This is a genomic window from Clostridium acetobutylicum ATCC 824 (genome assembly GCF_000008765.1).
Lineage (GTDB): Bacteria > Bacillota > Clostridia > Clostridiales > Clostridiaceae > Clostridium_S > Clostridium_S acetobutylicum.
The window spans coordinates 227,672-335,000 of the sequence record NC_003030.1 but is presented as its reverse complement, the minus strand read 5'-3'; the positions used below and the strand labels follow the sequence as shown (position 1 = coordinate 335,000).

The window sequence follows — 107,329 nt, the reverse complement described above, 5'->3', positions numbered from 1 at the left end:
AGGCGACCGCCCCAGTCAAACTGCCCTCCTAGCTATGTCCCGTGACCAGTTTCATGGCCTCCGGTTAGAACCCCAGTACTGTCAGGGTGGTATCCCAAAGACGACTCCACAATCCCTGACGGAACTGCTTCCAAGTCTCCCACCTATTCTGTACAGACAATACCGAGATTCAATGCTAAGATACAGTAAAGCTCTACGGGGTCTTTCCGTCCAATCGCGGGTAGCAAGCATCTTCACTTGCACTACAATTTCGCCGGATTTGCTGTTGAGACAGTGCCCAAATCATTACGCCATTCGTGCGGGTCGGAACTTACCCGACAAGGAATTTCGCTACCTTAGGACCGTTATAGTTACGGCCGCCGTTTACTGGGGCTTAAGTTCATGCCTTCGCTTACGCTAAGCATTCCCCTTAACCTTCCAGCACCGGGCAGGCGTCAGCTCCTATACTTCAGCTTTCGCTTTAGCAGAAACCTGTGTTTTTGATAAACAGTTGCTTGGGCCTATTCTCTGCGACCTACTCTCGTAGGCACCCCTTCTCCCGAAGTTACGGGGTCAATTTGCCGAGTTCCTTAACAGCAATTCTTCCGATGGTCTTAGGATTCTCTCCTCACCTACCTGTGTCGGTTTGCGGTACGGGCACAGAGCTCCTGGATAGAGACTTTTCTTGGCAGCATGAAATCAGATATTTCGGTAGTAAACTACCTTACCATTACACCCCAGACTTAACGAAAGACGGATTTTCCTATCTTTCATCCTCAGTGCTTAGACGTACTTCCAATAACGTACGCATATCCTATCCTCCTGCGTCATCCCATTTCTCATAACGTTACTCTGCGGTATCGGAATATCAACCGATTGTCCATCACCTACGCCTTTCGGCCTCGGCTTAGGTCCCGACTTACCCTGGGCGGACGAACCTTCCCCAGGAAACCTTAGGTTTTCGACCACTAAGATTCTCACTTAGTTCTCGCTACTTATGCCAGCATACTCTCTCCTGTACAGTCCACCGCTCCTTTCGGTACGACTTCAGCCCATACAGGATGCTCCTCTACCACTTGTACGAAGTACAAGTTCACAGCTTCGGTGTTAGATTTTAGCCCCGGACATTTTCGGCGCAGGATCTCTTGACTAGTGAGCTATTACGCACTCTTTTAATGTATGGCTGCTTCTGAGCCAACATCCTAGTTGTCTTAGAAATCCCACATCCTTTACCACTTAATCTATACTTTGGGACCTTAGCTGGTGATCTGGGCTGTTTCCCTTTTGACTACGGATCTTATCATTCGCAGTCTGACTACCATGATTCAAGTATCCAGCATTCGGAGTTTGATAAAGTTCGGTAACTGTTGTCAGCCCCTACCTCATTCAGTGCTCTACCTCCGGTACTCATTCATGGCGCTAGCCCTAAAGCTATTTCGAGGAGAACCAGCTATATCCGAGTTCGATTGGAATTTCTCCCCTATCCACAGCTCATCCCATGGTTTTTCAACACCATTGTGGTTCGGGCCTCCACGGAATTTTACTTCCGCTTCACCCTGGCCATGGATAGGTCACCCGGTTTCGGGTCTACAGCATGCAACTATACGCCCTATTCAGACTTGGTTTCCCTTCGGCTGCGCACCTTAAGTGCTTAACCTTGCTGCATACCGTAACTCGCTGGCTCGTTCTACAAAAAGCACATCATCACACATTAACGTGTTTTGATCGGTTGTGGACACACGGTTTCAGGTTCTATTTCACTCCCCTCCTGGGGTTCTTTTCACCTTTCCCTCACGGTACTTCTTCACTATCGGTCACTAGGTAGTATTTAGCCTTGGGAGGTGGTCCTCCCAGCTTCCCACAAGGTTTCACGTGTCTCGTGGTACTCTGGTACAGATCGGGCTTTTTTCTCTTTTTACCTACAGGACTATTACCTTCTATGGTTTAACTTTCCAGAAATCTTCGGTTAAGATATAAAGCCTTAATGATCTGACCGCAACCCCGGAAACAAGTTTCCGGTTTGGGCTCTTTCCGTTTCGCTCGCCGCTACTAAGGAAATCGATTTTTCTTTCTCTTCCTCCAGGTACTTAGATGTTTCAGTTCCCCGGGTTTACCTCTATATACCTATGAATTCAGTATACAGTTCATGGGGTTACCCATGAGAGTTTCCTCATTCGGAAATCTTCGGTTCACAGGCTATTTGCGCCTACCCGAAGCTTATCGCAGCTTATCACGTCCTTCATCGGCTCCTAGTGCCAAGGCATTCACCATGCGCCCTTTGTAGCTTGACCTTAAGTAAATATATTTAAATTCAAACAACAAAGAATTAACTTTGCCTTGCTTTAGAGTATTACTCTATATTGATTACTATGCAATTTTCAAAGTACAAATTTAGAGAGAATTAAACTCTCAAAATTAAACAGAGAACAAAGAACCTTCATGGAAATTACATTTCCATGTCGACTCCTTAGAAAGGAGGTGATCCAGCCGCAGGTTCTCCTACGGCTACCTTGTTACGACTTCACCCCAATTATCAACCCCACCTTCGACCGCTGGTTCCAAAAGGTTACCTCACGGGCTTCGGGTGTTGCCGACTCTCATGGTGTGACGGGCGGTGTGTACAAGACCCGGGAACGTATTCACCGCGACATTCTGATTCGCGATTACTAGCAACTCCGGCTTCATGTAGGCGAGTTTCAGCCTACAATCCGAACTGGGATAGGGTTTTGAGTTTTGCTCCACCTTGCGGTATTGCATCTTTTTGTCCCCACCATTGTAGCACGTGTGTAGCCCTAGACATAAGGGGCATGATGATTTGACGTCATCCCCACCTTCCTCCCGGTTAACCCGGGCAGTCTCACTAGAGTGCTCAACTAAATGTTAGCAACTAATGATAAGGGTTGCGCTCGTTGCGGGACTTAACCCAACATCTCACGACACGAGCTGACGACAACCATGCACCACCTGTCATCCTGTCCCCGAAGGGACTTCATCCATTACGGACTAATTCAGGAGATGTCAAGTCTAGGTAAGGTTCTTCGCGTTGCTTCGAATTAAACCACATGCTCCGCTGCTTGTGCGGGTCCCCGTCAATTCCTTTGAGTTTTAATCTTGCGACCGTACTTCCCAGGCGGAATACTTATTGTGTTAACTGCGGCACAGAAGGAGTCGATACCTCCTACACCTAGTATTCATCGTTTACGGCGTGGACTACCAGGGTATCTAATCCTGTTTGCTCCCCACGCTTTCATGCCTCAGCGTCAGTTACAGTCCAGAAGGCCGCCTTCGCCACTGGTATTCTTCCTAATCTCTACGCATTTCACCGCTACACTAGGAATTCTGCCTTCCTCTCCTGCACTCCAGACATCCAGTTTGAAATGCAGCCCCCAAGTTAAGCCCGGGGATTTCACATCTCACTTAAATATCCGCCTACACATCCTTTACGCCCAGTAAATCCGGACAACGCTTGCCACCTACGTATTACCGCGGCTGCTGGCACGTAGTTAGCCGTGGCTTCCTCCTATGGTACCGTCATTATCGTCCCATAAGACAGAGTTTTACGATCCGAAGACCTTCATCACTCACGCGGCGTTGCTGCATTAGGGTTTCCCCCATTGTGCAATATTCCCCACTGCTGCCTCCCGTAGGAGTCTGGACCGTGTCTCAGTTCCAATGTGGCCGATCACCCTCTCAGGTCGGCTACGCATCGAAGCCTTGGTGAGCCGTTACCTCACCAACAAGCTAATGCGCCGCGGGTCCATCTCATAGCGAATAAATCCTTTGGCTCAAGAATCATGCGATTCTCGAGTATTATGCGGTATTAATCTTCCTTTCGAAAGGCTATTCCCCACTATGAGGTAGGTTACCCACGTGTTACTCACCCGTCCGCCGCTGGGAACCGAAGTTCCCCGCTCGACTTGCATGTGTTAAGCACGCCGCCAGCGTTCGTCCTGAGCCAGGATCAAACTCTCAATTTAAAAGTTTGATATAATACAGATGCTAGTCTGTATTCCTTTAGCTCATCGCTAAATTTATTTAAATAGAATAAATTCTATTTAAAAGAATTGCTGGTTCTTTAATTCTCTGTTTAATTTTCAAAGTTCAATTGTTTGCTGCACTAGACAGCTTAATTATATTATCACAACAAATTTATATTGTCAACATATTTTTTAGTTGTTAATTTAATTGGTTGTGATTAGATATTAATTATATCATATTTATCTTTCTTGTCAATACATTTTTCAAAATTATTCTTTACAAATTGACTTTACAAGATAATTACTATAACTAGCTATTGAGCTTTAATACGTTAATCATTTTCCTCAACTATGCCAGGAATAATATCATAACATATTTAATCATAATGTCAATAGATTTTTAAATTTATTATTCAAGGTAAATTGCTCCAAATATTATAAGTACTTCTTTGCAATTAGAGGTATCCCCTGCAAAAAAATTATTCTGGCTTTATATGCCAATAATCTAATGATATATTCCAAATCTCTCATTAACATTTTCAACTATCAAAACAATCAACTCAAGATTGGAATACTATCATAACACATTTAAATATATTGTCAATGCATTTTTTAATTATTATACTTTAAGAATATAGTTAGTTCTGTTCCCTCACCCTCTTTACTTTTAACATCACAAAATCCTTCATGTAACTTTACAATATCATTAGCTATTGCCATTCCAAGTCCTGACCCCTTTGAATTTGAAGTTGTGTTTGTTCCTCTATAGTATCTTTCAAATATATGTTCAATATCTTTTTCAGGTATGCCTTTTCCATTGTCTTTTATAGTAGTTTTAATAAATCCTTCCTCTATTTTTACCCCTACTTCTATAGTAGATCTATTATCATTATACATTAGAAAGTTCGTAATAATATTTACAAATGCTCTTTTCATCATAAGCTCATCTATATCTACAATAAGATTTTCATTTATCTTATCAATATTTACGTTTCTATCTTTAAACTCCGGTGATGAATGTAGCTTATAAACTATATCTTTTAACCATTGACTAAAATAAATTTTTTTCTTCTTTATATTAACGCAATTGTTTCTAAGCTTATAGCTAAAATTCAAATCATTGATTAATTCTTCCATGTACAACGACTTATCATATATAATACCTGCATATTCCCTAACTTCATCTTTTTCAAAATCATATTCATTATCTTTAAGAATTTCTGAGAATCCCTTTATTGATGATAATGGTGTTTTCATATCATGCCCTATAGATGAAATCCACTGATCCCTTAATTCATCTATTTTCTTTTTTCTATTTTTATTATCCATTAATACTTTAGACAGTACATTTAAATTTTTGAATACATACTTATATATTCCCTTTTCTCTTTCATTAATTTTATAATTACCATTAGAAAGCTCTTCTATATAAATAAGTACTTTCTCTAAGGGTTTACCCATCTTACGAGCAAAATAAATATATCCAAATATTAAAATTATTATTAGATTAGCGGCTAGTATTGCCAATATTCCGCCGCCGATTATCGTCTTAATGTTATGTGGATTATACTCCACATTATATTTTGCAATTTTATCTATAGGAAATCCAATAAAGTAAGAAAATTTATTTTTTTCTCCTATGAATAATGTAGAGTTAACAGTATCGTATTTATAAACATGTACAAATTCTATTGGCGTATATTGTTTAGGAACATTTTTAGGTTTCTTATATGAGTATGCTTCCGTTAATTTATTATCTACAATTTGAATCCATGCATTTTTATCCTTTAATATCTTTTTACCGTTATCATTTATATACGCCCTATTGTGACTTATTTCTATGTACTTTCCCATATCACTTGTAAACTGTGCTGGGTCTTGAGTTAATGTTGGTCTATATTCTGTTACTTTTATCATGATAAGCATGTCTACAAAAAACATTATCACAAATATCATTACTATACTTTTAGTAAATAGGCTGGTAATCTTTATATAATTAGATGATTTTCTTTTCATAACTTATCCTTTCCTAGAGCTTTAGTTTATATCCTAACCCCTTAACAGTTAAAATATATTTTGGATTTGAAGGATCATCCTCAAGTTTTTGTCTAAGCTTTCTTATATGTACCATTATAGTATTATCATATCCAACATAATCATCTTCCCAAACAGCATTTACTATCTTTTCTTTAGAAAGTATTATGTTTTTATTTTCAACTAGATACTTTAGAAGTAATAATTCCTTTGCTCTTAAAATAGTACTTTTATCATTTTTTATAATTTCACCTTTTTCAAAATCAATGGTAAAGTGTTCAGTCTTTATTATATTCTCTCTATTAGTCAATGATTTCTTAACCATTTCAATTCTCTTAAGATGAGCCTTAACTCTAAGAGCAACCTCTTTAGGTGAAAATGGTTTTGTAATATAGTCATCTGCCCCAAGACCAAGTCCTATTATTTTATCTGTATCTTCACTTTTCGCTGACAAGAACATTATTGGAACAGAGCTAAAGTTTCTTATTTGTCTAAATACTTCAAATCCATCTATGTCTGGAAGCATTATATCTAGAATAATAATTTCCGGTGCATTTTCTCTGCACTTTTTTACTCCATCCATTCCATTTGTACTTGTTATTACATTACTGAACCCTTCCTTTTTAAGTACTGTAGTCAATAATTTTAATATACTTTCTTCATCATCCACAAGAAGAATTTTGCTGTCTTCTATATTCTTCATAAGTAACACCTCCTTAAATATGATAATATACATTCCTTATCTATTTCAATTAATAAACAAATAGTTAAGGTTTATTTAAGGTTGAGATTAAATAGAGATAAGCTTGGCATATTATAATTTACCCATAGTCAAGTTAATGAACTTTGAAAGACATGTATAGGAGTGATATAAATGAACAATTATGTTGTTGAAATTAATAATTTAAGTAAAACTTACAGAGGATTTAATGCTGTAAATAATATAAACCTTAATATTAGAGAAGGAAGAATTTACGGTTTTCTAGGTCCAAATGGTGCTGGAAAATCAACTACCATAAGAATGATATTAGGACTAATAAAAAATTCTTCCGGTAGTATAAAAATCTTCGGAAAAAACCTAAAAGAAAATAGAGCTGAAATATTAAAGAATGTAGGTGCATTAGTAGAATCCCCTTCTTATTATGGTCATTTAAATGCTTACGAAAATTTAAAGATATGGTCATATATAAAGGGTGTTGATAAAAATGCTATAGATGAAGTTTTAAAACTAGTTAATCTTTATGAGCATAGAAAAAAGAAGGTAAGTAAGTTTTCTCTTGGAATGAAGCAAAGACTTGGCATAGCACAAGCTTTAATTGGAAACCCAGAACTCATAATACTTGATGAGCCTACTAACGGTTTAGATCCAATGGGTATAAAAGAAATTAGAAATCTTATAGTAAATTTAGCTAAAAAGCACAATAAAACCATTATCATAAGTTCTCATATTTTAAGCGAAATGGAACTAATGATTGATGATGTAGGAATAATCAATAAGGGCACACTTCTTTACGAAGGTTCTCTTTCAAACTTAAAGTCTAAATATAAGCCGGACGCAAGACTTGAAGATATATTTATAGATTTAATAGGAGGTAGACAATAAATGGAGACTCTTACTTGTTTAAAATTAGAATTTATGAAATTTAGAAAAAGCCTTATAAAATTCTTGTTCCTTTTTCCGGTGCTTTTATCTACTTCTATGTTATGTATAGGCCTTTACTTTAGGAAAAAAAGTTTTATAGCCTATGGCGGATTAAAAAATAGTTTCTCAAGTCTACTCTTTGCCAATCACTCCATGCTAGCTTGGCATATTATACTTCTTTTATTTGTGATATCAATAAGTATCTATGTATTTTACATTGAGACTTCAAATGATTCCTTAACCTCTATATGTTCAAGTAATCTTAAAAGAAGAAACATATACCTTGCCAAATGGATGTTACTAATGCTATCTACTATTTTAATGATATTGATTGGTGTATGCATTTTAGTAGTTGAAGCAAAAATATTTAATATTCCTTTTACTTTTAATGATGGTGTCATTGTACGCTATATATCCTTTGAATTACTTTGTTCTTTAGGCTTAGTTAGTTTTCAACTATTTCTGATATCTTTATTAAAGGATATTACAACTTCTACTATTGTTTCTCTTTTAGCTGCAGTTGGCTTTAACGCTATACACTTAAGTGATGGTTTAATACCATATATACCATACTTGTATTTTTCAAACTCAACACCTTTTTCTAATACAACTATTTTAAGACAATCAATTATTGTTTCTCTAATTTATTGCGTTTTATTCTTAATCATCGGAATTATAACTTTCAATTTTAAGGACATAAGGGAGTGATTATTATGTGTAAACTTATCAAATGTGAATTACTAAAATTAAAATCTATGCTTGGAGCAATACTTGCGTTTTTCTTTCCTCTACTATTAGTATCTATTGGTCTTTTAAATATTTATACTGGAAGTGTTAAAATTTCTGGTACAAGTGAAATGTGGAATGCCATATACGTACAAAGTTCCTCTTTATATGGCGGAATCCTCTTCCCTGTATTTTTGTCAGCATTAGTATCTCTTCAATGGAGAGTTGAATTTAAAAATAACAATATAAATAATATTTTAATTACTGATAAATCCCATAAAGATATCTACTTAAGCAAGATATTCAGTACTTTTGTAATAGCTTTTATAAATATTATTTTGTATATTATAATCATATTTATATCTGTAAAAGTCCTTCTACCAAAAGAAACTGTAAAGGCATTTATATTTTATGGCCCTATCATAGGACTTCTATTTTCTTTGCCTCTTATATGTATTCAACATTTTTTAAGCATGAATTTTAAAAACTTTGCACTCCCATTAGTAATTGGCATAGTTTTAAGTCTTCCTAATTTCGTAGCAAGCTGCTATAGTTTTTCTACTTTTATTCCTTATTCTTATATATGTAAAGGTATGTTCTTTAACGTTAAAAATTCTCTAAATGTAGAATGTCCTATATATATATTTATACTTACAGCTTTAATATTTGTGGCTTCAGTCTCACTGGGAACAAAAGTATTCAAAAACAAAGAATTTCGTTAAAATAATTTAAAGTCCGCTTAATATAGAAAACTTCTTATTAACCGGACTTATCTTATCCACATTTATCTTTTTAATTAAGGTTTGTTTGTGGATAATTAGCTTATTAAATTTATTTTTGTGCATAACTTTATTTTTCTTCTTTTTCTAATAAAACTGACCTCATAATAACATTGTCACCGTATTTTTTTCTTATAGAATCTAATGTCTTATCTAAAATCTCATTTCTAGTATCAGTTTTTTCATCAAACATAGATATTTGAACACTGCTTCCACTACATAATCCAGAAAGCTGAACTCCCAAAAGTCTTATAGGTTCTCTTCCCCACATTTCATTAAATATCTTATCTGCATAAAGTATGATATCTCTAGTACTACTCACAGCATTCTTTAGCTTTTTCTGATGGGAGTAGTTTCTAAAATCACTAGTTCTTATATTTACAGAAATTGATGTGCAGTATTTGTTAGCATCTCTAAGCCTTTGACCTAAATTTTCGCATAAGGTTACTAGTATTTTATGAATCTTTTCCGTATCTGTTAAATCCATAGATAGTGTTGTTTCATTACTTATGCACTTTATTTCATCTCTGTATCTACTTATATCCGAATTATCTATTCCATTAGCATATTCCCAAACCATATTTCCATGACTTTTAAACTTGGCTTTAAGAATATTAACATCATATTTTGCAAGTTCACCAATGGTTTTAATGTGTAGTTCATTTAACTTCCTCTTCATACTTTTCCCAACCATAAATAGCTCACCAACAGGTAATGGCCACATTTTATCTTTAATTTCATGTTTATACAATGTGTTTATCTTGTCAGGTTTATTCAGTTCCGATGCCATCTTAGCTAAAAGTCTATTAGTAGATATTCCTACATTAACAGTAAACCCCAACTCATTTTTTATTCTCTCCTTAATTATGCTCGCAAACTCTACGCTTTCCATTCCTCTTAAATCATTAGTCACATCCATAAAACACTCGTCAATTGAATACTTTTCTATATGAGGTGTAAATCTTTTAAGTAAATTCATCATGCTTTCACTTGCTTTTCTGTAAGTATCAAATCGCGGAGGAAACACTAGTATATTAGGGCATTTCTTTCTTGCATGGTAGAGGCTTTCACCTGTTACTATCCCATACTTTTTAGCCGGAGTTGATTTTGCAAGAACCACTCCATGCCTTGACTTCTCGTCCCCACCTATAACTGATGGTACTTTTCTTATGTCGATATCCTCTCCGTTTTTAAGTTTTTCAACAGCAGTCCACGAAAGAAATGCTGAATTTACATCAACGTGGAATATTACCTTACTCATTTATATAAACCTCACAAAATAAAATTATATTACAGTTTCTAATACCTTACCTATACTATCACTTATAACTAAATCTGCTTCATTATCGTAAGCTGTAGCTGATTTATTTATAAGAATTAACTTATTTCCTTTAAAGTATCTTATAAGTCCAGCTGCTGGATATACAACAAGCGACGTTCCTCCTACTATAAGAGTATCTGCCTCACTTATAGCCTTAACTGAATTTTGTATTATACTATCATCTAATCCCTCTTCATACAAAACAACATCTGGTTTAACTATTCCACCACACTTATCACATTTAGGGATAGTTGTTTCGCTTTTTATAACATACTCTAAATCGAAAGACTTTCCACAATCCATACAATAATTTCTATGAATAGAACCATGGAGCTCATATACATTTTTAGAGCCTGCAAGTTGATGAAGTCCGTCTATGTTTTGCGTTACTATTGCTTTAAGCTTACCTTGCTCCTCAATCTTTGCCAATGAATAATGAGCGGCATTTGGTTTTGCATCTTTAAATATCATTTTTTCTCTATAAAATTCAAAAAAATCTTCTGTATGATTTTTAAAAAAAGTATGACTTAACATAACCTCTGGTGGGTATGAAAAGTTATTTTTAGTTTTATACAAACCATTTTCAGATCTAAAATCAGGTATATTACTCTCCGTAGAAACTCCAGCCCCTCCAAAAAAGACTATACTAGAACTTTCAGCAACTATCTTTTTTAATTCATTAATTTTATCCAATAATAACATCTCCCTATAATCATACTAACTATATTTTATCATAAATAAAAAAACTAATGATACCTTATACCATCAGTTTTATTATTGACATATATGATTTTTTAAATTATTGTTTGCAGTTTACTATTTTTTCTATTATAGAATCCGAAACGCTTTCCTTCAGAATTTTAACTCCATATATTAAAGGTCCTATAATTAAATCAAGGCTTTGTCTTATATAGTTAGGTCTCCCATCAAGATTTATTATTATACTTTTATTTCTGATTCCACTAATTCCACGATATAATATAGCCTCCTTAGTCATATCATAAGTCTTACATCTTATTATCTCTGAGAATCCTGGTATTTGTTTTTCAATAACTTCAAGAGTTGCTTCAGGCATCACATCTCTTTTAGAAAATCCTGTTCCTCCGTTTGTTAATACAACATCACTTTTTAGCTCCTCACATAAATAGATTAACTTTTCCTTAATAGCATCTTTATCTTCTTTAATGGTACTATAATCTAAAACATTTAAGCTCTTTTCTTTAATATAATCATAAATAATCTTCCCAGTTAATTCTTTATCATTTCTATCTAATTTATAGTCTAACGTTAGAATAGAAAACTTTATTGAATCCATCACATCACCCCCAAACCTAATACTTATTCCTCAAACAATATATACTTATGAATAAAATCTCACTGATTATCCATGGTGCTATAAAATATTCTAGACTTCATTTTTAATTTCCCAGTATGTTCTGTCCTTATGTTTAATCAATCAAAACGCGAGTTTTTTAACGAATTATCAATTTATATCTATTTTTTAGCTATTTTTATTATTTTTTACTCGTTTTATTAATAATTTAATATTTTGGTTATTCCAAATATTGTGATATTATATAAATTAATAAAACATAACTTTGAATAACAACTTGTTACGTATAGTTATGTTCCGTACACTTAAAATAAAGTATATGATTGTATTCACATCATTCTTGTAAGGAGCTGTTCCTATTGGAAAAAGACATTAATTTAAAAATCTTCAAAGGAAATTTAATATTCACAAAAACATCAGATAAATTTACTATAATGAAAGACTCTTATATAGTTGTAATAGACGGAAAAATAGCTTCCGTTTCTAGCAATCTTCCAGATAAATACAAAGGCAATCCAATAATAGATTTCAGAAATAATATTATTATACCTGGAATGAATGATCTTCATGCCCATGCTTCTCAATATAAAAATCTAGGTATTGGTATGGATAAGGAACTTCTTCCATGGCTAAATAATTATACCTTTCCAGAAGAAGCAAAATTTCTAAATGTAGATTATGCTAAAAAAACTTATGGAAGATTAATAAAAGACTTAATAAAAAACGGCACTACTAGAGTTGCACTTTTTGCTACATTGCACAAAGATTCTACAATTGAGCTTTTTAACATGCTTATAAAATCTGGAATTGGTGCCTATGTTGGTAAAGTAAATATGGATTACAATTGTCCTGATTACTTGACAGAAAACTATATTACTTCTCTAAATGATACAGAGGAGATAATTTTAAAATACAAAGATAAATCAAATATAGTAAAACCAATAATAACCCCAAGATTTGTACCAAGCTGCTCAAATGAACTCATGGATGGTTTAGGCAAACTTTCTTATAAATATAGACTTCCCGTTCAATCTCATCTTTCAGAGAATTTAGACGAAATAGCTGTAGTCAAATCTTTACATAAGAAAAGCAATTTTTATGGTGAAGTATATGATAAGTTCGGCTTATTTGGAAATACACCTACACTAATGGCTCATTGTATTCATTCATCCAAAGAAGAAATTAATTTAATTAAAAGAAATAATGTTACCATTGTGCATTGTCCAACGTCTAATTTCAATCTTGGTAGTGGAATGATGCCTGTAAGAAAATATTTAAATTTAGGTATTAATGTTGTTCTAGGTTCAGATATAAGCGCTGGACATACTTGTTCTCTATTTAAGGTTATTGCTTATGCAATACAAAATTCCAAAATAAAGTGGCAAGAATCTGGCAAAAAGGATATGTTCTTATCCACCTCTGAGGCTTTTTACATGGCTACCAAAAAAGGTGGTAGTTTTTTTGGAAAAGTAGGAAGTTTTGAAGAAGGATACGACTTTGATGCCCTAGTAATAAATGATTCAAATTTATATCCTGAAGACTATGATCTTACCGAAAGACTAGAAAGATTTATATACCTTGGAGATGACAGAAATATAATGAAGAGATATGTATGCGGTAATGAAATTTTTGGACCCAAGTTCTAACACTTTTTATAAATTCAATTAGGAGGGATACCCTATGAATATGAAAAAAATTATTACCTTTCTTTCAATTAGTGCATTTCTAGTTTCTTGCCTTTCGGGATGCACAGCCATTAATTCACACTCATCTACAATAAAAAAAACATCAGTGGCTTCTACAAAAAAAAGTAATAAAAGGATAACTGTTTTAGCCGCAGCTAGTCTTACTGAAAGCTTTAATGAAATTGCAAAAGACTTCAAAAAAGACACGGGAATTGATGTTTCCTTTGACTATGCAGGTAGTCAGCAACTAGAAACTCTTATCAATCAAGGTGCAACAGCTGATGTATTTGCATCTGCCAGCACAAAAAATATGGACGATGTAAGGAAGTCAAAACTTGTTTCATCCCCCTCTATTTTTGTTAAAAACAAAATTGTGGTTTGCCAAAATAAAGATAGTAAAAAGAAGATATCCAAATTATCTGATTTAGGTATTAACAATTTATCTTTAGTAATTGCAGATAAATCTGTTCCTGTCGGTCAATACTTTTATAAATCCCTTGATAATTCTATAGCCAACAATTCAATAAGTTCAGAAGATAAAAACAAAATACTAAAAAATGTTAAAAGCAATGAACTTAACGTAAAAGACGTTGTAAGTAAGGTTCTTCTCGGTGAATCAGATGCTGGTGTTGTGTACAAAACAGATATAACTGAACAAAACATATCAAAATTAAATACAATAAACTTAAAAGAGTTTGAAAGTGTTACAGCAAATTATCCAATTGCAGTTGTAAATTCTTCTAAAGATAAAAACTCCGCTAAAAGCTTTATAGACTATGTTATGTCTAATAAGGGTAAAAAGATTTTAAAAAAATATGGATTTTCAATGCCTTAGAATAAAAAGGATATAATTAAATGATTATAAAAAAGAATCACTTTGATTTAGACAAATTCTTTATATGCTTTTTTTCAATATTCGTAATAATATATTTAGTTATTTTATGTTTCCCTATTGTTTCTGTCGTAAAATATTCTGGAATATCTAACATAATATCCACACTTCAAAATCACGAAAGTTTATCCGCAATAAAGCTGAGTTTTCAAACTTCTTTGACATCACTGCTTCTTACTTTTATTCTTGGTACTCCAACTGTATTTTTCATAGTTCTTAATAAGAAACACCTTTTAGCAAAGTTAGTTGATTTAATTATAGAAATCCCTATCACTCTTCCGCCAGCTGCTGCTGGAATTGCACTCCTTCTCGCATTTGGTAAAAATGGCTTACTAAAAAATTTGTTTTCTATTTACAATATACAACTTACTTTTACTCCCATAGCAGTTATAATAGCTCAATTTTTTGTTTCTTCTATATACTATATACAGGTTTTGGAAACTTCTCTTTCAGCAGTCCCAATTGAAATTTTTGAAGCTTCATATGTATCAGGCTGTGGCAAAGTAGGAACAGCCATTAGAGTTATTATTCCTATGTTAAAAAAATCAATAATATCAGGATTAATTTTAACTTGGATTAGATCTATGGGCGAGTTTGGTGCAACAATTGTATTTGCTGGAAACGTACTTGGCAAAACAACAACTATGCCTCTTTTCATCTACACTTTAATGCAAACAAACATAGTTAAAGCTGCTGCTTTTTCTCTGGTGCTTTATATAATTTCCTTTATAATACTACTTTTAATTAAAACCTGGTGTTCTAACAATGATTAGTTTACTATATAATACAAATACCAGAGTCTTCGATATAATCCAAAGTCTCTGGTATCCTTATTTTTTTATTTTATTTCAACCTTGTATTTGTTCTTTAATTGATCAATATACCAACTATATTTCATACTTTGTCTTTCTTGAAGTAATCTATTTTTAATTGCATCTTTAACACTTGGAAAATCTCTTTGAGCCGGTTCAATCTTTCCTTCAACTTTAATTAAGTGGTATCCAAACTGTGTTTTTACAGGTGCTCCCACTTCTCCTATCTCTTGTGAAAAAGCTGCCTCTTCAAACTCAGGTACCATTTGACCTCTTGTAAATGCACCTAAATCTCCGCCTCTTTCTTTTGATGGACAACTTGAATACTCAGCAGCGGCCTCTTCAAATGTTTTACCTTCTTTTATTTCTTCTCTTATCTTTAAAGCGTCTTCTTCTGTCTGCACCAATATATGTTTAGCTGCAACCTTTTCAGGATCTTTAAACATTTCTTTGTTAGCCTCATAATACTTTTCTACTTCTGAATCAGCTACTACAATATCACTAAAAATTTTGTCAAGAGAAGCATGTGTCAAAATCTGTTTTCTTGCATTCTCTATTTGAGCTTTTACTACTTCTTGTTCTTCTATTCCTGAATCTTTTGCATCATTATAAACAAGTTCAAAAGAAACTATTTCGTCAAGAAGTCGTTTTCTGCCTTCTGGATTTAAAAATTGTCTTCTTCTTTCCTCTGGGAAACTATTTATAGTGGCATTTAAATCACTTTCTGTTATTTCTTGGCCATTAACAACGGCTAAAACCTTATTTTCCATTTGAAATCTCCTTTAATCAAAAAAATTATCTATTATAATCTTAATAATAACACTAAAAGTAACTTTTATCCACATAATAATGTATATTAAATAATTTTACTTACATTTTTTACTTTATTAATGTTATTCCGTCAATTTCATCATTTCATAAGTAAAAACGTACAGCATTTTTTTTACGCTTATAACATAGTTTCTTTAACATGTACATAATGTTGAACTCATTATGTAATATAGTATATAATAAAAATGATTTACTAAAATCTTTAATAATAAATAATAAGGGTGGTTAACATGAAAATCGTAGTAACAAAGTTTGGGGGCAGTTCTCTTGCCGATTCTAATCAATTTAAGAAAGTAAAAGGAATAATAGATTCAGATGCAAATCGTAAATACATAATTCCTTCTGCTCCAGGAAAGAGAACTAACAAAGACTACAAGATAACAGATTTACTTTATTTATGTAATGCTCATGTTAAAAATGGTATACCTTTTGATGACGTATTTAAACTAATTTCACAAAGGTATACAGAAATAGTGAGCGAACTTAACATAGATATGGATATAGCATATTATCTTGAAAAGGTTAAAAAAAATATTGAAAATGGGGCTTCAAGTGATTATGCTGCTAGTAGAGGAGAGTATCTTAATGGAGTGATTCTGGCTAAATATTTGAATGCCGAATTCATTGATGCAGCAGAAGTAATATTCTTCGATAAATCCGGTTGCTTTGATGAGAAGAAGAGCTATGAAAAAATAAAAGAAAAAGTTCTATCCTGTAATAAAGCTGTTATACCTGGATTTTACGGTTCCTCTTTTAATGGCGATGTTAAAACTTTTTCAAGAGGTGGCTCCGATGTTACAGGTTCTATAATTTCTGCAGGTGTAAATGCCGATTTATATGAAAATTGGACTGATGTCTCTGGTTTTTTAATGGCTGATCCTAGAATAGTAGAAAATCCAAAAACCATATCTAAAATATCTTACAAAGAACTTAGAGAATTATCCTATATGGGTGCTACTGTGCTTCACGAGGAAGCAATTTTTCCTGTGAAAGATTCAGGTATTCCAATAAATATAAAGAATACAAACAAGCCTTCTGATCCTGGAACACTCATATTAAGTGATACACATAAAGAAATTAATTTAGGTACGATAACAGGTATTGCCGGTAAAAAGAACTTTACTGTAATAGCAATAGAAAAAGCTCTTTTGAATAGTGAAGTAGGCTTTTGTAGAAAAATACTTTCAATACTTGAAATGTACGGAGTATCCTTTGAACATATGCCTTCTGGCGTTGACTCAGTTTCACTTGTAATAGAAGATTGCAAGTTAGATGGTAAATGCGATAAAATAATAGAAGAAATCAAAAAGCAGTGCAATCCAGATTCAATAGAAATTCATCCTAATATGGCCTTAGTAGCTACGGTAGGAACTGGAATGGCTAAAACAAAGGGGATAGCTAATAAAATATTTACTGCTCTTTCAAAAGAAAATGTAAATATAAGAATGATTGATCAAGGTTCAAGCGAAATAAATGTAATAGTTGGAGTAGAAACAGTTGACTTTGAAAAAGCTGTTAAATCCATATACAATGCATTTAATTAGATACATTTTTACCTTATAAGTATAAAAAACTGCCTTAAGTTGTTATAACCAAGGCAGTTTTCACCATATACAAATAATTAATCTAACTTCTATTTTTCTCTGGTACATTTTCTTCAATAGCCATTATAACCAAAGAATTTTGTTCAAGTAAATTTATAACTTCATCTACTCTGCTATCATCTTCACTATAAATTATCTTTATTTCTGGTCTTAAAGGAAAATCTTCATGTATTTTTGTTACTACACCTATTTCATTATTACTTAGTCTTACAATTGACCCTTCAGGATAAGGAATAACAGACTTAGAAAATGCCTGTACTACTTTATAATCGAATTTACTTCCACTGTTAGCCATAATATACTCTAGTGCTTCATTTGGCGCAATTGCTCTTCTATAAACCCTATCAGATGTCATTGCATCATATACATCAGCTACAGCTACAATCCTTGAAAGGATACTAATTCTCTCTCCTGATCTTCCTTCTGGATAACCTTGACCTCCTGCTCTTTCATGGTGCTGAAGAGAAATTATCCTTGCAGGTACAGATATCTCATAGAGACCTTTAAGATAATCATATCCTCTCACAGTATGTTCTTTCATTATTTTAAATTCTTCCTCAGTTAATTCGCCTTTTTTATTTAAAATCTCACTTGGAATAAACATTTTACCCACATCATGTAGAAGTGCTCCTATACACAAATCAAATAATTCGTATTTGTGAAACTTAAGTTTAATTCCTATAATAAGCGAAATTACAGCTACATTTACAGAATGCTGATAAGTATAATCATCAAAACTTTTTATATCTACTAATCCTATCATAACATTCTTTTGAGATAAAATTTCCTCAATTATTTCCGTTGCTATGTAATATATTGATTTAAAATCTTGTTCACTTTCCTTATAAAGATTTCTCCCTGTATAGTTTTCTTTATTATTATACTTATTGAGTCTATAAAATGTATTTCTTACCATCTTTATTGCAGTTCTTCTTATCTCAGGTTTTATAACATCTTCAATTATAGCCTCACTATATTCATCCTCTATATATATAGTATATATATTAATACTTTTTATCTTATCTATTATAGCTTGGGTTAAAACACTTCCTCTTGTCAAAAGTACTCTTCCCTCACCATCATATAGTGTTTTGCCTAAAATACTTCCCTCTTTTACATTTTCAATTTGCTTCAACCTCATATCTCAACACACCTCATAGTTTTTATATGTACTTATATTATAACTCGTTATAATCACTATAGTAAAGTTAATAATTTTATATTTAAATTTTTGTGTCACTCTGCTTTAAAACACATATTATGTTACTAGGAGGCGATAGTGATGAGCAAATGTAAACACATGAATAACATGAGAAGAGTCCTAAGAAGATATAAAAGAAGAAGAGTAAATATAACTTTACAGCAATGTGGCTGCAAAGAATTGAAACACGTAAAAATTAAAAAAGTATGCAGAGATGTAGTTTTAGTAAAAAAACATCATGACAAATGCATATATATAAAAATATGCTGCATCTGTACTGTAGATCCTGTATGCGATTGTGATTGCGAACATGATCACTTTGATGAAGATTGTTGCTAAAAACGCAACTAAACTTAACAACTAACTATAACTAATTATAAACTTATGTTAAAAAAAGAACACTTGCTTTAGCAAGTGTTCTAATTATATAGTGGCTTATCGGGGAGTCGAACCCCGGACACCATGATTAAAAGTCATGTGCTCTACCAACTGAGCTAATAAACCAAGTTACCCGGCAATGACCTACTCTCCCACAGGGCTGCCCCTGCAGTACCATCGGCGCTTTGGTTCTTAACCTTCGTGTTCGGTATGGGAACGGGTGTTACAACCAAGCTATGGTCACCGGATTAATTTATTTAGTTTTTGAAAGCATTTGTACTTTCAAAATTGCATAGTAATCTTAATATATTTACCTTTATATTGGTCAAGCCCTCGACCTATTAGTATCAGTCAGCTTAAAATGTTACCATTCTTACACCTCTGACCTATCACCTGTTGTTCTTACAGGGGTCTTACTAACTTATGTTATGGGAAATCTAATCTTGAGGTGGGCTTCACGCTTAGATGCCTTCAGCGTTTATCCCTTCCCGACATAGCTACCCAGCCGTGCCTTTGGTAAGACAACTGGTACACCAGAGGTCAGTCCATCCCGGTCCTCTCGTACTAAGGACAGCTCCTCTCAAATTTCCTTCGCCCGCGACGGATAGGGACCGAACTGTCTCACGACGTTCTGAACCCAGCTCGCGTGCCGCTTTAATGGGCGAACAGCCCAACCCTTGGGACCTACTTCAGCCCCAGGATGCGACGAGCCGACATCGAGGTGCCAAACCTCCCCGTCGATGTGGACTCTTGGGGGAGATCAGCCTGTTATCCCCGAGGTAGCTTTTATCCGTTGAGCGATGACCCTCCCACGAGGTGTCACCGGATCACTAAGCCCGACTTTCGTCTCTGCTCCACTTGTTTGTGTCGCAGTCAGGCTCCCTTCTGCCTTTGCACTCTACGCGCGGTTTCCAACCGCGCTGAGGGAACCTTTGGGCGCCTCCGTTACTTTTTAGGAGGCGACCGCCCCAGTCAAACTGCCCTCCTAGCTATGTCCCGTGACCAGTTTCATGGCCTCCGGTTAGAACCCCAGTACTGTCAGGGTGGTATCCCAAAGACGACTCCACAATCCCTGACGGAACTGCTTCCAAGTCTCCCACCTATTCTGTACAGACAATACCGAGATTCAATGCTAAGATACAGTAAAGCTCTACGGGGTCTTTCCGTCCAATCGCGGGTAGCAAGCATCTTCACTTGCACTACAATTTCGCCGGATTTGCTGTTGAGACAGTGCCCAAATCATTACGCCATTCGTGCGGGTCGGAACTTACCCGACAAGGAATTTCGCTACCTTAGGACCGTTATAGTTACGGCCGCCGTTTACTGGGGCTTAAGTTCATGCCTTCGCTTGCGCTAAGCATTCCCCTTAACCTTCCAGCACCGGGCAGGCGTCAGCTCCTATACTTCAGCTTTCGCTTTAGCAGAAACCTGTGTTTTTGATAAACAGTTGCTTGGGCCTATTCTCTGCGACCTACTCTCGTAGGCACCCCTTCTCCCGAAGTTACGGGGTCAATTTGCCGAGTTCCTTAACAGCAATTCTTCCGATGGTCTTAGGATTCTCTCCTCACCTACCTGTGTCGGTTTGCGGTACGGGCACAGAGCTCCTGGATAGAGACTTTTCTTGGCAGCATGAAATCAGATATTTCGGTAGTAAACTACCTCACCATTACACCCCAGACTTAACGAAAGACGGATTTTCCTATCTTTCATCCTCAGTGCTTAGACGTACTTCCAATAACGTACGCATATCCTATCCTCCTGCGTCATCCCATTTCTCATAACGTTACTCTGCGGTATCGGAATATCAACCGATTGTCCATCACCTACGCCTTTCGGCCTCGGCTTAGGTCCCGACTTACCCTGGGCGGACGAACCTTCCCCAGGAAACCTTAGGTTTTCGACCACTAAGATTCTCACTTAGTTCTCGCTACTTATGCCAGCATACTCTCTCCTGTACAGTCCACCGCTCCTTTCGGTACGACTTCAGCCCATACAGGATGCTCCTCTACCACTTGTACGAAGTACAAGTTCACAGCTTCGGTGTTAGATTTTAGCCCCGGACATTTTCGGCGCAGGATCTCTTGACTAGTGAGCTATTACGCACTCTTTTAATGTATGGCTGCTTCTGAGCCAACATCCTAGTTGTCTTAGAAATCCCACATCCTTTACCACTTAATCTATACTTTGGGACCTTAGCTGGTGATCTGGGCTGTTTCCCTTTTGACTACGGATCTTATCATTCGCAGTCTGACTACCATGATTCAAGTATCCAGCATTCGGAGTTTGATAAAGTTCGGTAACTGTTGTCAGCCCCTACCTCATTCAGTGCTCTACCTCCGGTACTCATTCATGGCGCTAGCCCTAAAGCTATTTCGAGGAGAACCAGCTATATCCGAGTTCGATTGGAATTTCTCCCCTATCCACAGCTCATCCCATGGTTTTTCAACACCATTGTGGTTCGGGCCTCCACGGAATTTTACTTCCGCTTCACCCTGGCCATGGATAGGTCACCCGGTTTCGGGTCTACAGCATGCAACTATACGCCCTATTCAGACTTGGTTTCCCTTCGGCTGCGCACCTTAAGTGCTTAACCTTGCTGCATACCGTAACTCGCTGGCTCGTTCTACAAAAAGCACATCATCACACATTAACGTGTTTTGATCGGTTGTGGACACACGGTTTCAGGTTCTATTTCACTCCCCTCCTGGGGTTCTTTTCACCTTTCCCTCACGGTACTTCTTCACTATCGGTCACTAGGTAGTATTTAGCCTTGGGAGGTGGTCCTCCCAGCTTCCCACAAGGTTTCACGTGTCTCGTGGTACTCTGGTACAGATCGGGCTTTTTTCTCTTTTTACCTACAGGACTATTACCTTCTATGGTTTAACTTTCCAGAAATCTTCGGTTAAGATATAAAGCCTTAATGATCTGACCGCAACCCCGGAAACAAGTTTCCGGTTTGGGCTCTTTCCGTTTCGCTCGCCGCTACTAAGGAAATCGATTTTTCTTTCTCTTCCTCCAGGTACTTAGATGTTTCAGTTCCCCGGGTTTACCTCTATATACCTATGAATTCAGTATACAGTTCATGGGGTTACCCATGAGAGTTTCCTCATTCGGAAATCTTCGGTTCACAGGCTATTTGCGCCTACCCGAAGCTTATCGCAGCTTATCACGTCCTTCATCGGCTCCTAGTGCCAAGGCATTCACCATGCGCCCTTTGTAGCTTGACCTTAAGTAAATATATTTAAATTCAAACAACAAAGAATTAACTTTGCCTTGCTTTAGAGTATTACTCTATATTGATTACTATGCAATTTTCAAAGTACAAATTTAGAGAGAATTAAACTCTCAAAATTAAACAGAGAACAAAGAACCTTCATGGAAATTACATTTCCATGTCGACTCCTTAGAAAGGAGGTGATCCAGCCGCAGGTTCTCCTACGGCTACCTTGTTACGACTTCACCCCAATTATCAACCCCACCTTCGACCGCTGGTTCCAAAAGGTTACCTCACGGGCTTCGGGTGTTGCCGACTCTCATGGTGTGACGGGCGGTGTGTACAAGACCCGGGAACGTATTCACCGCGACATTCTGATTCGCGATTACTAGCAACTCCGGCTTCATGTAGGCGAGTTTCAGCCTACAATCCGAACTGGGATGGGGTTTTGAGTTTTGCTCCACCTTGCGGTATTGCATCTTTTTGTCCCCACCATTGTAGCACGTGTGTAGCCCTAGACATAAGGGGCATGATGATTTGACGTCATCCCCACCTTCCTCCCGGTTAACCCGGGCAGTCTCACTAGAGTGCTCAACTAAATGTTAGCAACTAATGATAAGGGTTGCGCTCGTTGCGGGACTTAACCCAACATCTCACGACACGAGCTGACGACAACCATGCACCACCTGTCATCCTGTCCCCGAAGGGACTTCATCCATTACGGACTAATTCAGGAGATGTCAAGTCTAGGTAAGGTTCTTCGCGTTGCTTCGAATTAAACCACATGCTCCGCTGCTTGTGCGGGTCCCCGTCAATTCCTTTGAGTTTTAATCTTGCGACCGTACTTCCCAGGCGGAATACTTATTGTGTTAACTGCGGCACAGAAGGAGTCGATACCTCCTACACCTAGTATTCATCGTTTACGGCGTGGACTACCAGGGTATCTAATCCTGTTTGCTCCCCACGCTTTCATGCCTCAGCGTCAGTTACAGTCCAGAAGGCCGCCTTCGCCACTGGTATTCTTCCTAATCTCTACGCATTTCACCGCTACACTAGGAATTCTGCCTTCCTCTCCTGCACTCCAGACATCCAGTTTGAAATGCAGCCCCCAAGTTAAGCCCGGGGATTTCACATCTCACTTAAATATCCGCCTACACATCCTTTACGCCCAGTAAATCCGGACAACGCTTGCCACCTACGTATTACCGCGGCTGCTGGCACGTAGTTAGCCGTGGCTTCCTCCTATGGTACCGTCATTATCGTCCCATAAGACAGAGTTTTACGATCCGAAGACCTTCATCACTCACGCGGCGTTGCTGCATCAGGGTTTCCCCCATTGTGCAATATTCCCCACTGCTGCCTCCCGTAGGAGTCTGGACCGTGTCTCAGTTCCAATGTGGCCGATCACCCTCTCAGGTCGGCTACGCATCGAAGCCTTGGTGAGCCGTTACCTCACCAACAAGCTAATGCGCCGCGGGTCCATCTCATAGCGAATAAATCCTTTGGCTCAAGAATCATGCGATTCTCGAGTATTATGCGGTATTAATCTTCCTTTCGAAAGGCTATTCCCCACTATGAGGTAGGTTACCCACGTGTTACTCACCCGTCCGCCGCTGGGAACCGAAGTTCCCCGCTCGACTTGCATGTGTTAAGCACGCCGCCAGCGTTCGTCCTGAGCCAGGATCAAACTCTCAATTTAAAAGTTTGATTAGATACATCCAAATCTCTATAGACTATGATGGTCAATTTTGTGTAATACTTCATCAATAAAGTTCACTATAGATTACTATTAGTTCTCTTCATTTCTTCGTCTTACCCAAAACCCCCTCATCATTATCAATATGAGGTTCCTCTGAATCCTTTATACAGATGCTAATCTGTATTCCTTTAGCTCATCGCTAAATTTATTTAAATAGAATATAATTCTATTCAAAAGAATTGCTGGTTCTTTAATTCTCTGTTTAATTTTCAAAGTTCAATTGTTCGCTGCACTAGACAGCTTATACATATTATCATTTTCAACAAGCTTTGTCAACATCTTTTAAAAAACTTTTTTTTATTTTTAAAAGCGACAAACTTGAGACAACGAATACTATCATACCATATTTATTAAGAATGTCAATAGTTTTATATATAAATATCTTTTCATTTTTATAAGTTATCATTAATATTATCAATATAGATAGTCACCAATGTTATACTAAATCTAAAAGTTATCTATTAAGAAAATAAAGAATCATGTGCTTAAAACAAACATATGATTCTTTATTTTAGTGTTTTTTCAATTGTTGAAATGTGATTAGCCTTATTATCTATAATGTCAGATAATATTTCATAGGTTTTTGTATGTGTATCACTGGTATTTTTCACAAACCTTCCTTGTACATCAACAAGCAGAGAATACACATCCTTTTCTAAATCAAGAGAAAACTTCAAATAGTCCTTAACATTATTAATATGGTGTTCATAAGTTTTTTTGTTAAATTGATCTATTAAAAATGACATTTTATCATACACAATAAAGTCAATCTCTTCAAATTCAACGCTGCCCACTTCTTCTTTTAATGTTTTATAATACTGAATTGTTCTATCTGCTTCCTTTACCAAAACAGCCGACATTACTCTTATAGCCTGACTATCGTGTTTTTCTTCTTCTATCTTTTCATATTCGCTTTTCCTTCTGATAACAATACCTATCGCCTTATCAATTATATCTATAATACTGTATCCCATTTTGTTATCACCTCAAACTGTCATGCACTTTAATATCGATATTAAAACTAGTATTTGTTATATATCATATATTAAACCCGCATTTACATATAATTAATAGTGCCGACAAAACCGACACTATTAATTATATGCTTATCTTAAGTTTTTATCTACTATTTTCCTACAATCCCTGGTTTAGTCATTTTTAGTGGATTAATAATACTATTAAGTTCCTTTTCCTTGAGAACGCCTTCTCTTAAAACTACTTTTTTTATTGACTCTCCACTTTTTATAGCCATCTTCGCTATCTTTGCTGATTCTGCATAACCTATATAAGGACAGAGTGCTGTAACTATTCCAACACTATTATTTACGTATTCACTACATATCTCTTCATTTGCAGTAATATCTAGAATACAATTTTTAATAAATGTATCTACACCATTTGTTAAAGTTTGGATAGATTCAAATATATTATAAAATATAACTGGCTCAAAAGCATTTAGTTCTAGCTGCCCTGCCTCAACAGCCATAGAAATAGCTACATCATTTCCTGCAATATTAAAGGCTATTTGATTTATAACTTCAGGTATTACAGGATTAACTTTTCCAGGCATTATTGATGATCCATTTTGCTTTGCAGGAAGATTGATCTCCCCTAACCCCGTCCTTGGTCCAGAAGACATAAGCCTTAAGTCATTGGCTATTTTAGATAGATTTAAAGCACAGGTTTTTATTGTTGCGGATAAACTAGCAAAGCTATCCAAATTCTGTGTACCATCGATTAAATCGTCAGCTTTTTTTAAATTTAATCCAGAAACAAAAGAAAGCCTTGGAACTATTCTATCCACATATCTGCTATCTGCATTAATACCTGTCCCAACCGCAGTTCCACCTATATTTACAACTTTCAGCTCATCTTGAGCTTTTTGAATCCTAGCGATATCTCTTTTTACAACCGCACTGTAAGCACTAAATTCTTGTCCCAACGTTATAGGTACAGCATCTTGAAGCTGTGTTCTACCCATTTTAATTACATCTTTGAATTGTTCTGCTTTCTCACTAAAGGCATTGCTTAATTCTTTGAGTTTGTCTAAATTCTTGATCACAAGTCTTAATGCAGTTATCTTTCCTGCTGTTGGTATAACATCATTAGTTGATTGTCCCATATTGACATGATCGTTTGGATGTACAATTCTATAATTTCCTTTTTCATATCCTAAAATTTCTATAGCTCTATTTGCAATAACCTCATTGGCATTCATATTTATAGATGTTCCTGCTCCACCTTGAATAGGGTCTATTATAAAGTCTTCATTAAACTTCCCAGCTATCACCTCATCACAGGCTTTAATTATGGCTTTTCCTATGTTAACCTCTAGCTCTCCAATTTCTAAATTAGTAATTGCAGCTGCTTTTTTTATTTGAACAACACTCTTTATAAACTCTTCATTTAACCTAAGTCCTGTTATTTTAAAATTATCCGCACCTCTCAATGTTTGAACTCCATAGTATACCTCCTTAGGAACCTTCTTATCACCTATGGAATCACTCTCAATCCTAAAATCCATAATAAATAATACCTCCTTAGTTATATAGAAAACACATACTCACTTATAGAATTCTACCCACCAAAATAGAAAATTAAATTATTAATGCAGTTCAGTCGTATCTAACATTTATTTCCATACAAACGTAACTTTTTTAATAATAATAAAAAATGGATAGGTTTATTTTACCTGTTTTAAATTTTTCATACCATTATATTATCATGTTATCAATTTCTTTTCCATATGTAATTTGTACAAACTACTAATCAAATTTGGTACAATAGCTACAATATGAATTAATATCTAGATATAAAATCATTTTATCCTTTTGAAATGCTATAAACGCCCTTATGCTTTTCACAAATTCCCTCAAATTTGTATTAACTATACATATATTTATTCATATTACAGTAAATTGCGAATTTTTATGATTAATTGTAACTCCTTGGTTAAGAAACAGATGTACTTGTAAAAGCATCTTTTACTAAAAAAGCAATAACCATTTATGGCTATCACTTTTTAATATAATACAATATTATTTTAATTTACTTCTATTCAAAGCACTTACAATGGCATTAATAGATGCCGTATCTATATTATCGGATATTCCGACTCCAAAATATTTCTTATCTTGACTTTCAATTTGAACATATGCAACAGCTTTTGAATGAGACCCAATATTTAACGCATGCTCATCATATGATATAAATTTACAACCATTATACTTTTTATTATTCATTGCATTAAAGAAAGCATCCACAGGTCCATTTCCTACCCCTTCTATACTTGTATCCTTACCATTTACCGATATTACAGCTTCGATATCTACAGTATTTTTCTCTTCCTCTATATTTTGTATTGAATGTATCTTGTAATTTTTCAAGTAGTATGGGCTTCTGTTTTCTAAATACTCTTCCTTAAAAAACTTGAAAATTTGCTCTGGTGAAAGCTCACAATCAAGCTCATCAGATTTTTTCTTTATTACCTTTCCAAACTCAGGGTGCATTGCCTTTGGAAGTATAAAGCCAAAATCACTTTCCATTATATACGCTGTCCCACCTTTTCCTGATTGACTATTTATACGTATAATTTCTTCGTATTCTCTTCCCAAATCGTGGGGATCTACTGCAAGATATGGAACCTCCCAATGTTTGTTTTTACCTTCCTTTAATGACTTTAATCCCTTACGTATAGCATCTTGATGGGAACCTGAGAAAGCCGTAAACACAAGCTTACCTGCATATGGGTGGCGTTCATGCACAACCATCTTAGTACATTCTTCATAGGCTTCAACTATATCATTTAAATTAGAAAATTCAAGTTCAGGATCTACACCTTGTGAATACATATTCAATGCCATATTCATTATATCGAGGTTGCCAGTCCTTTCTCCATTTCCAAAAAGTGTTCCTTCCACTCTATCCGCTCCTGCAAGAATCCCAAGTTCACTGGAAGCAGTACAAGTTCCCCTATCGTTATGCGTATGCAGGCTAAGTATCACGGACTCCCTATTTAATAATTTTTTACAAAACCATTCAATTTGATCTGCATATATATTAGGGGTTGCCATTTCTACAGTTGAAGGTAAATTTATAATAGCTTTATTCTCTTTACTGGGTTTCCACACATTAAGTACAGCTTCACACACCTCAAGAGCATAATCAAGTTCGGTTCCAGTAAAGCTTTCGGGCGAATATTCAAAAACAAATTTACTTTCACTATATTCAGTATATTCGCTATATTTTTTTACCATTTGTGCACCTTTTATGGCAAGACTTTTAACTTCATCCTTATCTTTTTTGAACACAACTCTTCTTTGAAGCTCAGATGTTGAATTATACACATGGACAATAGCTGTTTTAACTCCCTTTAATGCCTCAAATGTTTTTTTAACTAAATGTTCTCTAGCTTGTGTTAAAACTTGTATAGTAACATCTTCAGGGATTAATTTATCTTCTATAAGCTTTCTTGTGAATTCGTATTCTGTTTCTGAAGCAGAAGGAAATCCAATCTCTATCTCCTTAAAACCTATATCTACAAGCATTTTAAACATCTTTATTTTTTCATCTACATTCATAGGTTTTGGTAATGCTTGATTTCCATCTCTTAAATCAACACTGCACCATATAGGTGCCTTTTCTATTTGCTTATCAGGCCATTCACGATTGTCCAATTTTACTTTAGGATATTTGACATATTTATTATACAACATATAAAAAACACTCCTTTAAATGTTTATTTTCTTAATAAATAAAAAACCTCGTCTCCATCAATACGAAAGAGACGAGGTTTACTCGCGGTACCACTCTATTTAACTTAACTTAAAGTTCACTTTTTCAATAGCACTCCACTATAAATGGTTCGTACTATCTATCCATATAACGGTGGAATTCCGTTCTACCCTACAGTAACTTCAGGCGACTGCTCACAGATGAGTTCAAAATCTAAAAACTATCGGTTCCCAGCAATCCCGACTCTCTGGAAGTTTATTTGATTCTTAATATTTCTGTTCATAGCAATATATCTAATTTAATTGTCTATATAGTACTACATTTTATTAAAAAAGTAAACATATAGTGCAGATTATTGTTAAATCAATCGTTTTGTTATTGTATGATTAACAATTTAGAATTAAATCCGCTTTTTTTTGTATATTTTATTCTTCGTTATCATCCTTTGGACTTAAGTGGAATGGATAAGTTGAAACCACTATATTGTCATATCTTAAAAGTGCCTCTCTCAATAAAAAGCTAGTATGATTGTGAAGTATTTGTCCTGATTTATCTCTTGTTATAAATTGAGGTAAAACCACTGTTATTTTTTCATCTGGTACTGCTGCTTTTGATATTACTCCTATATACTCTATAAGTGGTGTAACTATAGCTCTATAAGGTGAATACTTTGAAACAAGTAAAATATCTGTATTAAGCTCCTCCCACTTATGTTTAAGTTTATCCATATACTCTTTATTAGGTGATACGTTAAGTGCTATTACATCACTCGTTAAACTTCTTGCATATTTTAAAGCACCTAAGGTAGCTTTATTTAAACTTGCTATTGGAACTATTATTAGGTGGTTATAAGTTTGTCCAATTCCACAGTTCTTAACATATTCCTCATCAGCCCTCAAGCCTCTAGCAACATAGTTATAATGCTTTTTAATATGAAGAAATCCAAGTACTATTATAGGAACAAGTATTATAATGACCCACGCTCCTGATAGGAACTTCTCATAAACAATTACACCTGTTGTTAAGAGTGTAATTGCTGCTCCAAAACCGTTTATAAGCTTTCTTGTATTTTTACCTTTTTCATTTGTCTTATTCCAGTGAATAACCATTCCTGTTTGGGCTAATGTAAAGGATAAAAAAACGCCTACAGAATAAAGTGGTATTAAAAGATGCGTATCTGCCTTAAATATAATGACTAATATACCTGCTATTATAGAAAGAAATACTATTCCATTAGAGAAGCTTAATCTTTTACCTCTTGTAGCAAAGCTTCTAGGAGCATATCCATCTCTTGCTATTACAGACATAAGCATAGGAAATCCTGTAAATGAAGTATTACATGCCATTATAAGTATGATAGCTGTGGTAAATTGCACTACATAGAACATAAATGTTTTACCTGAGAAAACACCATAAGCTATTTGTGCTAAAACAGTCACATTATCATTAGGTATAGCACCATAAAATCTTGCTAAAAGTGAAGAGCCACCAAATATAACAAATATACATAAAGTAAGAAGAACCATTACTATTGTAGCATTCTTTTGACCTGGTTCCTTAAAATTAGGTACAGAGTTACTTACAGCTTCAAGTCCTGTTAATGCAGAACAACCTGAAGAAAACGCCTTCAGAATTAAAAATATACTTACATCTCCCATTGGCTTAAGAGTCTGATGTATCATATGCATGCTAGGTGCACCATATATAATATATTTTGCGATTCCAAAAATAATCATAAATATCATACTAAAAATAAACAAATATGTAGGTATACTAAACATTTTGGCCGATTCACTTACTCCTCGTAAATTGAGAATCGTTAAAATAATAATAAGTACCACAGCTAGTAATACGCTGTGTGGTACTAGACTTGGGAACGCAGATGTTATAGCTGCGACTCCTGAACTAGCACTAACCGCAACAGTTAAAATATAGTCTAATAAAAGTGAAGCTCCTGCAACAAGTCCGGGTTTTACTCCCAAATTTTCCTTAGCAACTATATAAGCTCCACCACCCTGTGGATATGCCTTTATAATTTGCACGTATGAAACTGTGAGTATAAGGAGTAGTCCTATAATCATTAAAGAAGCCTTGCCTAACCATGCGTAAGACGCAGCTCCTATTATAGGCACAAGCACTAATAGAATTTCTTGTGATGCATACGCAACAGAAGAAATGGCGTCACTTGCCATTACCGCAAGGCCAAAAGGAACATTATATTTTTCGCTTGAACTTTGCTCATTTGCTAAAGGTCTACATATGAGCAGGTCAAAAAACTTATTAACCAATTTCTTAATCCTCCTTAGTATTGTTATACTAATTGATATTCTTAAAGTAATTTTATGTATACATAAGATTTATTATAATATATTTACAGATAATATCAATCCACAAATAAAAATTTCTTATTAACATTAGAGGTTTTTTTTACTATTTAATTTTCTGAAGTTTCTCCCACACTTCAGGATAACTTTTCATTAGCTTTATTATTTTAAAATTTTGAGCATCAACAAATACTTGTGTTGTCTGTCCTTCTGCTAAAAGTTTCCCATCAGATTCTCTTAAAACTCTGTAATTAATTTCTACTTTTATTGGACTAAGCTTCCCTAAGGTTGTCTCTACTAATATGTAATCCCCATATTTTGCTCCCTCATGATATTTACACTTTGTTTCAACAAGAGGCATCATTATTCCTATGTCTTCCATATCACTATACTTTATCCCTGCTCCTTCTATTAAATCCTCTCTTGCAGCTTCAAAATAGACATAGTAATTTGCATGATACACTATTCCCATTTTATCAGTCTCAGCATATCTTACTTTAATTCTTGTAATAGCTTTATTCATAATAATTCTTTCCCTTCATATTCTATATGAGTAATTTAGTACATAACATTATATCACAATTACCTTTGTAAGCATTTAATAAATATATTATATAAACAGCTCTTTTCACATTTTATTAACATTATTTTTACATTATGCTTGCGTCTTTTGGATATAATAATTTAAATGTTGTATTCAACTAATGGCGTCTATTAAAGCCTAATTGTAATATTTACCCAATTATGATATCATATTTAAGTATAAGGTGGTGGTAATAATGATTAGTATTATACCCGATAACCAGATAAAAAAAATAAATTTATATTGGCAAAATATATTTGATTACAAACCTAGCGATAAAGATACTGAATCGCAAACCATTCCAGATAACTCACTTAAAAACTCTGGAAAAATATCAATATATCATATAAATGATAAGTCCTTTATAAAAATAGATCCATGCATTTTGAGTAAAATAAGCGATTTCGTAAATAGTCACTCCCCGTATAAAACTCTATACTCTAAAGATTTCGAGGATTATTTTAAAAATAATATAAGAAGGTATGAAAACGCTTATTTTTGTTACCTTACTGAACCTAGCTATGTTTCTGATGTTTTAAATAGCGAATATTCTGTACGAAAGCTCTTACCTTCTGATACGAAAGTACTCGAGAACTTTAAAAAATCTCATTCAGAAATAGAACATAAAACAACCTTAATTATAGAAAATTATCCAATACTTTTGGGATGTTTCTATAAAGACAGCCTTGTGTCTGTTGCTTCCTTAGATTATTTTAAAAATGATATTGCTAATTTGAATATAATAACACATCCTTCATTTAGAGATAACACTATTATTTCTAAAACACTTATAGCTGAATTATGTCAGTTTTGTCTTAAGGAGGGTAAAATACTTCAATATAATTTTCTAGACAAGGATGAGCGTGCAAAAAAACTAGCACAATCAATGGGCTTTAATTTATATGTCTTTAAGGAAAACTTAGTATTAAAATAAAAACTTATACATATGCCGCGATTATAAAACCGCGGTATACATATAAGTAATCCTCAATAGCTAACTCTCATATCTATCTAATTTCTTTTCTCCACTGATACATACTACCTTGTATGTAACATAGTCTAAAGCTAAAAGCACTAGAGACAATATTCCAAAGAATATATTAACATTCACATTTATAAATATACATATTACTATAATTATTGCAGCAGGTAATATTGACACAAGAAAATTTATAAATGAATTTATATTTGATTTAACCGCCTTTTGCTCTGTATCCCATTCTAATTTAGGCATACTCAAATCTATATACATACCTATAATTGATGTAAAAACAATCCCAAGTATTCCTGTTATAATCATGTATGCAAAAACATATACTGGAATTTTCACTACAAAAAACGCTGCTATATCTATAAGTATTATCGATATTGCTCCAACAAATATTCCTGAAAATATTTTAGCTGCAATTTGTTTTGAGTATTTAATTGGTATATACTTCATTACAAAAAAGTTACTGCCTTCTCTTGAAATGGATGTAGACGTAACTGAATTCATTGTACCCATAATAAGTCCAAATACTACAGAGGCTGTTACTAAAATCCTAAATCCTTGAGGGCCATTTATATAACTTAAAGCTGAGCTTAGCCCCTTCTTATCTGATGTATTAAATAACATTGGAATTAATATAACAACAGGAAATATGAAACTTGACATCACGCAGTTTACAAAATACGCTGGAGTTCTAAATAAAATCTTAAGTTCCTTCATAGTATAAGAAAATAAAATTGACTTTTTCTGAGTTTCTTTATTCATCTTCTTAGAATCTATTTTCTTTCTCTTAGAAGAAGATTCAGAAAGTCCCTGAACACCTTTAAAATACAAATTCTTAGCTAAGTATATTATAGCTACAAAACTACATGCATTTATCAAAATAAATAATGCTGTATACAAAAGATTTGAATTTACTAATGCTTTACTTGCTATACTTCCAAGTGGGAAAACATTTAACATAGTAGAGTTAACCCTTTTTACGTTTTTAACAAGCTCCGCGCTACTTGATCCACCCATCATTCTTGTTAATATATTTATACCCAATCCAAAACCTACTGCTAAAATTCCTCCTAGGGTTTTAAATAAATCCTTTTTCTTTGACTTGTTTATAAGTGGCATAATAAATATACTTATCAAAAGGGCAGCTGCTAATGGAAGTATAGGTTCAAATAGCATGAATAGAATGCTTAGTATATAAAATATAACTCCCATTCCCGATGCTATACCATATACCAATGTACATGGGAGTAAAATTACAACTGTAATAAAATACTCTTGTATAAGTGATACTGTAAACTTACTTGCAACAATTGTCTCCGGTTTCAAGGGCATTGGTATAAGAAAATTTATGTCATTTGAAAAATAAAACACTCCCATTGTGGAGAATATTCCAAAGAAGAAAATAATTGCAGTTATAGCAGAGTAATTCATTTGAAGCAGCACATACTCCATATGAACGATCTTTAAGCCCATATATGCAGCAAGATCAATTGAACCTGCAATCGCACCAAAAATAAGGATTAAAATAAACTTTAATACTAGATTTGCAACGGTACTTTTCGAAAATATACCTTTTTTCTTTCTTCCGCTTCCATAAGAACCACCAAGGAGAAGATACTTAGTTAAAATTAAAAATTTATTTTTCTCCATCTTCAACCAACTCCAAAAACATTCTTTCAAGAGAACTTCCTTCCTCTTGAAGCTTTTGTTTCATTTCATTCATTGTCCCACAAAATACGATTTTTCCTTTACTAACTATTCCAATTCTATCACAAAGTTTTTCAGCAACTTCAAGCACATGAGTTGAAAAAAACACTGTTTTTCCGCTATCAGCATGTTTTCTCATCATTTCTTTTAAATTATAAGAAGCCTTTGGATCTAAGCCAGTCATAGGTTCATCTAGTATCCAAACATCTGGATCATGTATAAGTGCCCCCATAACAACAATCTTTTGTCTCATACCATGAGAGTAACTTTGAATTTTATCATCTAAAGCACTTTCCATATCAAAATACTTACTTAAACTTTCAATTCTTTCTTTTCTATCTGATGTTGTTACGTCATATATATCTGCCATAAAATTTAAATATTCAATACCTTTTAATCTTAAAAACATATCTGGACTATCTGGAACATACCCTATTTTTCTTTTAGCCTCAATTGGATTTTCTTTAATATTCAATCCATCGACTTTTATTTCTCCAGAATCAGCTTTTATAATACCTGTTATCATCTTTATTGTAGTGCTTTTTCCAGCACCATTTGGCCCTAAAAATCCAAAAATCTCACCTGAATTTATCGTAAAGTTTAAATTATCAACAGCCTTATTCTTCCCATTATAGCTCTTATTCACATTAAGCAATTCAATCACAATAACACCCCCAATTTCTTTGTTATATATATAATATAACAAAGCTAATTAAATTTCAACAATAAAATAAAAAAAGACCTAGCCTCCACCCTTGGAGTTTAGGTCTTTTACCTTAAAATATACTATCTAGTGATTCCTTTAATGTTTTTGCGGAATCTGTAAGATTATTTTTCTCTTCATCATTTAAAGGAACCTCTATAATATCCTTCACTCCGTTAATTCCAACTATAGAAGGAACCCCCATATACACGTCTTTTATTCCATATTGACCTTCAAGAAGAGAAGATACTGTCAAAATTGAATTTTCATCTCTTAATATAGCTTCTACTATTCTTTTTACAGCTAGTGCAACAGCGTAATAAGTTGCACCCTTTTTCTCTATAACATGATACGCCGCATTTTTTACATCGTCATATATTTTATATTTTAATGATCCATCACATTTTTTGCAGGAAGCTTCACAATATTCATTTACATCCATCCCTGCTATATTTGTTAAACTCCATGTAGCTATTTCTGAATCTCCGTGTTCTCCCATAATGTAAGTGTGTATATTTCTAACATCAATTTCAAAATGTTCACTTAACATGTATCTAAATCTTGATGTATCAAGAACTGTACCCGAACCTATTACTCTAGACTTTGGAAAACCTGAAAGTTTATAGGTAATATAAGTTAATATGTCTACTGGATTAGAAACTACTAATAAAATTGCGTTTGGATTATATTTTACAACTTCAGGAACTATAGACTTAAATATATTGTAGTTCTTATTTATCAATTCAAGTCTTGTCTCACCTGGTTTCTGTGCTGCTCCCGCTGTTATTATAACTATGTCTGAACCTTCTGTATCTTTATAATCTCCAGATTTCACAACTACAGGTTTAACAAAAGCTGCACCATGAGATAAGTCCATTGCTTCCCCTTCTGCCTTATCTTTATTTACATCTACTATAACTATCTCAGATGCAAGTCCACCGTTCATTAGCGCAAATACTGTAGAAGAACCAACAAATCCTGCTCCGATTACTGAAATTTTAGTATTCTTTTTCATATATTATCCCCTCCAATTACTAGTATAGTATTAGTTCAATTACCTTGTCTTATGCAACATTGTATTTAAAATATAAAACTTTGTTAATTTATTAACTAACAATATTATATATCATTTGATAATCTTTATCAATATTTGTTTAAAAAAATCTGCATTTTATATTATGCAGATTTAATGTTATTTAGAAATCTTTAAAAATTTCTCTATAGAGCCCATCTATTGAAGTTCCTTTTTCATTTCTTAATTCATCAGCATTTCCGCTTAATACATTCTTGCCTTCTGATATAAATGCTACATCATCAAATAATCTCTCCACATCACTTACCAAATGAGTAGTTATAATCATAGAACTGTCTTCTGAAAAATTATCTATTATTGTGTCGAGTATCTTCTCTCTAGTTGTTGGGTCTACTCCACCAAGAGGTTCATCTAATATATAAAGTTTAGCTTTTCTCGATAATACTAATGTTAATTGAAGCTTCTCCGCCATTCCTTTAGAAAGGGCTGTAACCTTAGAATCCTTGTCTAGTTTCATAAAATCCAAAAGTTCCATAGCCTTTTTGTAATCAAAATCATCATAAAAATCCTTAAAAAACTCTAAAGCATCTTTAATTTTCATCCATTTATATAAATACCCTATGTCCGGTAAATAAGATACTATAGATCTTGTATAAATTGATGGTTCTTGTCCATCTATTAAAATTTCCCCCGAGCTCTTTTTAAGAATACCTGATAATATTTTTAAAAACGTACTCTTACCGCTTCCATTAGGCCCAAGTAGTCCTAATACCTTTCCAGTTTTAAGTTCCAAATTAAAATTATCAAGTGCCTTTTTATTTAAATACTTTTTATTTAAGTTATTTACCTTTAATAAATATTCTTCCATCTCTATTTTTCCTCCTCATTAAGCTTATCTTCAACGATTTTTAATATATCTTTATTACCAAAACCAAATTCTTTTATATTTTCAATAAAGTTTTCAATAACCTCACTTGCCATTTCCTTTTTCAAATTAATTATCATATCAGAGTCCTCTCTAACAAAACTTCCTGTACCTCTTTGAGTATAGGTTATATTTTCTCTCTCAAGCTCCTGATAAACCCTTTGAAGGGTGTTAGGATTCACCTTAAATTTAACTGCCATTTCCCTAACAGATGGAAGTTTATCACCTGGTTTTAAGGTTCCGTTTATTATATCTATTTTAATTTTATCCATTATTTGTATATAAATAGGTGCCTTATTATCAAATTTCATATTCACAACTTCCTCTTTCCAAATTTTAAAGCTCTAAATATTTCAATTTATAAATCCAATTTTTTATCAATTATTTTTACAGATACTATAAACAATAATACAATTAAAATAATTTCAAAAATTGAACTTACAATATAAATTGAACCACCAGTAGTCCCAACACTAACCTTAACATTTTTTGCAGTAGACGCCGCTCTTAAAACCTTTCCCATAACAATCTTCTGTGGGAATATATAATCTAAAACATTTTCAATTCTAACTAATACATAAGCATAGGCTATAAATATAACTAAAGATATCAATCCTGAAAACTTACCATTTCTTCTTAACATTCTTGCTGCTAAAATACAAAAATATACTGTAACTAAAAACGAAACATATGAAACAACTGCCAATGCACAATATTTCATAAGGTCCCAATTCAATAAACCGGCAGCATTGAAGTGCATTATTTTACTTCCAAAATACAACATAAACCCAACTCCAACTAATGAAGACAAAATCATCATAACAGTCGAACATATTAATTTTGATCCTAAAAGTGAATACCTGCTCTTAGGAAGTGTAAAAAGAAGATACTTAGTATCCTTCTTCAAATCTCTAGAAAACATAGCTATATTCATTATTAAGGTAGTAATAATTATTCCAACACTCGCACAACTAGAAATCGTAAACACAATCAATTTATCCCAAGCACCAACCCTAGTCATAAGTGCAACATTTGCCAATACCGCTATAAGTAAAACCAATAAATACTCTCTATATACTGTCTTTGTTTCATATTTTATAAAATTCAACATCATAAAACCTCCATATATTTAGTAACAACCGCGCATTGTTTTACTGTACTATGTATATAATACACTAGTAAAGAAAAAGTGTCAAGTACATGATTTCTCTAATGAACTTAAAATAAAGCAAGTACTATTATCACAATCTTCAAGTGATAATAATACTTGCTTTATTTTGTAGTTCATTTAGAAATCATGCTATCTTCTTATATTTTCCTACAAACCTTTTCTATTATCACAATCTTCAAGTGATAATAGTACTTGCTTCATTTTTTTAGTTCATTTAGAAATCATGCTATCTTCTTATATTTTCCTACAAACCTTTTCTATTATCACAATCTTCAAGTGATAATAGTACTTGCTTCATTTTTTAGTTCATTTAGAAATCATACAATCTTCCTATATTACTCTACCAACCTTATCTATTATCACAATCTTCAAGTGATAATAGTACTTGCTTCATTTTTTTAGTTCATTTAGAAATCATGCTATCTTCCACTTAAATTAATAAATAGCTTATACATACATCAACACTCGATACATGTATAAGCTATAGTAAAATTAAAACTTATATTATAGTACAAACTCACAATCACACTCTAAACATCTTGAGGATATTTTATATATCATATCTTTTCTTTCTACTATAATTCTAATTTTATTTTTTACTTCCTCATCACTTAAAATTTCTTTTACAAGTTCTTTAGTTGGATTAATGCACACTGGATTTCCTACCATCTTTAGCATTGTTAAATCTCCAGAGGTATCTCCATAGGCATAACTCTCACCGAGATCTATATTATATTTAGCCTCCAACTCATGGACAGCTCTCTCTTTGCTTTTGCTATCCCACATAGGTATTACTTCTCCTGTGTAGACATCATTCTCATCCAGCAGATATTCCGCTCCTCTATAGTCATCAAACCCATATTTCTCAGCCATATTCCTTACAAGTTCAATTGGGCTTCCTGAAATTGTTATTATCTTATGACCTCTTTCCTTGTGCCACTTTATTCTATCTCTGGTATAGGTATATACTCTTTCACCCTTTTGGTTTACTACTTGACTAGCTATAAATTCCACTTGCGATTTGCTAAGTCCATTTAGTGCATCTACGTATATTTCCGTCATTTTTAAGAGATAATCATCATAATCACCTTTTCTGTTATCCCACTTTTCAAATTCCGGTCTTACTTCTTTATACCACTTTTCTTCATCTATAATTTCGTATTTTATAAGCTTTTTAAATACTTCTGAAATAAGTCCCTCTCTGTACAACGTACCGTCTATATCGAAAAATGCCGCTTTTGCTTTCATCTTCATCCCTCCGCTCTATAATCATCCACATGAACAATAGTTTTCCTTATATTATAATTTTATTATCAGTATTTTTCAACACTTTAAAATATTTTGTAAATATATTATTCTATAGCTACTAACTCCTTAATGTTCTTATTAATTAAAACTTATTTTATGTAATTACTTAAAATACTATTTCACTATATTAAGAAAGAGATTGTTCCAAAATTATAATAACCTTGAACCAATCTCATATTTAGTTATCTTCTTATGTAGAAGAATTTCTATTTAAAAACCATATAGCAAAATTTAAAATTCCTGCAAATGAAACCCACAATATATATGGTATCATAAGAAATGCAGCCACTTTATCATGCTTATGAAATTGAAAGGTTGCACATAATATAAAGAAAAGTAAGATTAAAAGTTCAATGAAGGCTGCTCCATAGCAGTTAAATTTAAAGAATATTATGCTCCAAAGAAAATTGAAAAGAAGCTGAACTGCATACAATACTAAAGCTTTTTTCACATCCTTACTTTCTTCCTTACCTATAACCCATATTCTATACGCCGCCACTGCCATCAAAAAATATAGAATAACCCAAACTATAGGAAATATAAAACCTGGTGGTGAGAAAAATGGTTTCTTTAAATTAGAATAGTTTTTTACATTTGACATACTTAAAAAACCGCTTAAAGCTCCAACACCTTCTGCAATAACTATACTTGATATGAGTTCTTTGATATGAATTTTTCCATTGACCTTAAAAATAGTACACATATTTACTCCTTGTAAAATTATTTCTACTTAATTAGTATTTCTTAATTACCACATAAATACTATTTTTAAGACAATTTAATTTAAAATATTGAGCTTCATTATGTTTTTGATCATTTTTTCCTTCAGCTTTAAATCATCAATTCGAAGATTTGTTTTGCCTATAATATTAATAAACTTAACAAAATCACAGTTGCCTGCTCTCTCTCCTATTCCCGCAATGGTTGTATCAATATAATTCGCTCCAGCTTTAGCAGCACTTAAAGAATTTACTTCCGCCATCCCAAAATCATTGTGAGTATGAATTTCAACTTCAACGGGTACTTCCTCTATAATCCTATTTATATTGTAAAAAGTTTTTCTAGGGTATAGTATTCCAACAGTATCTGCATACCTAACTCTTCTTATACCCTCCTTGTAAGCTTCTTTGCATAACTCTACCAAAAATTCTATATCTGCTCTTGAAGCATCCTCTAATCCTATAGTTACTTCATATCCCTTGCCTAATGCATAGTAAATACATTTTTTCATATTACTTATTACTATCTCTTTACTCGTTTTTAAATTGTATTTTATTTGCATATTAGAAGCTGGAACTGATATATGAATTATATCAACTTTACAATCAATTGAATGCTGTATATCACTAATTTTCATCCTATTAAAAGATGATATTTTGCTTTTAAGTCCTAGCCTCACAATCTCTTCAATGCTTTTCTTTTCCTGCCCCCCCATAGCCGCAACTCCGGCTTCAATTTGAAAAATCCCCATATCATCGAGTAATTTAGCTATTTCAGTTTTTTCCTTAACTCCCAAAGCTATTCCAGCCTTTTGTTCTCCATCACGAAGAGTTGTATCAACTAATTTTACTTCCATGATAATCCCTGCTTTCAATACAATTATAATAAATTTCTTTAAACTCCTTATCTGAAATATTTCTATGAACCTGAATACTTTTTTCTCTTATTCTACTTAAAAACTTATCCATATTACACAACATTGTTTCAATATTTAGCTCCCTTAGCTTAATCTCCACAGCCTTTCTTCCTGAATGCTTTCCTATGAACATTTGTCTATCAGCTCCAATTATACTTGGCTCATACGGTTCGTAAGTTAATGGATTCTTTTCTATTCCATCAACATGAATTCCTGATTCATATTTAAAAATATCTTCCCCAATTATTGGTTTCATTGGCGATATAGCTTTTCTAAATAACTTTTCATATATCTTTGAAAGATCATTCAAAAGATCAAGTTTTTCTGTAACCTTAACCTTCTTCATAACCTTAAGTGCTAGAATCACCTCCTCAAAAGAAGATATTCCATACCTCTCTCCGTTAAAGGCCACTGTTATAAAATCTGCTCCATCATTTAAAGCTTCCATACTAATTGCTGTAGCCATAAAATACTTGTTACTTGCACAAAAATCTACGAGTGAACAAAATGTATTCTTTATTCTTCTTATAATCTCTCCCCATCCATTTAAATTACATCTTTCAACGTTATTTATTCTTATACAAGCTACATTAAAATTATTAAATATTTCATAACTATCAGTTCTAAAAATTTCATCAATCTCTTTGCCATCAACTTCTAAAATTATCTTTGATCTATTCATCAGATTTATAAAATAATTATCAAAATCTTTGGCCTTATCAAAATCTACAATAATATATCCAAAATTATAATCATTAATAACTGCTGCATCCTTTTGATCTTTTACCCTATATATAAGTTTTTTACTATTATATATATAATTGAAGTTATCTCTATCAACCTCAAAAAAATCAACACCAATCTTATTAAGCAGAGCTAAGAAGTTTTCCATACCTGCTCTATCTTTTTTTAGATTTAACTCACTACCCTTATCTTCAAGTAAGGTTTTATCTATTATTAATTTCTCTTTATTTTTAATTTTAATTGACATCACCTATCTCCCCTTCTTAGTCTGATACAACAACATTATTCTTTAGTAACTTTTCCGCCGCCATTTTTACACCATTATTTATGGTTTCATACATTTCTATTACTTCAATTCCCTTTTCCTTAAGCTTTCTTTTGGGTTCAAGTCCAGCTCTTAAAGCAAGTACCGCACTGCAATCAGACACTACTTTTACTATTTTAGATATTCTTTCCCCGTCTTCGTAACACTCATCTTCACCATTGCAATATTTTTCAGCATTTCTTTTCTCTAAAAATCTCACTTTGCCTTCACTATATGTATAAATGTAAAATTGTGTGGCGTGTCCAAAATGCTCATCTACATTTATACCAGTTCTTGACGAAACAGCAAACTTATATACTGTTTTATCTTCTTTCTCACTTAAACTTCTACAACTTGTACTTGTGCATGAACTACATCCTATATTCCTAAATTCAATAGAACGATCTTCTGATAAAGTCCCTATAGCATCCGCTCTACATTGTCTACAGTGATACATCTGCTTTATATCAATTTCACACTCTTTTCTCATCTTATTTAATTCCTTGTTAGTAACCGTAGGTAAATCTTCAAAAGCACTTCCCTTTACAGGTATCATCTGCATTATATTAGTCATATAAACCCCACATTCCTTAACCTTTTTCACAACCTCCTTTATATGCTCATCATTTATTCCTTTTAACATAACAATATTAACTTTGCACACTACTCCTTTAGAACATAGATATTTTATACCTGTAAGTTGATTTGTAAGAAGTATTTGTGCTCCTTCTTCTCCTGTATACCTCTTACCAAGATAATTTACTTCTCTATATATTTTTCCACCTATTTTCTTATCCACTGCATTAATTGTAACTGTTACATGAGAAACACCTAAATCTACTATTTCATTTGCATAAAAAGGAAGCATAAGTCCATTGGTTGAAAGACAGAAAGTTATTTCTGTGTCTTCCTTTCGAATTAATCTAAAGGTTTCTTTTACCTTATCAAAATTAGCTAAAGCGTCTCCTGGACCAGCTATACCTACAACCGTAAGATTAGGAAGCTTACTTTTTACAAACTTAAATTTGCTTAAAGCTGCTTCTGGTTCTAAAACTTCACTTGTAACTCCTGGCCTACTTTCATTAACACAATCATATCTTCTACTACAATAATTACAGCTTATATTACACTTTGGAGCCACCGGTATATGCATTCTAGCAAACTTATGCGCATTATCTCCAAAACATGGATGTGTGCAGGTTTTTTCTTCCTTCATATTATCAGCTTTCATTTTTTCAACTGACTCTAAGTAATAATTGTTAAATGCATCTTTTCTAAATTTACTCTCAGTTATTTTAATCATTGCATTTGAAATACTATCTATTAAAAATGCAGATCCATTATATCCTGTTATTATTTGCCTTTGAGCTCCAACTCTATCGTGAATTGGAAAACCCACGCGTATTATTTCTATTCCTAGCCTACTTGCCATTCTTCTTCCATCAGAATTACCTATGAATAAATTCACATTAAACTCTTTTGCGTATTTTTCTATAGTATCAAAATCCGTATCATCTAAAACAAGTACCTCCTCTCTTTGACTTTTAATTTCTTCCTTAAGAGCTTCTTCTAAAATTTTATTTTTTGCACCTAGCGCTATTAACTTTACATTAACTCCATTTTCAAAACAGACTTTTGCTAGTGCTAATGCTAGTTCCGGCTGTCCGTATATTATTGCTCTTGCCTTCCCCGTATATTTATGATTATCTATCATTGCATCAAGATACCGTCCCCTTTCATAGTCAAGCTCTTCAGAAATATCTTTACTACTTAATTTAGACAGAATGGAAATAAATTTTGTTGTATTCCTTATTCCTATTGGTATACCGCATTTATAAAGTGGCACACCAAAGCTTTGCCTTAAGTAATCCCCTGGTGATTTTTCATCTTCAACAGTAACTCCCATTTCAATTGTAGCAACTGCTCCAGCCATCTTCTTTATATCATTTATAGTAGTTCCACCAACAGGAATCCTTCTATATTTCTCATTATGAGGTGAATCTAAAGTATTAGATACATCAGGAAGCAAAATATAATTTATATTAAATTGTTTTAGTATACTTTTTATATTTCTCACATCACCAGGATTTAGGTTTGCACATATTATATTTACACTATTGTTCCTCTCCGTTTTTTCACAAATCTGTTCAACTATCTTCCTCAATGCAACGTAATAGCCTTCTGCCTCTGTTCCTCCGTAACCAGGTGTTGGTACTGTTATAATTTTTAAATTTTTCGAATTTTCTCTCTCTTCTTCATAAAATTCTCCAACAATCCTGTTTATATCCTCTCCTATTGTTTCTGCAAGACATGTAGTCATAACTCCTATAGTTGAAGGATTATACAGCTTAATCATATTTTTTAAACCCTTTTTAAGATTCTCTGCACCACCATATACCGTTCCCTGTTCCGTAAGTGCTGAAGAGGCTATGTCAACGGGTTCATTATAATGAGTTGCCATATGCCTTCGTATATAAGTACTACATCCTTGAGAACCATGTAAAATGACCATACTATTTTCTATTCCCTTAAATGCCATAACACCACCCATCGGCATACACATTTTACATGGGTTTATATCCACATTAACTAAATTCTTATTTGCCATAATACTCCTTCCCTTCTAAACATATTTCCATACTGGACTATTTACAGTTAAATCTATTTCTTCTGCAAAGTTAAGAGCGCCTATAAATCCTGACAGTATGTGTTTTCTTTCATGATTATGATCACAAAACGCAACACCTAGCTTATATGCCAAAGGTCTTTCTTTAACTCCTCCAACCAATATATCTGCACCCTTTTCAAGCATAAATCTTTCTAACTCTGAAGGATTTGCATCATCAAGTATTACGGTTCCTCTATTTGTTATTTCCTTAATTATTTCATAGTCCCTTGGTTTTCCTGTTTGTGTTCCAACCATAACAGTTTCAATTCCTAAACTTTTAAATTGCTTTATAAGAGATATAGCCTTATACCCCCCACCAACGTATATTGCAGCTTTTTTACCTTCCAGCCTTTTTCTATAAAAATCGATTTTATCTTTGACTTTATCCTCTTCTTCCTGAATAAATTTTTCAGTTTTTTCTACTATATCTTCTCCACCTAAAATATGGGCTATTTGTAGAAGTGAGTTCTCTGTATCCTCTACTCCTAAAAAACTAATTCTTATATAAGGTATACCATAAAGCTCCTGCATTTTTTTTGCTAAATACTCCATAGATCCTGCACATTGAACAATATTAAGACTTGCCTCTGGCGCTTTAAGAAGTTCTTCATACTTACCATCACCTGTTATTTTGGCAACTACTGGCACTCCAATTTTTTTTAGATAACTCTGAATAACCCAAGCTTCTCCCGCTAAATTGAAATCTCCTAAGTAATTTACTCCTTTAACCTTCTTATCGCTTTTTCTATCTCCTATAAGCTTCAAAATTGCATTACAAGCAGCTCTATATCCCATTGCCTTATTTCCAGAAAATCCAGGAGATTTAACAGCTATAACTCTCATCATAGGGTATTTTATTTCTGCCTCACGACATACTGCATCTATATCATCACCTATTACTCCAACAATACAGGTTGCATATATAAAAATTAATTTTGGATGAAATTTGATAAAAATCTCATCAATAGCTGCCCTCAGTTTTTTTTCTCCCCCAAATATAACATCTGTTTCCCTTAAATCAGTAGAAAAACTATTTCTAAAAAGCTCCGATTCACTTGATAGGCTTCCTCTTAAGTCCCAGGTATAGCTAGCACAACCTATAGGACCATGAATAAGATGAAAAGCATCTGTTATAGGATTTAATACAACTCTTGCTCCACAATAAACACAGGCTCTTTGACTTACGGCACCAGAAACACTGTTTTCATCACATCTTAAGGTTCCTGATTTATTTTGAGAATTATAGCATACAAAACCTTTTCTCTCCTCAATTATTTCCTGCGGATTTAAACTATCTTTAAGCTTCATATTAGCTGTCGCTTTTGATTCATATAAATACTCTTCCTTTTTCTCCATGAATGCTCACCTCCAAATTGAAACCTCTAATTATAGAGAAATCAGCTTTAATATCTATAAACAGCTGATTTCCCTCATATTTAAATAAAGAGACTATTATCTAACTAATTCATAATCTTCCTCAGCACTGTCTCTGTCCATTCTTTCAAGTATAGCGTCACACATACTTGTAAGCAGATTCATTGCCCCTTTGTAGCCAACCTTAGGAATATAAGAATGTCCGTATCTATCCATTACGGGAAATCCAAATCTAACTAATGGAATATCTTCTGCCCTAGCTATAAATTTCATATGTGAATTACCTATAACTAAATCTACAGGTTCATTTTTTATCCATTGATGAAGTTCAAATAAATCTGAGAAGCTCTTCACTTTCGAACCTTCAATTCCGTTATCCTCCAACATTTTATTTATTGTCTTTTCAAATTTTTCTCCTTTTGTACCTGTTATAACATACTTAGGATTCATACCCAGTGAAATAACAAATTCAGTTAATGCTATAACTGTATCCGGATCCCCTGAAATTGCAACCTTTTTACCATGAAAATATTGATAACTATCAAGCATCAAATCAACAAGTTGTCCTCTTTCCTCTTCTATTTCATAAGGTACTTTCTTGCCTGTTATTTTAGACAATTCCATTATAAATCTATCAGTAGCATCTATTCCTATAGGTGTATTTAACACGCTAAAAGGCACTTTACATTTCTTCTCTAGTTCTATAGCTGCCGCTTCTGACGCTAAACTTCCTAAAGCAAATGTATAATCTGAATTACCGGCATCTCTTAATTCATCAATTGTAGTTCCACCCTTAGGATACATCTTATACTCGCCAGTCATAGGCGAATCCACTACACCACTAGTATCTGGCATCATTATAAATGGAACCTTCATACACTTAAATATTTTCTTTAATTCTCTCATATCCGCAGGGCCCACAAAGCCTGGCAGAACATTTACTTTTCCATTTTTGTTTTTTGTATTTTCGGAAAGATAAGTTACCATAGCCTTAACCATACTGGAAAATCCAGTTATATGTGATCCAACATAGCTTGGAGTATTTGCATGGATTACTATTTTTCCTTCTGGAACTTCTGAATCAGCAATATAACTCACTAGGTCATCGCCGAGAGTTTCTGAAAGGCATGTTGTGTGAACTGCTACAATATCAGGATTGTATATTGAAAATATATTTTTTATTGCCGTATTGAAGTTAGCTCTTCCTCCAAAAACACTAGCTCCTTCATTAAAAGAACTGGTAGATGCCATGATAGGATCTTTGAAATGTCTTGTTAATTGCATTCTATGGTATGAGCAACAACCCTGAGAACCATGACTGTGTGGTAGGCAGTTATGTATGCCGAGTGCTGCATACATGGCTCCTATTGGCTGACATGTTCTGGCTGGATTTATTCTTAAAGCTTTTCTTTCATATATCTCCTTAGGTGTTTCATCTAACATTACTCCTCACCCCCTACTACTTTTCCCTCAAGCATAGGCTCTTTCTTCCACGGCGGAATAGCATAATTCCAAGCCGGAGTAAATGCACCTGCAACCAACTCTTTCCCAAATACAACTGCACCCTTAAACCCAGCATATGGCCCTGTATAATCATAAGAATGTAATTGTTTTGAAAGGATGCCCATCTTTTGTATTACATATTTATCTTTTACACCAGAGAAGAACATATCTGGTTTTAGTAATTTTATAAATTGCTCCGTTTCATGATGATTTAAATCATCTACTGCTACAGCGCCTTCTTCCATATCCTTAAACATTCCTCCATAGTACTCAAGTGGAATCTCTTGCTTTAATACCTCATATCTATCTTCTGGAATTATGATACGATACTTTTTAGGGTCCTTTTCAACGTGAAGCTCAGGTATATTTTTGCTATCGGCATCAGCCTTAATAGTAGGTATAACTTCTCTTCCCTCATAATCATCTCTGTGTCCAAATTCATATCCTGCAAGTACTGTTTTTACCCCATAGTCCTTAAGCAGCATTTGATAGTGATGTGCCCTTGAACCTCCAACAAATAAACATGCAGTTTTTCCTTCTAGCCTTTCTTTAAAATAAGCCATTTCACCCTCAATATTTGAAAGTTCCTCGCTAATAACTTCCTCAGTCTTTTTATAAATATAAGGATCATCAAAAACCTTAGCCATATCTCGAAGCGTTTGTATTGTTGATGTTACACCTATAAAATTTGTCTTTATCCAAGGTATCCCATACTTTGTATACATCATCTCTGCAATGTAGTTTATTGACCTATGACACTGTACTAAGTTTAAATCCGCTGTATCGGCATTCTTAACTCTCTCGTAGGAACCATCTCCACTAAGTCTTCCCACAACGGTATAGCCTATTTTTTTAAGTATTCTTTCTATCTCCCAAGCATCTCCGCCTATATTATACTCACCTAGTATATTTACAGAATACTTTTTATGCTTCCAATCACCTGTTCCAATGACAGTATCAAGAATATTATTATTTGCTATATGGTGTCCTGCTGATTGACTTACTCCTTTATAGCCTTCACAGCTAAAAGCAATTACCTGTATACCATATTTTTCAGTTGACTCTCTTGCTACAGCATTTATATCATCGCCTATTAATCCAACAGGACAAGTTGCATAAATTCCAATAGCCTTAGGATGAAAGATTTCAACAGCTTCTTTAATAGCCTTCCTTAGCTTTCCCTCACCTCCAAATACTATATCTCTCTCCTGCATATCAGTTGAAAATACATATTCTATAAAATTTTGTCCCCCATCTTCTGCTTTTGCCTTATTCCTTCTAACACCCCAGGTATAATAAGAGCAACCTATAGGTCCATGGGTAATATGAATCATGTCTTTTATAGGTCCCATTACAACACCCTTGCAGCCTGCATAACAGCAGCCCCTATTGGTTATTATTCCAGGTATTGTTCTAACATTGGCCTGTATAACTGGATTTAAATTATCCTTAGTTTTTATAACCATATGCTGTTTTCTATTTTTGAAGGTCTTAGCAGGATATTTTTCAAAAATCTTTTCAGGTATATTCTTCATAAAACCAATCCTTTCATAAAATTAAATAGCCATATCTCCAGTCTCTTCTGTTCTTATCCTCATAGCATCAGCTATATTTATAACAAATATCTTTCCATCTCCTGGATTACCAGTTCTATTTACTTCAATAATTTCATCCACAATCTCTTTCACATCCTCATCTTTTGCTAAAATAATAATAAGCCTCTTTGAAATTAACCTATGAATTTCGGATAACTCCTCTGCCATCTTTTGATCCATTAAATTAGGTATATAGTCTTCAATCATAGAAAAATCAACTTTTTGTCTTCCACGTCCAAGAACCTTTAAACAAGTTATAGCTGGATTTCCACCTTTAAGGAGCGCTTCTTTTGTCTTCTCAACCATATTCATTCTAATAATCGCCATTATTTCTTTCATTATTACGCCTCCTATAAACCAGCTTTTCCAGAACTTATTGTATAGGCTTGTTCTACTGGAACTATAAATATTTTTCCATCACCAAAAGCTCCTTTTTCACCTGTTTTGGCATTTTTTGCAATTATATTTACAACATCATCCTTATCCTCATCATTTACAACTATCAGTAACATTTCCTTAGGTATTTCATCATAATAGATGTCACCTACTTTAACTCCCCTTTGTTTTCCTCTTCCTACTACACTAAATTTGGTTACTGCCGGAAAGCCAGCATCACTTAATTCTGATAAAACGTTAGTAACCTTCTGCGGTCTTAGAATTGCCTTTATCATTAACACTATTGAACCAACTCCTATTCCATGTTAAAATGTAGTGGTTTGAATAATAACATTCAAATACCTTGCAAGCATATCTCCTGTGCACCTTAAAACCATAGGATATATGCTTCTTGATTTTTCAAAGCATTCTCTCTCATAAAAAATTATTCCAATAATCCATATTCCATAAGTATAGCTTCAAGCTTATCTTGAGCCATTGGCTTTGGAACAACATACATATCATTTCCATCTATAGCTTTTGCTAATGCTCTATATTCATCTGCCTGCTCGTCTTTAGGATTAAACTGTATAACTGTTTGCTTATTTATTTCTGCCTTCTGTACTTCATGGCTTCGTGGAACAAAATAAATTAGCTGAGTTCCAAGTTCTTTTGCAAATGCCTCTAATAATTCCTTTTCGTTTTTAACCTTTCTGCTATTACATATAATTCCACCTAATCTTACTCCTCCTGTATTAGCAAATTTACTTATACCTTTTGATATATTGTTTGCTGCATACATTGCCATCATTTCTCCACTAGCAACAATATAAATTTCCTTTGCTTTACCTTCACGAATAGGCATCGCAAATCCACCACAAACAACGTCACCTAAAACATCATAAAATACATAATCTAGTTCATCTTCATATGCACCAAGCTGCTCAAGCATATTTATTGAAGTTATAATACCTCTTCCAGCACATCCCACACCAGGTTCTGGTCCACCTGACTCAACGCATTTAATGTTACCAAAACCTGTTTTCATGATTGTATCTAAATCAACATCTTCTCCTTCCTCTCTTAATGTATCCAGCACTGTTTTCTGAGCTAATCCTCCTAAAAGAAGTCTTGTTGAATCAGCTTTAGGGTCACATCCTACTACCATTATCTTTTTACCAAGCTCTGCAAGTCCTGATGTTAAATTTTGAGTAGTAGTTGACTTACCGATTCCACCCTTTCCATAAATAGCAACCTGTCTCATGTGTATTCCTCCTCACAAGTGTAATTTTATTGAATAAATTCCAATAATAATTAATTTATTGGTTTATCTAAATACTATATCAGAAATTATCAAGTGTCAACGGCATTTTTTATTAATTTATTAATATATTTTAGCTATTTTTATCAAATTAATTTATTATAAATTTTTATATTAACGATTTCAATGCAAAATAATTTCAAATCTTTTTTACCATTTTGGTCATTCTTGTTTATTTAAATATTATTTTGAGTAGACAAGTATTTACCGTATTGATATTTTCTGTTTAGTTTTAACCTGTTTAGTACTTTCTTTTTTAATGTAACCCTCTATTAAAATGTTTTGAACTATAAAAGTTATTTGCTAACAACTCCAAGTAAAAAAACTTTTTGCATTATGTAAACCAATTTTGAAATTTTTATATATACTTTTTACTACTGACAATTGCCACTTAATTAATATTTAATTGAATTTTTAACATAATTGTATTAAAATATTATTTATATTGATAATTTATCATGAAACCCACATTTAATTTAGAAGGAAGTTGATACTATTGGAAAATAAAACTTTAACTCCTCTAGATGTAGCAAAAATTCTTAGGATATCTAAAAATACAGTTTATGAATTGATAAAACGCGGAGATTTAAATTGCTATAGGGTTGGAAAAAAGATACGTATAGATTCAAAAGACGTTGAACTATATAAACATAAGTGTAAAACAAATACAAAAAAAGCCCCAAACTCACTCCAAAATACACGAAAAAATATCAATGAGAATTTCCTACAATCAAATGGCAACATACCAAATGGTAGCTTTATTATTTGTGGCCAAGATATACTTTTGGATATACTATCTCGATATCTTCAAATTCATCCTTCTGGCACTACTGCTCTACGTTCCTATGTTGGAAGTTACAGCGGACTTCTAGGTTTATATTTTGGTAAAATACAAATTGCTACTGCTCATTTATGGGATGGCGATTCTGGAGATTACAATATTCCCTATGTGCGAAGGTTAGTTCCAGGTATTCATACCATAATAATAAATTTGGCTTTTAGAACAATGGGTTTTTATGTAGCAAAAGGGAATCCCAAAAACATAACTGGTTGGGAGGATTTTAGAAGAGATGATCTCACAATGGTTAACAGAGAACGGGGCTGTGGAACAAGAATACTTCTAGATGAACATCTACGTTTACTAAATATTGATGGAAACAAAATAAATGGCTATTCACGCGAAAGTCTCTCTCATCTAGCTATTGCAAGTATAATTTCTAGAAATGGTGCCGATATAGGTATTGGAAATGAAAAAACTGGACTTCAAGTAGCTAACATAGATTTTATACCAATTCAAAGAGAAAGATACGATTTAGTTATAAGAAAAGATGATATAGAAAAGCCACCCTTTAAAGCAATCATAGATATTCTCCAATCCGAAACCTTTAAATCAGAACTAATGGGAATAGGTGGCTACGACCTAACCCAAACCGGAACCACCATCGCAGAAATGTAAACCACTGGAGGTTTGGGCGAAGCCCATTATATTCAGGGCTTAAAGCAGCCTCTCTCTTTTAGTAAAGTATTTTTGTCAATAAATCCAAGTCCAGATAATTGAGCCAAGTGTTTTAGCGATAATATTGCTCTACCATGTCTATTTTGTGAATCCCAATATTCATAAGGTTCATCTGATGGAATAGGAATTGCCTTATACCCCTTTGATTCAATATAAAAAGAAAGTTGAATAGAAATATTATCCAACAGTTCAACTAACTTATTTTTAACAAATGTATAGGGTACATTTGTAGTTGATTGAAATAAACTTGCTAAGAATTGCTTACCAAATGCTATGACAGACTTTGTTTCAGTATAAACATCTAATGGATGAAAACCCTTATGTTGAATATGATATAATCCCTGTTATCCATGGAACTATTAGCTATTTCTTCATATTGATCTTCTGAATAGAGACCTTCCTCTTTTATTAATTATTGCAATTCACCATATACTTCTACAATATCTTTTTCGTCATACTTTTCTTTGAATTCAGCTATTATTTCTTCTTTGCTCTTTAGCTTATCACTATCCAACACATCATAAACTATTTCATAATTAATTTTTAGCAGCTAAAAAAGGGACATGAGCTTTACTCATTATCCCCTTTTTAGCTTTAAATTTTTTAATTCTAAATTTTAAACTTGCTTATTACTACACTTAATTCTTCTGCAATTGAAGCTAGGCTTTCTCCTGATTTAGCAATTTCCTGAATTGTAGCAACCTGTTCTTCAATAGATGCAGCTGTCTCTTCCGTCCCAGCGGCATTTTCTTCAGAAATAGCAGATAGATTTTGCATTAACTCAATAATTTTATTTTTATTATCCCCCATTAATTTTCCAGATTGATTAAACTTATTAATTATAGTTTTTATAGAATCTATTTCTTCTGCTATACCTGAAAATTTTCCTTCAGTTGCTTCAACACTACTAGCTTGTTCCTTAACAATTTGCTTTGTTTCTTCCATTAAATTAACTGCACTCTCTGATTTTGTCTTTAATTCGTTTATTATAGTTTTAATGTCATTTGTAAAACTATTGGACTGCTCTGCAAGTTTTCTTATTTCATCTGCAACAACTGCAAAACCCTTACCTGCTTCTCCTGCTCTTGCAGCCTCTATTGCTGCGTTTAATGCTAAAAGATTAGTCTGATCTGCAATACTTTCAATCATAGTACTTGCAATTTCTATTTTCTCTGCACTTTCATTGTTGCTCATGATAATATTATATATATTATTTGCGGCATCGTTATTTTTCTGTGTTTTATCAATAAGGTCTCTCAAAATCAAGAAGCCTTCTTCTTTTTGCTTTTCAATCTTAACCGCTGCAATATTTAGTTCCTCTATATTATTTAAATCTTGTTCTAATAGATTACCTAAATCTTCTACATTATTCGTTGCTATTTGGGTATCTTTAGCTTGTTCACTAGCTCCCCTTGCAATTTCATCAATAGTTTTGGCAACTTCTTCTGAAGCAGTAGCTGTTTCATTAGATGTAGCCGTTAATTCCTCTGCTGATGCAGCAACTCTTTCAGTTGCATCTGTGGTCTTGTTAATAAATTCTGCAACATTATCCCTCATAACTCTAAAAGCCCTTACCATATTTCCCGTTTCATCTTTTTTATTGTAATATTTAGATTCTTCTGAATTTTCATCTATTGAAAAATCCAAATTAGCGAAATCCTCTACTTTCTTTGTAACAGCTAAAATAGGCTTTGTTATACTGCCCGATACAAAATTAAATAAAATAGATGTTAATAATAATATGGTTATTGCTGAAATAATTACTATATTTATTATTTTTGTTGCTCCACTCATTAACTCCTTTTGTGTAATAAATGATGCTAATATCCAATCAGTACCCTCAACTTTATATGGATTAACAACATACTTTTCACCGTCTATAGTAACATTAAATGATTTTAAATCTTTAGCTAATAGCTGATCTAAACCAGTAATACCAACATCTTTAATTTCTTTAAAATTATTTTTAGGATTTTTTCCATCTGCCATTATAAAACCTTTATTATGCACAATTATTGAGTAACCTGTTTTACCAATCTTGGCTTTATTTAACATATTACTAATATCAGATTGTTGCACATCAATACCTATTGCACCTACAACTTTTCCATTTTGATCATTAAATGAACTTGCATTACTTGTAAGCATACTTGACTTATAAATATATGGTGCTGTTCTAATAACACTTCCCTTTTTATTCATAGCTGCAATAAACCAAGGTCTTTTTGAAGGATCATATCCTGCTGGTGCACTTTCCTTAGGCCATTGTACATATTCTCCATTTGGCATTCCCATATACACATAGCTCGTACCTTCGTGACTTTTTCCGTACTGCTCAAAAACTTCATAAATTTCTTTTTCAATTCCTCCTTTAGCAGAGGCATCCATTTGAGTATCTTGAGTCGTATTTTTATATGTTTCAATGCTACTATCAGCCTTCATTATCACAGGATTTGTAGCTAACATATTGATATTCTTATCTAATTGATCATAAAAAATATTAATTGCCTGAGAAACCGTCTTCAACTGTTGATTGGAATTGTCCATGTAATCATTATAAGCTTTACTATTTACTTGATAAATTACAATACCGCTAATACTTACTAGTGTTAACAAAAGAACTAACATTGAAGATATTAAAACCTTCCCTTTTATTCCAATAACTCTCTTATTCATAGTACAATCTCCCCTTCTAATAAAATTTTACACCTTATTGTTTTTTCTTGTATCTATTAATTAGTTGAAATTTTATTTACATACTTTAGCTGTTTATATACATTTTTCGACAACTTAAAGCCTATTTTTTCAAAAGCTACTTTCGAATATAATTAAGTAAAAACAAAGTTATCCATAGTTATTGCATTTTTATAATTACACCCTAACCAACTGAATATGCTGAATTAAGTCACATTTCTAAAATTGAATTATCATATTTAATTCAATACTTAATATCTATATCGTCATTTATTAGATTAATCTTTATTTTAATTTAATAATATATTTTTCAAAAAATAAGTTTTTTAGACTATATAAAATATATTATTACTCCATATTTAAGTGAGTATGATATAATAAACTACGATTTTTACAAAACAGGTAAACTATATACAAGATAGGAGAATTATTATGAAATTAAATTCAATTCATCATATTGCTATTATCGCTTCCAATTATGAAGCTTCTAAAAATTTTTATGTAAACATATTAGGTTTTGAAATTATTCGTGAAAATTATAGATCAGATAAAGATTCTTATAAACTAGATTTAAAAATAGGAAATAGTGAAATAGAACTTTTTTCTATGCCTAAAGCTCCTAGAAGACTTTCATACCCTGAAGCATGTGGTTTAAGGCATCTTGCTTTTCATGTTGAAAACATAGAAGACATTGTTAATGAATTAAATAAAAATGGAATTACTACTGAACCAATTAGATTAGACGAATATACTGGAAAAAAATTCACCTTTTTTAGTGATCCAGATGGCTTACCCTTAGAATTACATGAATAAATTACATATTTTAATCTCAAATTTATAAAAAATGTGGTAATAAGAAATGTTACTATATTGCAGTTTTTATTCTTTGTAGAGTATGTCAATACTTTTGTGTAAACTCCACAAAAAAATATTTTTTTAATAGATAGGTTGGGAAAAATGAATTTTCCAACCTATATTTTAAATCTATTCAATAATATAACATTTTCATAGATAAGCTAACTATATCTATGAAAATGTTAATTTTTCTTATTTCAGGTGGATACTTAAAGAATGTTAAAGAATGTAGCTAGTTCAGTCTAGTTATTTCTCCAACTTCTTATGGCAATTAAATATTTGTCTCCCCATTTCTGTTCTAGTTCATCAAGTTTAGACTAATCTTAAATCAACGGAATAACTTTATTAGTTATATCAGAAACTAAACCTGGAGATATCTAAATCAAATAAACCTAAATTTGATTTCATAGTTTTTTTACTTTTGCCATTTCTACTATTCGATGTATTTTTGTTATTATAATCATATTTTTTATAGCCTAGATAATTGTCCATTTCAGCTTCAAGCATTTGTTGTAAGAGACCATCAAATAAATCTTTAAGAGTATTTTGTACATCCTCTGGTGTTTTAATATCAGGATTATTTTCAAGAATTAATTTTATTAATTCCTTATTAGAAAAAGGCATAGTCCATGCTCCCTTCATTTAGATAATTTATTATATTATCTTCATGAAGTTTACACAGACTATTTTTCACTCTCTCTTTGTAACAACCTCTTAAAAAATATTTATATATAGTTTTCGTTGTCTTCTTCTTCATATCTATTTAAGTATGAAGAAAAACATTCTTTTATGTTTTTTTCTTCTATATCCAATATTTCAGCAAGCACCGGTACTGGCATTGCAAAATTTTTGTTTAGATAGTATATAGTTATTAAATCGTAATAATAGCTATCACCCTCACAGTTCCCTGTCCCTTCTAAATATCTAAAATCTTCATTTGTTGCTATTTTTGTTGCGGATAGCCACAACATATTTTTAGGTATATATTGGCTTTCTGATTTAGAAGCGACCACTTTTGGAATTTTTAATCTATTTTCCAAAAATGGTCTTTATACCAACTAATATAATAAATACTCCAAATGCCTTTTTAAGTACACTCACCGGAAGTATGTTTGCAAGCTGCCCTCCAAATCTAGCCGCTATAACCATAGCTATACAAATAACTATTCCCGCATATATATCCGTATTTCCCTTTTTGTAATACTGCATAAATGCGAAAATACCAACTGGTGGAAGCATTGCAATAAGAGATGTTCCCTGTGCTTTTATTTGTGAAAACCCTGCAAACATTACTAACGCCGGAATTATTACTACTCCTCCACCTATACCAAACAAACCACTTAAAACACCAGCAACAATTCCAATTACTGCGTAGATTATAAACTCAGACATAAATATGCCTCCTCAAACTTTTATCTATAATACACAGTAATTATACTACAAAAATAGATTTTTTATAGGAATCAGGTGTAAATTCACCACAAACCTTTCCATCATTTATATTTATAATTCTATCAGTTTTTTCAGCTATCCTATTATCATGGGTTATGATTACAAATGTAGTATTGTACTCTTTATTTATTTCTCTTAAAAGTTTATAAACACTTTCAGTTGATTTGGAATCTAAATTTCCTGTTGGTTCATCAGCCAAAACAATATCTGGATTATTTAATAGTGCTCTTGCTATTGCCGTTCTCTGCTGTTGTCCTCCAGATAAATTAGTAGCTAAATTATCTTTAACCTTTTCTATTCCTACAAGGTATAGCAGCTCTTCTGCTCTTTTAATTACTTTTTCATTAGGTCTTGCTTTTCCAATAAGGTATGGCATAAGAACATTTTCGAGTACTGTAAATTCAGGCAAAAGGTAATGGAATTGAAATATAAAACCTATAGTTTTGTTTCTAAGCTCTGCTAGACTATTCTTATTCATAGTATCCGTACGCTTTCCCTTTATATATACCTCTCCTGTTGAAGGTTTATCTAATGTTCCCATAATATTTAATATTGTGCTTTTTCCACTTCCTGAAGCACCTATTATTGAGTTAAAAGAGTGTTCTTCAAAACCTAAATTTACATCATGAAGAACAGTTGTTTTTATAATCTTCCCATAAGTCTTACTCACATTTTTAAGCTCTACAATATTAGCCATTTTTTATCACCTCAATTGGATTTAATTTTGAAGACTTTCTAGCTGGTATAATCGCTGCTATGCAAGCTGAAGCTATGGCTATGACAACAGAGAAAACTATAAATTTGTAATCTAAATAAAGTGGAACAACTGGTGTTCCATCCGGATTTACTGCAAATTTAGTGAAGGAATATGTCCACCCAAGACCTAGGGCAACTCCAATTACTGCACCGAAAATTCCTAAAATAAGTCCTTCAAATAAAAATATTCTACTTGCTGCACTGTCCTTTATCCCCATAGCTTTAAGTATACCTATTTGCTTTGACTTTTGCATAACTGTTATAGCAAGTACACTAGTTATTCCCAAGACCACAGAAACAAGTACGAATACCTGAATCATTATACTAGATGCACTTTGTCCACTTAATCCGCTCAAAAGAGATGCATTTGAATCCTTCCAATTTGATATTTTTACATCATTAAGATTTAATGAGCTTTTAACATCCTTAGAAATGACATCTGCATTAAATACATCTTTAACCTGCATTTCAATAGCCGTAACCTTATCTCCATAGTTAAACATATCCTGAGATGTTTTTAGTGTTGTAAGAATCCACTTATCATTTATACTCGATGACTTAAGATCATAAACCCCTGTTATCTTTACTTCCTTTTGTACACCTTTTGGCGTAAATATTGTAATCTTATCTCCAACCTTTAAAGACGCATCCTTTTTTAAATCTATACCTATAAGAACTTCATTTTCATCCTTAGGCTCTCTTCCAATCTTTATATTATCTTTTATTTTATAAATTTTATCAGCATTAGCAAACTCAAAACCTCTTATCAAAACGGGATAGGTTTTATTGTTTTTATCTATAAAGGCTGAAAAATCAGTACTTGCAGAAACATTTTCAACTTTAGAATTAGAGTTTTTTATGGATTTAATTTTGTCTTCCCACCTATCAATTGAGCCATCATTATCTTCAGACGTTACAGTAATCTGCGGTGAACTTCCAATAGTTTTATCAACTAAGCTCTTTTGAAGTCCTTGAATAAGTGTCCCTATAAATACCTGAACAGATACTCCAATTGCAATACCTAATATAATCAGTATTGTTTGTCCTTTACTTGATCTTAAAAACTTCGAAGCTATTCTAAACTCTAACATTATATCCCTCCCGAACTCTAATGATATTTATTATTAGTTGATAATTATTATATGTATTCATTATATTATATTAGACTTCCTATTACAATAATTTTATAGAATAAAAAGTGAGGAATTCCAGGACAAAATTCTCCTTAAAATTCCTCACTTTAAATGTTTCAAATAAACTTTTATACTTTTTAATTATTAGCAACATCTACCTTTTTAACCATTGCTAATACGAGAAATACCACTATGAATATGCATAAAATACCTACCTCTTTATAAATGCTGCTAAGTGATCCGCCATTTATTATTTTATCTACGGCATTCATAGCCCAAGTAGATGGAACAAAATCACCTATTCTTTGAAGTGTACTACCCATAACTTCTTTTGGCCAATAGCATCCACCTAACATAGCAACTGGTGTACTTATAAGGACAGTCATTGAATTTGCCTGCTTTAAATCCTTACATCTATTTGAAATCAAAACTCCAAGTGATACACAAGCTATACCAAAGACTACAAGCACTAAATACAGCTTAATAGGAGAAGGTCCTAAATCAATTTTAACCACATACTTCATAACTAAAAACACGCCTGCTATTTGAATTAAGTTTACAGCAACAAAACTAAACATTGATCCAACAATATATCTAAATCTATTAACTCCACTAGCAAACATTCTATTATATACTCCATCCTTTTTATCAACTAGAATAAGTGTAGTTATCATAGTACTTAAATATATTATACTTGCAATAAGAAAACCTATGGAAGTCGTCGAGGTCTTTTGCTTTTCTCTTTCTCCATTTGTATATTTAGTCTCAGATACAAAATTTCCTTTTTGATAATTCTTAACTCCATTATAAAACTTAGTTTTATCACCTTTAGCTGCTTTAGCTATATTTTGAGCTGCGTTTACAAAACTATTAACGTAATACTCCATGGACGAATCATTTGAGGTACCTTTTATTCCGTATATCTCAATATTTTCTCCTTTAGAATTACCTATAATATTTTTAGTTAATCCTTTTGGTATTACAATTGCCATATCTATTTTTTTATCTATTATATAATCACTTATATCTTTTTTATTCACTATTTTTATCGTTCCATTAGCTTTAATTCTTTCCTTTATCATTGAAGTAAGCTTTGTATTGTCATTATCAACTACACCTACTGTAAATCCGGATCCTCCACTTGAAATCGACGATATGATTGAAATAAAAAGTATTGGAAATAGGAACATAACTATTATATTAGCTTTTTTTCTAAATATTCTTTTTATATTATTAAAAAATATTGTCATGCTACTCTTCTCCTTCCTACAATAGATGCTATAGCTAAAAGTACAATAGACATCCCAAGTAAAATTATTATTGAATTTTCCGCCGTACTTGTAACCCCTTTGTATATCATGTTAAATAATCCTGATTGTGCAAGATTATTAGGAACATATTTTATTATGCTTCCATCTGAAAAAGGAACTTTCACATATCCACCTGATACAAAAGTAAATATGGGCGCTGTTACACTTATTAACATTGATGCTCTTTTGTCATCCCCAGTTATAATCATAAACAAAAAGCCTATTGATGCTGCTAATATTGCAAAGGATGAAACTATTCCCAAAACTAATATAGGATGCCCTCCCCAATTTGCTCCATATACATACTTTGTAAATAGCACAAGAACTACTGCCTGAAGTATCAATGTAAAAATAACCCCTAAAACTACACCTAGTAAATGCTGATAGGTTTTTGTGGCCGTTGTTTTTATTCTCTTTCCAACTCTATCAAAGAATAGATTTTCAAGTTCTGCACTTCCGTAATTCGCACCATATAGTAATATCATCATAAGCATTGTTACTGAATAATAATCTATTGCTCTTGGAGACTTTCCATTTACACTTAGATATTTTTTACTTATATTATTTTTTTCAACATAGCTTGTTCTCATCCTTGATATTTGAGAAGATACTTCAACAGTGTTTGCACCATCATTAAAACTGTCTATTAAACTTTTTATAATCTGATTTCTTGTAGTACTGCTTTTGCTTTCATATATCTCAATTCTTCCCTTTTTATTAGCTTCAATATTATCAGAATAATTACTGTTTATATATATAAGAGAATTACCTTCTCCTTTATCAACAAGTTCTTTTCCTTTTTTATATGAGCTTACTTTTTTTACATTCAATATATCTTTAATGCTCTTATTTTTTAAGAATTCATCAAAGTTTTTAGATATTTCCTTATTATCAGCATTATAATAATATACTGTTGTCTTACCTAAATTTGTAACAGAAAAATTATCTACACTTTTAAGTGCATTTCCAAGAATTAAAATTATAACTATAGGCATTAAAAGCATCATTATAAGAGTTTTTTTATCTGATATATTTGATTTTATAGTATTAATTGCAATATAAAAAACGTTCATAATACCTCCCCCTAATCCCTAAGTTTTCTTCCCGTAAGTGTAAGAAATACACCTTCAAGACTAGGCTTTTCAACATTTATTGATATAATTTTACTCTTAAACTCTGCTATTTTCGCCGTAATTGTGCTTATATTTTCGCTGTTTTTATCTGAAACAATCACCAACATATTTTCATTTCTTCTGCACTTTTTAACATTTTTTATGCCTTCAACAGCTTCTACTAAATCATCTGTAACCTCCGATAATTCAAGTTCAACCTTTTCCTCATTTGATATCATCTCTTTTAGCTGTTCTTTAGTTCCTGTCGCTATTTCTTTTCCATGATCTATAATTGTTATTTTACTGCAAAGCGTCTCTATTTCCTCCATATAATGCGAGGTATATATTATTGTGGACCCCATTTCATTTAATTTTTTAACTGAATCTAAAATATGATTTCTTGATTGTGGATCAATTCCAACTGTTGGTTCATCCATTATAATTAATTTAGGTCTATGAACTATAGCACAAGCAATATTAAGTCTTCTCTGCATACCACCTGAATACTGACCTGGTTTACTTTTTCTTCTATCCCACAAACCTGTAAAATCAAGTGCTTCCTTAACTCTCTCTTTTAAAACTGCTCCCCTAAGACCGTTTAATTTACCAAAGAAGGCAACATTCTCATAAGCTGATAATTCACTAAAAACAGCTATATCTTGTGGTACAACTCCTATATTTCTTTTTATATTTGTATCGCTTCCATTAAATCTTTTACCAAATATTTTAATTTCTCCACTATCAACCTTTGTTAATCCTGTTATTGTATTTATTGTTGTAGACTTTCCCGCACCATTTGGTCCAAGCAATCCATAAATTTCACCATCTTCTATTTTAAGATTCAAGCTATCTACTGCTGTAAACTCCTTATAAGTCTTCTTAAGATTTTTAATTTCTAATATCATCTACAATTCCTCCAAACTTAAATTTCTTCGTTCAAGTTCCTTCCTTCTATACTCATATGATATTAGATTTTACATACCTAAAATAGTGCATTTGTTCATAAATCATAATGACATTTGTCATATCTATAAATGAATAAAAGGAGCATCGCAATTTAACGAAGCTCCTTTTACAAAATCAACTATTCTTTAAATAAAATATTGCAAGTTGTGTTCTATCCCTAAGCTCAAGCTTTTCAAGCAAACTAGTAATGTAATTTCTTACAGTCCCTTCGCTTAAATAAAGCTTTGAAGCAATTTCCTTATTCGAAAGCCCATCTCCTATATTTCTAAGTACCTCCATTTCTCTTTCTGTAAGATTATACTGTTCTAACCCATTATTACTTTTATCTTCCTTAATAAAATTTGATATGGTCTTTGCCACATTTTGTTCAAACACCATATTCCCATTTACAACTGCCTTTAAACTGTCAATTATACTATCAGAGGATTGATTTTTTAAAATATATCCTTCTGCACCATTTTTCAGTGCTTCTTTTATATACTCATCATCCTTAAAAGTTGTAAGTATAACAACCTTTATATCTTTAAAACTTTCCTTAATAACTTTAGTTCCAAGTACACCATCCATAATTGGCATTCTTATATCCATTAAAACAATATCAGGTCTGTTATTTTTACAAAAATCAAAAGCTTCCTGCCCATTGGCGCATGTACCTATTATTTCTATTTCATCTTCCAAATCAAGAAGTATACTAAGACTTTCTCTTATAAGAGCATCATCATCAACTATTAATACCTTCAAATATTTTTCCTCCCCCGTTATTTATAGGAATTATACATACTATTAAAAATCCATTCTCTCCACTTGTAGATATACTTCCCCCTACGCTTCGTATCCTCTCTCTCATACCGCTTATACCTAGTCCCTCTTTCATCTTACTACAACCTACACCATTATCTTTTATGTAAAGCCTTATATACTTATCATTTATGTCTATATTTACAATAACCTTGGTAGCTGCTGAATATTTTAATGCATTTGTAAGTGCTTCTTTTACATTCAAGGCTATAATCTGCATATTTATTGCAGACACCAATTCCTCACTACCAGTATATGAAAAATCCACACTACAGAACTTAAAATTATTTATTATATTTTTTATATATTCTATTCCTACCTTCTCCTTAGGAACTATATTATGCACTGTATTCCTTATAAGTGTCAGGGCTTCAGAAATCCTTTCTGTACTTTCCTTTAAAATTTTCTTTGACTTCTCACTATCCTTATCATATAATTTCAGTGCAACTTGAAGCTGCATATAAGTTCCTGCTATACTGTGTCCTACATTATCATGAATATCTCTTGCAATCCTATTTCTCTCTTTTATCTCAGCCATATGTGCTACTTCTAAAGATGAATTCATAAGCCTTGTTTTAGCATTTTCAAGCTCATATACTAATCTTCTTTCATCATCAAAGGTCTTCCTGTATAGTTCTTCTCTTTTTCTCATATTTATCAAGCAATATGCAAGCATACCTGATATCAAACAAAATACCGAAAAATTCAAGTTGCTGTACTCTCTAAAATATATAATACCTATCAAAGCCAACGCTATTCCTAAATAAAATTCATCATAAACTAAATCAAATATAACGCCAGGAAGTAAAAATACAAAATAACTGTTAAAGAGTCCTGATATTATAACACTGATAAGTTCCACAACTGCACCATACCTTAATTTGAGAAATCTTTCTTTTAGGACAAAGAGAATTACATTGGTTAAAAATATTATTACTATAATACCTCCACCAACACCATTAGTACAAAGCTGAATCAAGACATATAAAAAAAATATAGTTTTTAAGATAATCAAAAATTTATTATTCATATAAACCTCTTTACTTTATTACATCTTTTTTAGTAATAGTCCCAGTAAACAAAAATGCTATTGCAAATAACAGAATTATTAAGATGTCCATATTTAATACTTTATAATTATTGTAAATTAATATATTATTTATACCATCAACAACCCACTTAGTAGGTACAAACTGTGCTGCAAATCGAAACTCCTTTGGCATATTATCAATTCCCCAAAAGCACCCTCCAAGCATGCACATTGGAATAATACTAAATGATGTTTGCCAAGTTTTGTTCAATACTCCATTCAAAAGCATTGCAAATGTAACTGACATTATTGATGCCGATAAAAACAGTAGTAAAAGCGGTAGAAAATACTGAAATATTATGCTTCCATACAATATAGTAATCTCTACAAACACTAAAAGTACTTGAATAATATCAACCAAAACCAAAAGGCTTAGGTTTTGAAGAACATAGCTTCTTACACTAATTGGTGCTGCAAAAATTCTTCTATCATCATTTATAACACTTCTTGAAAAAATACAAGAATTTAAAAGTAAAAACATGACTAGAAAATTAAACATAATTGATATTGTACCCTGCTGTTTCATTTTACCGGTAGAGTTGCTTATTTGAGTTTTATAAATGGGTTTAGATATATTTTTATAGAAGATATTTACGTTTTTATTTGAGATTGAATAAATCCTTCGTGCATTTTGTATAAGTATTGAAATATTTTGATTAACTATCTTATGATACTCACTTTTTTTATCAGTATATAATTTTAATTTAATATCCTTTCCGTAGAATATATTCTTCGTAAAACCTTTTTCTATTGCAATAACAGTAGTAACAGAATTATTTGCAATTGCAATTTTGCTTTCGTCACTTTTTACACAAACTAAGTCATAGTTATCTTCTAATTTATTTCTAATTATTTTTGTAAGCTTAGTTTTATCATCATCTACAAAACCTACTTTAATTTTTGACGTACTAATATTCATTACAAAAATTGAAAATATCAGAGGAAGGAGATAAACAAATATTACCATTCTCTTTTTATTCATAAGCCTCTTTATTCCAAAGAGTATAATATTCAAGTTAATCGCCTCCTTGCTAAAATAAGTACTAGTGTCCCTAAAATAAGATCTAAGATTATAAGTTCAATATAAAACATCTTGGTACCTATATTAAGTGCATATATAGCATTAAAAATTATATTTTGAGCTGCGTAACTAGGAGAAAACATACTGAATTCAGTTAATTTATCTCCTAAAATTCTCCTACTAACATACCCTCCTGATAGAATTGTAAATATAGGTATTAATATCTCAACTATATACTTTGACACCTCTTTACTTGATATTATTAATTCTATACACATTCCTAACCCTATCGCAAAAAAAGAATATAAAAATATCACAGCTAAAATTGCTATATAATTATTTCCTTGATCAATTCCGTAAGCAAATTTTGAAAATAAAAACACAATTGAAGCATCTAATATAATAACTAATACAAGTCCCATCATTTTTCCTAAAACCATGTTACTTTGTTTAATAGGTAAACTACCAATTCTTTCTCTAATATTCTTGTTTCTATCTGTACTTATAGCATTAATACCATATATAGTTCCATACAAAATTATCATGACAAGCATTGTTACTGAATAATAGCTAAATGATTGATTACTAAAATTAATTGTTGAGACTGTATTTTCATTACCATTCTTGTATCCTTTGCTTGATAAGTCTTCTGCACAACTATAAACAAAATTTTTTATTATTGAATAATCAAAAGAATCTATCTTGTCTGCTTTTACATGTAGCTTTAGCATGTTTTTATCATCTACATGTATATAGGCATCATATTTTTTATTTTCCAAATCAAGTATTGCTTTTTTATTAGAATTAGCTTTTATTATATTAATCTTGTTTCTAAAAGCCTCACTACCTTTTATAAAATTATCTATCTCTTGATAGCTCCCCTTATTATCGGCATAAACTTCTATATTCTCTTGATAGCTTATACCTCCACTAAAGTCACTTTTAAGTGAATTTCCCAAAATAGCTATTAGAGCTATAGGAAATATTATCATCATTACTATGCTAGATTTAAATTCTTTTTTAAAGATGTAGTAGGCTATATGTAATATTCTCAAATGATTACCACCTATCTATTTAATTATCCAAATTTCTTCCTGTAAGGGCCAAGAAAACTGTTTCTATGCTAGGCCTATCAATGATAACATCTAAAACCTCTAATCCAGACCCCACAATCATGTCTATTATTTTAGCTATATTCTTACTATTTTTATCCGAAACTATATCGATATAATCTGCATTTATACTACATTCTTTAACTCCGTAAATTTTCTTTATTTCATCCACAATAGTATAGTTTAATGCTGACGGCTTTATTTTAATTTTTTCTTCCTTTGCTGCTAAGCTCTTAAGCTCCTCTTTATCGCCCTTTGCAATAATTCTCCCTTCATTGATTATAGCTATACTACTACAGATTCTCTCTATTTCCTCCATATAATGCGAAGTATAAATTATAGTTGCACCGTTTTTGTTTAGCTCCTTTATTGATTCTAAAAGATTGCTTCTAGACTTTGGATCTATACCAGCAGTAGGCTCATCCATGATTATAAGCTTTGGTTTATGTACAATTCCACAAGCTATGTTAAGCCTCCTAAGCATACCCCCTGAAAGCTGTTTAGGAAACTTCCTTGCATTATCCCAAATTCCTACAAAATTTAATGCTTCTCTTGCGTACTCTTTAAGCTTCTTTCCTCTAAGACCATACATTCCTCCAAAATACATTACATTGTCATATACATTTAAATCATCGTACACAGATATAGTCTGAGTTACTATTCCTATAGATTTCTTTATAGCCATCTCATTTTTTAGAAAATCCATTCCAAAAATTCTTATACTTCCAGAATCTATTTTATTTAATCCTATTATGCAATCTATTATAGTTGTTTTTCCAGCACCATTAGGTCCCAAAAGCCCTAATATTTCTCCTTCTTCTATACTTAAATTAACATTATCAACTGCTAAAAAATCTCCATACCTTTTAACTAAATTTTTTATTTCTAGAAGCATAGTTACCACCCTTTTTAACTTTATAGTTTTATTTTATCAGACTCTGATTAACATAAAAAGCTGTAATGTTAAAATATTCAAAGTTGAATTTATATTGTGTACAATAATCAATGTTATAATTACTTTATATTCATTAATTAATTTTTTATTGGGAGTGGTGTATATATGAAATATATAGACATGTCAAACTGGAAGAGACGGGATCACTTTAACTATTTTAGAAATCTTGATTACCCTCATTTTAATATATGTGCAAATTTAGATATTACAAACTTTTATAATTACATAAAAGAAAATAAATTGCCTTTTTTTATATCGGTTCTATATGCTTCAACTAAAACTGCCAATGGTATACAAGAATTTCGACTTAGAATACGAGAAGATAAATTAATTGAACATGAAATTGTACATCCTTCTTTTACTATAATGACTGAAGGAGAGGTATTCAACTTTTGTGATGCTAAGTTCATAGAAAACTATACTGATTTTAAAGATAATACATTAAAAGAAATTGAAAAAGCAAAGCTCAATACCTGCTTAAAGAATGATAAAAAACGTGATGATCTATTATACACAACAAGTATACCTTGGATTTCCTTTACCAGCATAAGCCATCCAATTAACACAAATACTACTGATAGCATACCGCGAATAGCTTGGGGGAAGTTTTTTAATGAGAATGGAAAGGTTAAGTTGCCATTTTCTGTGCAAGCTCATCATGCAGTTGTTGATGGTGTTCATGCAGGACATTTTTTTAACATCATTCAAGAAATGTTTAATAACCCCACAAAATATTTTTTCTAGAAAAGTCCAATACCATATCTAATGACCTAGAAGTTTTTCAAATCCCTCTACAGTTTTATTAAGCATATTAACAATCAAATTTTCATACATGATTTACCGAAAAACAAAAAGAACGCTGCTATTAGCAACATTCTTTTTATTAAATAATTTTATTATTTTCTTACTATGTCTTTCTTTAAAGCTACAAGTAATAACGCTGATACTACCATACCTACTAGTATTGATATTATATATCCTCCTAAATTTGTAACAACATGAGGTATAAATAATACCCATACTCCTCCATGTGGAACTGCAAGTCTTGAACCAAATATCATTGATAATGCTCCAGTTACTGCTGAGCCTGCCATCATCGAAGGAATAACTCTAAGAGGATCTGCTGCTGCAAATGGTATTGCGCCTTCTGTTATGAATGATAATCCAAGTGCCCATGCTGCTTTTCCTGCTTCTCTTTCCTGCTCATTAAATTTCTTCTTTCCTATTACTGTTGCAAGTGCTATTGCAAGAGGTGGTACCATTCCTGCTGCCATTGTAGCAGCCATTATAGTTGTTCCTGTAGTTGTTATTGTTCCTGTAGCGAATACGTATGCTGCTTTATTGAAAGGACCTCCCATATCAAATGCCATCATGCATCCTAAAACTATACCTAACACTGCTGCATTTGCTCCACTTAATCCCTTTAAGAAACCTGTAAGTCCATTATTGATTGCTTTTACTGGGTCGCCTAGAATAAACATCATTACGAGTGCTATAAATAATGTGGAAAGTACTGGTATTATAAGTACTGGCATCAAACTATCAAGTGCTTTTGGAAGTTTTATATATTTCTTTAATAGTACAACAAAATATCCTGCGATAAAACCTGCTAGCAACGCTCCTATAAATCCTGCGCCTATAGTACTTGCTAAAGCACCACCAACAAATCCCGGAACAAGTCCTGGTCTGTCAGCAATAGAGAATGAAATATATCCTGCTAAAACTGGTAACATCAATGCAAATGCTTGTTTTCCTGTACTAAATATTGTCTCTCCGATTGTTCCTGGTGTTTTGAAAACATATATTCCGCCGATTGCAAATCCTAGTGCTATAAGTATTCCTCCTGCTACAACAAAAGGTATCATGAAGGAAACTCCTGTCATTAAGTGTTTATATACTCCTGAAGCTCTGCCCTTATCTTCTCTTTTCTCTTCTACTTTAGATTTTTCATTACTGTTTCCGTATATTTTGTTTGAGCTAAGTGCTGTATTTATAAGTCCCTTTGGATCCTTTATAGCATCTTTAACTGGAACTTCTATTAATACCTTACCAGCAAATCTGGATTTATCAACGTTAGTATCTGCTGCTATAATAACTGCGTCTGCATCGTTTACATCACTAGTAGTTATTACGTTTTCTGCTCCTACCGAACCTTGAGTTTCAACTTTTATTTTATGACCCATTTCTTCTGCTGCCATCTGAAGTGCCTCTGCTGCCATGTACGTATGTGCAATTCCTGTTGGACAAGATGTTATAGCAACTAACTTTTTCATTTTTATTTCCTCCCTTATTATATAATTTAGTATAAACACTTATTATAATGATAATAATTTTATTTTTTATTCGAAAACTGTTATAAACTCTTCAAAACTTTGGGCATTCTTTATTTTTTCTCTTACTTCTGTATGCATAAGTTTTCTTGATATTTCACTTAAAGCCTTAAGATGTATGTCACTAGATTCTTCTGGAACAGCTATTAAAAAGAATAAATGCGCTGGTTTATCATCCATTGACTGATAGTCTATTCCCTCTTTGCTTAATCCAAATGTTATAGCAGCCTCTTTAACTGCACTACATTTACCATGCGGAATAGCTATTCCCATACCTATACCAGTAGAGAATTCCTCTTCTCTTTTTAATACAGCTCTTTTTAATTCTTCCTTATCAGTAACCTTTCCGTCATTATATAAAATTTCTATAAGCTCATTTATGGCTTCTTCCTTAGTTTTAGCTTTAAGATTAAATGTGACCCTTTCTTTTGAAAACATATCCTTAGTTGACATAATATTATACCTCCTCAATAACTACACTTTTTAATAATTCTTTAACATCCTCCAAGCTGCAAGCTTCGGTCCCTTCAGTTGAAACTGATGCCGCTCCACAAGCTATAGAAAACCTTAATATTTCTTTCTCATTAAGACTATTTATAATTCCATATACAAATGCTGCTACCATAGAATCTCCTGCACCAACTGTGCTCTTAACTGGAACTACCAAACCCTTAGCATAATATGATTTATCCTTATTTACAAACAGAGCTCCTTTAGATCCTAGTGATATTAAAACATTTGAAACTCCTAATCCAATTACTTCTTTTGCTCCATCTATAATGTCAGTATTATTCTTAAACTTCTTATTTAAAAGAAGTTCAAACTCCATATCATTAGGTTTTATGATATACGGATTTTCTTTTATTCCTTCACTTAGAAGCTCTCCTTCTGCATCTAAGATTACAAAAGAACCCTCTTCTTTAGCTATTTTTGTTAAAGTTCCGTATATATTCTTTGGAATACCTGGAGCTACTCCTCCTGATAATACAACGATGTCATCCTTATTGCACATATCTTTGAATTTATTCATAAACATTTCAAGTTCTTTACTACTTATGCTTGGTCCTGCTTCATTTATATCTGTATATACTTTATTTAAATCGTCTACAATTTTAGTATTTGTTCTAGTATTTCCACTTACAGTTATAAATTCATTTTTTATTCCTCTTTTATCTAACTCTTCTCTGAAATCTTTCTCCCACATACCACCAATAAAACCAGTACATTTGGACTCTATATTGAAATTTTTCAATACTTTTGATACATTTATTCCTTTACCACCAATATCATACCTTATATTACTTACTCTATTTACAACTCCTACATTAAAGTTATCAATATTAAGAGTTTTATCCATTGCAGGATTTAATGTTACAGTTATTACCATGACTTCACCTCCAGTTATGCGACTATTATTTGTACTCCCAAATCTTTAAAATCTTTTATATCTTCTTCTGATAATTCCCCACTTGTAACAATTGCTGTAGCATATTCTGCCTTACAAATCATGGAGAAACAAATATTTTCAAACTTAGAACTATCCGCGACTACTATTACTTTGTTCGCTGCATTTATCATTGCTTTTTTAGCTTGAGCTTCAGTAAAGTTTGGTGTTGTTATTCCCTCTATTGAAGTTATTCCATTTGCTCCAATAAAAGCTTTATCAACCCTAAAATTCTTAAATACACTCTCACATAAATTCCCAACCATTGCTCTAGTATTAGGTCTTAAAATTCCTCCAGCTACTATGAGCTCGATTTTTTTATCTTTTCTGTTTAATAATTCTGATGCTATATCAATAGAATTCGTTATAACTGTTATGTCTTCTGCATCTATGTTTTTAGCTATTTCAAGAGTAGTTGTTCCTGAATCTAATATTATAGTATCCCCATTTTTAATCATATTAGCCGCATACTTTCCTATAGCCAACTTTTCAACTTGTCCCTCATCTTTTTTATCAACGAAAGACGCCTCAAAATTAGTTATATCAATTGGAACTGCGCCTCCATGTGTTCTTTTGAGAATCCTTCTATCTTCCATTTCTTTTAAATCTCTTCTTATTGTGGCTTCTGAAACATCAAAATGGACTGATAATTCATTTACCTTTATACTACCTTCTCTATCTAAAATAGCTTTTATTTCTTTTTGCCTTTCTTCTGCAAACATATAAATCACCTTTCATATATTCATTTGCGAGTGCTTGTGTTTATATTTGTTTGTTTGATTATATTGTAAACGGATTCAAGCATATTGTCAATACATTTTTTTAAAAAAATTTCACATTAAAGCATATATGAACACAAACACACATGCTGTCATAAAAAAGTACCAGCCATTAATTAGGCTGGTACTTTTTATCCATCATTCACCTGCTATTACTACATTGCTCATTTCTATTGCCTTAGGTCCCACAAAACCACTCTCTTTTTGTATTTCTTTCGATAAGAATATATTGTCATCTATGTCTGATATATTAGCACTTAAGGAGCCTCCTGTTATAGGTATGGTTTTTTCTCCATCATAATACCATCCAAGTCTTATTTCTCCCCCAAAATCACCCGTAGTAGAATTCATTTGAAAATCAGAAAATGTTACAAGCTCTAAATATGGCTCCTCTTTCATATCATCTATAGTCTTACTTCCACCATTTACAACAAAATTTTTAATATTTCCTGTAGCTTTATTTTTCAAATAATAGCTATGTCTTAAATCACCATGATAGATTTCTAATTTTCCATCTTTAATAATATCTATTCTAGATAATGGCAATCCATCATTATCTATAGGTGCTGAGTAAATTGAGTTTTCAACCCTTGGATCCAACGTTAAGTTTATAAGATCCCCTTTAACCTTATCTCCTTGAATTGAATCCCCAACTTTCAGTGTAGATATTTTGTTATAAATATTTGCAGCACTTGTCTTATCAACATAATAACTTAAAACTTCCTTCACAGGATTTCCGCTTAATATAACCTTATATCTTCCAGACTTCACCGTGTTTTTAGCTATAGCTCTCTGCTTTGCTAAAAATAACATTTCATTAACAGCTTCAGATATAGTTTTAGGATCGTAATCTGAAAATGTTAGCATTTTGTATAATTCTATTTCTTCATCTTTTTCTTTCCATGTTGTTACAAATTCAATCATACCTTCATAGCTTTCATAGCTAGCATCAACTCCATAAGATGTAACTATTCTTTTGTAATTCTTATTTAAAAAGATTTCAGCAGAATTGATTCCACCATTTTTTTCATTGTCGTTTTTATACAGCGCTTCAGCTAATTTCGGCATCCAGTAAGATAACGTCTCTTCTGAAAACTTACTTTTAACATTTTCTATTTTTTCGATTTTAATTTTAGGAATACTGTAGTACTCATTTTTTACAAAACCTGCTGCAAAAATACCATCCTCGATTGTCTTATCTATTTCATCTATTTTCATAGTTGGGTCTATATTAAAAGAAGAACTTCCCGTATATTTAGCTTTGTCCTGCTCAAAATTTTTATAAACAGTAACCTTAAAATGATGTACATCTTTACTTCTAGTCATATCAATATCTGATTTTACAAAAAACGCCTCTTCAGAACTTATTCTTTCCTCTATTATTTTATATTCATCAATATTTTTACTTTCTAATATATTCTTTATTTTGTTTATCATTATCCTAACCTCACTTTCGCTTTAATATATGGCCCACCATCTGAAACCTTGGCAAACTCTTTGTACCCTTTACCACAAGCTCCACTTCCTGCAAGTTCAATTTTGTCAGAAACCATAGAAATTGATTTTAAGAGATCAGGAACATAACCTGTTAATACTACTGGAGAAACTATTTTTCCCGTTAGTTTTCCATCTTTAATCTCTAATCCATAATTAAGCATACATTGAATTCCCCAATTTTTAGGGTCTTCCATACCACTATAAGGACAATCTAGTAAATAACCTTTTTTTATAGAAGCAAACATGTCTTCCACTTTATCCTTTCCCTCTACAAAAAAGGTATTTGTCATTCTAGCATAAGTTTTTCTCTCAAATGAAAATCTTTTACCATTACCTGTAGGCTTAGTACCTAGCCTCATAGCTGATAATGTGTCTGAAAGCCCTGTTTTTAGTATTCCATCTTGTATTATCACAGTGTCAGTTCCCATAACCCCCTCATCATCAAATAAATATGACGACACATGCTTTGCACTTCTCGCTCCATCACGCATTGTTACAAGTTCAGACGCTACAGGCTTATCTATATATTCAACTGCCTTAGCTCTATTCTTTACAAACATGTCCATTTCAACTCCATGTCCAAAAGCTTCATGTGCAATTATACCTGATACTTCAGGAGAACAAATAACATCATATTCACCTGGTTTTACTGCCTCTGCATCCAATAACTTAATTGCTATATCAACTGTATTCTCAACCTTAGTATCCATTTCATCCAATAATTCAGGACCATTTAACCCTGAGCTTGAGGAATAATTAGACCTTGTAATGTTTCCCTTTCTAGATAAAACATTTACATATCCTTCACTCCACACATAAGACTGGTATAAGTCCTTATTATTTGAAATAAAAATCTTTGATACATGAACCTGATGAAATATTGCCTTTGCATCAATTATAAGATTAGAGATATTCAAGGCTTTGTCTTTTATTTTATTAAGCCTTTCAATTATATATTGGCTACTGCAACCTTCAGGTAAAATTTTAACTTCTCCTAAAAAACTATCTTCTATTTTGTTTTCATTAATTACATTATATTTAGTTATCTTAAATTTTTTATCCAGCGTTTCTATTTGTGCATTTACCCTGTTTTTTATATTTTGTGCCAAAGCATCTATATTGTTTTCATCTAATTCATTAAATGAATATTCAGAATATCCTGTGCCATTGTATACCCTTACAACAAAACCTCTTTCATTCCAAAATGAATCAGAAATTTCCACACCTGTTTTCTGCACTATATATCTTTTTCCATGAGAATCCGTACCTAAAACAGAAACATATTTAAAATCTTTAGTTAGTATTTGTATCAGTCTTTTTATGATCTGTTTTTTCTCTATTAAAAACTCAGACATTTTAACTTTCATTACATTTCCCACCTTTAGCAAATTTTAAGTATAATATATAATTTATATATTATACTTAAAATAAAAAAAACTCAAGTATAAACTTGAGTTTTTGGTGGCCAGACCAGGAATCGAACCAGGGACACGAGGATTTTCAGTCCTCTGCTCTACCGACTGAGCTATCTGGCCAAACATTACCCGGCAATGACCTACTCTCCCACAGGGCTGCCCCTGCAGTACCATCGGCGCTTTGGTTCTTAACCTTCGTGTTCGGTATGGGAACGGGTGTTACAACCAAGCTATGGTCACCGGATTAATTTATTTAGTTTTTGAAAGCATTTGTACTTTCAAAATTGCATAGTAATCTTAATATATTTACCTTTATATTGGTCAAGCCCTCGACCTATTAGTATCAGTCAGCTTAAAATGTTACCATTCTTACACCTCTGACCTATCACCTGTTGTTCTTACAGGGGTCTTACTAACTTATGTTATGGGAAATCTAATCTTGAGGTGGGCTTCACGCTTAGATGCCTTCAGCGTTTATCCCTTCCCGACATAGCTACCCAGCCGTGCCTTTGGTAAGACAACTGGTACACCAGAGGTCAGTCCATCCCGGTCCTCTCGTACTAAGGACAGCTCCTCTCAAATTTCCTTCGCCCGCGACGGATAGGGACCGAACTGTCTCACGACGTTCTGAACCCAGCTCGCGTGCCGCTTTAATGGGCGAACAGCCCAACCCTTGGGACCTACTTCAGCCCCAGGATGCGACGAGCCGACATCGAGGTGCCAAACCTCCCCGTCGATGTGGACTCTTGGGGGAGATCAGCCTGTTATCCCCGAGGTAGCTTTTATCCGTTGAGCGATGACCCTCCCACGAGGTGTCACCGGATCACTAAGCCCGACTTTCGTCTCTGCTCCACTTGTTTGTGTCGCAGTCAGGCTCCCTTCTGCCTTTGCACTCTACGCGCGGTTTCCAACCGCGCTGAGGGAACCTTTGGGCGCCTCCGTTACTTTTTAGGAGGCGACCGCCCCAGTCAAACTGCCCTCCTAGCTATGTCCCGTGACCAGTTTCATGGCCTCCGGTTAGAACCCCAGTACTGTCAGGGTGGTATCCCAAAGACGACTCCACAATCCCTGACGGAACTGCTTCCAAGTCTCCCACCTATTCTGTACAGACAATACCGAGATTCAATGCTAAGATACAGTAAAGCTCTACGGGGTCTTTCCGTCCAATCGCGGGTAGCAAGCATCTTCACTTGCACTACAATTTCGCCGGATTTGCTGTTGAGACAGTGCCCAAATCATTACGCCATTCGTGCGGGTCGGAACTTACCCGACAAGGAATTTCGCTACCTTAGGACCGTTATAGTTACGGCCGCCGTTTACTGGGGCTTAAGTTCATGCCTTCGCTTGCGCTAAGCATTCCCCTTAACCTTCCAGCACCGGGCAGGCGTCAGCTCCTATACTTCAGCTTTCGCTTTAGCAGAAACCTGTGTTTTTGATAAACAGTTGCTTGGGCCTATTCTCTGCGACCTACTCTCGTAGGCACCCCTTCTCCCGAAGTTACGGGGTCAATTTGCCGAGTTCCTTAACAGCAATTCTTCCGATGGTCTTAGGATTCTCTCCTCACCTACCTGTGTCGGTTTGCGGTACGGGCACAGAGCTCCTGGATAGAGACTTTTCTTGGCAGCATGAAATCAGATATTTCGGTAGTAAACTACCTCACCATTACACCCCAGACTTAACGAAAGACGGATTTTCCTATCTTTCATCCTCAGTGCTTAGACGTACTTCCAATAACGTACGCATATCCTATCCTCCTGCGTCATCCCATTTCTCATAACGTTACTCTGCGGTATCGGAATATCAACCGATTGTCCATCACCTACGCCTTTCGGCCTCGGCTTAGGTCCCGACTTACCCTGGGCGGACGAACCTTCCCCAGGAAACCTTAGGTTTTCGACCACTAAGATTCTCACTTAGTTCTCGCTACTTATGCCAGCATACTCTCTCCTGTACAGTCCACCGCTCCTTTCGGTACGACTTCAGCCCATACAGGATGCTCCTCTACCACTTGTACGAAGTACAAGTTCACAGCTTCGGTGTTAGATTTTAGCCCCGGACATTTTCGGCGCAGGATCTCTTGACTAGTGAGCTATTACGCACTCTTTTAATGTATGGCTGCTTCTGAGCCAACATCCTAGTTGTCTTAGAAATCCCACATCCTTTACCACTTAATCTATACTTTGGGACCTTAGCTGGTGATCTGGGCTGTTTCCCTTTTGACTACGGATCTTATCATTCGCAGTCTGACTACCATGATTCAAGTATCCAGCATTCGGAGTTTGATAAAGTTCGGTAACTGTTGTCAGCCCCTACCTCATTCAGTGCTCTACCTCCGGTACTCATTCATGGCGCTAGCCCTAAAGCTATTTCGAGGAGAACCAGCTATATCCGAGTTCGATTGGAATTTCTCCCCTATCCACAGCTCATCCCATGGTTTTTCAACACCATTGTGGTTCGGGCCTCCACGGAATTTTACTTCCGCTTCACCCTGGCCATGGATAGGTCACCCGGTTTCGGGTCTACAGCATGCAACTATACGCCCTATTCAGACTTGGTTTCCCTTCGGCTGCGCACCTTAAGTGCTTAACCTTGCTGCATACCGTAACTCGCTGGCTCGTTCTACAAAAAGCACATCATCACACATTAACGTGTTTTGATCGGTTGTGGACACACGGTTTCAGGTTCTATTTCACTCCCCTCCTGGGGTTCTTTTCACCTTTCCCTCACGGTACTTCTTCACTATCGGTCACTAGGTAGTATTTAGCCTTGGGAGGTGGTCCTCCCAGCTTCCCACAAGGTTTCACGTGTCTCGTGGTACTCTGGTACAGATCGGGCTTTTTTCTCTTTTTACCTACAGGACTATTACCTTCTATGGTTTAACTTTCCAGAAATCTTCGGTTAAGATATAAAGCCTTAATGATCTGACCGCAACCCCGGAAACAAGTTTCCGGTTTGGGCTCTTTCCGTTTCGCTCGCCGCTACTAAGGAAATCGATTTTTCTTTCTCTTCCTCCAGGTACTTAGATGTTTCAGTTCCCCGGGTTTACCTCTATATACCTATGAATTCAGTATACAGTTCATGGGGTTACCCATGAGAGTTTCCTCATTCGGAAATCTTCGGTTCACAGGCTATTTGCGCCTACCCGAAGCTTATCGCAGCTTATCACGTCCTTCATCGGCTCCTAGTGCCAAGGCATTCACCATGCGCCCTTTGTAGCTTGACCTTAAGTAAATATATTTAAATTCAAACAACAAAGAATTAACTTTGCCTTGCTTTAGAGTATTACTCTATATTGATTACTATGCAATTTTCAAAGTACAAATTTAGAGAGAATTAAACTCTCAAAATTAAACAGAGAACAAAGAACCTTCATGGAAATTACATTTCCATGTCGACTCCTTAGAAAGGAGGTGATCCAGCCGCAGGTTCTCCTACGGCTACCTTGTTACGACTTCACCCCAATTATCAACCCCACCTTCGACCGCTGGTTCCAAAAGGTTACCTCACGGGCTTCGGGTGTTGCCGACTCTCATGGTGTGACGGGCGGTGTGTACAAGACCCGGGAACGTATTCACCGCGACATTCTGATTCGCGATTACTAGCAACTCCGGCTTCATGTAGGCGAGTTTCAGCCTACAATCCGAACTGGGATGGGGTTTTGAGTTTTGCTCCACCTTGCGGTATTGCATCTTTTTGTCCCCACCATTGTAGCACGTGTGTAGCCCTAGACATAAGGGGCATGATGATTTGACGTCATCCCCACCTTCCTCCCGGTTAACCCGGGCAGTCTCACTAGAGTGCTCAACTAAATGTTAGCAACTAATGATAAGGGTTGCGCTCGTTGCGGGACTTAACCCAACATCTCACGACACGAGCTGACGACAACCATGCACCACCTGTCATCCTGTCCCCGAAGGGACTTCATCCATTACGGACTAATTCAGGAGATGTCAAGTCTAGGTAAGGTTCTTCGCGTTGCTTCGAATTAAACCACATGCTCCGCTGCTTGTGCGGGTCCCCGTCAATTCCTTTGAGTTTTAATCTTGCGACCGTACTTCCCAGGCGGAATACTTATTGTGTTAACTGCGGCACAGAAGGAGTCGATACCTCCTACACCTAGTATTCATCGTTTACGGCGTGGACTACCAGGGTATCTAATCCTGTTTGCTCCCCACGCTTTCATGCCTCAGCGTCAGTTACAGTCCAGAAGGCCGCCTTCGCCACTGGTATTCTTCCTAATCTCTACGCATTTCACCGCTACACTAGGAATTCTGCCTTCCTCTCCTGCACTCCAGACATCCAGTTTGAAATGCAGCCCCCAAGTTAAGCCCGGGGATTTCACATCTCACTTAAATATCCGCCTACACATCCTTTACGCCCAGTAAATCCGGACAACGCTTGCCACCTACGTATTACCGCGGCTGCTGGCACGTAGTTAGCCGTGGCTTCCTCCTATGGTACCGTCATTATCGTCCCATAAGACAGAGTTTTACGATCCGAAGACCTTCATCACTCACGCGGCGTTGCTGCATCAGGGTTTCCCCCATTGTGCAATATTCCCCACTGCTGCCTCCCGTAGGAGTCTGGACCGTGTCTCAGTTCCAATGTGGCCGATCACCCTCTCAGGTCGGCTACGCATCGAAGCCTTGGTGAGCCGTTACCTCACCAACAAGCTAATGCGCCGCGGGTCCATCTCATAGCGAATAAATCCTTTGGCTCAAGAATCATGCGATTCTCGAGTATTATGCGGTATTAATCTTCCTTTCGAAAGGCTATTCCCCACTATGAGGTAGGTTACCCACGTGTTACTCACCCGTCCGCCGCTGGGAACCGAAGTTCCCCGCTCGACTTGCATGTGTTAAGCACGCCGCCAGCGTTCGTCCTGAGCCAGGATCAAACTCTCAATTTAAAAGTTTGATATAATACAGATGCTAATCTGTATTCCTTTAGCTCATCGCTAAATTTATTTAAATAGAATAAATTCTATTCAAAAGAATTGCTGGTTCTTTAATTCTCTGTTTAATTTTCAAAGTTCAATTGTTCGCTGCACTAGACAGCTTATATAGAATAACATTTTTTTTCTTTGTTGTCAACATCTTTTTATCAAATTTGTAAGTGATAAGTAGTTTTCCTGACAACGTTAACTATAATAACATGTTTTTTGACACGTTGTTAACTATGGTTTCTTATTTATATAAAAATAATTATAGATATCTACACCATACTTCACATTGCTCTATTTTAAATACCATGATACTATAGGGGGAGTTTATTATGGTTTTCATACAAAACTCTCCTTAAATCGACTTATAATCAGTAACTTGATATAAGACTATGTTTTAAATTAGTGTTAAAAATAGATATTTATTAGTTAAATAGGTTATATGACAGAATAAATATTGCTAATATTAACAGACCTTATTTTTTAGATCCACAAATAACTTAAGTAGAACAAAAGGATAAAGAATTTAGATTTTCTAAGGAAAAAATATACTTTTGTGTTTCTAAAGATATATCGTAGTAGATAAAGATATATTTTAAAGTCTTCAAAGAATACCTCTACTAATTATGTCTAAAGGTAATGTAGCATATTCATATATAAAAACAAAAAAACTTAAAGAATAGAGAGCTAATGATATGTGATATTTTGCAAATTATGCTATAATAATTATCAAAAACTATAGTCTACTAAACAATAATTTAGAGCATAATTTTAAAGATAGTAAGGTGATTATTTAATGAAAAAGAAAAAGATAAAGGTGGAGGAACAAGCAAAACTTTTATTAAATGAGTTTAAAGACATATATGAACCTAAAAACAAAATCATTGATGAAGTTATATTGAAGGGACAAAATGAATTGAACAAAGATCAAATTCCTCAAGTTGTTTTGAAACATGTGGTTAGTGGAATTTATCAAGTAGTTTTTATTGAAAAAGTCACTGTTGGAGATAAAGCTTATAAAATATTGACTCAAATGGATAAACTTTCGAGATCTAATGGTTATTTGCCTTTTGGAACTTTATTTAATATTCGCTTTTAAAATATAATAGTAAGGGGGGAACCTTATATCTTATATTGAAAATTATAGGTAGACAATCCCACCTATAATTTTCAAGTCTATGTTCTAATATTAAATTCTAAGATATAACATTTATATTGATATTTTCTTATTCTTTTATATTTCTTATATAAGTTTTTAATGTTAAGAAATAGTATATACTATAAATTAATAAATATGCCAACTCAATGACTATATATGTTTTTATTATTTTAAGATCAAGTATTTTGCTTATAGAAAATGATGCTGCATAACAATTTAAAGTTGCTAATGCAAACGGTGCCCCAAACAAAACTAAAAGTTCTTTTGCTATTGACTTTGTTATTTCATTATTACTTACTCCAACCTTTCTTAATGTTATAAAGTTTTTCCTATCTTCCCTTGATTCCATATACATCTTGAAGTATATTATACTTCCTGTTGCCATTATAAAAAGTATCCCTATGAATAATCCTATAAAGCCCATTATGCCCATTAACTTCATACCACTGGTATAGTGCTCATAAAATGTAGTTAAACTGTTTTCTTTAGGCATTTTCTCTTGAAGCTCATCTACAAACTTATCTGCCTTAAAATCATTTTTTAGTTTGTATCCTGTGATATTAAAGAAACTCTCATTATTGCCTTCCTTTTTCATTCTATTATAAACCTTATCGCTTACAACAATAGTATTTTTAGAATGATCTAATGATATAAAACATTTATCATCAGTATCCTTTACTCTTAAACTATAGTCCATACTTCCAAATTTGAATTTTGCCTTTTTATCAATTACATCTTTAGGATTTCCATTGAATACTTGAATTTGATAATAAAAACACTCATTGTCTTTTAAATTCACTTTTCCATCAAAATTCTCATAGCTTCTAATTTTATTGAACTCACTTTGATTTATTACAAACGTGTTGGAATCCTGATTATAAAATGGTAGCCTTGCACTTACAACAATGAACTTCATATTAACTTTGTGATCAATATTCACTTCTTTATGTTTTTCTACTATATTGTTAAAAGCATTGTCTACATTTGAATTTCCGTTAATATATTCTACTGATAGAGGACTTAAATTTCTAGCATTTTCTATGGCTTTAGAAAATCCACCAAAGCAAAATAAAAGTGCGCATAATGCAATTGTAGTTGTTATTGTTATTACACTTAAGCTTCCTACATTTCCTCTATACCTTTGATGTATTTGAGACACTGTTATAAGTCTTGGACCTTTAAAAATGTATCTATGATTCTTTTTCATTAAATCTATAGCAACTGCAATTATAGCCGAAAAAAATAAAATCGTTCCAACTGAAATAAGAAGTACAGCTTCTGGTGCTAAAGATATTTTATACCCTAGTTTTTTGATTGCAATGTAGTATCCGTAGCCTATACAAATGACTGCAATAATACTCATTACTAAAGTTATAAAAGATATTTTCAAACCTTTTTCTATTTTCTTGGCTGCATTAAACATATCTATCAATTTACTCTTACATATAATAAGATAACTTTGTAAGCTTATTATTAAAAATATCACTAAAAATACTATAGATGATATCTCAAAGGCTTTAAAACTAAATTGAAATACTGCTCTACCCGCAGTTCTCATAAGTGCAAACAGAAGCATTACAAACACCTTATTAAATACAACTCCAAAAATAATTCCGGTTAAAAAAGCTACTATCATTATAATAAAATTTTCAATAAAATTAAGCCAAGCTACTTGCTCTTTTGACATTCCAAGGAGCATATACGTTGCAAATTCTTTTTTTCTCGCTTTCGTCAAAAATGAGTTTGAGTACCAAATAAAAAATGTAGAAAATATTATTATCAAAACAGTTCCCATATTAAATATAATTTTTACAGACTTCATAGTACCTAAGCTGTCTTGAACATTTTTGTTATAGGCTATAGCTATAAATATATATATTACAAAAACACTAAAGGATGTGCTTAGAAAGTACGCCCAAAAGTTCCTGAAGTTGCTTTTTACATTTCTTAATGCCATCTTACATAATGTCATTTGCTTCCCCTCCAATAACTGAGAGTACTTTCAATATGCTTTCATAAAAACCTTTTCTATCTCTATCACCTTTATATATCTCATTGAATAATTTTCCATCCTTGATGAATATCACTCTCTTGCAATAAGATGCTGCAAAGGCATCATGCGTTACCATTAAAATTGTAGCTTCATTCTTTTCATTTAAATATCCTAAAGAATTTAAAAGTTCTTTAGATGATTTAGAATCAAGAGCGCCTGTAGGTTCATCTGCTAAAATAAGTGACGGTTCTGTTATAATGGCTCTTGCCGCTGCTGCCCTTTGCTTTTGACCTCCCGATACTTCATAGGTATGCTTATTAAGTATTTCATTTATACCTAGTTTTTTGCTTATATCTTCTAGTCTTTTTTGTATCACGTTATATGGTGTTTTAGCTAATGCTAAAGGTAAAACTATATTTTCCTTAATTGTCATGTTATCAAGAAGGTTAAAATCCTGAAATATAAATCCGAGTTTTTCTCTTCTAAATTTCGATAACCCGGGCTCTCTAAGCTTTACTATATCCTTGCCGTCAATAATAACATTTCCTGCTGTAGGTTTGTCTATGGTAGATATTACATTTAAAAATGTAGTTTTACCTGATCCCGACGGTCCCATTATTCCAACAAATTCTCCCTTATTTACTTTTAGATTTATATCCTTAAGTGCTGTATACTTAACTCCCCCAAACTTAGATCCATATACCTTTCTTAAATTTTCTATTCTTAGGACTTCCATTCTTCTACCTCCGTTATAAGTAATATTCGTTTCCTATATGTAAATTATATAAAAAAGCAAAATGTACAGCCATTTTTCTGGCTTACATTTTGCTTTTTAACCTTACATTTTTGTAACATCATAATAATCACACCATTTAGGGAAGTGTATGTAAAGCTTTGTTCCTTCATTATACTTAGATTCTATAGTTATATTATGTCCTAATTTTTCAGCAAGTTTATTAGACAAATATAGTCCCATCCCTGTAGCTTTAGAATTTTCTTTTCTTCCATTGTATCCTGTAAAAGATTTACTGAATATCCTATCTAAATCTTCCTTCTTTATACCTATACCATTATCTTCTATAATAACTACCTTTTCATTGTCATCCTCAAAAGCCTTTATTATTATATTTCCCATATCATTAGTATATTTGAGGGCATTTGAAATAATCTGATTTAGTATAAATAAAAACCACTTCTTGTCCGTCTCTACATTAAATCTTTCGTCTATTTCAAGTTTTAATTTTATATGTTTTTTTATAAATATCTTAGAATGGCTTTTTATACATTCTTTTATTAGTTTACTTATGTTTACTTCTGAAATAATATAATCCTTTGAAAAATTATCACTTCTAGAATAATAGAGTACCTTTTCAACATAGTCATCTATTTTTTCTATCTCTTCCATAAATAATTGACTATCAATTTCCCCACTTTCAAGCAAAAGCTTTGCAGTTGCAATAGGTGTTTTTATTTCATGAATCCATGCTGTCATAAACTCATTATTATCTTCAAATTCTTTTTCAAGACTTACTATTCTTTCATTATAATCCTTATATAAATCCTCTATTATGGATATATACACTTCGTCTTTGTATTCCAACGGTTCTGGCAAAATTGGTGTTTTGTCCTTTATTTCACCATTTGCAATGAGCTTTTTTATATGTTTATTCTTTATACTATAATCAACACATAAAAAAATTAAAAGTATAAAAAACATTACAAAAATCATATATCCTATATTAGAAGAAAGCATTCTATTTTTTTCGTCTAAGTATGTAAATGCAGAAACAAATGCACCCAAAAGCACATATAGTAATATAAATCTGAAGTTATCCTTTAGATATCTTATAAAACTCATTTTATAACGTAACCCTGTCCTTTTATTGTTTTAATGAAATCTACTCCTATTTCCTTAAGCTTTTTTCTTAATCTATTTATATTTACTGTAAGCGTATTATCATCTATAAAACTTTCATCTTGCCAAAGTTCCTGCATTATTTTTTCCCTACTTACTATACTGTCATGATTTTTCATAAGCACATAAATAATTTTAAATTCATTTTTTGTAAGCTCTATACTGTTTTCATTATAGTATACTGTATTGTTCTTCAATGAAATTATAACATCCTTAAACTCAATAGTATCCATTTCCGTTTCACTATAGGAATAAGTTCTTCTCAAAATAGCATTTATTTTTGCCATTAAAATTTCAATAGAAAAGGGCTTTGTTATGTAATCATCTCCACCCATATTAACTGCCATAACTACATCCATATTAGAGCTTCTTGATGATAAAAATATCACTGGAACTTTTGATATATTTCTTATCTTGCTGCACCAATAAAATCCATCGCAAACAGGAAGATTTATATCCATTAAAACAAGATTAGGCTTTACCTTTACAAATTGCTCAAATATATCGTTAAAATCTTCTACTGCATGGGCTTCAAAAGACCATTTTTCCAATGATTTTTTTATGATATTTCTTATTTTTTCTTCATCCTCTATAATCATTATCCTATACATAGAGGCACCACCCCTTTTTACTTTCTATCACCAAAATATTGATAATAGTAACACTTGAGCTTACCATTATATAATTTTCTATTTTTATTGCTTTTTCTCCCGAAACAATCTTCGAATTTCTCATGTGCTGTAATTATAAAATATGACCACTTATCAAGAGCTTTAAATACTCTTCCCATATCCTTATAAAGCTTCTCTACCTCTTTTACTTCTCCAAGCCTTTCCCCATATGGTGGATTAGTTATTATAAAACCACCTTTTCTCTTTGATGAAAAATCTTGCATAGGCAGCTTTTGAAAAGATATATACTTATCTACTCCAGCTTTTTTTGCATTAGCTCTTGCTGTTTTTATTACCCAACCATCTATATCTGAACAAAGTATGTTAAATTCCTTATCATTTATTGAATTTCTTGCGTGCTTTCTTAAATCACTCCACAAATCCTTAGGTATTATATCCCACTCTTCAGATACAAATCTTCTTTTAAGTCCTGGTGCAATATTTTTCCCTATTAATGCAGCTTCTATAGCTATAGTTCCTGAACCACACATAGGGTCCGCAAGTTCTATATCAGGGTTCCAATCACTTAAAAGCACCATTGCTGCTGCCAAGGTTTCTTTTATAGGCGCTCCACCTGAATTTTCTCTGTAGCCTCTTTTATGAAGCCCTTCTCCAGAAGTATCAAGAGTTAATGTGACTACATCCTTAAGTATCCCAACTTCTATCTTATATTCTGCACCATATTCCGTAAATCTTTCAAGATTGTATTTTCTCTTCATAGCTTCAACAACAGCCTTCTTTACTATTCCTTGGCAATCTGGAACACTATGAAGCTTTGATTTTATAGATTTTCCTGTAACATGCATATAAGCATCCTGAGGCATTATATTTTCCCACTCTACTTTTAGAGTTCCTTGAAACAACTCTTCAAAACTTTCAGCATTAAATTCCGCCATTTTTATAAGAATTCTATCAGCTGTCCTAAGCCACAAGTTACAAGTTACTATATCCATTTCGTCACCTTCAAATGTGACTCTTCCGTTTTCTATCTTTAAATCATCATATCCAAGCTCTTTAAGTTCCTTTGCAACCACGGATTCCAATCCAAATGTAGATGTTGCTATTAAAGTAAAATCCATTTTTTATTCTCCTTTTTTGTTTTATATTCTTTATTATCTCATATAGCCCATGCATAGTAAAACTTAATTTTTTTTACCCAAAACTCCATGGAACATGTTTCAAATTTATAAATGGCGATAATAATTTACAATCTATTTTTTAGGAGGGGTTAACTTAAAAATTTTAGAATTGCTAACTCTTTTATAATTTTGGTTATTATACATACCGTTGTAATGTTTATTACCTCTACTATTTATAATAAATACCCATTAAATGGTTGAGCAAATCAAGATATTTTCTATAAGGACCTCTATGTATCCTCAATAATAATATTCTTATTATTAACATATATAGTTTTATTAGTCCTTATCTTTATGTCAATTGTTGACGTTAAGCTATTAAGTTGAAAGACTTTTAGCGTTAACTAAAAAATATAAATTATAATTAAAATAAGGTGTTTAATCTACTTTGGATCAAACACCTTATCATCTCTATACTAAAAAAGTCTATTTTATAACAAGCTCAACAGGACAATGGTCTGATCCCATAACCTCAGTATGAATATCAGCACTTACAAGCTTATCTTTCAATCTTTCTGAAGTACAAAAATAATCTATACGCCATCCGGCATTCTTTTCTCTAGCTTTAAATCTATATGACCACCAAGAATAAATCCCTTCTTTATCTGGATAAAAGTATCTATATGTGTCTATAAATCCAGCTTCTAAAAGCTCTGTGAATTTACTCCTTTCCTCTGGACTAAAACCGGCATTTTTTGTATTTGTTTTTGGATTCTTAAGATCTATTTCTGTATGAGCAACATTCATATCACCACAAACAATAACTGGTTTCTTTTCGTCCAATGCTTTGAGGTAATTTCTAAAACTATCCTCCCACTCCATTCTATATTCCAGTCTTGCTAACTTTTCTTTAGAATTTGGAGTGTAAACAGTAACCATATAGAAATCCTCAAATTCAAGTGTTATAACTCTTCCTTCCTTATCGTGTTTCTCTTCATTTATTCCATAACTATAGCTTATAGGCTTTTTCTTAGTGAATATAGCAGTACCGGAGTACCCTTTTTTCTCAGCATAATTCCAAAAATCATAATATCCAGGCAGCTCTAGCTCAACTTGCCCTTCTTGAATTTTAGTTTCTTGAAGACAAAATACATCTGCATCCACTTCTTTAAAGTAATCTAAGAAACCTTTTGTTATACAAGCTCTTAAGCCATTTACATTCCACGAAATTAATTTCATATGTGCACCACCTTTTAGATTATAATTAACCTTGCATTTATACAAACTATTATCTCATATTTTGTATAAATTAAAAACGACAAAATAGAATTATATAATCCATTGTGTCGCTTTAGTATCGATTTACCTCACACTTTTTCTAAAAATACCTTAACCATATCACGTTTAAACTCAAATCCATAATGCTCTAAGGTTCTCTGAAGCGCAAACAAAGTATAACTCACTTTATCTACATAAGCATTTTCACCCATGTGTCCTATCCTTAATACCTTACCCTTAAGATAATCAAAAGCCCCAGCTATCATCACATTATAATTTTCTTTCATATAGCTCAATATTTTATCATCATTCATTCCATGAGGAACCTTGATTACTGTAACTGTATTTGAAAAACCATCCTCTATATATATTTCTAATCCTCCAAGTACAACTGCCGCTCTAGTAGCAGATGCAATCTTATCATGTCTAGCTATTATATCCTTTTCTTCTAGAATATTTTCAACGGCTTTTCTAAGCGCAACTATGTCACTTATTGGGGGAGTATATGGAAACCATTTTTTATTATAATAATCTTCCCATACAAGTAAATTGCAATAAAAGGATGCTATTGGAGTCTTCCTATTTTTCATAGCACTAAAAGCATCGTCGCTTATACTTACAATTGTAAGTCCTGGGGGCGCAGATATACATTTTTGAGAACCTCCAATAACTATATCTATATCCCATTCATCAACCTTTAATTCTTCTCCTCCCATAGCAGATACACTGTCCACAACTGTCATTATTCCTTTTTTCTTAAGAAGCTTGCATATTGCACCTACATTATTTAACATTCCAGAAGGTGTATCACAGTGGACAACAGTAGCATATTTGAACTCACTGTCACTATCTAGAAACCTCTCCAATTCTTCTATATTTATGCTGCACTTTTTATTCCCTCTGAAGAAAAACGGTTCTCCTCCATACATCTTTACAAAATCCGCAAAGCCTTCTCCAAATATACCATTTTCTATAACTAAAACTCTATCACCTTTTTCAGTCAGAGATGCACAAGCAGCTTCAAGTCCTAATATACCTTCTCCTGATAGAATTCTAACTTCATTTTTCGTTTTTAAGAATTTACCTATTTTTTCTGTAGTTTTTTTGTAAAAATCATAAAAATCCATATCTAAGTCTGGATTTGTTGTTTTCTCAGCCCTACTTAATCTAACATTTTCTCTTACGCTTGTAGGTCCTGGTGTCATTATGATTGGTACTTTCATAAAAATCACTCCTATTAAAATTCTAATATGAATTATTTTATACATAAGTTATATGTTTTATAAGACTAGTTTACTATGTGAAAAAGGGAGCTTACTTAAATTTACAGTGCCCCCTTAATCTCTATTATTTTTTACTACTTCTCCACTCTGCTAAAGTTTCATATTTGTCATTTGCTGTATCATAATATAATATTTCATTTGTATCTTTATTTATAGCAAACCTATAGGTATTAACTGTATGATCTGAAAAAGCCTCACCCACATAAATTATGTAATAGCTTTTTTCGTATGTATTAGTTGAGGTCTCATCAGGATACCTTTCAACATATATGGATGCTTTAGACGTTGTGTTATTAGCGTGTACATCCACAAAACTTTTCACTTCACTTACATTGCTAGTAAGATAATTTACAAGTTCCTGTTCCTTTGAGAGCACTTGTGCACTGCTGACTGTAAAATAGTTGCTATCCTTGTTGTAAGTTATAGATTCAATAGCATTTTTATTTTTACATTTAACTTTTATATCTGCTCCCTTACTACTATCTATTACTTCATAATCCCAATATCCATTAGCCAAGGCAATTTCCTTCATAAGTTTTGTATAGTAAGCCTTGTTTTCTGCATTCAATTCTTTACTTAAAGTTACATAGAATACAGGATAGGTCTTGTTATTCTGTAAAACAACTTTATTTATTTTAATAGCTTCTCTTCCAAAAATATTCTTAACAGGATGATTCCAACTACTTACATCACTTATGACATAATCACCGTTTGAAGTTGTATTTGTATTTGTACTTGTCCCTTCAGATTTTAGTTTACTATTACCACTAGATGAAGATGTATTTTTACTACTTGCTTTAGTCTTATTTGAAGCTGAATTACTACTACTCGTGCTTGAATTGTTACTCTTAGCTGTACACGCTGAGAGTGTTATTAATGATGCTGCTGCTAATGATATCAATACCATTTTTTTCATTTTACTTCACCTTCCTAATCAATTTTAGATTTATACGTTATTTTTCACTCTATTATTTGGTACAATATATAAGAATCTTAATTTATGCAACATTAAAATTTAACTTTAGTTAGGAGCACCTTATATGAATAATTTACAATTTCTAAAAAACAAAATAGAAACTATAGCAAATAATTATAAAGAAGAGGCTACTGGTGGCTTTATAACAGGAGATGGTCCTATACCTTGTGACATAATGTTTGTTGGAGAAGCCCCTGGTAAATCCGAGGTTGAAAGCGGAAAACCCTTTGTTGGTGTAGCGGGCAAAAACTTTGAAAAGTACCTTAACTCTATAGGCGTAGAAAGAAGTAATGTAAGAATAACAAATACATGTTTTTTTAGACCTATAAAAATAAAAACTTCAAAGAATGGTAAGACTACTATAAGTAATAGACCGCCTAAAACATCTGAAATAAATTTATTTAGAGAAATCTTAGATGAAGAAATCTCAATTGTAAAACCAAAGATAATAATAACTTTAGGAAATGTTCCTCTTAAAAGGTTAACAAACTTTAAAGCCATAGGCGAATGTCATGGAACTCCCGTTCACAGTGATGATTTTAGCTGTACAATTTTCCCTATGTATCATCCGTCCTCATTGACTTATAATCAAAACGACGAGTTTAGAAAAATGTATGAAGAAGATTGGATAAAATTAAAATCTGTGCTTAAGAAAACACTTTAAGCTCATACTCTTGCTTCAATTTTACTATTTTTTTATCCAGTTATCAATTATAATAACTCAATAATCACACTATTTTGAATTAATCCCTTGTAAACTATGAATAAGAAAGAAGGCTGAATATTATAGATACAAAAAAAGCTTTAAAACACGTTATACTATGGATACTAGTTGCTTTGGCTTTTAACCTTGGTGTATATTTCTTCACAGGAAAACAAAGTGCTTTAGAGTTTTTAGGCGGTTATGTTATTGAGCTAAGTTTAAGTCTAGATAATCTTTTTCTATTCTTGATAATATTCGAAAGTTTCTCTCTAACAGACTTTCAGCAAAAAAGAATTTTAAGCTATGGAATATTTGGAGCCATGCTGCTTCGTTTGGTATTTATACTTCTCGGTGTTGCTGTAGTGGATAAATTCCATTGGATACTTTATTTTTTTGGCATCCTTCTCATAGTAAGTGGTATAAAAATGCTACTAGATAAAGAGCACTCAAATAACAATTACCAAAATAGCTTCTTTTTTAAATTAGTTTCTAAGTTTATTCCTATAACAAATGAAAGCGATGGAGATAAGTTTTTATTAAAAAGAAATGGAGTTCTTTTTGCAACTCCCCTACTTCCAATACTAGTTTTAATTGAAGGTTCTGATCTGCTATTTGCTGTGGATTCCATACCTGCAATTTTTTCTATCACTACAAATCCCTTTATAGTTTATACTTCAAATATATTTGCTATCTTGGGTCTTCGTTCTATGTACTTTCTTTTAGAAAGAATACACAATAAGTTTCAGTATGTTAAATTTGGTGTAGCCTTTATACTTATTTTCACTGGAATTAAACTTGGAATTTTATTCTTCCATATAGAGATACCTATAATTTTATCTCTACTAATAATATTCGTGATTTTGGCTTTAAGCATTATATTTTCAGTATTAAAAGATAAAACATAGATTATAATAATTAAAAATGCCTTAAAAGAAGAGATAGTTGTATTCCTTTAAGGCAAAATAATTTTTTATATTTTATAATAAGTACCTACTACTTTTACAACACTATGATGTTTTATCGCCTCTACAGCTTCATTTAATCTATTGTCCTTGAAATAGCATCCATCAACCTCAATGAAAAAATAATATTGTCCAAGTCCTTTTTTAGTTGGCCTAGATATTATTGATGTAAGATTTATATCTCTTACTGAAAATTCATTTAGTACCCTCCACAATGTTCCTGGCTTGTCTGCATTCGCATCTGAAATTATTATGCCTGTTTTATAATAACCCTTACCTTCATACTGAACTTTTTCTTTTGATAGTACTATGAATCTTGTCTCATTTCCCTCTGAGTCAGTGACATTATTAATATTGCATTTAAATTTGTTAGTTCCTTTAACAGCATATGCAGGAACTATAGCCCCTTCACCTAATACACCTTCTTTTAGTTTTTTTAGGGATTGTCCATTGCTCTCTGTTGTAATTATTTTAAACTCATCGTGTTTCTCTAAAAATTCACAACATTGACCTTGAGTTTTAAATTGAGCATAGACCCTCTGAACTTCTTCCATTTTGCTATTAGCTGCAAAAGCGAATTGTATTGGCAAAACAAGCTCATAAATTATATTAAGATTAGTTTTACTTAACAAATCAAGTGTAACTTGTACAAAACCATCTAAAGTATTTTCAATAGGTATTATAGCTATGTCACACTCCTCTTCTGCAGCCTTAACTACTTTTGATATTGTTGAACAAAATATCATCTCAATATTATTATCAATTTTATTTTTATACTCTTTAACTGCAAATTCGCTAAAAGTCCCCTTAGGTCCAAGTACTGCTGCTTTTTTCAATTACGCCACCCCTTTTATTTTATAAAACTAAGAAAGCCTAACTCAGGAAATCTATTAATTAAATTTCCTTTTTGTAGGCTTTCTTGCCCCTAATGTAATTTTACACTCAACTTTACTTCTTTACAATGTATTGTAGTAACTTAACTAAATCATCCACATCATTTAAACTTATAGTCTCATTTGTTTCATTTTTATTTTTGCAAGGAAGCGCTATGGTGCCTGTTTTTATTCCGCCTACCTCCTTATGTACCACGCTTCCATCACTACTTTCACTAGAAACACATCTTTGAAGTTTTATCTGAGCTTTTTCAGCACTACTAATAATCTGTTCTTTTACATGATAATTAGTTATAAGTCCCTTCTCCATAAGAACAAGTATAGGGCCTTCAGAAAGCTTTACTTCTCCTTCTTTTTCTGTATTTACTGAAATACACATATCTGGTTCTATTTCAAAAGCAGCCGCTCTAGCTCCCCTACCATTTAAATTTCCCTGAGTAGAAAATACAAAATACACTTCTTTGTCTATGCTTTTAATCTCCTTAATCACCTTAAGAAAAGCATAGCATCCTGCTCTATTACTCAAATATGGGCCAACTACATTTTCTTTATCTGCAAAGGTATTACCACCAAATTCAGCAGCCTCTCCCTCACTTATATATTTTAATACGGCTTCTCTTTTACCCATATTTACATTGACATAAATATCTCTAAATTCATTATTTTCTTTCTTCTCAGACTCTATTTTTCCTTCTATTCCACTTCTAAAAACAACAGTTTTACCTATGATATCATCTGCCTTAATATCTCCTATGGCATCAATTCTAACTTTACCGTCTTCTTCTATATGATAAGTAATTACCCCCTTCTTATCCATGTTCGTACTTAACATTATTTTTTCTCTTCCAGACCCAAGCTTTACTATAATATTCCCTAGTTTATCTTCTCTAACTTCGCAGGGATATTTATTTAATTCCTCTTTTATAACTTCCGATATTTCTTTTTCTCTTCCACTAACTCCAAAGGTACCAAGAATTTTTTTTAGCAACATATCCATATTATTTTCCCCCTTTAAAGCTCAATAAATATTTCTTTAATAACTCTATAGTATTTTCAATGTCTTTTAAACTCGCAACTGAAACAGAGGAATGTATATATCTGCATGGTACAGAAACTGCCGCTACCTTAGCTCCTTCTCCAGTTGACGCAATAGCACCTGCATCATTTCCACCAGATGTTGATTTTCTCATCTGATGTGCCAAATTGTTTTCTTTAGCTATTTTTATCAACTCTAATGTTATCTCTTCATTATATATGCTGCTTTTATCCATAATAGAAATAGCAGGCCCTTTTCCGAGTTCTGTGGCTCTTAAATATTCAGGTACATTAGGCATATCCGCACATACTGTCCCCTCAAGGGCAATTCCAATATCAGGTCTAACCTGAAATGCTGATACATATGCACCTCTTTCTCCTACTTCTTCCTGAACATTAAATACTGCATATAAATCACACTCATAATTTTCCTTTAAAAGCTCTATTAAAACAGCGCAGCCAACTCTATCATCAAGCGCTTTTGCTTTAATAAAACCTTCACCAAATTCACCATATTCAGTTGAAAATACAGCATAATCTCCTAATGACACATATTTTTTTGTTTCCTCTTTAGATTTTGACCCAATATCTATAAAGCAATTATCATATGATGCACTGCCTTTTCTCTCTTCAGCACTTTGAAGGTGTATAGGCTTTATTCCTATCACTCCTGGAATTTTATTTTCACCTATATAGACAACCTTTGAGGGTATAATTTTACCATTAATGCCTCCAATGGACGCAAATTTTATTGTACCATCTTCATTGATTGATGTTATTATAAATCCAACCTCATCCATATGTGCATCCAGCATTATCTTTTTTCCGCTGCCCTTTTTATGTGCTATTATATTGCCCATTCTATCTACCTTTATCTCATCAACAAAGGCCTTAATTTCTTTTTTTATGATAGCTCTTACGTCTCCTTCAAAGGATGAAGGCCCAGCTGCATTGCAAAGTTTATCTAAAAGCATAAAAGTTCCTCCATTTCAATGTTATTTAGCTCTTCAATAAATTTAGCTATAAGCTTACCTGTATTTTCTATGTCTTCTATATTAACCATCTCAACAGAGGTATGCATATATTTTTCAGGCACAGATATTAAAAGCGATGGAATCCCATCTCTAGATATCTGAGTGTCCCATGCATCACAACCTGTGTTTCCAGGTTCAACTTCAACTTTATAAGGAATATTATACTTGTTTGCAATCCCAATTACTTTTTTTCTAACCTTTGCGTGTATATTAGGACCTATACATATAACCGGACCTCCTCCTACTTCATTTTCTCTATCTGGATCTCCAAGTTTTCCTCCGTCAAAGGTAACATCCACTGCTATACATATATCAGGCTTAGTCTTATACGCTGACATTTTAGCTCCTCTGTGTCCAACCTCTTCTTGGCATGAGCATATGAAAACCACATCAGCATTGTGATCTATTTTATTCAATTCTCTTGCACACACATACATTGCTGTTATGCTAGCTCTATTATCCATTGCCTTACAAGCCACATTATTATTTAAAAGTTCATAAAAATCCCTTTTAATCGTTACATAATCTCCTATGTTTACGATTTCCTTTAACTTATCAGTACTAAAACCTGTATCTATTAAAAGCTCACTTGTGGGAATTGCAGCTTCCTTTTCCTTATCATTCATTAAATGCGGTGGCTTTACACCTATAATTCCAAGTACTTCTCTTTTTCCGTGAATTTTAACTTCCTGAGAAATCAATACTTTAGGATCTATTCCTACTGCTTTAAATTTTAAGAAGCCATTTTTTTCAAAACCACTTATCATAAGAAAAATCTCATCTCCGTGAGCCATAAGTGCAATTTTGCCAGCTCCCTTTCCACGTTTATTTATGTATATATTATTTAGTTCATCGATTTCTACATTTCCAAATTCCGAAAATTCTCGATTTACAACGTCATAAAGTTCTTTTTCAGCTCCACTTGGTGCATCCTTCAAACATAATTCTCTTAATAATAATTTAGTGTCCAATCCTTTCACCTACCAAATCATATTTAATTTTCACTAATTTAAATGAAACGAATTCAGCCATTAATTTATTTCAGCTTCATTATATACTATATACTTTTAATATTTTTTTTAAAAGTATGTATAAAAATTTTTTTCTAGTCAATAATTACCAATAAATAAGAAAAGAGGTGTTTAATAGTGAGTAAAAACAAGTTACGTTTTATATTATTTCTAATATGTGTTTTTATTGTTGGAAGTGGCATCGTATATTACGATCAAACTAAAAACAGTTCTCAAAAACATCAAGCTTCACTATCTTTACAAAAAAAAGCGAATAAAGAACCTAGTACAGCGCAATTATCTAATATTGATAATTCTAAAAATAAGGATGAAGCTGCTATAAGTACTAGTGAAAATGTTCAAAATGTTGATAATTCTACACAATCATACGAAATTGTAAAGACAGTTTCAGAGGATGCCGATTACGTTTATATAAAATATAGATTAAAATCTGGAGATCACCTTTGGAGTTTAGCTGAACATTTTATGCCGACTTATAAAACACTCGGAGTTGTAACAGACATTCAGCAGCACAATAGTTTTAAAAACAATAACCTTTTATCGGTTGGTAACTCTATAGTTATACCTGCTGAAAAAAGCGTTTTAAAAACCAAGTAATTCCCCATAAAAGACCACTACATAAATATTTCTGCCTACTGTTGGTAAGCAGTAGGCAGAAATATTTAATATCAATCCCCAATTATTATATAAAACAGAAAAACCTAGTCATTAACTCCCCCTATGACTAGGTTTTCTTATTTTCATTAATAAATCTTCATACATTGGCTCAATATTATTTAATATATCACACAATAATTTTTTTCTTAAAAAAACTTTATTCTTACATATTCTAAGAGACGTATACTTTAATTTCATACTCTCAGGGAATTGTTCTTGGTTAACATTAATCCCTATACCTACAATAACATAATTTAATAAGTTTAATTCCCCATCTATTTCTGTTAAAATTCCACACATTTTTTTATCATTTACAAATATATCATTAGGTTTTTTAATTTCAACGCTGGGTTCAATTTTTATCAAAGCTTTCCCCACTGCCTCTACTGTTGCATTAGTAACTTCCGCTGCAAACTCTGGACTAATTTTGGGTTTTAGTATTATGGACATCCATATACCCTCTCCCCTAGGCGAGTACCATTTCTCCCCCATACGAGCCTTACCAAGTGTCTGCTCTTCTGCGACTACAATAGTTCCTTCTTTCTCTCCCTGCTCTGCTAACTTTTTAGCTTCTATGTTAGTAGACTCAATAGAATCGAAATGTACTATTTTCCTTCCTATAAACTTTGTTTTTAGATCCTCATTTATCTCCTCATAGGTTAGAGTATCTGGGCAATCAACAAGTTTGTATCCTTTATTTGTGAGAGATAATATGGTATATCCATTATCCTTTAAAGACTTTATATTTTTCCATATGGCCGTTCTAGTTATGCCAAGCTCATCACTTATTCTCTGACCTGAAACAAAATCATTACTGTTTTTCTTAAGTATTTCTAGTACTCTGATTTTTACACCTGCCAAACTTCAACACCTTCTTTATATACAATGCAATACACTTGCTTTATATCTAGCTTATAAATTTATTTTACCATATAAAAAGGCATTGACATAGTCTTATTAAAATCTTATAATTCAATTGTAAACCGATGTTATATTATCGGTTTACAATATTGTTTAGGAGGAAGCTATGAAATTTAAAACAAGAGATTTAGTTTTGATACCATTATTTACTGCAATGACAATTATAGGAGCATTTATTAAAATCCCTGTTGGCGTTGTTCCAATTAATCTTCAATTCCTATTTACTGCCCTCTCAGGTGTTCTCTTAGGTGGAGCTTTAGGCGCTGTTTCTCAAATTTTGTATGTAGCTCTAGGACTAATTGGTCTACCTGTATTTACTTCAGGTGGTGGATTATCCTACATATTTACACCTACTTTTGGCTATCTTATAGGATACATATTAGCTGCATTTATAATTGGAAAAATAACTCATAGTAGAAAGCCCAAATTTACAACTATATTTTTCTCCTGCATTTTAGGACTTATAGCAGTATATTTTATCGGTACAACCTATCTATACATAATTTTAAATTACGTTGCAGGAAAAAATGTTTCTATAATCGCTTCTATAAAATTAGGTGTCTTAATGTTTATACCTGGTGATATTGTAAAATGTATAATAACTGCACTTTTAGGCTCTAGAATACTTCCTATCTTAAATAAAACCTCATTAAATAATTAATTTCTAGGAGATGTTTTTTTATGAAGAATCAATGGAACAATATACTTTCCATAGGTGAAAAGGTCTTAAACGGAGAAAAAATAACTGCTGATGAAGCTTTAACGCTTTCAAAATCTAATGGAAGCGATATATTTTTATTGTGCAGCTTTGCCAATAAATTAAGAGAAAAATTTAATGGCAATCATGTTGATTTATGTTCAGTTATAAATGCAAAGTCAGGAAATTGCAGTGAGGATTGTGCTTTTTGTGCTCAATCTGCTCATCACAAAGCTAATGTTAGCTGCTATCCACTATTAAATGAAGACAAGATTCTTGAAATGGCAAAGCAAAGAGAAGCCTATGGAGCAAGGCATTGTGATATTGCAACAAGCGGGCTTGGCTATACTGGAGATGAAAAAGATTTTCAAACCATACTTAAAGCCTTCAAAAAAATGAAGGAAAACACAAATCTAAAATTATGTGCTTGTCTTGGTACTCTTACTGAGAAAGCAATGAATAGCCTCGCAGCTGTTGGTGTAGAAAGATACAACCATAACCTTGAAACTGCAAAGAGTTTTTACAAAAATATAGTTTCAACTCACGGCTATGATGAAAGAATAAAAACTATAAACTATGCTAAAAATGCAAAAATGGAAGTTTGTTCTGGAATGATCGTAGGTCTTGGTGAAACCATGGAACAAAGAATCGAACATGCTCTTTTATTGAGAGACCTAAATGTGGATGCAGTACCTGTTAACATATTAAATCCAGTAAAAGGAACAAAACTTGAAAATGCAAAACCACTTTCTCCAATGGAAATAATTAAAACATTTGCAATTATTCGTTTCATACTACCAGATAAAATAATACGCTATGCTGGAGGAAGAGAAAAAAATCTTAGAAGCCTTCAACCTCTTGGATTCTTGTCTGGCTTAAATGGGATGCTTATAGGAAATTATTTGACCACAAATGGACAAAGTGTAAATGACGACTTTAATATGTTGAAAGATTTAGAACTTGAATACTAAGGCTATATAAAAAGCCTGCATGAATTACTTTTTCCCTGCAGGCTTTTTATTATAATATACTTTTTCTTACTTTCCGATTGCCATATCAATAAGTTCTGTTTCAAAATCTGTTGTATTCTTAGGTGTCCATTCATTAAAAGCCTTATCCTTGTTAAACTCAAATTCTCTACTCTTTGTATCTGTAGATGGTTGTGCTGAATTAAAGTTACTAATTAAGTGATTAGCATATACCTCAACATACTTTTGCTTAGCTTGATTTATGTCTGTTAGTTGCATCGCTTTAACCTCTTGCTGTGCTTCAGAAGCCGCTTGAGTACGAATTGATGTAAAGTCTATATATGTAGTTTTAACCATAACAATAGCACTCTTGTCATCTTCAGTTACTTTACTTGTTGTTATATTTACCTTTTTCAATGAATCTTTATAAGCGTTATATACATTATTCCATTGATCATCATTAATTTGTACGCCATAATTTGAAAAACCTTTTTTTATAGCTGAAAGGAACACATCCTTTTGCATATCAGAAGTATTACTTAGCATTTTTTCATAAAAACTAAACTTAGAAGACTTTTCTCTATCATCTTTTACTGTAATATCAGCCATAATTTTCGCTGATTCCACCGCACTTACTTTAGGTTTAGAATCAGTTTTGGTTTTAACGTCAGTATTAGATTTAATTTTAGTCTTACATCCTATCAGATTTATTGGAACTAGTAATAGTATAATTAATATCACTGCACTTTTTCTTATGTTTTTCATGATTATCCTCCACACATTAATTAAAACAATAAAATTTAAGCGAAAATTCACAAGAATCTCCGCTTAAATTATAATATTTTATTCTCCTAAAACCATCTCGCCAAGCTTTGTTTCAAAAGCATCTTCATCTTCTGGAACCCAAACATTGCTTTGCACTTTAAATTTAAAATTGTTACTTACTGTTTTAGTTGATGGTTTTATCTCTTTCATATCCTTTGCTACATTTTTAATGTAAGCTTTTACAGCCTCATTTTTAGCTTGAGTTTCATCTGTTAAACCTTCTGCCATAACTTCCTTCACTGATTCAGTAACTGCTTGCTTTACAACTGATGTCATGTCCACATATGTTGTTGTAACGGTAACAGTTGCAGAATCCTTATCTTCAGATACTTTTTTTGTTGTTACAGTTACCTTCTTTAATGCGGCTCTAACGCTATCATACACTTCATCACATTGAGCATCTGTTATTTGTAAATCACCACTAGAAGATGAATCCTTTAATTCTTTAACAAATGTATCTTTTTCTTTTTTATCGTATTTATCTAATTCTTTCTTATCTTTTATAATTTGAGATATCTTTGTCCTATCACCTTTAACCATAAAATCACTTATAATTTTTGCCGACTCATCTGGTCCTACCTTTGGTTTACATCCCATTAACATAGTCGAAACTAGTAAAAGCATCAATAGCATTACTACGCCTTTTTTCATGTTTTTCATAATTACCCTCCATTTTTTCCTCATTGGTTTACATTTTTTAATAAAAACCTTCTATATTGTAACAGTTTTGTGAACAGAGGTCAACTTGATTTTAATAATATTTTTAATTGTGTTAAATTATTTTTATAAATAATAGGAATCTTTGCTTTCACTTTTAATATTTATTATAATTTCTTATATCATAACAAAAGGGTATGCTTTAATTACAGCATACCCTTAACTATTAATTTTTTATTGCTTATCCATTTCAAAGAAAACTCCGCCACCATACAAAATCATAGTTCTATCATCTTTAATAAAAAATGTACATCCTGTATTACCATTTGAATCCTTAGCTTCAACCTGAGTAACTGTTGCACCACTTAAGCCTAATTTTTCAAAAGTAACTTTTTTATATCCTGCTTCAAAATCATTTTTAGTCATACTTGTTTTCTGGTACGTAGGTGTTTTAATAGTTTTATTCAAATAACTCAAATCATCACCAAAGCAAGTTGCACTGTCTCCGGAAAACATCAATTTTTTTCCTATTATTTTATTTATATCGTCTTGACCATATGTTCCTGCTGCACCATAAGTTATTACCTTCTTTATAGTCCAAGTTCCCATATATATCTCTTCTTGACTTTTTTCATGCTTTACATTTGCTGAACTCTGATTAGCGTTTTGCTGAGAATTTTTATTTGAAGCTGTTTCAGCATTATTGTTATTTACATTATTATTTGTATTTTGATTAGCACTGCTGTTACTGCTTTTATTTTCTACAGTTGCTTTTTTAGGTTGACTCTCTTTTACTGAAGTCACCTTCTTCTCAACACCCTTACTTGACTTTTGAGAGTTTGTATACATATATCCACCCACAGCAATAACTGCAACTGCTATTATTCCTAAAATAAATTTTCTTTTCATTTTACCACTTTCCTTTTCTTCAATATAGAAATAATTTCTTCAATTCATTATATCAAATATGCTATATTTTTTACATACCATTTACAGTAAATGTAATTAAAATATGTTTTATAAACCATAATATTATTATTTTTGATATACTATAAGCTCTTTTAGTAAGACTTTTAAAAAAACTCATCAACCATTTATTGCTCTTTCATTGTATTACTAAACGGCAGACTTGTTAATACTCTTTTCATTTTTCTCTAGAAGCTTCATATCTACAAATGGTATTATTTTGGAACATATAAATGCGGTAATTGGTACAGTTAAAACTACCGCTAAACTTCCGGCAACTCCTTCGATTATCTCTACACTAATTATGTCCATATTTATCATTTGAGTAAAGCTAATATTATAGGCATATATAACTACCAGAACATTAAGAGAAGATCCTGTAAACGCAAGAATAAGAGTATTTGCCATAGTCCCCATTAAATCTTTTCCTATATTCATCCCAGATTTAAAAAGTTGTTTTACGGTAAGCTTTTTGTTTGACTGATACACTTCTTGTATTGAAGATGCTATGGATACACTTAAATCTAGAAGTGCTCCTAAAGATGCTATAATTACACAAGTTAGCAATAAGCCTTGAACTTTCATATCTGTTTTGGTAGAAATCAAGCTTAAAGTTTCTGCATTCTCCATATTTAAACCTGAAAGATGACTTAATCCTCCAAAAATAATTCCTACAATAATTGAAATAACCACTCCTAAAATTGTTCCAAATGCAGCGGATATTGTTTTGGCACTAATACCATCAAGTAAAAACAAAGTAGTACAGGTTGTTAAGACTACTATTAAAAGGCATGCTAATATAGGAGAATACCCGTTGTAGATCATAGGAACAAATAGGAATATTATACATATCAATGTAGACACTATTCCTATTATCGATTTAAATCCATTCTTTCCTCCTATAAAACATAACGCTGCAAAAAATATAAATATAAATGCGTATTCCACTGGTGCTCTATAGTAGTTATATACAATTGCAGTATACTTACTTTGATTTACAGTATCTATTTCTATTACAATTACCATTCCCTTCCTAGTGAACACATTATGTATATCCGTAAGATAATTTTGAACCACCTTGATATCCCCCTTATGTTCACCTGTAAGCACCTTAACTTTAACCTTTTGACTCCCAAAATATATATTGGTTAAATTTATACTTTTTCTTAAATTGTTATTAGTAACCTCTAAAACCCTAGCTCTTTCATATTTAACATTTGATTTTCCATTCTCATAGCTGAATTTAACTGGATGTGTTATATTAAATATGTACAAAAAAGCCAAAAAAAATATTGCTATTGCACTAAAAATGATTATTCTTATTCCTTTAAATCTACTATTCATGCTTATCCTCCAATTCAATGTAATTCTATACCCTATTATAGAACGTTTACTTACAAAAACAGTTAATTGAGTGTAAAAAGTAAGTTAATTCTATGTTATGTATTTTTTACAAAAATTTACACAGATGTGTAGGTAATTCAAATGAAAAAATGCTAGCATTGATATGGTAAAAGCATTATTTAAAGTAATATAGAGGAAGGATGATATCATTGAAAAGCCGAAAAAAATTAATTGCTATAGCTGTAGGTGTAACTGTTATAATGTCATCAGCTACTGCTTTAGGCATTAGTACATTTGCTAATTCTAATAACAATGCTGCAATATCACTAGCAGGTAGTAGTGGCTCAGGAGATTTTAGCGATATAGTCTTATCTCCAGGTAGTGATCCCAGTGAATTAAATTTTAATTGGTACTCTAATAACAGTAACGCAACCCCTACAGTTGAGGTAGCACTTAAATCAGATGCTAATGACAGTGATTTCCCTGCAAATAAGTGCTCTACTTTTACAGGAAAAACATCACAGGGAAATCTAAACTTTACATCTAATAAAGTTTCAGTCAGTGGGTTAAAGCCATCTAGCCAGTATGTATATCGCCTCGGTGATGGATCAAACTGGAGTTCTACTTATACCTTTACTACACATGATACAAGCCAATATAGTTTCTTATTTGCTGGTGACCCTCAGATTGGAGCGAGTGGTGATATAGCAAGCGATGGAGCTGGTTGGAAATCATCACTAGATAAAATGACTGGTACTTTCTCAGATACTAGTTTTTTAATTTCTTTAGGTGATCAGGTTAACAATGGTAAAGAGCTTAATGGACAAAGTAATGAAACAGAATACAGCCAGTACTTCGCTCCAGATGAGTTTAAAAGTCTTCCTGTTGCTTCAATTGCTGGTAACCACGAAACTTATGGAGTTGGTCATAACACTCATTTTAATGCTCCTAATTTATCAAATACGTATGGTGCTTTTAGCAGTGCTCCAACTACGGGAACAGATTACTATTTTACATACGGAAATACTTTATATCTTATGTTAAATAGTAATGACATGAACGAAGCTGAACATGAGGCTTTTATAAAAGATGCTATCAGCAAAAATCCAAACGTTACTTGGAAGGTTGCCGTACTACATCACTCAGTTTACAGCTCTGCTGATCATGAAACTGATACAGATATTATACAAAGAAGAAGTGATTTACCTCCAATCTTTGACGAATTCGGAATTGATGTAGTTTTAGATGGTCACGATCACTGCTATACAAGATCTTATCAAATGAAAGGTGGTCAAGCACTTAAGGACCAAACAGTTGATAAGGATGGAAGAATTATAAATCCAAAAGGAACTTTATATATAACTGCAAATTCTGCAAGTGGAAGTAAATACTACGAAATGAAAGAACCTAACCAAAATAATTATTATGAAGCTAAAAAAGAGCAGCTTCATGAGCCTACAGTTTCACGTGTAAGTGTAACAAGTAACAGCTTTAAAATAGATACTTATAGAACAGATACTATGACACAAACAGATAGCTATACTTTGGTTAAGTCCTCTGCACCGGCTCCTGATACACAAAGCGTTATAAACTCAATTAATAATTTACCTGACCCTACTTCAATAAGCTTAAACGATGACGCTAATGTACAAAATGCATTAAATGCTTACAACTCTTTAACGCCGGATCAAAAGCAGTTAGTTTCAAATGCTGATAAATTAACTCAAGACATAAATAAAATTCAAGCTTTAAAAGCTTCTGCTGCAAATAGTCAAGCTGCAAATGATGTAATATCAAAAATAAACACTATACCAAATAATGTAACCTTAAATGATGAAGGAGCTATTACTACAGCAAGAGCTGCCTACAATGCACTAACTGATCCTCAAAAAGCATTAGTTACAAATTACTCAAAATTAACTGATGCAGAAACAGCTTTAGCTAAATTAAAGGCACCAGCTGACACTAATACTAATAATACAAATAGCTCGACTCCAAATAGCAGCAATAGTACATCTTCAAATCAAACTTTAAGCTCGCTTCCTAAAACAGGAGAATTTTTTGATGCTACTATGCTTTTATCGATTGCCCTAATTTGTCTTGCTTCAGGTGCCATTTTAATATTCGTAAACAAAAAGAAATCAAGTCCTACTAAATAAAATTACGGCTAAGTTTACCCTAACTATAATTTCAGGGAAACTAATTCAACTTATTCATATCAGTTGAGTTAGTTTTCCTATATTACTTTATACATATATGAAATCACTTCATGTTACCAAAAGGAGGAATTTTTCAGTGAAAAAGTTAAACATTATAGCAGCTACACTTATATCATCAGGAGTTATATTAATAGGCTTTACCCTAGGTGCAAAATATTGGACATACCATAAACAGAATAGCATGATAAATGCTTATGAAAAGAAAATAAAAAATATAAAACACTCAAATAATAAGAAAGTAAAAGCAGCAGAAATTAAAGATACAATAAAAGATGGCACTATTGGCATTTTAAAAATTCCTAAAATAGACTTAAAGGTTGCGATAGGAGAAGGCACTGACCTTAAAACACTGAAATATGCAGTAGGACACTTCAGGAATACCTCTATGCCTGGACAGAACGGCAATTTTTGCCTTGCTGGTCACAGAAGTTATACTTTTGGTGAGTACTTTAACAGATTAGGTGAAATAGGCTCCGGTGATGAAATTGATGTAGAAACTGTGAATGGCACTTTTAAGTACAAGGTTTACAGTACTAAGGTAGTTCTTCCTAGTGAAGTTCATGTACTGGATCAGACTAAAGATCCAACTATGACCTTAGTTACCTGTACTCCTATAAGAATAGCTACTCATAGACTTATTATAAAAGCTAAAAGAATTTAAAGAGGTATTTCTAAATTTATATATACGTTAAATAATGTACAATCAGTTAGTAAGGGGGATCAAACTGACTGATTGTACATTATATTAATTTGCTCTGCTCTTTTTATATAATAACTTACTATTGTGACAATTGAGTTACAACAATGTGGTTACTTTATGTTAATTTATACGATACCTCTTAATAAATTTTATAAATTTTTTTCCAAGCCTAGTACAAACTTTTTAGCTTCTTCTATATCCTTTTGGTCTGGTCTTCCCTTACCTATTCCTCCTAAAAGCTTAAGTGGTCCAAATGTGTCAAATCCCTTACACGCAAAACTTCCTATTACCTTAAATCCTTTTTCCTCAAGCTGCTTTCTTAAAGATTTGTTGCTACTCTCTCTTCCCTGACCACTAGTTGAGAACACAACTGCTTTTTTACCATTAACTTTTCCTATATTTCCTACTAATTTTAAGATATTTTTATGAAACTTATTATAGAATATTCCAGATCCAAATCCTATTAAATCATAATCTTTAAGCTTTTCAAGGTTTAAATCTTGCGCTCTTATACATTCCGCATTTAATTCTTCTACCATTGCCTTTGCTACCTTCTCCGTATTACCATGATGAACTGACTCGTAAATTACAATACTTTTCATCTTAATCCCAATTCGGACATAATATCACTTTGGTGATCTTATGTCCGAATTGGGATTATACAATGCTTAATTATTTCAATGCAATACCAGCACATTTTACTTTTGTATTTGTTCTATCCAATTTGCTATAACCTCAAAAGCAAGTCCTAAGTTTCCTGATTGGCAATGATTTTGAGCAGTCTCTTTTCTAGTGAACATACGAGTTGTTAAAGATCGCACATTTATAAGAGATTTACTTTGGTCGAAAAATTGATTTAGTGGGATATAATGATCTTCTTGTGCTGCCATAAGAAGAACATCCTGCTCTAGTTTTTCTGATATTTTAGATGTATTGTAAAGCAAAATTTTATTCAAGAATTCATACGGTGTCTTACTTCCTGTAATATGCATACCCTGATTTATTGCCCATTCTACCATA

88 protein-coding genes, 2 tRNA genes, 8 rRNA genes, 1 pseudogene and 1 other annotated feature (2 of these 100 cut by a window edge) are annotated in these 107,329 nt (G+C 32.8%); of the genes and pseudogenes, 20 read left to right on the top strand and 79 right to left on the bottom strand.

Annotated elements, in window-relative coordinates; all coding sequences use genetic code 11:
* From CA_RS01635 to CA_RS01620, 4 genes are all read right to left on the bottom strand, one after another.
* A 23S ribosomal RNA gene (locus CA_RS01635) occupies positions 1-2,270 on the bottom strand; it reaches 636 nt to the left of the window's first position.
* A 180-nt stretch (positions 2,271-2,450) separates the two neighbouring features.
* Positions 2,451-3,956: ribosomal RNA gene (locus CA_RS01630) — 16S ribosomal RNA — on the bottom strand.
* The 16S and 23S rRNA genes sit together here, the layout of an rRNA operon.
* 612 nt (positions 3,957-4,568) lie before the next feature.
* Positions 4,569-5,972 carry a sensor histidine kinase gene (locus tag CA_RS01625; protein WP_010963613.1) on the bottom strand — a complete coding sequence of 468 codons (1,404 nt, stop codon included), beginning with the start codon at positions 5,970-5,972 and terminating at the stop codon, positions 4,569-4,571.
* A 13-nt stretch (positions 5,973-5,985) separates the two neighbouring features.
* Positions 5,986-6,693: a response regulator transcription factor gene (locus CA_RS01620; protein WP_010963612.1), complete on the bottom strand. Its 708-nt coding sequence runs from the start codon at positions 6,691-6,693 to the stop codon at positions 5,986-5,988.
* 171 nt (positions 6,694-6,864) lie between these two features.
* Between CA_RS01620 and CA_RS01615 the strand changes: the two genes are divergently transcribed.
* The 3 genes from CA_RS01615 to CA_RS01605 are packed head-to-tail and all read left to right on the top strand — an operon-like array spanning position 6,865 to position 9,080.
* Entirely contained in the window at positions 6,865-7,593 is a 729-nt protein-coding gene (locus CA_RS01615; protein ID WP_010963611.1) for an ABC transporter ATP-binding protein, read from the top strand.
* A complete protein-coding gene (locus CA_RS01610; RefSeq protein WP_010963610.1) occupies positions 7,594-8,340 on the top strand; it encodes an ABC transporter permease in 747 nt (248 codons plus the stop codon).
* 5 nt (positions 8,341-8,345) lie between these two features.
* Positions 8,346-9,080, top strand: coding sequence for an ABC transporter permease (locus tag CA_RS01605; RefSeq protein WP_010963609.1), 735 nt, complete (start codon positions 8,346-8,348; stop codon positions 9,078-9,080).
* Between the two features lie 127 nt (positions 9,081-9,207).
* On the opposite strand, the gene CA_RS01600 is transcribed toward CA_RS01605, so the two are convergent.
* From CA_RS01600 to CA_RS01590, 3 genes are all read right to left on the bottom strand, one after another.
* Positions 9,208-10,398, bottom strand: a complete 1,191-nt coding sequence (locus CA_RS01600; protein WP_010963608.1) for a Y-family DNA polymerase — start codon at positions 10,396-10,398, stop codon at positions 9,208-9,210.
* 24 nt (positions 10,399-10,422) lie between these two features.
* On the bottom strand, positions 10,423-11,160 hold the full coding sequence (locus tag CA_RS01595; RefSeq protein ID WP_010963607.1) for an NAD-dependent protein deacylase: 738 nt from the start codon (positions 11,158-11,160) through the stop codon (positions 10,423-10,425).
* A 97-nt stretch (positions 11,161-11,257) separates the two neighbouring features.
* Complete coding sequence (locus CA_RS01590; protein ID WP_010963606.1) at positions 11,258-11,773, bottom strand: MogA/MoaB family molybdenum cofactor biosynthesis protein; 516 nt, start codon at positions 11,771-11,773, stop codon at positions 11,258-11,260.
* 377 nt (positions 11,774-12,150) lie between these two features.
* Here CA_RS01590 and CA_RS01585 point away from each other — a divergent pair, with 377 nt between their 5' ends.
* The 3 genes from CA_RS01585 to CA_RS01575 are packed head-to-tail and all read left to right on the top strand — an operon-like array spanning position 12,151 to position 15,141.
* Complete coding sequence (locus CA_RS01585) at positions 12,151-13,437, top strand: guanine deaminase (protein WP_010963605.1); 1,287 nt, start codon at positions 12,151-12,153, stop codon at positions 13,435-13,437.
* 34 nt (positions 13,438-13,471) lie between these two features.
* The gene (gene modA, locus CA_RS01580) at positions 13,472-14,311 is read left to right on the top strand and encodes a molybdate ABC transporter substrate-binding protein (protein ID WP_010963604.1); all 840 of its coding nucleotides are present in this window, start codon (positions 13,472-13,474) and stop codon (positions 14,309-14,311) included.
* Positions 14,312-14,331: 20 nt separating this feature from the next.
* Entirely contained in the window at positions 14,332-15,141 is an 810-nt protein-coding gene (locus tag CA_RS01575; protein ID WP_010963603.1) for an ABC transporter permease, read from the top strand.
* 65 nt (positions 15,142-15,206) lie between these two features.
* Here the strand turns inward: CA_RS01575 and CA_RS01570 are convergent, their stop codons facing one another.
* Positions 15,207-15,950, bottom strand: a complete 744-nt coding sequence (locus tag CA_RS01570) for a peptidylprolyl isomerase (protein ID WP_010963602.1) — start codon at positions 15,948-15,950, stop codon at positions 15,207-15,209.
* A gap of 291 nt (positions 15,951-16,241) precedes the next feature.
* Between CA_RS01570 and CA_RS01565 the strand changes: the two genes are divergently transcribed.
* Complete coding sequence (locus CA_RS01565; protein ID WP_010963601.1) at positions 16,242-17,555, top strand: aspartate kinase; 1,314 nt, start codon at positions 16,242-16,244, stop codon at positions 17,553-17,555.
* Between the two features lie 82 nt (positions 17,556-17,637).
* Here the strand turns inward: CA_RS01565 and CA_RS01560 are convergent, their stop codons facing one another.
* Positions 17,638-18,756: an HD-GYP domain-containing protein gene (locus tag CA_RS01560; protein ID WP_010963600.1), complete on the bottom strand. Its 1,119-nt coding sequence runs from the start codon at positions 18,754-18,756 to the stop codon at positions 17,638-17,640.
* 141 nt (positions 18,757-18,897) lie between these two features.
* Between CA_RS01560 and CA_RS01555 the strand changes: the two genes are divergently transcribed.
* The gene (locus CA_RS01555) at positions 18,898-19,155 is read left to right on the top strand and encodes a hypothetical protein (protein ID WP_010963599.1); all 258 of its coding nucleotides are present in this window, start codon (positions 18,898-18,900) and stop codon (positions 19,153-19,155) included.
* Between the two features lie 92 nt (positions 19,156-19,247).
* On the opposite strand, the gene CA_RS01550 is transcribed toward CA_RS01555, so the two are convergent.
* From CA_RS01550 to CA_RS01505, 9 genes are all read right to left on the bottom strand, one after another.
* Positions 19,248-19,320: transfer RNA gene (locus CA_RS01550), tRNA-Lys, on the bottom strand.
* Between the two features lie 5 nt (positions 19,321-19,325).
* Positions 19,326-19,442, bottom strand: a 5S ribosomal RNA gene (gene rrf / locus CA_RS01545).
* Between the two features lie 73 nt (positions 19,443-19,515).
* Positions 19,516-22,421: ribosomal RNA gene (locus CA_RS01540) — 23S ribosomal RNA — on the bottom strand.
* A gap of 180 nt (positions 22,422-22,601) precedes the next feature.
* A 16S ribosomal RNA gene (locus tag CA_RS01535) occupies positions 22,602-24,107 on the bottom strand.
* A 566-nt stretch (positions 24,108-24,673) separates the two neighbouring features.
* Positions 24,674-25,141, bottom strand: a complete 468-nt coding sequence (locus CA_RS01525; RefSeq protein ID WP_010963598.1) for a hypothetical protein — start codon at positions 25,139-25,141, stop codon at positions 24,674-24,676.
* Positions 25,142-25,293: 152 nt separating this feature from the next.
* Entirely contained in the window at positions 25,294-26,691 is a 1,398-nt protein-coding gene (locus CA_RS01520) for an aspartate ammonia-lyase (protein WP_010963597.1), read from the bottom strand.
* Between the two features lie 514 nt (positions 26,692-27,205).
* A complete protein-coding gene (leuA, locus tag CA_RS01515; protein ID WP_010963596.1) occupies positions 27,206-28,882 on the bottom strand; it encodes a 2-isopropylmalate synthase in 1,677 nt (558 codons plus the stop codon).
* Between the two features lie 64 nt (positions 28,883-28,946).
* Positions 28,947-29,193: a binding site (T-box leader), on the bottom strand.
* A 133-nt stretch (positions 29,194-29,326) separates the two neighbouring features.
* A complete protein-coding gene (locus CA_RS01510; protein ID WP_010963595.1) occupies positions 29,327-31,189 on the bottom strand; it encodes an APC family permease in 1,863 nt (620 codons plus the stop codon).
* A 142-nt stretch (positions 31,190-31,331) separates the two neighbouring features.
* Positions 31,332-31,748 (bottom strand): acyl-CoA thioesterase, encoded by a 417-nt coding sequence (locus CA_RS01505; protein ID WP_010963594.1) that lies wholly within the window; start codon positions 31,746-31,748, stop codon positions 31,332-31,334.
* A 256-nt stretch (positions 31,749-32,004) separates the two neighbouring features.
* On the opposite strand from CA_RS01505, the gene CA_RS01500 reads away from it, so the two are divergent.
* A complete protein-coding gene (locus CA_RS01500) occupies positions 32,005-32,742 on the top strand; it encodes a hypothetical protein (protein ID WP_010963593.1) in 738 nt (245 codons plus the stop codon).
* A 60-nt stretch (positions 32,743-32,802) separates the two neighbouring features.
* On the opposite strand, the gene CA_RS01495 is transcribed toward CA_RS01500, so the two are convergent.
* The 17 genes from CA_RS01495 to nifH all read right to left on the bottom strand — a co-directional run bounded on the left by CA_RS01495 (position 32,803) and on the right by nifH (position 51,109).
* Positions 32,803-34,449: a putative ABC transporter permease subunit gene (locus CA_RS01495; RefSeq protein WP_014518823.1), complete on the bottom strand. Its 1,647-nt coding sequence runs from the start codon at positions 34,447-34,449 to the stop codon at positions 32,803-32,805.
* On the bottom strand, positions 34,436-35,170 hold the full coding sequence (locus tag CA_RS01490) for an ABC transporter ATP-binding protein (protein WP_014518822.1): 735 nt from the start codon (positions 35,168-35,170) through the stop codon (positions 34,436-34,438). Before CA_RS01490 ends, CA_RS01495 begins: the two co-directional genes overlap by 14 nt.
* A 112-nt stretch (positions 35,171-35,282) precedes the next feature.
* Positions 35,283-36,224 (bottom strand): L-lactate dehydrogenase, encoded by a 942-nt coding sequence (locus CA_RS01485; RefSeq protein WP_010963590.1) that lies wholly within the window; start codon positions 36,222-36,224, stop codon positions 35,283-35,285.
* Positions 36,225-36,405: 181 nt separating this feature from the next.
* Positions 36,406-37,110, bottom strand: coding sequence for an ABC transporter ATP-binding protein (locus CA_RS01480; RefSeq protein ID WP_010963589.1), 705 nt, complete (start codon positions 37,108-37,110; stop codon positions 36,406-36,408).
* A 2-nt stretch (positions 37,111-37,112) separates the two neighbouring features.
* Complete coding sequence (locus CA_RS01475; protein WP_010963588.1) at positions 37,113-37,478, bottom strand: GntR family transcriptional regulator; 366 nt, start codon at positions 37,476-37,478, stop codon at positions 37,113-37,115.
* Between the two features lie 47 nt (positions 37,479-37,525).
* Positions 37,526-38,278, bottom strand: a complete 753-nt coding sequence (locus tag CA_RS01470; protein WP_010963587.1) for an ABC transporter permease — start codon at positions 38,276-38,278, stop codon at positions 37,526-37,528.
* Positions 38,279-38,842: 564 nt separating this feature from the next.
* On the bottom strand, positions 38,843-39,586 hold the full coding sequence (locus tag CA_RS01465) for an HAD-IB family hydrolase (RefSeq protein WP_010963586.1): 744 nt from the start codon (positions 39,584-39,586) through the stop codon (positions 38,843-38,845).
* Between the two features lie 250 nt (positions 39,587-39,836).
* The gene (locus CA_RS01460) at positions 39,837-40,349 is read right to left on the bottom strand and encodes a TspO/MBR family protein (protein ID WP_010963585.1); all 513 of its coding nucleotides are present in this window, start codon (positions 40,347-40,349) and stop codon (positions 39,837-39,839) included.
* 75 nt (positions 40,350-40,424) lie between these two features.
* Positions 40,425-41,222: a homocitrate synthase gene (locus CA_RS01455; RefSeq protein WP_010963584.1), complete on the bottom strand. Its 798-nt coding sequence runs from the start codon at positions 41,220-41,222 to the stop codon at positions 40,425-40,427.
* Positions 41,203-42,273 carry a LeuA family protein gene (locus CA_RS01450; RefSeq protein ID WP_010963583.1) on the bottom strand — a complete coding sequence of 357 codons (1,071 nt, stop codon included), beginning with the start codon at positions 42,271-42,273 and terminating at the stop codon, positions 41,203-41,205. Before CA_RS01450 ends, CA_RS01455 begins: the two co-directional genes overlap by 20 nt.
* A gap of 16 nt (positions 42,274-42,289) precedes the next feature.
* A complete protein-coding gene (gene nifB, locus CA_RS01445) occupies positions 42,290-44,938 on the bottom strand; it encodes a nitrogenase cofactor biosynthesis protein NifB (protein ID WP_010963582.1) in 2,649 nt (882 codons plus the stop codon).
* Positions 44,939-44,953: 15 nt separating this feature from the next.
* Positions 44,954-46,354 (bottom strand): nitrogenase iron-molybdenum cofactor biosynthesis protein NifE, encoded by a 1,401-nt coding sequence (nifE, locus tag CA_RS01440; protein WP_010963581.1) that lies wholly within the window; start codon positions 46,352-46,354, stop codon positions 44,954-44,956.
* A gap of 96 nt (positions 46,355-46,450) precedes the next feature.
* The gene (nifK, locus tag CA_RS01435) at positions 46,451-47,815 is read right to left on the bottom strand and encodes a nitrogenase molybdenum-iron protein subunit beta (RefSeq protein ID WP_010963580.1); all 1,365 of its coding nucleotides are present in this window, start codon (positions 47,813-47,815) and stop codon (positions 46,451-46,453) included.
* Positions 47,815-49,410, bottom strand: a complete 1,596-nt coding sequence (gene nifD, locus CA_RS01430) for a nitrogenase molybdenum-iron protein alpha chain (protein ID WP_010963579.1) — start codon at positions 49,408-49,410, stop codon at positions 47,815-47,817. Before nifD ends, nifK begins: the two co-directional genes overlap by 1 nt.
* 21 nt (positions 49,411-49,431) lie before the next feature.
* Positions 49,432-49,809 carry a P-II family nitrogen regulator gene (locus CA_RS01425; RefSeq protein WP_010963578.1) on the bottom strand — a complete coding sequence of 126 codons (378 nt, stop codon included), beginning with the start codon at positions 49,807-49,809 and terminating at the stop codon, positions 49,432-49,434.
* Between the two features lie 11 nt (positions 49,810-49,820).
* Positions 49,821-50,147, bottom strand: coding sequence for a P-II family nitrogen regulator (locus tag CA_RS01420; protein WP_010963577.1), 327 nt, complete (start codon positions 50,145-50,147; stop codon positions 49,821-49,823).
* A gap of 143 nt (positions 50,148-50,290) precedes the next feature.
* Positions 50,291-51,109, bottom strand: coding sequence for a nitrogenase iron protein (nifH, locus tag CA_RS01415; RefSeq protein ID WP_010963576.1), 819 nt, complete (start codon positions 51,107-51,109; stop codon positions 50,291-50,293).
* 553 nt (positions 51,110-51,662) lie between these two features.
* Between nifH and CA_RS01410 the strand changes: the two genes are divergently transcribed.
* Positions 51,663-52,622 carry a substrate-binding domain-containing protein gene (locus tag CA_RS01410; RefSeq protein ID WP_010963575.1) on the top strand — a complete coding sequence of 320 codons (960 nt, stop codon included), beginning with the start codon at positions 51,663-51,665 and terminating at the stop codon, positions 52,620-52,622.
* A gap of 32 nt (positions 52,623-52,654) precedes the next feature.
* Here CA_RS01410 and CA_RS01405 read toward each other — a convergent pair whose 3' ends face one another.
* Together CA_RS01405 and CA_RS01400 are read right to left on the bottom strand one after the other, a co-directional pair.
* Positions 52,655-52,867: a hypothetical protein gene (locus tag CA_RS01405; RefSeq protein ID WP_010963574.1), complete on the bottom strand. Its 213-nt coding sequence runs from the start codon at positions 52,865-52,867 to the stop codon at positions 52,655-52,657.
* Between the two features lie 424 nt (positions 52,868-53,291).
* Positions 53,292-55,358 (bottom strand): methyl-accepting chemotaxis protein, encoded by a 2,067-nt coding sequence (locus CA_RS01400; protein WP_010963573.1) that lies wholly within the window; start codon positions 55,356-55,358, stop codon positions 53,292-53,294.
* Positions 55,359-55,808: 450 nt separating this feature from the next.
* Here CA_RS01400 and CA_RS01395 point away from each other — a divergent pair, with 450 nt between their 5' ends.
* Positions 55,809-56,189: an SMU1112c/YaeR family gloxylase I-like metalloprotein gene (locus CA_RS01395; protein WP_010963572.1), complete on the top strand. Its 381-nt coding sequence runs from the start codon at positions 55,809-55,811 to the stop codon at positions 56,187-56,189.
* A gap of 408 nt (positions 56,190-56,597) precedes the next feature.
* Here CA_RS01395 and CA_RS01390 read toward each other — a convergent pair.
* The 13 genes and pseudogenes from CA_RS01390 to CA_RS01330 form a co-directional block, all read right to left on the bottom strand.
* Positions 56,598-56,855: pseudogene (locus tag CA_RS01390) on the bottom strand (transposase); the annotation flags it as partial.
* A 101-nt stretch (positions 56,856-56,956) separates the two neighbouring features.
* Complete coding sequence (locus tag CA_RS01385) at positions 56,957-57,271, bottom strand: permease (RefSeq protein ID WP_010963570.1); 315 nt, start codon at positions 57,269-57,271, stop codon at positions 56,957-56,959.
* The gene (locus CA_RS01380) at positions 57,261-57,623 is read right to left on the bottom strand and encodes a sulfite exporter TauE/SafE family protein (protein WP_010963569.1); all 363 of its coding nucleotides are present in this window, start codon (positions 57,621-57,623) and stop codon (positions 57,261-57,263) included. Before CA_RS01380 ends, CA_RS01385 begins: the two co-directional genes overlap by 11 nt.
* Before the next feature lie 40 nt (positions 57,624-57,663).
* Positions 57,664-58,380: an ABC transporter ATP-binding protein gene (locus CA_RS01375; protein ID WP_010963568.1), complete on the bottom strand. Its 717-nt coding sequence runs from the start codon at positions 58,378-58,380 to the stop codon at positions 57,664-57,666.
* Positions 58,373-59,530 (bottom strand): ABC transporter permease, encoded by a 1,158-nt coding sequence (locus tag CA_RS01370; RefSeq protein WP_010963567.1) that lies wholly within the window; start codon positions 59,528-59,530, stop codon positions 58,373-58,375. Before CA_RS01370 ends, CA_RS01375 begins: the two co-directional genes overlap by 8 nt.
* A gap of 179 nt (positions 59,531-59,709) precedes the next feature.
* A complete protein-coding gene (locus tag CA_RS01365; RefSeq protein ID WP_010963566.1) occupies positions 59,710-60,822 on the bottom strand; it encodes an ABC transporter permease in 1,113 nt (370 codons plus the stop codon).
* Entirely contained in the window at positions 60,819-61,955 is a 1,137-nt protein-coding gene (locus CA_RS01360) for an ABC transporter permease (protein ID WP_010963565.1), read from the bottom strand. Before CA_RS01360 ends, CA_RS01365 begins: the two co-directional genes overlap by 4 nt.
* 11 nt (positions 61,956-61,966) lie before the next feature.
* Complete coding sequence (locus tag CA_RS01355) at positions 61,967-62,899, bottom strand: ABC transporter ATP-binding protein (protein WP_010963564.1); 933 nt, start codon at positions 62,897-62,899, stop codon at positions 61,967-61,969.
* A gap of 175 nt (positions 62,900-63,074) precedes the next feature.
* Entirely contained in the window at positions 63,075-63,701 is a 627-nt protein-coding gene (locus CA_RS01350) for a response regulator transcription factor (protein ID WP_010963563.1), read from the bottom strand.
* Entirely contained in the window at positions 63,682-64,788 is a 1,107-nt protein-coding gene (locus CA_RS01345) for a sensor histidine kinase (RefSeq protein ID WP_010963562.1), read from the bottom strand. Before CA_RS01345 ends, CA_RS01350 begins: the two co-directional genes overlap by 20 nt.
* A 10-nt stretch (positions 64,789-64,798) precedes the next feature.
* Complete coding sequence (locus CA_RS01340) at positions 64,799-65,863, bottom strand: ABC transporter permease (protein ID WP_010963561.1); 1,065 nt, start codon at positions 65,861-65,863, stop codon at positions 64,799-64,801.
* The gene (locus CA_RS01335) at positions 65,860-66,924 is read right to left on the bottom strand and encodes an ABC transporter permease (RefSeq protein WP_010963560.1); all 1,065 of its coding nucleotides are present in this window, start codon (positions 66,922-66,924) and stop codon (positions 65,860-65,862) included. The genes CA_RS01340 and CA_RS01335 overlap by 4 nt, the downstream gene beginning before the upstream one ends.
* Before the next feature lie 19 nt (positions 66,925-66,943).
* A complete protein-coding gene (locus CA_RS01330; protein WP_010963559.1) occupies positions 66,944-67,876 on the bottom strand; it encodes an ABC transporter ATP-binding protein in 933 nt (310 codons plus the stop codon).
* Between the two features lie 165 nt (positions 67,877-68,041).
* On the opposite strand from CA_RS01330, the gene CA_RS01325 reads away from it, so the two are divergent.
* Positions 68,042-68,680 carry a CatA-like O-acetyltransferase gene (locus CA_RS01325; RefSeq protein ID WP_010963558.1) on the top strand — a complete coding sequence of 213 codons (639 nt, stop codon included), beginning with the start codon at positions 68,042-68,044 and terminating at the stop codon, positions 68,678-68,680.
* Between the two features lie 152 nt (positions 68,681-68,832).
* Here CA_RS01325 and CA_RS01320 read toward each other — a convergent pair whose 3' ends face one another.
* The 10 genes from CA_RS01320 to CA_RS01275 form a co-directional block, all read right to left on the bottom strand.
* Complete coding sequence (locus CA_RS01320; RefSeq protein WP_010963557.1) at positions 68,833-70,209, bottom strand: PTS fructose transporter subunit IIC; 1,377 nt, start codon at positions 70,207-70,209, stop codon at positions 68,833-68,835.
* A 66-nt stretch (positions 70,210-70,275) separates the two neighbouring features.
* Positions 70,276-70,719, bottom strand: a complete 444-nt coding sequence (locus tag CA_RS01315) for a PTS sugar transporter subunit IIA (RefSeq protein WP_010963556.1) — start codon at positions 70,717-70,719, stop codon at positions 70,276-70,278.
* Between the two features lie 4 nt (positions 70,720-70,723).
* Positions 70,724-71,653, bottom strand: coding sequence for a 1-phosphofructokinase (pfkB, locus tag CA_RS01310; protein WP_010963555.1), 930 nt, complete (start codon positions 71,651-71,653; stop codon positions 70,724-70,726).
* Positions 71,654-71,667: 14 nt separating this feature from the next.
* The gene (locus CA_RS01305) at positions 71,668-72,432 is read right to left on the bottom strand and encodes a DeoR/GlpR family DNA-binding transcription regulator (protein ID WP_010963554.1); all 765 of its coding nucleotides are present in this window, start codon (positions 72,430-72,432) and stop codon (positions 71,668-71,670) included.
* 195 nt (positions 72,433-72,627) lie between these two features.
* Positions 72,628-73,926 carry a metallopeptidase TldD-related protein gene (locus CA_RS01300; RefSeq protein ID WP_010963553.1) on the bottom strand — a complete coding sequence of 433 codons (1,299 nt, stop codon included), beginning with the start codon at positions 73,924-73,926 and terminating at the stop codon, positions 72,628-72,630.
* Positions 73,926-75,353 carry a TldD/PmbA family protein gene (locus tag CA_RS01295; protein WP_010963552.1) on the bottom strand — a complete coding sequence of 476 codons (1,428 nt, stop codon included), beginning with the start codon at positions 75,351-75,353 and terminating at the stop codon, positions 73,926-73,928. Before CA_RS01295 ends, CA_RS01300 begins: the two co-directional genes overlap by 1 nt.
* Positions 75,354-75,445: 92 nt before the next feature.
* Positions 75,446-75,521: transfer RNA gene (locus CA_RS01290), tRNA-Phe, on the bottom strand.
* Between the two features lie 7 nt (positions 75,522-75,528).
* Positions 75,529-75,645: ribosomal RNA gene (gene rrf / locus CA_RS01285) — 5S ribosomal RNA — on the bottom strand.
* A 73-nt stretch (positions 75,646-75,718) separates the two neighbouring features.
* Positions 75,719-78,624 (bottom strand): 23S ribosomal RNA (locus tag CA_RS01280).
* A 180-nt stretch (positions 78,625-78,804) separates the two neighbouring features.
* A 16S ribosomal RNA gene (locus CA_RS01275) occupies positions 78,805-80,310 on the bottom strand.
* A gap of 829 nt (positions 80,311-81,139) precedes the next feature.
* Between CA_RS01275 and CA_RS01270 the strand changes: the two genes are divergently transcribed.
* A complete protein-coding gene (locus tag CA_RS01270; RefSeq protein WP_010963551.1) occupies positions 81,140-81,442 on the top strand; it encodes a hypothetical protein in 303 nt (100 codons plus the stop codon).
* 127 nt (positions 81,443-81,569) lie between these two features.
* Here the strand turns inward: CA_RS01270 and CA_RS01265 are convergent, their stop codons facing one another.
* From CA_RS01265 to CA_RS01230, 8 genes are all read right to left on the bottom strand, one after another.
* Positions 81,570-83,474 (bottom strand): FtsX-like permease family protein, encoded by a 1,905-nt coding sequence (locus CA_RS01265; RefSeq protein WP_010963550.1) that lies wholly within the window; start codon positions 83,472-83,474, stop codon positions 81,570-81,572.
* The gene (locus CA_RS01260) at positions 83,461-84,231 is read right to left on the bottom strand and encodes an ABC transporter ATP-binding protein (RefSeq protein WP_010963549.1); all 771 of its coding nucleotides are present in this window, start codon (positions 84,229-84,231) and stop codon (positions 83,461-83,463) included. The genes CA_RS01265 and CA_RS01260 overlap by 14 nt, the downstream gene beginning before the upstream one ends.
* Before the next feature lie 102 nt (positions 84,232-84,333).
* Entirely contained in the window at positions 84,334-85,353 is a 1,020-nt protein-coding gene (locus CA_RS01255) for a sensor histidine kinase (RefSeq protein ID WP_010963548.1), read from the bottom strand.
* Positions 85,350-86,021, bottom strand: a complete 672-nt coding sequence (locus CA_RS01250; RefSeq protein WP_010963547.1) for a response regulator transcription factor — start codon at positions 86,019-86,021, stop codon at positions 85,350-85,352. Before CA_RS01250 ends, CA_RS01255 begins: the two co-directional genes overlap by 4 nt.
* A 17-nt stretch (positions 86,022-86,038) precedes the next feature.
* Positions 86,039-87,160: a THUMP domain-containing class I SAM-dependent RNA methyltransferase gene (locus CA_RS01245; protein ID WP_010963546.1), complete on the bottom strand. Its 1,122-nt coding sequence runs from the start codon at positions 87,158-87,160 to the stop codon at positions 86,039-86,041.
* 486 nt (positions 87,161-87,646) lie between these two features.
* The gene (locus CA_RS01240; RefSeq protein ID WP_010963545.1) at positions 87,647-88,399 is read right to left on the bottom strand and encodes an exodeoxyribonuclease III; all 753 of its coding nucleotides are present in this window, start codon (positions 88,397-88,399) and stop codon (positions 87,647-87,649) included.
* A gap of 128 nt (positions 88,400-88,527) precedes the next feature.
* Positions 88,528-89,661, bottom strand: a complete 1,134-nt coding sequence (locus CA_RS01235; RefSeq protein ID WP_010963544.1) for a pyridoxal-phosphate-dependent aminotransferase family protein — start codon at positions 89,659-89,661, stop codon at positions 88,528-88,530.
* Between the two features lie 124 nt (positions 89,662-89,785).
* Positions 89,786-90,637: a hypothetical protein gene (locus tag CA_RS01230; RefSeq protein ID WP_010963543.1), complete on the bottom strand. Its 852-nt coding sequence runs from the start codon at positions 90,635-90,637 to the stop codon at positions 89,786-89,788.
* A gap of 124 nt (positions 90,638-90,761) precedes the next feature.
* On the opposite strand from CA_RS01230, the gene CA_RS01225 reads away from it, so the two are divergent.
* Positions 90,762-91,361 carry a uracil-DNA glycosylase gene (locus CA_RS01225; RefSeq protein WP_010963542.1) on the top strand — a complete coding sequence of 200 codons (600 nt, stop codon included), beginning with the start codon at positions 90,762-90,764 and terminating at the stop codon, positions 91,359-91,361.
* Positions 91,362-91,474: 113 nt separating this feature from the next.
* Positions 91,475-92,305 carry a TerC/Alx family metal homeostasis membrane protein gene (locus tag CA_RS01220; protein ID WP_013913508.1) on the top strand — a complete coding sequence of 277 codons (831 nt, stop codon included), beginning with the start codon at positions 91,475-91,477 and terminating at the stop codon, positions 92,303-92,305.
* Between the two features lie 65 nt (positions 92,306-92,370).
* Here the strand turns inward: CA_RS01220 and CA_RS01215 are convergent, their stop codons facing one another.
* From CA_RS01215 to CA_RS01200, 4 genes are all read right to left on the bottom strand, one after another.
* Positions 92,371-93,198, bottom strand: a complete 828-nt coding sequence (locus CA_RS01215) for a prephenate dehydratase (RefSeq protein WP_010963541.1) — start codon at positions 93,196-93,198, stop codon at positions 92,371-92,373.
* 112 nt (positions 93,199-93,310) lie between these two features.
* On the bottom strand, positions 93,311-94,252 hold the full coding sequence (locus CA_RS01210) for a M42 family metallopeptidase (RefSeq protein ID WP_010963540.1): 942 nt from the start codon (positions 94,250-94,252) through the stop codon (positions 93,311-93,313).
* 1 nt (position 94,253) lies between these two features.
* Positions 94,254-95,264, bottom strand: a complete 1,011-nt coding sequence (locus CA_RS01205) for a M42 family metallopeptidase (RefSeq protein WP_010963539.1) — start codon at positions 95,262-95,264, stop codon at positions 94,254-94,256.
* Positions 95,255-96,295, bottom strand: coding sequence for a M42 family metallopeptidase (locus tag CA_RS01200; protein ID WP_010963538.1), 1,041 nt, complete (start codon positions 96,293-96,295; stop codon positions 95,255-95,257). Before CA_RS01200 ends, CA_RS01205 begins: the two co-directional genes overlap by 10 nt.
* Positions 96,296-96,472: 177 nt before the next feature.
* Here CA_RS01200 and CA_RS01195 point away from each other — a divergent pair, with 177 nt between their 5' ends.
* Complete coding sequence (locus CA_RS01195) at positions 96,473-96,952, top strand: LysM peptidoglycan-binding domain-containing protein (RefSeq protein ID WP_010963537.1); 480 nt, start codon at positions 96,473-96,475, stop codon at positions 96,950-96,952.
* 111 nt (positions 96,953-97,063) lie between these two features.
* On the opposite strand, the gene CA_RS01190 is transcribed toward CA_RS01195, so the two are convergent.
* Positions 97,064-97,873, bottom strand: coding sequence for a biotin--[acetyl-CoA-carboxylase] ligase (locus CA_RS01190; RefSeq protein ID WP_010963536.1), 810 nt, complete (start codon positions 97,871-97,873; stop codon positions 97,064-97,066).
* 166 nt (positions 97,874-98,039) lie between these two features.
* Between CA_RS01190 and CA_RS01185 the strand changes: the two genes are divergently transcribed.
* Together CA_RS01185 and bioB are read left to right on the top strand one after the other, a co-directional pair.
* Positions 98,040-98,594, top strand: a complete 555-nt coding sequence (locus CA_RS01185) for a biotin transporter BioY (RefSeq protein ID WP_010963535.1) — start codon at positions 98,040-98,042, stop codon at positions 98,592-98,594.
* A gap of 20 nt (positions 98,595-98,614) precedes the next feature.
* The gene (bioB, locus tag CA_RS01180; protein WP_010963534.1) at positions 98,615-99,601 is read left to right on the top strand and encodes a biotin synthase BioB; all 987 of its coding nucleotides are present in this window, start codon (positions 98,615-98,617) and stop codon (positions 99,599-99,601) included.
* Between the two features lie 66 nt (positions 99,602-99,667).
* Here bioB and CA_RS01175 read toward each other — a convergent pair whose 3' ends face one another.
* The 4 genes from CA_RS01175 to CA_RS01160 all read right to left on the bottom strand — a co-directional run bounded on the left by CA_RS01175 (position 99,668) and on the right by CA_RS01160 (position 103,390).
* Positions 99,668-100,363, bottom strand: coding sequence for a hypothetical protein (locus CA_RS01175; protein WP_010963533.1), 696 nt, complete (start codon positions 100,361-100,363; stop codon positions 99,668-99,670).
* A gap of 78 nt (positions 100,364-100,441) precedes the next feature.
* Positions 100,442-101,083: a DUF5105 domain-containing protein gene (locus tag CA_RS01170; RefSeq protein ID WP_010963532.1), complete on the bottom strand. Its 642-nt coding sequence runs from the start codon at positions 101,081-101,083 to the stop codon at positions 100,442-100,444.
* A 231-nt stretch (positions 101,084-101,314) separates the two neighbouring features.
* Positions 101,315-101,989 (bottom strand): hypothetical protein, encoded by a 675-nt coding sequence (locus CA_RS01165; RefSeq protein ID WP_010963531.1) that lies wholly within the window; start codon positions 101,987-101,989, stop codon positions 101,315-101,317.
* Positions 101,990-102,196: 207 nt separating this feature from the next.
* Positions 102,197-103,390, bottom strand: a complete 1,194-nt coding sequence (locus CA_RS01160) for a YibE/F family protein (RefSeq protein WP_010963530.1) — start codon at positions 103,388-103,390, stop codon at positions 102,197-102,199.
* Positions 103,391-103,590: 200 nt separating this feature from the next.
* On the opposite strand from CA_RS01160, the gene CA_RS01155 reads away from it, so the two are divergent.
* Positions 103,591-105,549 (top strand): fibronectin type III domain-containing protein, encoded by a 1,959-nt coding sequence (locus CA_RS01155; RefSeq protein ID WP_010963529.1) that lies wholly within the window; start codon positions 103,591-103,593, stop codon positions 105,547-105,549.
* Between the two features lie 136 nt (positions 105,550-105,685).
* Positions 105,686-106,270, top strand: a complete 585-nt coding sequence (locus CA_RS01150) for a class D sortase (protein WP_010963528.1) — start codon at positions 105,686-105,688, stop codon at positions 106,268-106,270.
* 188 nt (positions 106,271-106,458) lie between these two features.
* Here the strand turns inward: CA_RS01150 and CA_RS01145 are convergent, their stop codons facing one another.
* Positions 106,459-106,911: a flavodoxin family protein gene (locus tag CA_RS01145; RefSeq protein WP_010963527.1), complete on the bottom strand. Its 453-nt coding sequence runs from the start codon at positions 106,909-106,911 to the stop codon at positions 106,459-106,461.
* A gap of 96 nt (positions 106,912-107,007) precedes the next feature.
* Positions 107,008-107,329, bottom strand: the 3' portion of a protein-coding gene (locus CA_RS01140; RefSeq protein WP_010963526.1) for an alpha/beta hydrolase. Its footprint extends 845 nt past the window's final position; 322 of the gene's 1,167 nt are visible here — the last part of the coding sequence; its start codon lies off the right edge, out of view — the gene reads right to left on this strand; the stop codon is at positions 107,008-107,010.

Coding starts and splice junctions, on each gene's coding strand:
- CA_RS01625 (WP_010963613.1), bottom strand. CDS start 5,972: ATGAAAAGAAAATCATCTAATTATATAAAGATTACCAGCCTATTTACT.
- CA_RS01620 (WP_010963612.1), bottom strand. CDS start 6,693: ATGAAGAATATAGAAGACAGCAAAATTCTTCTTGTGGATGATGAAGAA.
- CA_RS01615 (WP_010963611.1), top strand. CDS start 6,865: ATGAACAATTATGTTGTTGAAATTAATAATTTAAGTAAAACTTACAGA.
- CA_RS01610 (WP_010963610.1), top strand. CDS start 7,594: ATGGAGACTCTTACTTGTTTAAAATTAGAATTTATGAAATTTAGAAAA.
- CA_RS01605 (WP_010963609.1), top strand. CDS start 8,346: ATGTGTAAACTTATCAAATGTGAATTACTAAAATTAAAATCTATGCTT.
- CA_RS01600 (WP_010963608.1), bottom strand. CDS start 10,398: ATGAGTAAGGTAATATTCCACGTTGATGTAAATTCAGCATTTCTTTCG.
- CA_RS01595 (WP_010963607.1), bottom strand. CDS start 11,160: ATGTTATTATTGGATAAAATTAATGAATTAAAAAAGATAGTTGCTGAA.
- CA_RS01590 (WP_010963606.1), bottom strand. CDS start 11,773: ATGGATTCAATAAAGTTTTCTATTCTAACGTTAGACTATAAATTAGAT.
- modA (WP_010963604.1), top strand. CDS start 13,472: ATGAATATGAAAAAAATTATTACCTTTCTTTCAATTAGTGCATTTCTA.
- CA_RS01575 (WP_010963603.1), top strand. CDS start 14,332: ATGATTATAAAAAAGAATCACTTTGATTTAGACAAATTCTTTATATGC.
- CA_RS01570 (WP_010963602.1), bottom strand. CDS start 15,950: ATGGAAAATAAGGTTTTAGCCGTTGTTAATGGCCAAGAAATAACAGAA.
- CA_RS01565 (WP_010963601.1), top strand. CDS start 16,242: ATGAAAATCGTAGTAACAAAGTTTGGGGGCAGTTCTCTTGCCGATTCT.
- CA_RS01560 (WP_010963600.1), bottom strand. CDS start 18,756: ATGAGGTTGAAGCAAATTGAAAATGTAAAAGAGGGAAGTATTTTAGGC.
- CA_RS01555 (WP_010963599.1), top strand. CDS start 18,898: ATGAGCAAATGTAAACACATGAATAACATGAGAAGAGTCCTAAGAAGA.
- CA_RS01525 (WP_010963598.1), bottom strand. CDS start 25,141: ATGGGATACAGTATTATAGATATAATTGATAAGGCGATAGGTATTGTT.
- CA_RS01520 (WP_010963597.1), bottom strand. CDS start 26,691: ATGGATTTTAGGATTGAGAGTGATTCCATAGGTGATAAGAAGGTTCCT.
- leuA (WP_010963596.1), bottom strand. CDS start 28,882: ATGTTGTATAATAAATATGTCAAATATCCTAAAGTAAAATTGGACAAT.
- CA_RS01505 (WP_010963594.1), bottom strand. CDS start 31,748: ATGAATAAAGCTATTACAAGAATTAAAGTAAGATATGCTGAGACTGAT.
- CA_RS01500 (WP_010963593.1), top strand. CDS start 32,005: ATGATTAGTATTATACCCGATAACCAGATAAAAAAAATAAATTTATAT.
- CA_RS01495 (WP_014518823.1), bottom strand. CDS start 34,449: ATGGAGAAAAATAAATTTTTAATTTTAACTAAGTATCTTCTCCTTGGT.
- CA_RS01485 (WP_010963590.1), bottom strand. CDS start 36,224: ATGAAAAAGAATACTAAAATTTCAGTAATCGGAGCAGGATTTGTTGGT.
- CA_RS01480 (WP_010963589.1), bottom strand. CDS start 37,110: ATGGAAGAATATTTATTAAAGGTAAATAACTTAAATAAAAAGTATTTA.
- CA_RS01475 (WP_010963588.1), bottom strand. CDS start 37,478: ATGAAATTTGATAATAAGGCACCTATTTATATACAAATAATGGATAAA.
- CA_RS01470 (WP_010963587.1), bottom strand. CDS start 38,278: ATGTTGAATTTTATAAAATATGAAACAAAGACAGTATATAGAGAGTAT.
- CA_RS01465 (WP_010963586.1), bottom strand. CDS start 39,586: ATGAAAGCAAAAGCGGCATTTTTCGATATAGACGGTACGTTGTACAGA.
- CA_RS01460 (WP_010963585.1), bottom strand. CDS start 40,349: ATGTGTACTATTTTTAAGGTCAATGGAAAAATTCATATCAAAGAACTC.
- CA_RS01455 (WP_010963584.1), bottom strand. CDS start 41,222: ATGGAAGTAAAATTAGTTGATACAACTCTTCGTGATGGAGAACAAAAG.
- CA_RS01450 (WP_010963583.1), bottom strand. CDS start 42,273: ATGTCAATTAAAATTAAAAATAAAGAGAAATTAATAATAGATAAAACC.
- nifB (WP_010963582.1), bottom strand. CDS start 44,938: ATGGCAAATAAGAATTTAGTTAATGTGGATATAAACCCATGTAAAATG.
- nifE (WP_010963581.1), bottom strand. CDS start 46,354: ATGGAGAAAAAGGAAGAGTATTTATATGAATCAAAAGCGACAGCTAAT.
- nifK (WP_010963580.1), bottom strand. CDS start 47,815: ATGTTAGATGAAACACCTAAGGAGATATATGAAAGAAAAGCTTTAAGA.
- nifD (WP_010963579.1), bottom strand. CDS start 49,410: ATGAAGAATATACCTGAAAAGATTTTTGAAAAATATCCTGCTAAGACC.
- CA_RS01425 (WP_010963578.1), bottom strand. CDS start 49,809: ATGAAAGAAATAATGGCGATTATTAGAATGAATATGGTTGAGAAGACA.
- nifH (WP_010963576.1), bottom strand. CDS start 51,109: ATGAGACAGGTTGCTATTTATGGAAAGGGTGGAATCGGTAAGTCAACT.
- CA_RS01400 (WP_010963573.1), bottom strand. CDS start 55,358: ATGAATAAGAGAGTTATTGGAATAAAAGGGAAGGTTTTAATATCTTCA.
- CA_RS01395 (WP_010963572.1), top strand. CDS start 55,809: ATGAAATTAAATTCAATTCATCATATTGCTATTATCGCTTCCAATTAT.
- CA_RS01380 (WP_010963569.1), bottom strand. CDS start 57,623: ATGTCTGAGTTTATAATCTACGCAGTAATTGGAATTGTTGCTGGTGTT.
- CA_RS01375 (WP_010963568.1), bottom strand. CDS start 58,380: ATGGCTAATATTGTAGAGCTTAAAAATGTGAGTAAGACTTATGGGAAG.
- CA_RS01370 (WP_010963567.1), bottom strand. CDS start 59,530: ATGTTAGAGTTTAGAATAGCTTCGAAGTTTTTAAGATCAAGTAAAGGA.
- CA_RS01365 (WP_010963566.1), bottom strand. CDS start 60,822: ATGACAATATTTTTTAATAATATAAAAAGAATATTTAGAAAAAAAGCT.
- CA_RS01360 (WP_010963565.1), bottom strand. CDS start 61,955: ATGAACGTTTTTTATATTGCAATTAATACTATAAAATCAAATATATCA.
- CA_RS01355 (WP_010963564.1), bottom strand. CDS start 62,899: ATGATATTAGAAATTAAAAATCTTAAGAAGACTTATAAGGAGTTTACA.
- CA_RS01345 (WP_010963562.1), bottom strand. CDS start 64,788: ATGAATAATAAATTTTTGATTATCTTAAAAACTATATTTTTTTTATAT.
- CA_RS01330 (WP_010963559.1), bottom strand. CDS start 67,876: ATGCTTCTAGAAATAAAAAATTTAGTTAAAAGGTATGGAGATTTTTTA.
- CA_RS01325 (WP_010963558.1), top strand. CDS start 68,042: ATGAAATATATAGACATGTCAAACTGGAAGAGACGGGATCACTTTAAC.
- CA_RS01320 (WP_010963557.1), bottom strand. CDS start 70,209: ATGAAAAAGTTAGTTGCTATAACATCTTGTCCAACAGGAATTGCACAT.
- CA_RS01315 (WP_010963556.1), bottom strand. CDS start 70,719: ATGTCAACTAAGGATATGTTTTCAAAAGAAAGGGTCACATTTAATCTT.
- pfkB (WP_010963555.1), bottom strand. CDS start 71,653: ATGGTAATAACTGTAACATTAAATCCTGCAATGGATAAAACTCTTAAT.
- CA_RS01305 (WP_010963554.1), bottom strand. CDS start 72,432: ATGTTTGCAGAAGAAAGGCAAAAAGAAATAAAAGCTATTTTAGATAGA.
- CA_RS01300 (WP_010963553.1), bottom strand. CDS start 73,926: ATGATAAACAAAATAAAGAATATATTAGAAAGTAAAAATATTGATGAA.
- CA_RS01295 (WP_010963552.1), bottom strand. CDS start 75,353: ATGAAAGTTAAAATGTCTGAGTTTTTAATAGAGAAAAAACAGATCATA.
- CA_RS01270 (WP_010963551.1), top strand. CDS start 81,140: ATGAAAAAGAAAAAGATAAAGGTGGAGGAACAAGCAAAACTTTTATTA.
- CA_RS01265 (WP_010963550.1), bottom strand. CDS start 83,474: ATGACATTATGTAAGATGGCATTAAGAAATGTAAAAAGCAACTTCAGG.
- CA_RS01260 (WP_010963549.1), bottom strand. CDS start 84,231: ATGGAAGTCCTAAGAATAGAAAATTTAAGAAAGGTATATGGATCTAAG.
- CA_RS01255 (WP_010963548.1), bottom strand. CDS start 85,353: ATGAGTTTTATAAGATATCTAAAGGATAACTTCAGATTTATATTACTA.
- CA_RS01250 (WP_010963547.1), bottom strand. CDS start 86,021: ATGTATAGGATAATGATTATAGAGGATGAAGAAAAAATAAGAAATATC.
- CA_RS01245 (WP_010963546.1), bottom strand. CDS start 87,160: ATGGATTTTACTTTAATAGCAACATCTACATTTGGATTGGAATCCGTG.
- CA_RS01240 (WP_010963545.1), bottom strand. CDS start 88,399: ATGAAATTAATTTCGTGGAATGTAAATGGCTTAAGAGCTTGTATAACA.
- CA_RS01235 (WP_010963544.1), bottom strand. CDS start 89,661: ATGAAAGTACCAATCATAATGACACCAGGACCTACAAGCGTAAGAGAA.
- CA_RS01230 (WP_010963543.1), bottom strand. CDS start 90,637: ATGAAAAAAATGGTATTGATATCATTAGCAGCAGCATCATTAATAACA.
- CA_RS01225 (WP_010963542.1), top strand. CDS start 90,762: ATGAATAATTTACAATTTCTAAAAAACAAAATAGAAACTATAGCAAAT.
- CA_RS01210 (WP_010963540.1), bottom strand. CDS start 94,252: ATGGATATGTTGCTAAAAAAAATTCTTGGTACCTTTGGAGTTAGTGGA.
- CA_RS01205 (WP_010963539.1), bottom strand. CDS start 95,264: ATGCTTTTAGATAAACTTTGCAATGCAGCTGGGCCTTCATCCTTTGAA.
- CA_RS01185 (WP_010963535.1), top strand. CDS start 98,040: ATGAAATTTAAAACAAGAGATTTAGTTTTGATACCATTATTTACTGCA.
- bioB (WP_010963534.1), top strand. CDS start 98,615: ATGAAGAATCAATGGAACAATATACTTTCCATAGGTGAAAAGGTCTTA.
- CA_RS01175 (WP_010963533.1), bottom strand. CDS start 100,363: ATGAAAAACATAAGAAAAAGTGCAGTGATATTAATTATACTATTACTA.
- CA_RS01170 (WP_010963532.1), bottom strand. CDS start 101,083: ATGAAAAACATGAAAAAAGGCGTAGTAATGCTATTGATGCTTTTACTA.
- CA_RS01165 (WP_010963531.1), bottom strand. CDS start 101,989: ATGAAAAGAAAATTTATTTTAGGAATAATAGCAGTTGCAGTTATTGCT.
- CA_RS01160 (WP_010963530.1), bottom strand. CDS start 103,390: ATGAATAGTAGATTTAAAGGAATAAGAATAATCATTTTTAGTGCAATA.
- CA_RS01155 (WP_010963529.1), top strand. CDS start 103,591: ATGATATCATTGAAAAGCCGAAAAAAATTAATTGCTATAGCTGTAGGT.
- CA_RS01145 (WP_010963527.1), bottom strand. CDS start 106,911: ATGAAAAGTATTGTAATTTACGAGTCAGTTCATCATGGTAATACGGAG.